The organism is Aquimarina sp. TRL1 (assembly GCF_013365535.1).
GTDB classification, from domain to species: domain Bacteria; phylum Bacteroidota; class Bacteroidia; order Flavobacteriales; family Flavobacteriaceae; genus Aquimarina; species Aquimarina hainanensis.
The window spans coordinates 4,421,144-4,536,486 of record NZ_CP053590.1 but is presented as its reverse complement, the minus strand read 5'-3'; the positions used below and the strand labels follow the sequence as shown (position 1 = coordinate 4,536,486).

The window sequence follows — 115,343 nt, the reverse complement described above, 5'->3', positions numbered from 1 at the left end:
AAGATGCCTATAATTTGTTTTTGGCTGTAACAATTTTATTTACCATGAGTGGAATACTGATGGTTTTTAGTCGCCTGGGGGTAATTCCTGAATTACTTAATATACCGATTTCTATTCTATGTGTATTTTATTTACTTAATATTATTACATTGACATTAAGTAGATTAGTTTTTAAATACGGGTACCAAAGTATTAAATCCAGGTTGGGGCAAGCTTCCCGTATACTTATTTACGGAGCAGGAGATTCAGGATTAATTACACAAGCAGCAGTAACAAATGATTCTAAAAAATCTATTACTGTAGTTGGGTTTATTGATGATAATCCTCAGAAAATAGGAAAAACAATTAATGGAATTACTGTTTTCAATCCAGATGTAATTACAGAAAAGTTTATAGCAAAAAATAATATTAAAGAGGTAATCGTTTCGATGCCACAAATAAGTAAGAAACGTTTGTCTAAAATTTCAGATCGATTTTTAAAATTGAGAGTAAAATTGAGAATCGTTCCAGCTGTAGAGGATTGGATTGATGGAAGATTAGAAGCTTCTCAGATTAAACAAATTCAAATTGAAGATTTATTGGAGAGAAATCCAATTTCTTTAGAAAATCAAAATATCAAGAGAGAATTAGAAGGAAAAGTTATTTTGATTACCGGAGCTGCAGGTTCTATAGGAAGTGAAATTGTACGTCAGGCATCTTATTATAACTATAAGCATTTGGTTTTGGTAGATCAGGCAGAATCTCCTTTATATGATTTACAGCAAGAACTCTTAAGAAAAGGAACGACTAATTTTACACCAATAGTAGCCGATATCAGAGATTATCATCGTACAGAAGCTATTTTTGAAAAATACAAACCTAATATGGTATTTCATGCAGCAGCATATAAGCATGTGCCATTAATGGAAGCAAATCCATGCGAGGCGTTGAAAATAAATGTATTGGGAACAAGAAGTGTTGCCAATCTGGCATCTAAGTATAATGTAGGTAAATTTGTTTTTGTTTCGACAGACAAGGCAGTTAATCCTACCAATGTAATGGGAGCTACTAAAAGAGTAGCTGAGATGTATATTAAGTGCTTACAAAAAACGAGTAAAACTAAGTTTATAACCACGCGTTTTGGAAATGTCCTTGGATCTAATGGATCTGTAATTCCTTTATTCAAAAAACAAATAGAAAGAGGAGGACCGTTAACTGTAACACATAAAGATGTTACGCGATTCTTTATGACGATCCCTGAAGCTTCTCAATTAGTGATTGAAGCAGGAACGATGGGGAATGGAGGAGAGATCTTTATTTTTGATATGGGAGAGTCTGTAAAAATATTTGATCTTGCTAAGAAAATGATTCGATTATCAGGACTGCAATATCCGGATGATATCGATATAGAGATCACTGGATTACGACCAGGAGAAAAACTATATGAAGAGTTATTGGCGGATACTGAGAATACATTGCCTACCTATCATAAGAAAATAATGATTAGCAGATTAGCGGATCACAATAGTGAGAACCTAAAGGAAAAAATAGATGATTTAAGTATTTTGAATTTAATTAATCAAGATCATTTGATTGTGAGTAAGATTAAAGAGATTGTTCCTGAATATATCTCTAATAATTCTACTTTTGAAAGTATCGATAAAGAAAACGAAAAAAGTAAACCATTAGTACAGGTTAACTAATATATTCTTAGGTATACATTCATCTGTAATATCACTTTTATATTGATTTTAAAAACAAATTACAATTTAGTATAATATTATATATTTTTGTACTTGTTAGTAATTTCACAAAAGCATCTATTTTATGCCACATTTAAGGTTATTTGCCCTCATATCTATTGTAGTATCAGTTTTTTCTTGTAAAACACCTACAGATGTAGTCTATTTCCAAAATTCTGATAATCTCGAAGAAATTGTTTCTAAAAATTCATTCACTCCAGTTTTTAAGGTAGATGATATTATCAGTGTATTGGTTTCGGCTACGGATATGGAAGCAGCAAGACCTTTTAATATGACACAGGGGACTTCCACTGGTGCTTCGGGACAGCCACCTGCTGGAGGAGGACAAGCAGCGAATCCTACCTATCTTATTGACGAGAATGGTTTAATTGATTTCCCGGTACTGGGAGAATTAAAAGTAGCAGGACTAACCAGAATCCAGGTAAAAGAATTAATAAAAGAAAAACTTCGTATCTATATAAAAGAACCGATTGTTAATGTTCGTTTAATGAATTTTAAAATTACGGTTATAGGAGAAGTAAACAGACCAGGATCGTATACGATACCAAATGAGCGAATTACAATAATAGAAGCATTAGGACTCGCAGGTGATTTGACTATCTTAGGAAAAAGAGAAAATATTAGTGTGATAAGAGAAAAAGATGGTGTAAATGTGTATCACAAAGTGAATTTAACTTCCAAAGAGCTCTTTAATTCACCAGTTTATTATTTGGCACAAAATGATGTGCTGTATGTAGAACCTAATAAGGCCAGAGTAAGAAGTTCAAAAGCAAACAGAGATACAAATACATTTGGAATTATTATGAGTATTGTCGGGGTAGCACTATCCGGTTTGGCGATACTTTTAAGATAGAATAAGTTATGTTTTCTAATATAGAAAAAACAGAGGATAATGATGCATTGAAGAATGCGTTCAATACTAATGGGAAAAGTACTACTTCTATAACAGGGTATTACATACGAGAGCAAATCATTAGGTATTTAAAAAAATGGTATTGGTTCTTATTAGGAGCAGTAATTTGTGTATCTATTGCTTTTTTGAAAATACGTTATACAATTCCTCAGTATAGTGTGTCTTCTACAGTATTGATCTCCCAGGATGATAATATTGGACAATCAGAATTATCAGCGTTCAAAGACTTAGGGATTCTTGATGACACTAGAAATGCTATTGAAAACGAACTGCAAATTATAAAATCCCGAAGAATTATTTCCAACGTTGTAGATAATCTGAAATTAAATGTTCAGTATTTTACAGATGGGAGAATTCTGGAAGTTGAAAGCTATCCCAAAGCTGCAGTAGAGATTAATTTTTTATCGGAGGATTCGATTGTTAAAAACAGGTTTAAACATTTTAATGTACTCGTTAATTCAGAGACTTCTTTTTCATTAGTTGATAAGGATGGTAATGTTATCAACGAACATTCCTTTGGAAAGACAATTAATACATCAATAGGGGATGTGGTAATTACTCCTAATGTGGATGTAATCAAAGCCAATATTGGTAAAATTATTAAAATTAAAATCTCTCCCGTAGCGAATACGGTAGAACGATATAGAGAAAAAATATCTGTAGGGATTGCCAGAAGAGGATCTTCTATCGTCAGAATATCACTAAGTGATGGTGTAAAGCAAAAAGCAACTGATATTCTGAATAATTTAGTAGAAGAATACAATAAATTTACTATTGGTAATAAAAAAACAGTTTCTGCAAGAACAGCTGATTTCATCAATAATCGATTGGATCTAATCTCAGGAGACTTATCAGAAGTAGATGACGAAGCTGCAGGGTATAAGTCAAAATTTGGGTTAACTAATAATATTGAAACTCAGACTGAGCGTGTTGCAGACATTGATTCTAGAAACGTACAGGAAATTTCGCGTTTGAATACCAAATTAAGTTTGATAGAATCCATGAGACGATTCATATTAAGTCAGGAAGGAAGATATGATTTAATTCCATCTAATCTAGGGTTTGATGATATAACAATTACCAATAATGTAGGAAAGTATAATGCATTGACATTACAGAGGAAACGATTGTTAAAAACATCCAGTGTTCAGAACCCTGTAGTTGTTAATATTGATGAGCAGATTGATGGACTACGGCAAGTACTTATTGGTAGTTTGAACAGTCTTAAAAGCACCATTAAAATTCAATTAGGAAGTCTTCAGACGCAAGATCGATATTTTAGTGGGAAACTATACAATGCGCCAAAAAGGCAAAAGGATCTTAGAGTCATAGAAAGAGAGCAAACCATAAAAGAACAATTGTATCTCTATTTATTGCAAAAGAGAGAAGAAGCAGAAATAACCAGTCATATTACTTTATCAAATACCAAGGTAATTGACAAGGCTTCTGTATTGAGTGCCAGATTAGTATCCCCTAATAAAAAGATGACATATCTCGTTGCATTATTAGCAGGGTTATTAATTCCGTTTGTGATTATTTATTTATCCGATTTACTAAACATTAGAGTAAGTTCTAAAGAAGAGCTGGAGAAGAATACTTCTATGCCGATGTTAGGAACGATACCCATTATAAAAAATAAAGCAAAGATTGTTATCTCCAGAACAAGTAGATCCGGTATTTCTGAGGCATTCAGAATATTGAGAACCAATCTGGATTTCCTGATGGCTGGAAATGCAAAGAAAACAGGAAAAGTTGTTTTTGTAACGTCTACAATTTCTGGAGAAGGAAAGACATTGATTTCTTGTAACCTGGCTAAAACATTAGCGATTTCCGGAAAGAAAGTAATCTTTGTAGGAACTGACTTTAGAGATCCTAAGTTTCATGAATTTGTAAAGCTTCCCAATGGAAAAGAAACGGTAGGATTTACGAATTATATAATGACACCTGACCTGAGTCCTGAGGATGTTATTCTACATCAGGAAACTGAAGATCCATTTGATATTTTATGCTCAGGAGTGATCCCTCCAAACCCTGCAGAATTACTTATGCAAGACAAAGTAAAAGTAATGTTTGAGTATTTGGAGAAAAACTATGATTATGTGGTAGTAGATACTGCACCAGTGAGTTTAGTTACAGATACCTTACTCATCAGTGCGCTTGCAGATATATGTATCTATGTTGTAAGAGAAAATTACTCAGACAAACGTATTTTAGAAATTCCAGAAAATCTGTACCAGAATAAAAGGTTGCCTAATATGGCTGTATTATTGAATGCTTCCAGAAATAAACTGGGCTATAGTTATGGATATGGATATGGAAAGTAATCGAAGTTAAGCGCTTTTTTATAATTCGTGCAAAGAATTCTTTTGGGATGTATAAAGATAGGTAGAGAAATCGTACTTTATCGATTAAAGAATCGATTTCGTTGCATAATAGGAAGCAATTTCTTGATTAACTTGGATGGAAACCCTTTTTCTAATGTCTCGAACTGATGATTGTTATGAATATCGGATCCGGTAAAATCCATAAATCCGGCATTCATCAATTTGATAGCTGTTTCCTTTACTTTTGCCCCGTAATACCCGGATAATGAAAGTAAGTTCATTTGGAATAATACCCCTTGTCTTTTTAATGCTTCGAATTCTTTTATAGAGTTATAAAAAGTATAACGTTCTGGGTGTGCCAATAAAGGGGTGTAACCAGCAAGTTTAATTTCGAACAATAACTCATTAAGGTTTAGAGGAGCACTAAATGTAGACATCTCTATAAGAACGTAGGTATTTGCTATGGGGAGAATATCTTTGTTTTTTAACCGTTGTTGAAATAAATCATCCAGCATATATTCAGCTCCTGCGAGTATTTCTATTGATGGGATGTCGAGTGTATTGACCAGAGCCTGAATCTCTGATAATTTTTGAGTTATAATTTCACTGGTATTTGGCCATACCTGCTGCATGATATGTGGAGTAGTGATTATTTTTTTGATTCCTAAACTTGCGAATTTTTCAATTAAGAAAGCAGCTTCATAAATTGTTTTGACACCATCGTCTATTCCAGGTAGAATATGCGAATGTATGTCGATATAATTATGAGGAATAAAATCCCTCAATGGTATTTCTTTTTTAGGTAAAAATAACACAGTTATGTATTTTGGGGTAAATAATAGTCTTTAATTTACGATTAATTCGAAAATTATATAAATAAAAACAAAAAAAAGCGCATTATATGATATACAATGCGCTTTTTTAGACGAAAAGACGATTATTTCGACCTGATGCTTCCAGATCCGGATACTTTAGTGTCTCTCTTCTGTGGTGAACCTGAATAAGTTATATCTCCAGATCCCATTACTTTGCCATTAATCAGATTCGTGGCATTCACACTGATGTCTCCTGATCCGGATACAGCAGCATACACTTCTTTTGCTTTTAGACTATCCGCTTCTACATCTCCAGATCCAGATACTTTGGCTTTGAAGATAGTAGTCGTTCCTGTCAGTGAAATATCTCCTGATCCTGATACAGCTGCTTCTACTACATTGGCATTTATCGATAGGATGACATCTCCAGATCCAGAAACTTTAGTTTTAAAAGTATCACTTTTGATAGCACTTTCTCCTTCAACTTTTCCGGAACCAGATACTGATACTGCTGTAATGTCCCTGTATGGAACAGTAACTTCAATGTTCTTGTTTCTGGAAGGTCTTAAAGAAACCCCATTCTTTACCTTTATAACCAATGTGTTTTCACGAGTTTCGGTAACGATATATTCCATAAAATTACTTTCGGCTTTGATCGTGATATCACCTTCTTTCCCTTCAATGAGTAATACATCAATATTTCCTCTTGCGCTGATTTTATCGTAGGAACCCGTTGTTCGGTGAGTAGTGGTAATATCTCTGTTTCCTTTTACTTTTTTATTCCCAAAAAACTGAGCATTGGCAGATGTAAACACTGTTAACAGTGTTAATGTGATTATGGTTGTTACTGTTCGCATGATTGATGATGAATATTATAATTAGTTATTGTTTATTTTTTCTTTAGGCTTACTCCACCATAACTGGAAGTAATGGTGATGTTGTTATTGGTATCCGATGTCCCATAGAATCCCTGATAGTGTTTGGAATGTGAGCTTCGATCTTTGACGTTGAGTGTAATATCTTCATCTAATTTGATACCGCCATAGGATGTTTTGATCGAAAAGTCAAAATTACAAGTTGGATCAAAACCAATATCTACTCCTACATAACTCGTTTTGATAGCTACTTCATTAATCGTTGGTTCCAGGTTATATATTTTTAGGGATCCGTAGTCAGAGTTAATCTTAAGACTATTGCTCACACTGGTTATTTTTGTATTTAGATAGTCTCCGTTTCCGTTTATAGTATTTCCTTTTTTTATTTTCAGACTTCCATAATCGCAACTGTATGTCAGGTCCTCAATTGTGGTTATATGAGATTGAGAATAATCAGCAACAAGCTTTACGGTTCCGGCTTTTTCTAAATCAAAGTCAGAATAATCGGCATTGATAGTTCCATTTTTCATGTATTTTATGACGCTGTTATGCGTATAATCTATATTGATAGTGTTGTTATCTCCCAGAAGATTGTTTAGTAATACCTGACCGTAATCACAATTTATTTTGGCATCTCCTTCAATGGTATCCAGTGTGATTGTTCCATAGTCATTGGTCAGATTAACACTATTAGTAGCAGGGATTTTTACAACATAGTTAATTTGCATGTTCACCTGACTATTTTTCCAGTTTGTCATGAGCTTACTCCACCAAGAAGAAGTATTTTTTTTGAAAATGGTTCTTGCTTTTACCTGACTTTTATTATAACTCTCAAAAGAAATGCTAATGTTATCTAGTTTTTCAAGCACTTTTTCTTTGTCATTTCCGCTAACCTTGACAACCACATCGATAACGATTTTATCCTGATCCCAGGATGTGATGTCAAGATTTCCATAAGAGTTGTTTATTACTAATAAGGCGTCATTAGAAACTGAGAACTCTTTTTTTATTGCTTTTTCTTTGGTGTATTTCCCGTTTTTGAACGTAGGACCATTCGCGAGTAATAGGGTAGGGATACAGAATAATACCCAGAGGATTTTAGAGAATATCAGTTTCATTTTCTTGCAATTTTAATTCGTTAATTTCTTCTATTTTTTCTAGAACTTGTTCTAATAGTGAGCTTCTTTTTTGAAAGTTTTTAATCATAGCGCTAATCACTTTTTTATTATAGCCGCTTTGAACAAGATCAATTTTTAATTTATCGTAATTTTTTTCCAGTTTACGCAGTTGACTCATGGCATCTTTGACAAGGTCTTCTGTGTTTTCTGAGCTCAGTTGTTCTATTTCTTCTAATTGATAAGCAATTGCTTTGGTAAAGAAATCTTGCGTTTCTTCCATTTTGGGAGAAATAGTTGCTAAATCAGCAGTTTCTTCTTCTGTCGTCATCATTTTGGGGATAAAAATTCCCATAAGAATGGCGATAGAAGCGGCAATACTGACTATAGATACCCAGTTTCTTTTTTTAGGAGCAATAGGTACTACTTTGACGTCGGATTGCTGTTTTAATTTTTTCAAAAATTTAGCTTCGTGATTCTCAGAAGGCTCATAGATATCAAAGGAATCTTCTATAGAGTCAAAAAGCTTGTCTAATTCATCTTCTTTCATGCGATTTCAATTTTTTTTCGTAAACTTTCTTTAGCTCTGGAGATCATTGTCCTACAATTAGCAGGAGTAATATCCATAATATCACAGATCTCGTCATAATCATATCCCTCGATAAGATGTAAAGATAAAATAGTACTATAGTTCTGTTTTAGGGTATGCAGGGTCTGTACTATTTTAGATGTAATAGAAGTAGTTGATGTGTCTTCTTCCGATACACCTTGATCATCATCGTGTAAAGTATGTTCTACACGATCCCAATCTAATTCGTCATTCGGTTTACTTTTTTTAATATGTGACAGGCTTAAATTAATTACAATTCTTTTTAGCCAGGGTCCAAATAATTTATCATTTTCTAATTTTTCTAGTTTCGTAAATGCATTTAAAAATGCCTCTTGCATGATGTCTTCCGCGTCCATACCATTTTTTAGAATTCTATATGCAGTATTATACATTGCTTTATAATATCGCCTATAGATCTCCATCTGAGCATGTTGATCTTTATTCCGACATTTATTTACAAGTTGTTCTGTATTTAGTTGGGTTAGTTTCAAAAAATCAGGTTATTTTTACATTAAAGATATGTAATGTCACTTTTTGTTACAGTTTAGGAAAATTTTTTTTTATTTTCTGGCATAACAATTGACTTACACGGATAAAGGAAGTTAAATAATTGATATGATTATTTTGTATGTTCCTTATTATGAGCTTTAAACAAAAAAATAAATAGAAGTCTTATTTTGTTTTTGTGACAAAATGGCTTTTGATATATACATATGACTAAATCCAAATTTATAACAGTTGACAGTTTGTCATTTCAAGGAATTAATGAAGATGCAGAATTGATCCCTTTAATGACACCTGAGGATGAAGAGGAAATTAATAAAGAAGACTTACCAGATTGTATTCCTATTTTACCATTGCGAAATACTGTATTATTTCCCGGAGTAGTTATTCCTATAACTGCAGGAAGGGATAAGTCGATCAAGCTAATTAATGAAGCTAATAACGGAGATAAAACTATTGGGGTAGTTTCTCAAAAAGAAGAAGAGATTGAAAATCCTTCAGTAAATGATATAAATAGGATAGGAGTTGTCGCAAGAATTCTAAGGGTTTTAAAAATGCCTGATGGAAATACGACAGTTATTCTTCAGGGGAAAAAGAGATTTGAGATTGATGAGTTTGTAGAGGAAGAACCATATATCAAAGCTAAGATTAAGGAGGTAGCCGAAGAAAGACCTGCAAATGATAATCAGGAATTCAAGGCAATTATTGACTCAATTAAAGATCTGGCATTAGAAATTATCAAAGAGAGTCCCAATATTCCTTCTGAAGCATCATTTGCGATTAAAAATATAGAGAGTAGCTCATTTCTAATCAATTTTGTATCATCAAACCTCAATTTGCCAGTTGATGAAAAACAAAAAATACTAGAAATCAATGACTTAAGTGAACGGGCGCTGGTTACCCTTCGTTATATGAATGTAGAGTTTCAGAAATTAGAACTTAGAAATGACATTCAGAATAAGGTTCAACATGATATGAGCCAGCAGCAGCGAGAGTATTTTCTACATCAACAAATGAAAACCATTCAGGAAGAGCTAGGAGGGGTTTCTCATGAAGATGAAATAGAGGAAATGCGCCAGCGTAGTAAAGAGAAAAAATGGAATGAGGATGTAAAAAAACACTTTGACAAAGAATTGTCAAAAATCCAGCGAATGAATCCTCAGGTGGCGGAATATTCTATTCAGCGAAATTACCTTGATTTGTTTCTGGACCTTCCGTGGGAAGAGTATAGTACTGATAAATTTGACCTGAAGAAAGCAAAAGAAATTTTGGATCGGGATCACTATGGACTTGATAAAGTAAAAGAACGTATTATAGAGTATCTGGCCGTATTAAAACTGCGCAATGATATGAAATCTCCTATTTTATGTCTGTATGGACCTCCGGGAGTAGGAAAAACTTCTTTAGGGAAATCGATAGCAGAAGCCTTAGGGAGAGAGTACGTAAGAATTTCTCTGGGAGGGCTTAGAGATGAAGCAGAGATCAGAGGACATAGAAAGACCTATATAGGAGCTATGCCAGGAAGAATTATTCAGAGTCTTAAGAAAGCAGGAACTAGTAATCCGGTATTTGTGCTGGATGAAATTGATAAGCTATCCGTGGGGAATCAGGGAGACCCGTCTTCTGCCTTGTTAGAAGTATTGGATCCTGAGCAAAATTCAGAGTTTTATGACAATTTCTTAGAAGTAGGATTTGACCTGTCCAAGGTAATGTTTGTTGCGACATCTAATAGTCTAAATACCATACAACCAGCACTAAGAGATCGTATGGAGATTATTAATGTGACAGGGTATACCATAGAAGAAAAGGTAGAAATTGCTAAACAGCACTTATTGCCAAAACAGTTAGTAGAGCATGGGCTAGATACTAAACATCTAAAAATAGGAAAAGTACAGTTAGAAAAAATTGTAGAAGGCTATACCAGAGAATCCGGAGTAAGAGGGTTGGAAAAACAAATAGCAAAAGTAGTCCGTTATGCGGCTAAAAATATTGCGATGGAGGAGGAGTATAATGTCAAAATTACCAATGAAGACATCGTCGAGATATTGGGAGCTCCTAAATTAGAACGGGATAAATATGAGAATAATGATGTAGCTGGAGTTGTAACCGGTTTAGCGTGGACTAGTGTAGGAGGAGATATCTTATTCATAGAATCAATTATATCCAAAGGAAAAGGAAACCTGACAATTACGGGTAACTTGGGGAAGGTAATGAAAGAATCTTCTACCATTGCTATGGAATATATCAAAGCAAATGCAGAAGAACTAGGAATTAATACTACTATTTTTGAAAAATACAATGTTCATATTCATGTACCGGAAGGAGCTACTCCTAAAGACGGTCCTAGTGCCGGGGTAACGATGCTTACTTCTTTGGTTTCTTTGTTTACACAGCAAAAAGTGAAAAAAGGAATAGCTATGACCGGGGAAATTACCCTTAGAGGAAAAGTACTACCAGTTGGTGGAATTAAAGAGAAAATTTTAGCTGCTAAAAGAGCTAGTATAAAAGAAATTTTACTTTGTGCAGAAAACAAAAGAGATATTGATGAGATTAAGCAGGAATATCTCAAAGGTTTAAAATTTCATTACGTAACAGAAATGAGTGAAGTTTTGGATATTGCGCTGACAAAAAGTAAAGTAAAAAACGCTAAAAAGTTTTAAGGCAAAGCCTAGCTGTAAGCAAGCAGGGAAAACATGATATAGAAAATAGCTCTTAATTCGGGATGTCCCGAGATAGATAGTTTGATCATAAAGTAATCAAAGAGATTCAATGAATAAAAACCGGAGTACTCTTGGAGTATTCCGGTTTTTTTATGTAAAATCTGTGATGGATTTGGTATCTAATACGTAAATTAGCCTGTTTTTAGTTTCTACTATTTAAATAATAAACAAAGCGTGTCTGATAAGAAAATAATTATAGCTATTGATGGATTTTCATCAACAGGGAAAAGCACTGTAGCAAAGCAATTAGCAAAAACCTTGGGGTACATTTATGTAGATACTGGCGCCATGTACCGATCGGTAACCTTATATGCAATGAGAAATAAAATAATAGATCAAACACATTTTGATGTAGATCGTCTCATTAATTCTTTACCGGATATACATATAAAATTCGAAGTAAATCAAACCACCAGGTTAGCTGAAGTTTTATTGAATGAAGAAAATGTAGAAAAAGAAATTAGAAACCTATCAGTATCCAGGCATGTCAGTCAGGTTGCCGCTATATCTGAAGTTCGAAAAAAACTTGTAGAGCAGCAGCAATTAATGGGAAGAGATAAAGGTGTAGTTATGGATGGAAGGGATATTGGAACTGTTGTATTTCCGGATGCTGAATTAAAATTGTTTATGACAGCAACAGCTAAAGATCGAGCAGAACGCAGGTATAAAGAATTGATAAAAAGAGGAGATCAGGTTACCTATGAAGATGTGTTGAAAAATGTAGTGAATAGAGATCATATCGATAGTACCAGAAAAGATTCTCCCTTAAAGAAAGCAGAAGGGGCTATTGAAATAGATAACTCTAATTTGACCTTGGAAGATCAGTTTAATCAAATCCTTACATTATCACGCAGTACGATTAATAGATATAATAAAGAATAGGGGGTATTAAGCAACTTATTCAGAAATTAAGTTTCATTTCTTAGAATTATAACAATTTCTCGTATATTCTTTTGAGATTGTTATTCCATCATGGAATCTAAATTGGTAATCTTATTCTCTTTATAAAGTGAACTGTCTATTTTTCGTAATTCATAAAAAGTCATTTGATGCTTTACCCATTCGATCAGCTTTTTATAAGTTCCTTCATCGTCCCTCATAACAATAACTCTGTTAAGGCGTAATACATGATCCTTTAATTCATATAATTGAGGGATAGAATTGTCGTGAACTTCATAAAAAGGAGTTTCATTAACAATGGTAAATTTTTGCCCGTTATCCATTATGATAATGTTTTTATAGCCATATATAATATGTGTTTCTGACAAGGTCTGACCATAATGGGAAAGGGTAGAAAATAAAATAAGTACAAGTAAAATTTTCTTCATAGTGCTAAATTAGACTGCAAATTTACGGTTTAACCGTATTCTGATCTAGCTTTATTTTAAATTTTATTCTCTTTAATCGATGAAACGCATTGTTTTTTTATAAAATGGTTTTTGATCATTTTTTAGAGGAAGATTATTTGGTTCCAGAGCGGTTTTTTACATTAAAAAGCCACTAGATAGTTATACTATTTAGTGGCTTTAACACAAAAACGTTATATTTTATTTTTAGTTGTTTTGGATAATAAGTCTGTGATTAGATATTTTATTATTTACATTAAGTTTTACAATATAATATCCTGATTTTAAACTTTTTAATTGTATTGATTTTTCTAAAACAACTCCGGAGTCTACTTTTCTACCTAATAGATCACGGATTTCATAGTTTACATTTTTATAAGGAGTGATAACTGATAGCATGCTATGACTGGCAGAAGGATTCGGTAATATTGATATTTTAGGAGCTTCTGTTGTTTTAAAGTCATCAATGCTAATACCTCTCGCAGTACTACTGATAGTAAAAGAAGTAGACTCTGAGGCACCAAATGATCCTCCAGAAGCTAATGTTGTTGATCCAGAAGTTAATGAATAAGAACCGTTTCCATAGCTACAGCAGATACCATCTCCATAGCTGTCAAGAATCTTGAATGTATAAGAACCAGGTTCTAAACAAGCTGTTTCTGTAACAGTAGATCCATCAGGTTGCGAACCATAAGTTCCTCCTGAAGCTACTACCTGATTGTTACTATTTAGTATTTCCCAGCTAGTTTCTTCTGGATAATTGTCTAATTTGATTGATAAGTTAACATCTGTACATGGATTTGTAATAGTTCCTGTAGAGAGTTTTACATCATCCACTGCGATATCACTTCTCCAGGTTGTACCTGTTACTCCATTTAACCTTAGTTGTAGAGCTCCTCCGGTATAAGAGGATAGGTCTATAGTAGCAGACTGCCATGAATTTCCTTGGTTTCCTGATTTGGACCAAACTGATGTCCAGCTAGCACCATTATCACTACTGGCTTCAATTGCAAGACTTCCCATAGAAGAGGCCCCATACATATGATACTGAAAGGTAAAAGTCGCTTGTGTTGCAGCGGATAAATCAAAACATGGAGAGGTCAGAATAGCTCTTTTGTTAGGGTATCCTGTTCCATTCCCAGAAGCTTCGATATATACATAATAAGTCCCTTGTGCAGCACTGGCAGGTCCTGTATTATTAGATGGTGTTCCATTAGCATCTACAGTCCAGTTGCGATTATCATCTGTGTTTTGAGTCCATGCTCCGATTGTGTTTTCAAAGCCTTCGTTATAAGGGAATGAAGACACTCCTCCATCACATGTACCTGTATTACCAGGAAGAGTTGATAGAGTAGCAGTATTACTAAAACCAGAAGTATTTCCAGCCGCATCTTTTGCTTTTATTTTGAACGAATAAGAAGTGTCAGGAGATAAACCAGTTGCCGTATATGAAGTACCAGTAACAGTTTCTATCAGCGTATTTCCCTGGTAGATTTCATAACCTGTTACACCTACGTTATCGGTTGAAGCATCCCAGCTTAAATCAATTGTAGTTTGTGTCGCGTTTGATGCAGTCAAATTACCAGGTACTGTAGGGGCTTGTGTATCTCCTCCAGTACTACCTGTTATCGTAAAATTAGCATTAGAAATATCAAAAAAGATATGAGCTGTTCCTTTTACCATAATTCGGTTTTGTGTTCCCGGTTGATTCGGCACTGTAATTGAATGTGATCCGTCATTGGTTACTCCGCTGGCTAGTGAAATAGGGTAGGTATCACCTCCATCGGTAGATAGTAAAATATCTACAGTAGCTGCATTTACTCCATTTCCAGTTGTTCCTGCTACATCCCAGGTAACGTTTTGAGATGTTCCAGCCTGCCAAGATACATTGGTATTGGGAGCATTTACAACAAATGGTCCTGCTGTTCCATTAACGGTAACTCTCATATCATCGCTGTTATTAGCCGCTCCACCAGCTTTATTATCTCGTACAGTTAATCTGAAATTAAGTGTTCTAGCTACAGTAGGCACTGCTTCCCATTGCCAGGAAGTAGCTCCTGTTTTGATCGTTTCTAATCTTGGGAAATATCGTTTGTTATCTGTAGTAGGGTTATAGGACCTAAAAGTTACTCCAGAGGTTCCTGTAGCACTTGGATATGTAGATGAAGCGTCATTTTCATCCGCTTGTTCCCAGCAGTATGTTAATGTATCTCCGTCTGTATCATTTGCCTGCCCTGTAAGTACGAATGGAGTTCCTTTCGGAATGGTGTAGTCCGCTCCTGCATTTACTGTAGGAACAGCATTCCCTGTATTTGTATTTGTCTGACAGTTGGTAGATTTTACATAATTGGTTACCTGCTGAATTGAGAAAAAGTGAAAGTACGGATCACTGTTTTGCTGTACATCAGTGGCTCCTGTAATTCCTGCATATCCCATAATAGTACTACCACTACCAGGTTCATAATGAGCATTCGTTCCTTCGTTTCTAATGGTAAAAGTGTGATTTGCTCCAAATTGATGTCCTAATTCGTGTGCTACATAATCGATATCAAAAGCATCTCCTTCAGGAGTTCCTCTGGAAGTAAAAGCACTCCCTTTACGGTTATTGACACATACACAACCGATACATCCTGCATTTCCGTTGTCTCCTGCTTTTGCAAACAAATGCCCAACATCGTAATTAGCCTCTCCAATTACACTAGTTAAGGTAGACTGTAATTGGCTGTTGAAACTTCCATTAGAGTAAGGGTCTGTACTAGCATTGGTATAAATAACATCATCATTATTAGCAATTAATACCATAGTAATTCCAAAATCATTTTCATAGACTCCATTTACACGTGTCATGGTTGCATTGATAGCAGCCATTGCTCCTGCTTTTGTTCCTCCATGAAACTGCGTATACTCTCCGTTGGTAGAAACTGCAAGCCTAAAAGTGCGAAGAATACCATCATCAGCATTTCTTTTGGTTGTACCAGAAAAGTTCTTATGTGAAGTTTTCTCTTCTACTAAACAACGTAATTTACTTTCTGTAGCGGTCTTTTCTGACCTTTTATAGATTGTATAACTTCCATCTGTAGTATAAGGCTCAATAAATACCGAACCTTCAGAAGCAGATAGTTTCATACTTTGTAAGCCTGATGGAGCAATACTAAACCTGATGATTGCGGTAGGATCATCGATACCTTGTCCTGCATATGATTTGATAGATGGATATTTGGCAGCCAGATCAGGATGCATTACAGGGGCTTCAAAAATTTTAAAAGATTCCATATCTCCATTAGCATTCGGGAATTGAACTATGACGTTCGATTTTCCAGCAGATTTTTCCCTTGACGGAGAGCCTTTCAAAACTTTTTTCAAGCCTTCTATATCTAATCCAAATACTGTTTTATTAGGTAGATTTCTCTTAGTTGTAATGATACTAGTTTGGGATTTGACCGTGGTCTTTTTCCAGTAGTTATTGGTTTGTGAGTACCCAATACCAATACAACATAGGCATAGAAGCCATGATAATTGTTTTTTCATAATTTTTGGTTTGTTTTAAATTTGTGTTAATCAAATGTAGAAATTCTTAAGTTTTTTTGAAATATTTTTAACATAAATGTTAATTAATTGAATAAAATTTATTATTTATGTGGTTAGCCTATTGTTTTATTACGGTTTTTCAGTAATATTTTACAGGAATAGATGGTACTAACAAGCAGGGCAGTTGGATATAAAAAAAGCAGGTACCGATCGATACCTGCTTTTTCCCACAAAACGGGGTATTACTTTTTTATAACCCGATGGGTTGAGTGTTTTTCATCTATAATTAATGACAATAGATATGCACCGCTATTAACCTCTTTGAAGGATATCGTATTATTGTTGATAGTTCCTTTTTTAATCGTTCTGCCAACAATGTCTCTAAGGATAAAGGATGCCTTTTTTCCAGAGTGGATAACCGTTAACATTTCATTTCCTTTTATAGGATTAGGAAACAACTCAAGACTGTTTTGAGTAGTAGTTTCAAAAGAATCAACTTCAACTCCTTTGGCAAAATTCCCTATGGTAAAGGTGGTGGATTCACTTCCGGCAAATTGCCCTCCAGAAGCCAAAGTGGTTGTTCCGGCAGTTAACTTGTAATTACCATTTCCATAGCTACAGCAAATCCCATCACCATAAGTGTCTTTAATAGTAAACGTATAAGACCCCGCAGCTAAACATTTAGTAGCGGTTACAGTAGCTCCCCTTGGTTCAGATGTATAAGGACCTCCGCTGGCAACTGTCTGATTATTCGTGTCTTTGATCTCCCAGGAGGTTTCACGAGGGTAATTGTCTAACTTAATCGTTAGATTAACATCTGTACATGTTGGGTCAGTAGTATTAGAACTGAGTACTACATCATCTATTGCAATGTCACTTTGCCAGGTATTTCCTGTTAACCCATTAAATCGTAATTGAACCCCACTGCCAATATAGGAGCCTAGATCAATAGTAGCGGATTTCCATGAATTTCCTTGATTACCTGATTTATTCCAGATAGAAGTCCATGTGGTTCCTCCGTCCTTACTAATTTCTAAATGGAGACTTCCCATAGAGCTTGCTCCGTACATATGATATTTAAAGGCAAAACTTGCTTGATTTATATTGGTAAGATCAAGGCAAGGAGAAGTAATAATAGCTCTTTTTCTAGGGAATCCAGATCCAGAAGCTTCTATATATAAGTAATACGTTCCTTGTGCTGCATTTGAAGGACCTGTATTTCTAGAAGGGGTTCCGTTAGCATCCACTGTCCAATTTAGGTTGTCATTCGTTGACTGTATCCAGTTGCCTATTGTATTTTCAAAACCTTGTTTATAAGGGAAAGAAGAAATACCATTAGTACAACCGTCTCCTCCAGTACCAGGTAATGTAGATAAAGTGGCAGTATTACTGAATTGTGACATATTACCGGCAGCATCTTTTGCTTTAACTTTAAAAGTATACGAAGTATCCGGAGTTAATCCTGTAGCTGTATAAGATGTAGTGGTAGCAGTCCCAATCATTGTATTTCCTGCATAGACGTCATAACCCGTTACTCCTACATTATCTGTTGAAGCAGTCCAGTTCAAATCAATAGTGGTTTGAGTAGCGTTAGAAGCTGCTAATGCAGTTGGTGTACTAGGAGCTTGTGTATCGCCGGAACCACCTCCTGTGATGGTAAAGTTGGCGTTAGATATATCATAGAATATATGGTTACTTCCTCTAACCATGATTCGGTTTTGACTTCCCTGATTATTAGGTACTGTTATCGTATGTGATCCATCATTTGTAACATTACTAGCTAATGTAATAGGGTAGGTGTTTCCTCCATCAGTAGATAATAGAATATCTACATTAGCAGCATTAATACCATTAGCTGTAGTTCCAGCTACATTCCATGTTACCGTCTGAGAAGAGTTGGCAGACCAGCTGACATTGGTATTAGGGCTATTGATCACAAAAGGACCAGCATTACCACTTACGCTAACCGTCATGTTATCAGATGCCGAATTTCCTCCACCGGCATGATTATCCCTTACAGTAAGTCTGAATTTCATTGTTCGGGCAACAGAAGGAACAACTTCCCAGGTAGAAGAAGTACTTCCGCCGATTACAGTTGATAATTTAGGCATATAGCGATCCGGAGAACTGCTTGATGGATAAGAACGAAAAGCAGGTCCAGAAGAAGAGGAACTATTAGGAGGCATGGTTGCTATTTGATTATCCATTTGTTCCCAGTTATAGGTAAGAGCATCTCCATCTGCATCAGTAGCACTACCTTTCAGGATAAAGGGAGTTGATTTTGGGATTGTATAATTAGCACCTGCATTGGCTGTTGGAGCATTGTTTCCTGTATTGCTACTTACTGCACAGGAAGTGCTGGATACATGATTCCACATCTCTTGAATACTAATTGCATGAAAGTGATCATCACTATTATTACGAACGTTTGGAGAACAGATTCCCGCATAACTCATAATTGTATTTCCACTACCTGGTTCCATGGCAGTAGAGCTATTTCTATTTCCTCCACAAGCATTATTAAAAGTGTGATTGGCACCAAATTGATGTCCTATTTCATGTGCGACATAGTCAATATCATATGGATCAGAAATCGGGTTACTCGAACCGGTGATTCCTCTTCCTTTACTACCGTTACGGCATACAACACCAAGTCCAGCAAGACCACCTCCACCAGTACTAAATGTGTGTCCAATGTCGTAATTACTACTTCCAATTTCTCTGTCGCATACTCGCTGACTTTCTCCGATAAGCGCTCCGGCATTATTATTAGACAGACCATCAGTACTAGCATTTAAGTATATGATTTTTGTGTTATTAGGTACCAATTGCATGGTTACACCAAGATCTCTTTCATAAATACCATTTACACGGGTCATTGTTGTATTCATGGCAGAAAGAACAGCTGCCTTTTTTGTTGCATCAGAAGCACTGGAAGGAACTCCTTGATTATTTAGGTGAAATTGTGAATATTCCCCAGTACAGGCAATTGCCAGACGGTAGGTTCTTAATTTACCATCATTTGCATTTTTAAGAAGTGGGTTGCTTACTTGTTTTGTAGACACTTGATCCTCTACTGCGCAGGCAAAATTACTTCTTGCAGATAAATCACTTTTTGAATAAAGAACATACGAAGCATTGTTTTTTGTGTATGGATCAATATAAGTAGCAATTTTGTTTGGGGAAGTTATCATTCCGTGGAAACCATCCGAAGCGATACTAAAATGTATTAGTGTTGCCTTATCATTCACATTGATACCTGTATACGATTTTATATCAGGAAATTCTTTAGCGAGCTCCGGGTGCAAAACTGTTCTTTCGAAAATACGATACGTTTTTAATTCCCCGTTTTTATCAGGAAATTGAATGGTTAATGAAGAAGCTGTTGTTTTGCTTTTAAGCGGAGCCTTTTGCAAGGCTTTTTTTATTCCCTCCAGATTGAGACCTAAAATAGTGTTGTTGGACAATTCTTTTTTAGAGGGCTGTACAATATTACTTTTTGAAATTGTAGCTGGGGTCCAGTAGTTATTAGTTTGAGAATAACTGATGCCAATAAAGAATAGGCATGCTAACCATAAAAAATGAGTTTTCATGTTATATTAAGTTTGAGTTTGTGTGCTGTAAAAATACTCAAAACCTATCTTAAATATGAAATATATTGTTATAAAACAGTCTTTTATGAATGTTTTAAGAGAGAAATAAGGTAAAACAGTTGTTTATTTATGTGTAAAAAGTAATGTTTGGAAGTGAAAAAGTTTTTCTTCTGAAAGGGGAGGGCATAATAACAAAAAACGCCTTAAACTAATAAAGCATAAGACGTTTTTAATTAAAATGTATTAAACCAATTACAAATTTGGGATAACCAATTCTTGATCTGGGTGTATTACGTCTGGATTAGACAAAATATTTGTGTTAGCTTCAAAGATTTGTTTGTACTTCATTGGATCTCCATAATAATGCTTAGCAATTTTACTTAGAGATTCTCCCCCCTTAACCACATGTCTGTGGTATACTGAAGTATCAGAAACTTTGATATCTGCTTCTAGATCAGCAGGTGAATCACCACCGATTTCTTTGATTTTATCCCATAATAAGTTTTTTTCATATTGTGTATTCGTTGTTCCAGCTATTTTCAGTATTCCATTTTCCTCTGTTACATCTCCATTCTGCACATTTAATTGTTCTCCTAAGTCTAAAACTTCCTGATATTTTGCTCTAACCATAATTTAATTTCTTTTTAATTGTGTAAAATCATTTGCTACTCAAATATATAACTTAAAAGAGTGGATTAAAATTTTTTTTACCTTAAATATTGAAAAAATATCGGTGAAATGCATAATTTATCTATATTCGGTAAATAAATATACAAGTTAAATGTTTCGGAAAAGGTACTATTATATCATCCAGTTACAATATTTAGGCTTTCGGTTTCACGGATGGCAGAAACAACCTGACGTAAATACATTACAGCGCATGACAGAACGTACCATAGCCTATGTTTTAGGACATAAAGATTTTAAAATATTAGCCAGTGGGCGTACCGATGCAAAGGTATCTGCTAATGAAACATATATAGAGTTATTTGTAGAAAATACGCCTTTGGATCTAGATGATTTTTTTTATTTATTTAACAAGAATTTACCTCAGGATATTCGAGGGTTAAAAATAGAAGAAACAGATGAAAAGTTTAATATAATCCAACATCCGAAAATAAAGGAATACGTTTATTTGTTTTCATTCGGGGCAAAGTTTCATCCATTTTGTGCACCTTTTATGTATAATATCTCAGAAGAACTGGATATTGAAGCTATGAAAAAAGCAGCTTCTCTTTTCGAAGGAAAACACAATTTTCGTTCCTATTGTCATCGCCCTACAGAAAAAACAATTGTAGAAGGAGAAATTTTTTGTTGTGAGATAGTAAAAAATGAGTTGTATACAGCTAATTTTTTTCCAAAAGATAGTTATCTTTTACGAGTGAAAGGCGCAGGGTTTAAAAGAAACCAGATACGGTTAATGATGGGGGCACTATTAGATGTAGGGAAGGGGAATATCGATATTGATTTTATAAAAAAAACCTTAGATCCTAGTTTAGAGAAAATAACATTAGAGCATATTGTCCCGGGGTCTGGCTTAATTTTGAATGCTGTAGCATTTACAGATTGAGATAGCTATTACTTAAGGGACTCTTTAAAAAATTAAAAGATGCCTATAGGCACCTTCTAAATACATTTTGAAGGAATCTATCGATGAAAGCGAAATATGCTCCGGAATTTGATTCGGAGTTTACTTAATTCTTATAACATTGGAAGCAGCAAAGCATATATTATATAGTAAAGATGGAAAGTCATCAGTTACAGTATTAAACGGAGAAATTATTAGTTATTCTTATAATAATCATGAGTTAATGCACCAAAAAGGAGAACCGGGTTGGGGAAGTACTGAAATAGAAATGTTTCCGGTGATTGGAGCTACAAAAATGAATAATTATGCTGTGTTAACTCCTAAAGGAGTTGCCAAAATGGATCAGCATGGCATTCTTAGAACATTAGCTTATACCATGGTGACTGTTAATAAAAACAAGCTTGTTTTAACAAAGAAATATACGGCAGGAGAACAGATTATAAACCCTAAGTTTCCGAATCGATCTGCACAAGAGTTTCTCTATTGGCCGTATGATTTTGAATTCGAAAAAACGATTCAGCTACAGGACGATGCCGTGGTGGTTTCATTTCAGATTAAAGGAGAAAAAGCAATGCCGTATATGCTGGGGTTTCATCCGGCATTTAAGACTTATGGAGACAACCAACGTTTTTTGGCAGGAGGGCAAGAATATTCATTGGAACAGGTTATAGAAGCAGGAGGTCCAGCATTACCTATTTATAATTGTAATGAAGTAATATTAAAGAATTCAGCTGCTGTTGGAGTACGAGTTCAGACGACAGGGTTCAGACATATGATGTTATGGACAGAAGTTCGTGAAATGGTATGTATAGAACCGATAACATTTTATCCGCTAAGTGTTGCCTCTGATGCGTTACATAAAGGATTTGATACCATAGAACAACAGAACCGTTTTGAAGTGACAATCAGCCCGGTTATAGATCAATAAGTTCCCTTATTTATTCTTTGTTTAGAATTGCTAATCCTATTTTGATGTGATTATAACTAATCGCCTCTTCAAAGTATTCATAATAGACTTTTAGACCATCAGGGGTATTTAAGGTTTCTTTTGCCTTTTTGATCGCTTCGAGGTCATTTTTGTCTATAAATTGATGAAGATCTATTGAGGCTCCTTCTTCATGGAGTTTTAATAAGTGAGACATAATAGTAGCTTCGGCTAATTGTCTTTCTATAGCAATTTCTGCTATGGAAAGCCCTCTTTCATATGCTTCTAAAGTAACCTTATGGGTATTTCCCTTGTTTTTTGATGTCTTCTTTTTTACAGGCTTTTCATTTACAAAATTCCTGATCTCCTTAATAAAGACATATCCATAATCTTTCATTTTTTGTTTACCGACACCGTTGATCTGCATAAACATTTCATCAGTGGTTGGTTTTTCTTTTTCCATTTCTTTAAGCGTAGCATCATTAAAGATTTGGTAGGCTGGAATGCCTGCTTCTTTGGCAAGTGATAGTCGTAATTGACGTAGTTTTTCGAATAAAGTACGAGCTGTTTGCAGAGGAGCAACCGGGAGTTTTTCTTTTGCTTTTTCCAGTTCTTGGAGATGCGCTAGCAGTACTGTTTCTTTCTCGAATAGTACTTTACGGGATCGCGCTGTTAGCCTTAATTTATTATGCTGGTCAAAAGCTATTTCTATATACCCTTGATTAATCAATTGTATAAGGTATTGTTGCCAGTCTTTCCAAGAAATATCCCTGGCAATTCCATAGGTTTTTAGTTGCTGATAATTTTTATCATATACTGAAGCATTTTGCGCTCCCCTCATAATATCTATTATCGTACCAATAGGCTCTTGTTCTTTGACCCGATATATGGTAGAAAGGGCTTTTTGAGCGATAATGGTTCCATCTATAAATTGCGGTGGGTTCTTACATACATCACAGTTGCCACAGTCTTCTTCTATAATTTCTCCAAAATAACTCAATAATATTTTTCTTCGGCAGCTCAGCGCATCTGCATATTGCTTCATTCGCTCCAGTTTGGCCAGTTGTACCTCTTTATTACCTGATTGATCTGCGAATTTTTGGAGCTGAATGACATCTGAGTAGCTATGAAACAAGAGGGTGGTAGAGGGAAGTCCGTCTCTTCCGGCTCTTCCGATTTCCTGATAATAACTTTCTATGTTTTTCGGTAAGTTATAGTGAATAACCCATCGTACATTTGATTTATCTATCCCCATTCCAAAAGCAATGGTGGCACAAACAATCTGAATAGTATCATTGATAAACTGTTCTTGGATCTTTGAACGTTGATCATGGGCTAAACCAGCATGATATGCAGCAACAGAAAAACCAGTACTTGTCAGACGATCAGCGATGGCTTCTGTGGTTTTTCTACTTAAACAATAAATGATACCACTCTCTTCAGGATGTTGATTCAGAAAACGAATGATCTGTTCGATTCTTTTGGTTCCGGCTCGTACTTCCAGGCTTAGATTTTCTCTATCGAACGAAGCCAGGTGTACTGTAGCCTCAGGAATGCGTAATTGATCACATATATCTTTTCGGGTAGCTTTATCTGCGGTTGCGGTAAGCGCAATCATAGGAGTAGAAGGGAAGCGTTCTTTTAGATACCCGAGTCGGGTATATGCAGGTCGAAAATCATGCCCCCATGAAGAGATACAATGCGCTTCATCAATAGCGATTAAACTAATAGAGAGTGTAGATAGTGCTCCTTCAAATAACGATAGGCTCTCAGGTGCCAGATAAAGAATTTTTATAGCGCCCTCTGCCAGTTGTCCGAAGAGTTCCTGTTGTTCTTCAACTGTTTGACTACTGTTAAAAAAAGAAGCGGGAATCCCATTTGCATTCAGACCGTCTACTTGATCTTTCATTAATGCAATTAGTGGGGAAATGACTAATGTTATTCCCTCTAATAATAAAGCGGGAAGTTGATAACATATTGATTTTCCCCCACCAGTCGGCATAATAACCAGGTTATCATGTCCATTTAATACAGAGGCTACGATTTTTTCCTGTAAGGGTCTGAATGTGTCGTATCCAAAATACTCTTTGAGAGTAGCGGCTATTTTTTTTGTATCCTGCATCACACAAAAAAACAAAATAATGCTTGTATTGCATAAAAAAAGAGAGATGAATTTTTACCTCTCTCAGACTCGTTTTTTATATATTTTTATTCTTATTCGAATAGTTCGGAACTCAGGTATCGATCACCTCGGTCACAGATAATTGCTACGATTACTCCTTTTTTGATTGTTTTAGACAATTTTAGTGCTGCTGTTACAGCACCTCCACTACTCATTCCACAAAAAATTCCCTCTTCTTTAGCTAATCGTTTTGTCATATTGGTAGCCTCTTCCTGGCTAACTTCTATGACTTGATCTACTTTGTCCGGATTAAAGATTTTGGGTAAGTACTCTTTAGGCCATTTTCTGATTCCCGGAATTCTGGATTCATCCGTAGGTTGTACTCCTACAATCTGTACTTCAGAGGATTGTTCTTTCAGAAAAGTAGAAGTTCCCATAATGGTACCGGTGGTTCCCATTGAAGAAACAAAATGAGTAATGGATTTTTCGGTATCTCTCCATATTTCGGGACCAGTAGTGGTATAGTGTGCTTTCCAATTATCTTCATTTGCAAATTGATTCAGCATAAAGAAACCTTCTTCAGTAACTTTTTTTTCTGCATAATCTCTGGCACCTTCAATTCCGCTATCAGCAGGAGTGAGTGTAACTTTTGCTCCATAGGCGCGCATAGTCTGTACACGTTCTTTGGTGGAGTTTTCCGGCATTACCAATTCTATAGAAAGTCCGAAAATACCTGCAATCATAGCTAATGCAATACCTGTATTACCACTGGTTGCTTCGATTAACTTAGCATCTTGATCGATTGTTCCTCTATCCAGAGCGGATCGGATCATATTATATGCTGCACGGTCTTTGACACTTCCTCCTGGATTATTTCCTTCCAGTTTTAGAAATAAGGTGATATCTGGGTTATCTATAATAGAAGTAGCCTTCACCAGAGGCGTATTTCCTATAAGTTCTAAAATATGATGTGACATCAGACCACTTTTTTTATTTTAATTTCAGAAGTATTTGAGATGATGGAGTTTTTAGGAACAGAAGAGGTGATCCATGTATTTCCCCCAATAGTACTATTGGCACCAATCACAGTACTCCCTCCCAAAATAGTAGCATTAGCATATATGGTTACATTATCTTCTACGGTTGGGTGACGTTTTACACTTCTCAGTTTTCGATCTACATACAATCCTCCCAGGGTAACTCCCTGATACATTTTGACATTGTTTTTTATAATCACTGTTTCACCGATAACAATTCCCGTAGCGTGATCAATAAAGAAAGATTCTCCTATTTCTGCACCAGGGTTGATGTCTGTACCGGTTAATCTATGCGAGTATTCCGTCATCAATCGGGGAACCAGTGGCAAGCCGAATTTTAGCAATTCGTGACTTAGGCGGTAAATAGCAATGGCATAAAAGCCGGGATATGCCATATATACTTCTTCAATAGAATTAGCAGCAGGGTCACTTTTTATAAATGCCTGTGCATCCAGATTTAGTTTTTGTAATATTTCTGGTAATTTCTCTAAATAAGATTGCCAAACTTTAGAGCAGGGTTTTTCAGTTTCCCAGCAGGCCAGATCGACTAACTCCTGAAAAAGTTCTTCTAATTTGTCAATGTTTTTGGCAACTTCTGTATCCGAATCAAATAATGTATAAAACAAAAGATTCGTAAAGTACTCTGTTTTTTCCTTTAATTTCAGTCTAAGATTGGGATTTTTCTTTTGTTCCTCAATCTTAGAAATGATCAATTCTTTCTCTTTATCCATAGCTAATTATAAAAAGTCCAGTAAATATATAGAATAATATGAGATTAGTCCTGAATAGAATGAAATACTTCCTTTTTTTATAAAAAAAATAGCATTTCAAATAGATTTAGTTATGATTTTGTACCCAATCGACCAACGTGCACGAACTAATTTATCAGATTCGAGTAAGTTGTGAAATAAAAGGCTGCTGCGGTAAACAACAATAAAAAGATTAACATAACTCTCGTTTTTAATAGCCACATGATTTAATAGATTTTAGTATTTTTAGGGACTAAGAATACAACGTACGTATGAGCAAGCTATCAAAAGATATATTTGGTTTTTTAGATGATTTAAAAGTAAATAATAACAGAGATTGGATGCAGGAGCATAAAAAAAGATATCAGGAAAATGAAAAAAAACTGAAGCTTTTTTATTCATCAGTTGCAGAGAGACTCAACGAATCAGATGAAATTGATAACACTAAAATATATAGAATCAATAGAGATATTCGATTTAGTAAAGATAAGACCCCGTATAACATACACAGAAGTGTAGGTTTTAGTAGAGCAGGAGCTCATAGAAGAGGAGGGTATTATCTGAGGATAGAATCTGGAAATTCAAAACTGGCCGGAGGTTTTTTTAGTCCTAATCCTGCAGATTTATTACGGATAAGGAAAGAGTTTGAAATGGATGATCAGGAAATAAGAGATATTTTGGATACCCCTGATTTTAAAAAAGCATTTGGCGGTTTTACTACTGATAATCAGGTAAAAACAGCTCCAAAAGGTTTTAGTAAAGAACATTCTGCTATAGATTTAATTAAAAACAAATCTTTTATTGTGGTGCATTCTTTTACTAATAAAGAAGTTTGTGCTCCTGATTTTCTGGATAAGGTTGTGTTTCACTTTGAATTGTTAAGACCATTTTTTGATTACATGAGTGATGTGCTTACAACAGACCTTAACGGGGTATCACTATTAGAGGATTGATTTTTATTTAGGCGAATACTTTTTGGGGTAATTTCTATATAAAGTATACAAGTGCCGATTATCAAATAACACTATATAAACAGAATAAAATTTTTAATAAAATTATATGAAAAGAATAGCTATAAACGGGTTCGGAAGAATAGGAAGAGCTGCATTAAAGTTGATTATGGAAGAATCTGATTTGGAGATAGTTGCTATTAATGACTTAATGCCATTGTCTAACATAGAATACTTGCTGAAATACGACAGTGTATATGGTATATATGAGAAAGAAGTTAGTACGGAGGAAGGTTATTTATTAGTAGGAGGAAAGCGAATAAAGTACTTTACGCAGAGAGATCCTGAGGAGCTACCATGGAAAGAAGAGCGGGTAGATATTGTGGTGGAGAGCACAGGTTTTTTTACCAAAAGAGAAGATGCAGAAAAACACATCAAAGCAGGTGCCAAAACAGTTGTAATTTCCGGACCTACAAAAAGCCCGGATGCTCCTACGGTTGTACATGGTGTAAATACAGAAGATGGTCATGCGGCCATATTTTCATGTGCTAGTTGTACTACTAATAATATCAGCCCTGTAGTAGAAATATTAGGACGTACTATCGGTATAAAGAAGGCGATTCTCAATACAATTCATGCGTATACAGCCTCTCAGCAATTAGTAGATGCCCCTTCTAAGAAAAACTTTAGAATGGGAAGAGCTGCTGCCATAAACCTGACACCAACCAGTACCGGAGCAGCTATTGCTACGACAAAAGTATTGCCACAGTACGAAGGTAAGTTTGATGGAATTGCAGTGAGAACACCGGTACCTGTAGGCTCCTTGAGTGATGTTACTTTTATTGCAGAAAGAGCAACTACTCCCGAAGAGATTAATGAAATCTTAGAGAAAGAAGCTCAGACAGCTCGTTATAATAAAGTTATTAAAGTAACACATGATCCTATTGTGTCTTCTGATATTCAGATGAATTCATATGCATCTACAGTGGATGCTTCCATGACTAGAGTAGTAGATGGAGATTTAGTGAAAATTATGATATGGTATGATAATGAATGGGGATTCACGAATCAAATGATACGGCAAATAAAAGAAATAAAATAAACTATATCATACCATAATGATTTAAAAGAAAAAGGCAGGATGATATCCTGCCTTTTTTTACCATTCTAAGGTGGTTGGATAATTTTTGGCTAAAAATTGTTTGACAGTATGAATATCATCTTTAGCAGTTAGATCCGGAACATGTTCTGAAAAAGGAATTCCAATAGCTGTTTTAGGGTGTATTTTCAGCATGTTAAGAAAAACAGTTGGCAACTCTTTTTCGTTTCTTTCCGGATGAATAGGACATTCTTTTAATGGCGTAGCAAGCGTTTCTCCTTTGAACTTAAAAGCATTCATACTCACCCGTAATATTCCATTTTGATCCTTACAATTTTCAATATCTTGCTCAGTAGGCTTTTCTATGATATCTAATAAAAAGTTTTGTGGATCTAATTTAGCAACTGCAAAGCGAGCAATTCGTTCTTTGGGAAAATCCAGTGCATTGCGGTCATAGCTGATAAAAGCATTTGGTGTTGTTGTTTCTCTGAGTGCTTTCAGTGCTGCTACAGAGTATAGGTTGTCACTATTACAAACGGTATAGTAAGTAGTCGAAAGTTCAGGGTATTGTTCTATTGCCTGGTATAATGCATCTGCTGTTCCCAAAGGTTTTATCCGACCTTTTTCTATATACTGAACTGCATAATTAATCGTAAGACCGTGAAAGTCATTTCCTGTATCATCAGGTCCGTAACACTCTTTGAAAAGCGCTCCTTTTTCACTGATTATCAAATAAACAGTTTTATATCCTGCTTTTTTTGCGTTAAAAAGCAAATAGTCGAGTAGGGGTCTTCCTTCTCCTCCCAGACCTATGAGACCTTTACTTCTCTCATTAGCTTGATTGATCTCTTCCTGATTCAAGTGTTTTGAGGAGGATGGTTTCTTCATTCTGGAAGAAGCACCCCCTGCTAAAATAACCAAATTCTCATGCATAGTATAGTTGTGTTAATTTTGTAGTATTCTGGCACCGGGATCTACAGACACCTGATATGCATCTTTAGCACCAGCATTTTTAATTGCTTCTATGATTGCTGTTTCCTTTCCTTTGGGAGCCAAAACAACAATACTACCACCTCCTCCTGAGCCTACTATTTTAGCTCCATATGCTCCGGCTTGTTTAGCAGCTGTAATCATATCGTCAATTCTCGGAATGGTAATCCCTAAGGTGTCTTTGAGTATTTCGTGATGCTGATCCATCAGCACTCCAATTTCTTTTAAATCAATTTTTTTCTTTCTGAATGCTCTGATTGCCTTTTGGGTAATGTCATGATTGACAATTGCAGCATACAGATACGGGTGTAATGTATCCGGAATATAGTTCAGATATTTTTTGATGTCCTCACGTTTTGCTTCTTTAATCTCAAAATCATGAAGCTTTTCTTTTACAGAGTGTATTGCTAAAAGTGCTTTCTCTTTGAGTTGGCTTAATACTCCTATTGTTTTTTTAGGAACTCCTGATTCTCCGATAATAATAGAATCCAGCGGGGTATGAATAATATCAAAAGTATAAGGAGTACCGGTTTCCAGATAGATGATGTTCCCCAAACCGATACTGAATTGATCCATTCTGCCACCAGGAGCTCCGTGAGCGACTACTTCTGCTTCATAAGCAATCTGAGCGATATATTCTTTATTTATTGTAATAGAAGCTCCAAATGCCTCTAGTAAAAATTGAACCCAGGCAACCACTACAGCAGAAGAGCTGGAAGTTCCTGCATTGATAGGGATATTACCGGTAATTTTTATATCATAGCCACTGTTAGGAACACAACCGTATTGTTTTAATACTTTAATAGCAGATAAGAAATGATCGTCACTGGCAATGTTATCCAGGGGGGTATCCAGCGGAATACTTCGTTGTTGCTGGATATCTGGCATAAATAAATGTAAAGTTTCTGTGTCGTTTTCCTCAGCTTCTAATCGAATGTGTCTGTTAATCGCACAAGCTATAATGGGTAACTCTAAATAATCCTGATGATCCCCGAATAAACAGGTGCGGGCAGGAGCAATGGATATAATTTTGTTTTTCAAAATGTAAACGTTTGTGTATAAGGTGTTTAGTGCTGTTTTGTTTGCATGTGTAACTGTGTCTATTTACGTAATGCTGAGGCGAATATATTCATTTAATTCAATAAAAAGAAGTTTTAAGTGTTAAAATGTGCTCGAGCACACTGTAAAAAAAATTAAGTATTATATTTGTTTGCGATGAAAAAGAAATATACGATAAAGGATATAGCCAAACTGGCTAATGTTTCTAAAGGAACTGTTGATAGAGTATTGCATAATAGGGGAAAAGTGTCTCAGGCTTCACTGGATAAAGTAAATGAGGTATTGCAGAAAATAGATTATCAACCGAACTTGATTGCCAGAAATCTAAAAAATAATAAAGTATATCATATTTGTATTTTACTTCCTGATCCCGAAATAGATCCGTATTGGTCTCCATGTGTTCCTGGAATTGAGACTGCTATCATGGAATTTAAATCGTTTGGTTTTGCGATAGAGCCTTTTTATTTTGATCCTAATAAAACTGCTTCTTTTTTGGAAACACATGCTCAGGTGTTATCATTAAAACCAGATGCTGTTCTGTTAGCTTCATTATTTTATAAAGAAAGTATTCAGGCTGTTGAAGAATATCCTGATACGACGGTTATTAGCGTCTTTAATACTTTTATAGACAATCCTAAAGTGAAGAATTTTGTAGGACAGGATTTATACCAGAGTGGACGGGTAGGAGCTAAACTAATGCATATGGTAACAAAAGGCGAAGGAGTGCCTCTTGTTGTTCATGTAGATGAGCAGTTTAGTAATGCAATACATATGCAAGAAAAAGAAAAGGGGTTTAGAACTTATTATAAGGAATACGTTGCTTCGGAAGATGTTAAAACCATCACAGTTTCTAAAAGCGAGGTTAGAAAAGAACTTGTCGAAATTTTAACCGATAATAAAGATATAAATGGGTGTTTTATCACAACTTCAAAAGTATTTCAAGTGGCTGATATTATTAGAGATGTCAATAAAGAAATAGCGATTATCGGATACGATTTACTTAAAGAAAATGTTTCTTTACTAGAAAAAGATTTTGTTGATTTCCTTATTCATCAGAATCCGGAACGTCAGGTGTATCTGGGGGTATCTAAGTTGGTTGAGTTTTTCTTATTCAAAAAAGAAATGAGGTATAAAAGGTTACTTCCTATTGATATTGTGACTTCGGAAAATGTATCATCTTATCTTTCATAGCATAATAACAAAGGAGAATAAAGCTTTATTCTCCTTTGTTATATCCTAATAAGTTTTTGTACTTATTGTACAGTAATCTTTTTTACCAGATTTCCATCTGTTTTTAAAATGTAAAGTCCTTTCGCTAAATTTATTAGGTTTATTTGTTGTGGTTTTCCTGTGTAGATTTCTTTCTTGATTACCTCTGATCCCTGGATAGAGAAGACAGAAACTTTCGCTTTTTTTCTCGTTGCGTCATTGATATTGATATATAAGACACCTGCATTTTGATAGATGTATGAAGAAAGGTCTGATGTGATCTCTTTGCTATTTTTTCTTGTCGACACCAGTGTGAATCGTATGTTTTGGTTACTTCCTCCATGACACTCGTATAATCCTATATTCGATCCATTACTTGTACCAAATGCGTCTATACATTTTTTACTTCGGTAATCAGTTACCTGATAGACTCCATTGCTTACGATATTAATTTCCCATTTTTGATTAGGACCTCCGTGATATTCATACGATCCAATATTGTCTCCGTTGTTTTGTCCAAAAGCATCAATGCTTTTTCCATTTTTAATATTCGTAATTTTATAGATGTTGTTTCCCAGATTGATTACTTCCCATTGTTGATTAGGACCACCATGGGATTCATATAGACCAATATTCGATCCATTATTCATCCCGAAAGTATCTAACGATTTTTGACTATTTTCAAAAGTTACTTTATATACCCCATTAGGAAGTACGCTATTAGTAGTGATTGTTTTGGTTTGTGTTGTAGTTCTTCCAAGAATATCCTCAAGCGTTAACTCTACAATACTGCCAGGAGTTGCGCTTATCGCAGCGGTTCTTGTTTCCGGAGCAATTTTAGATTGTACTGTGTTATTATTGATCTTAATAGTGTATTTAAACTGAGGAGTGGCGGAAGTAGGGACTTCCCAAGTTATTTTTGAAGAGGAAAGTGTACTTATAGAAAAGGAAATTGCTGGATTTGATGGCTGAGCATTCGTATTAGTACGTAATGTAATAGGTGGAGTTCCGGGGAAACTAGGGGTGGAGTTTCCTCCGGATTGCATAAAATAAACGCCGTTACTTACACCTGCATCTACGGCATTTGTATAATTTTCTGACCTGGGTTCATCATTTCTTTTGTATACAGCTTCATTCATGGATACCCAGTTTCCATCCAATTTTCTTTTGAATCCATCTTTCATCTCAAAACGCCTTTTCTTTGAACCGGTACTGAGCCAATCTTCTAAGAATGCATTGGTATCACTGTTAAAGGTAACATTCGCGACCGGATAATTCATTGTTACCATATGATACCATTTGTTTTGAGAATCTCTTCGAACCCAAAATCCGAAATAAGAATGAGTTCCAACATCCCAACGACGTGTTACTACAGTATTCCATTCATTAAGGCTCCAGCCAATCGTATTATTCATGGATTTGAGACCGGTTCCTTCTCCGCCGAAGTTTTCTACTTTGGTTCCCTCTCCAACAAAATCAGCTGTAATGGTTTTCCCATTGCTGGGATCCCATATCGAATAGATAAATGTATGTCCCTTATCCGGAGAGTCCTGGAAACCACAGTAGGCACCTCCTTCAGCTCCACCATTCCATTGCATTGTACAGTAATAGGTAGCATCGGTAGTAATAGTAGAACGAACTGTTTTCATAAGAATATCTCCAGCTACTTTGTCCTTGGCTGTAAGATGAGATGATGGTGCAGAGTTCTGAGCAAAAGTTATATTACAGAGCGTAATTATAACTAAGTTGAGTATTGTGTTTTTCATAATAATGTTATTTTGTTGATCCAAAGATGCGGATGTTTGCCTGATTATAGGTGTACATTTTTGTCAAAAGCCACCTATATTTTCTGCACAACTTCTTCTAATTATATATAAAAACAATTGGTGCGATATCGTTTGTAGAGGAGGGTGTTTTATTGTAATGTTTTTGTTTTTAGGTGTTTGTGTATGTGATAAAAGTTTCTTTTTATAAAAAACGAAGTATAAAAAAAGGACAAATACCCTCTATCGGAATTTGTCCTTTTTTTAGTCTGTTAGATAAGAATCTAAACTCTTATATAATTCGTTTGATTACTCTGAGCTTATGTGTATGTGTTCTTTTTTCAGCATTAAAAATACCTGTGTGATCAATTCTGTCTACTCGTACTTTTCCATGTGCATGAATGATATAATTATCTTTCATTATGATTCCAACATGCGTTATAAGCCCTTCTTCATTATCAAAAAAAGCCAAGTCTCCAGGTTCACTTTCTTCTATAAAACTTAGCGGATCTCCCTGTGTAGCTTGTTGTGAAGCATCTCTCTTTAGTTTATACCCATTAATTTTATAAACCATTTGAGTAAAACCACTACAGTCAATTCCAAAATTGGTTTTCCCTCCCCACATATAAGGAGCGTTAAGAAATAAGAAAGCAGTTTCGATCAATTTGCTCTTTTCTTGTTTATCTTCAATTCTTTGACCTTCGAAAGAATGCCCAAAGTACTCAAGAGCGGTTAACGAGGCCCCCATTGGCACTGGGGTTAATTGATTTTCGTCAGAACATACAAATTCGATAAGATCTCCTACAAGAGCAGGAGATTTTTGATCAAAGTCTTTATAATCGTCCTCGGTAATTTCTAAATACTGCTTATTATCAATCCAGCCTTCATACTTATCAAAAGCCAGACGGATACGACTCCATTTTTTTCGCTGTTCTAATACTTTGAAATGTTCTCCATAAAGTACTTGTGAGGTTAATTCACTAGTATCCTTTGGTTCAGCTCGAAGTGGAACAATACTTAAATTACAAATACCGTATTGCATGCAAAGATTTTAATTACTACTGGATTATTATTACTTACAGACGTTCAATGACCATCGCTGAGGCACCACCACCACCATTACATATGGCTGCAGCTCCAGTTTTTGCATTATTTTGTTCTAAAACGTTTATTAAAGTTATTATAATTCGGACTCCTGAGCATCCCAGTGGATGTCCTAATGAAACGGCTCCTCCGTTAACGTTAGTATTCTCGTCGCTAAGTCCTAATATTTTTAGATTGGCTAAGCCTACTACAGAAAAAGCTTCATTAAACTCAAAAAAATCTACATCTTCTATGGCTACTCCAGCTTTAGATAGGGCTTTAGGCAACGCTTTTGCTGGTGCAGTGGTGAACCATTGTGGTTCTTGTGCAGCATCTGCATACCCTGTAATTTTTACCAGTGGTTGTAATCCTAATTCTTTAGCTTTATCAGCACTCATAACAATAACAGCACCCGCTCCATCATTAATAGTCGAAGCATTCGCGGCAGTTACGGTACCTTCTTTTGTAAAAGCAGGACGCAATGCTGGAATCTTCTCCATTTTTACATTGGTATATTCTTCATCTTTTGTAACCATAACAGGTTCCCCTCTTCGTTGTGGAACTGCTACAGGCACTACCTCATTATCAAACTTTCCACTTTCCCACGCTGCTGCCGAACGCTCATATGATTGTATAGCGAAAGCATCCTGGTCTTCTCGGCTAAATTCGTATTCTTTAGCGCATAGATCCGCACATACTCCCATTGCATTATTATCATAGGCATCTACCAGTCCATCTTTTTGCATTCCATCTTCAAAAGTTTGAGGTCCAAACTTATGTCCTGATCTCAATCGAACATAATGTGGGATCAAGCTCATATTTTCCATTCCTCCTGCAACAACAATATCAGCATCTCCCAAAGCAATTGTTTGCGCAGCCTGCATGACAGCTTTCATTCCACTGGCACACACTTTATTGATAGTTGTGCAAGGTACATTTTGATCAATCCCAGCAGCCAGAGCAGCTTGTCGGGCAGGTGCCTGACCGTTTCCTGCCTGTACTACGTTACCCATGATCACTTCTTCAACCAGTTTTGGATCTAAATTGATTTTATCTAAGGCTCCTTTGATCGCTGTCGCCCCTAATTGTACTGCCGGGACAGTAGATAAACTTCCCATAAAACTTCCAATTGGTGTGCGCGCAGCTGATACGATGACAACTTCTTTACTCATTTATATATGTATTTAAAAATGTGTGTATAGTTTTTTGCGAATTTAAGGATTTTTAAAGGAAATATATAAGGAAGTTACCAACAGTATTAAGATGTCTTAGTCTCTTATTTTTTAGTACTTTTGAGATATCAATACAACTATATTTGTGAAAAAGTTTTTAGATAGCCTATATCGTAACCAATCATTTATTTACAAGGTTTTTCTCTTTGCGATAACGACTTTTCTTATCGTTTACTTATTTCCTAAAGGAGGTTTGTTTAAATACGAATTTACAAAAGGAAAACCATGGCAGTATGAAAACCTGTATGCGCCTTTTGATTTTGCTATTTCCAAAACAGCAGAGGAAATAAAGAAAGAGAAAAAAACAATAGAAGATAATCTGATTCCTTATTTTCAGTACGATACGATCATCTCTCAAAATGTCAGGAAAAACTATTTAACTAATTTTTCTTCCTATTTCAGTAAAGAAAATGAAAGCTCGAAAGAAGATCGTAGAGGCATTTTGAAATTTGGGAAGACATTGTTGGATGAAATATATAAATATGGAGTATTAGAGGAGAATTACGGCTATTCGAATAAAAAGCAAATCTTTTTAAATAAAGGAAATAAAGCTGAAGCAATTACCTATGGACAATTGCTGAACAATAGAGAACTGGCTAATTTTATTAACTCTTCGATTAGCAATAGCGAATTTACCGACTATAGAAGTCAGTTGGTTTCATTGTTTTATGATCTGGTAAAATCCAATGTTCGTCTCAATACGGATTTTACCGAACGAATTTTGGAAGAAGAATTAAACCAGGTGTTGACCACTCGTGGAAGTGTATCCAAAGATAGCAGGATTATTGCCAAAGGAGAAGTGGTGGAAGGAGATACGCTACAGATATTGAATTCATTAAAGGCAGAATATGAATCACAGGTATGGAGTGACAAGAATTTTTATTGGATTGTATTTGGTTATACCCTGTTAATTGGATTGGTACTGTTAATGTTGTTGTTGTTTATAAAAAAATATCGAGCAGATATCTTTGACAATAACACACAATTAACCTTTATTGCGTTTAATATATTTATCATGGTACTTATAACCACTTTGGTGGTCAAGTATAAATCAGAATATATCTATGTGGTTCCTATGTGTATTCTCCCATTGGTGTTAAAGGCGTTTTTTGATTCTCGTTTGGGGTTATTCACGCATATTGTGACGGTTTTGATTTTGGGATTTATTGTTCCTAATAGTTATGAGTATACCTTTTCGCAGATTATTATAGGGATTGTAACTATTCTGACTGTTTCTGAATCATTCAAGCGGGCCAATCTTTTTATCACGGTTATGAAAATAACCTTTATTTATATTTTGGTGTATATTGCTTTTCATATCATACACGAAGGAATTGTAACGAATATTGACTGGTCCACTATTTCATTGTTTATCTTAAGTGGTTTAGCAGCTTTAATTGTACATCCTCTTATTTATGTATATGAAAAAGTATTTGGTTTAATCTCTGATGTATCACTCTTAGAGTTAAGTGATACGAATTCTTTTTTGCTAAAAGAGTTATCTGACCGAGCTCCGGGAACTTTTCATCATTCTCTCAATGTAGCTAATATTGCAGAAGCAGCAGCAAATGAAATTGGAGCAAATGCGATGTTAGTGCGGGTAGGGGCTTTATATCACGATATAGGAAAGATGGCAAATCCAACTTTTTTTACTGAAAACCAAACCAGTTCCGGAAATGCACATGATACCTTATCGCCCAAAGAAAGTGCCACTGTAATAATCAATCATGTAATCAGAGGAGTAGAGATTGCTAAAAAGCATAAATTACCAGATCGGGTTATTGATTTTATCAGAACCCATCATGGTACTAATGTAGTCTATTATTTTTATGCCAAAGAAAAAGAAAACAATGAAAATGTAGCCATTGAAGATTTTCAATATCCGGGACCGAAACCTTTTTCTAAAGAAACTGCTATCCTTATGATGAGCGATAGTGTAGAAGCTGCTTCCAAGAGTTTGAAAAACCCGACCAGTAGCCTGATTGATTCTTTTGTAGAGAAAATTATCAATAAGCAAATGGAAAACGGTCAGTTTCTAAATGCTAATATTACTTTCAAAGAAATTCAGCAGATCAAAAAAGTATTCAAACGAAAACTTACTAATATCTATCATCTAAGGATAGAGTATCCGGAATAAACTATTTTATTGGCATGGCCAAAGAGTGTAATACCTAAAAGCTTGCCTTGAAATTGAAAATTTATTTCCAATGAGTATCTCGTGGACTCGTCACGAGGTAGTTTATTTCAGGTATTTTTTGTCCATCCAGAAAGTTCCGAAAGGAATAATGGAACATATAAGAACGATGAATAAAGTTTTTCCATTCCATTTTCTTTCTTCTTTCATCATAATGGCAAAAACCACATAAAGGAGAAATAATAACCCATGTGCCATTCCGATCACTTGATTGGGTTGCGGAGAATCAAAGAGATACTTAAGTGGCATGGTCACAAACAATATCAATAAAAAGGAAATACCTTCTAGATAACTTATAATTTTAAATGCTTTTAGCATACGACAGTAATTTATAGTTTAGCTAGCTGCAAAGGTACGTACTGGACATAAAATAGCACTAGAATTAATCAGGAATTAACAGAAAATTGTAGCTCGAATGTTTCCAGGTCAAAGTATGGGATAGCCGCTAGAAAATGGTCAAACATATCGGCTACGATAATTTCATAATTTTTCCACACTTTATCATTGCTAAATGCATAGATTTCAATAGGAGTACCTTGAGCAGTTGGGGCTAACTGGCGACTCATAATTGTCATATCTTTATTAATATATGAGTGGTTTTCCAGGTATTTTTCTACATATTTTCTGTAGACCCCCAGATTGGATAAGTTTCGACCGTTGATAAGAAGCTTCTTGTTGACCGCGTGTTTCTTATTGAATTCGTTAATTTCTTTTCTGGAGGTCTCGATATAATCACTAAGCAATTCGATATCTGCCAGTTTTTTCAGGTCCTCATCAGAAAGAAATTTAATAGAAGATGTTTTGATAAGGATAGAACGTTTAATTCTTCTTCCACCAGAGTCAAGCATCCCTCTCCAGTTTTTAAAAGATTCAGAGGTTAGGTGATAGGTTGGTATAGTGGTGATGGTTTTATCAAAGTTCTGGACCTTTACTGAGGATAGATTGATTTCTATAACATCTCCGTCAGCTCCGTATTTGCTCATTGTAATCCAGTCACCAATACGAACGGTATCATTAACAGCTACTTGTATACTGGCGACAAACCCGAGGATGGTATCTTTGAATATTAACAATATCACCGCTGACATAGCTCCTAATGCAGTTAGAAATGTCCAGATGGATTTACCGGTAATAGATGAAAAAATAAGAATAGCTCCAATGGACCAGGCAAATATCATAAATACCTGAATATAACTATCAATAGGTTTGTCCTTAAAAGATGGGAGTGTTTTTAAAAAATCCCGAAAGGTTCTGAGGACACTACGTACAATCCATATGGTCAGTACGATAACAAGCATATCGAATAGTACTTCCAACACTTTTTCTGCTTTTGGAAAGGCTATAAATAATTTGGGGACTACCCAGATTATAATCGATAGAGGACCTATATGTGCTAAATAGTTAAAGGTTTTATTCTTAACCAAGAAGTCATCAAAAATATTTTTGGAGCGTTTGGCATAATTCTGAAATATGCCCAGAATAACTCTGCGTAAGATCAGGTCTATGATAAAAATAGCAAGTAAAAGAACAATAACACCGATAATAACATTGAGATATTCTGCCAATTCCGGCGAGACGTTATTTTTGATAAGTAACTTATAAAAATACCGAGTTAGTTCTTTCATTATGTATAAGTAGTATATCTATATTAAACTAAAAATAGCAGCTGCATAGAGATAAAATCTAAGAAAACGCAATAAACCAAACAGTAGGTAATTAGTAAGTGGATATCCTATAATCCCTGCTGCAATACTGGTAATAGCAAATGGAATAGGAAGTAATGCTCCTACAATAATTAAAAATCCTCCCCATTTTCTGGTATTTTTAATATGTTTTGCCATTTTTACTTCCAGGTAATTCTTCATCGTAGGGATTTTGGCTATAGCAATTCCCGAAAAATAAGAAACCACCCCACCCAGATAAGACAATAGTGCCAAAATAGAAAGATAGGTTATAGGACTGGAGGCCTTATCACTCCAAGCAATAAATATTTCTGGGGGAATCAATCCCAAAATTGATTCCGAAGCAAAGAAGATACCAAAAACGGTATAGTCAGAATAATTCTCAGTTACATAAATAAGTAAATCATTAATATTGACAACAAAGTAATTTATAAATAACAGCGCTGCAATAAATAGTAGAATAGGAGGAAGGGCTTTTTTTAAACTCTTTCCCAAAAACTTATAAAAACCTGTATAACTATAGTACTGATGTAATAGTTGTAGCCTTGTCTTTTTAACAGATTTTGAATTACTCTTCATTCGCGTTCTTTAAATAAAAGTTCGTAAAAATACTATTTTTGAAACTACGTCAGGATTAAAAAATCATAAAATTTCAATAATTTTTTCTGACTATAAATTAGGACGTTTTAATCCCAAAATCATTACAAATTATAAACGCTTTTATTTACAGATACGTATAAAAAACCCTGCAAGATTTACTCTTGCAGGGTTTATATTTATAGGTTTTTTAAAAAAACTACTGTTTTGTCATGAACTGAATTGATTCTGTCCAGTTTCCACCAGTAATTTTTAAGATATATGTTGTACCTGGTAAGAAGTTACAATGCTTATCTAGGTCGATAGTAAACGTATTACAACCTCTGTTTATTTGCTTCTTCACAGCAGGTCCGGTTCTGTTACCATCCATTTTAAAGGTTTCATAAGTAACTTCCTGATCCTGATCTACAGCGATGTCCACTGTTAGAATTCCTGTTGCTTCTACTGGAATAGGATATGCTTTAACATCGTATTCCTTAGTTGTACAAGGATCTGGCTCTACTGTTACTACTACAGTATCCGTAGCAGTACATCCGTTTGCATTGGTAGCAGTCACTGTATATGTAGTGGTAGTTGTTGGAGAAACATCAATAGATGCTGTAGTAGCTCCATTAGACCACTCATAGCTTACAGCATTATCGCTGGTAGCAGTTAAGGTAGTAGATTCTCCCTCGATAATATTTGCATCATCCCCAGCACTTACGTTTGTATCAGATACAAATACAGTAACAGAATCCTCTGTAGTACAATCTCCACAGTTATTAACAGTTACTGTATATGTAGTATCTTCAGATGGAGATACTACAATACTTGGTGTTGTTTCTCCTGTAGACCACTGATACTGTACTCCATTAGTATTGTTAGTGATACATTCTCCGAAGTTGAAGTTAAAGTCACCAAATGAATCTGGTGCTCCGTCTATTGTAAACCATCCAGATCCACCGTTTGTACCTGGAGTAGCTTCGAAGTTATTAGCGTCGATACCTAATTGGAAAGAAGGTCCTCTTCTTCCGATAGAGTAGCTTAATCCACCACCAACTTGTGTGATAGTACCAGTTAACTGTGTATAATATGCCCACCCAGAAGAATCTTCTTCCTGATGACAGTCATTTCCTTTAGGACTTCCGTCAGGAGCAGTTGTTGTATACCCAGAGTAGGTAGCATCTACTTCAAATTCAGTATTTGGAGTATTGTTATATTCTAACACAGTCCCTTTTACAGTTGCAGTTCCATCTGCATTAAGAGTCCATGTCATATCAACATTTCTAAACCATCTTCTGGTTCCGTTGTCGTTAATAAATACAACAAACTGATGTTGTGATCCTCTACAGTAATCAGTGTTTAGTAATTCATACTCAACACACTCTTCACACTGTCCTTCTCCTGTTACAGAAGCGGTAAGAACTACTTCATCACCTTTGCATACTGTTTGATCATCTCCTGCATCCACAGTAATTACTTCTTTTTCGATAATAGTTACAGAATCCAGCTCGATAGGACAATCGTCATTCCCCCATCTTACTACGATATCATACGTATCAGGAGCAAGGTTATCAAAAGTATAAGAACCAGAATCGTCTTTTACATTTGTAAAGTTGTTTCCTCCATCAATAGAAAGTTCAATGTTTGTTCTGTTTGGTGTATCTTCATATGTAAATGTGATAGAGCCAGTAGCATTTTCGCAAGTAGCATCTACAGACGTTACCTGTACGTCAGGAGAGTTGTTGATTTTTACTTTTACAGTATCAGTTGCTTCACATCCGTCACAGCTTTTTACTTTTACAGTATAGTTTCCAGCTTTATTTACAGTGATATCTTTTGTATTATTTGCTCCAACGATACCAGGTCCTGACCATTCGTACTCTACAGTATCATTAGTAGTTGCTTCGATTTCATAACGCACGTAGTCAACTAGGAAAGAACATTGTCCATTGTCAATTACTTTTACGTATCTGGCAGGAGCATCTAATGTATATGTGTACTCAGCATAATATTGAGAAGAGAACTTAACGGTTCCAAGAGAAGTAAATCCATTATCTCCGTTTAAGGAAGCCTTGATAGTAGCACTTGCTTTATTAGAATATGTATTAGAACAGTGCTTTAATTTCATTTTGGTATGGATTTTTGTTCCTGCAGGAACTACCTTACCAAAATCTATTGTTACAAAAGAAGTACCATATCCTCCGGCAGTCCATAGCTTAGCACCATGTCCACTACCACAGTATGCTGCATTAGAAGGAGGGTAGTACCAGCTACAGTATCCTCCGTGCTTATATAACGTATGATTACAGTCAGACTCTGCATCTGTAGTACATGTAGTAGTACCTGCTACTGTTGCAGAAAGAGTTACCTCTTCTTCGTTACAAACTTCTACATCCTCTCCTGCATCTACTGTAAGATCATCACATGGATCTACACAGTACTCAGGACATAAGTGTACGACTTGAGAATGTCTGCGAGTAACTTTGTATCTTTTGTCATACTTCAGGTTATTAAAACTTCCGGCATCAGCTTCAACAGCTCTAAATACATTTCCTGCATATGCATATGTAGTCCATGTTTGTCCCGGAGCCAATCTTTTTTTGAATCGGCAGTACCAACCGTCGTATATGTAAATGTCGGTAGCACATTTTCCTGTGTTTTTGAAAGTTACACATTTTCTGGACCAAGCGTAATCTTCACTGTTATTTTCAGAAGTTAGTGCAATTTCTTCAGTAGTGCTTGTTGGAATAGCACTTTTAGCGCTCATAACAGCTCCTGAAAACATGAACAAGCATGTCAGGAGTAAGATGAATTTGTTTGAAAATAAAAACGACCCATTGCCATTTTTATTAAAAGTAGTTTTAATCATAAAGATTGGTTTTGAAAAATTAAAAAATTATTAAACTGATTCATATAAAATGGATTAGCAAAATGACTAATCACTTTCTTTAAAATTTAATAGTATTTAATATAGGGTATGATTAAAAAAAATGGGTTAATGAACATGTAGGTTTAAGAGTATCGTTCATAATTGACAAGTACAAAGATTAATAAAGAAATTAAACTGTTAAAATTTATATCTTAAAAAACGTTAAAATGAAGAGTTTTCTCTGTAAAGAGTGCGTTTGAAAGAGGAGAAGTTGATATAAATACAAAAATTGTAGGTAAATACTGCTATTGAGTAGGAAAATTACGGTTTTTTTATGTGTATATTGCTGTTTGTCAGTACTTTGTGTTTTTAGTGTTTTTTTGTTTTAGTGGGAAAAAGGCGGATTGATAATCAATTAATTATGTATGCATAATAAAAAATCCCTTTATAAAAATTACTTTATAAAGGGAACTATTGCTATTTTATGCTAGATACTTAGTTAGAGAAATCGCGTAATGCTTTGCTGTATTCTCTAAGGTCTGCAATATTCATTTTATTATCCAGATCTTTCATTAAAGCTATTAGGTATTGTAAACTTTCGACGGGATTTACTTCTGTTTCTACCGTTGTATTGTTTTCTGATACCAGTTCATCTTCCTCAATAGGATCATCATCAGGGATTGGTATTAAAAAAGTGTCATTCTCCTCTATGTGTTCATACGTAAGACGTAAGGTTTTTACAACCAACGGAACTTCTTCTTCAATTGCAAAGGGACGAAGTGTTTTTAAATCTTCTATAAGTGTATTGGTTATAATTCCAACTCTTTCAAGATCTCCCAGAATTTTATCGATTAATTTGACAGCCTTTTTACTTTTCAAGGAATATAAATTTTAGGGTTTACATTTAAATTCTGACAAATTTAGTCGTTTTAATTGTTCTATAAAATCTTTTTTTGGCGATACTGAAGTATTTTTAAAAAAAAACACACTTTTTAGCACTTTAATAATAGGTGTATTTTTATAATAAATAACTGTATAACAATAGTGTATATGCATGGTGCAAGGTGATTTACCCGTATTCCTGCTAAAGTTTGAGGTTTAACCGTAACCTACTTATCTACAAAGCGTTTTATATTTGTCATGTATTCCAATTACAATTTTTCCCTTACTTTTTTTGTTTTCCCCAACACTTACCTCCTCGGATACAGGAGGTAAGTTCTTTTTTATACCTATGTGATTATATCTGGATGTGAATTTTATTTTTTTTTTGATGAATTTACTGTTCCTTTGAATGATAATTAGAATGCGATATACGATGTCAAAAGTAAAAGCCTGGGTTATGGCAGCCAGATTGAGAACGTTGCCACTTTCTGTTTCTGGTATTATAGTAGGAGCCTCTTTGGGGTTTAAAGAACTCAACACCATAAGAGAAGTGGATGGAGGTCTATTTCAATCACCTGTCTTTTGGTTTGCGATATTGACTACTTTGGGATTACAGATTTTATCCAATTTTGCCAATGATTATGGAGATGGTGTGAAAGGAACAGATAATGAATCAAGAATTGGTCCGGCCAGAGCTTTACAATCTGGAATGCTTAGTAAAAAAGAACTTCTTAATGGTATCATTCTTACTGCTATTATTTCATTTTTATTAGCCACGTACCTTATTTATCTTTCATTTGGAAGTAAGCACCTGATCTTCTCTGTCTTTTATTTGATTTTAGGTGTTTTTTGTATAGCAGCAGCGATGAAGTATACTATGGGGAGTTCTGCATATGGGTATAAAGGCTTAGGAGATGTATTTGTATTTATTTTTTTTGGGCTGGTTAGTGTGGTAGGATGTTATTTTTTATATACTAAGTCGTTATCCCTGCATATTTTTCTGCCAGCCATTAGTATAGGAGCATTAAGTACTGCGGTACTGAATCTAAACAACCTCAGAGATCACGATGGAGATAAAACCGCAGGAAAGAATACATTAGTAGTTAAAATGGGATTTTCTAAAGGAAAAAAATACCATTATGGCTTACTCATCTTAGCAACAGGTACGTTATTGTTATTTTTAGGATTGACTTATGAACGGTGGATACATGCGCTTTTCCTGATAGCTTTTATTCCGTTAGGAATTCATTTTAATACAGTAAGGAACACTTCAATACCTCAGCAATTAGATCCCGAATTAAAAAAAGTCGCTTTAAGTACTTTTTTATTAGCTATATTAATTAGTTTAGGGTATGCTATATAAGTTTTTGAAATAATTAAAATACTATTCGACATGAATATCACTTTTTACGGACAAAATACGTTACTTATAGAGACAAATGGAAAGACGATTGTTGTCGATCCATTTATTTCAGGAAACCCTTTATCAAAAGATGCCATTGCAATTGATGCTATAAAAGCAGATTACATTTTATTGACACACGCCCATCAAGATCATGTATTGGATGCAGAGGCTATTGCCAAAAACACCAATGCTATCATTGTTTCTAATTATGAGATTGCGATGCATTATCAAAGCAAAGGAATCGAAGTGCATCCGATGAATCATGGAGGGAGCTGGACATTTGATTTTGGAAAGGTAAAATACGTACATGCGATTCATACCAGTAGTTTTGCCGATGGAAGCAATGGAGGACAACCAGGAGGATTTGTTATAGAAGCAGATAAAAACATTTATATCGCAGGAGATACAGCCCTGACCATGGATATGAAATTGATTCCACTGCATACGCAGTTAGACCTGGCAATCCTTCCGATTGGGGATAATTTTACGATGGGAATAGATGATGCTGTTATTGCTAGTGATTTTGTAGCCTGTGATCGTGTATTAGGAGTACATTATGATACTTTTGGGTATATAGAAATTGATCATGAAAAAGCACGTGAAGCATTTGTAACAAAAGATAAAGAATTGCTACTATTAGAAATAGGAGGAACTCTTAACGTATGACAGCTTCTTATCAACAGTATATTTTAGAATTTAAACGACCTAGTGGTACCTCTAGAGGAGTATTGACTACTAAGGAAACCTGGTTTTTGCTATTACAGGACGGTACTGCCATTGGTATTGGAGAGTGTGGTATTCTCAGAACCCTCAGCATAGATGACCGACCAGATTATGAGCAAAAATTACAATGGGTATGTGAGCACATCCACCTGGGAGAAGAAGCCCTTTATAATGAGCTGATAGCATTTCCCAGTATTCAATTTGGTGTAGAAATGGCTTTTAAGTCATTGCGAGCAAGAGATCCGTTTATTTTATTTCCTTCTGATTTTACCAAAGGCATTCAGGATATTCCTATTAATGGTTTGATCTGGATGGGGGAGAAAGATTTTATGAAGGAGCAGATCACTCAAAAACTGGCAGCAGGTTTTCAGTGTATCAAAATGAAAATAGGAGCGATAGATTTTGATACCGAGTTATCGCTATTAGCGTATATCAGATCGCAGTTTTCTAGTGACGTGATTACATTACGAGTAGATGCTAACGGCGCTTTTTCTCCTTCAGAAGCCCTGACCAAGCTAACTCAGTTACAGGAATTCTCGCTTCATAGTATAGAGCAACCGATTAAGCAGGGACAGACGACAGAAATGAAATCGCTATGTAAAGAGACTCCATTACCAATTGCATTAGACGAGGAACTTATAGGGATTTTTGCTTATGAAGAAAAGAAGAAACTATTAGAAACGATTCGACCTCAATATATAATACTAAAACCGAGTCTTATAGGAGGGTTTAGAGGAAGTATGGAATGGATTCGTCTTGCTGAATCCATGAATATCGGCTGGTGGATTACCAGCGCATTAGAGAGTAATATCGGATTAAATGCGATTAGTCAGTTTACATATACCTTGGAAAATGACTTGCCTCAGGGACTTGGAACAGGAGGTTTATATACGAATAATATACCGTCTCCTCTAGTTGTAAGTGAAGGAGGGTTGCGGTATGATCCGGAACAACATTGGGAATTTGATCAATTAATACACACATAATTATAAATGTATATAGAAAAAGGAAAAGAAGGAAGTTTGGGAATGTGGAAATATATTCCACTACCACTTGCATTTTTAGGTTTAATGGCGGCTAATTATTGGTTTGTAACCACATTTGATGTCGATGTAGCAGCCATGTTCGAACAACAAATCACCGAGAAAGGAAAGAATCGTTTTTTTGCAGAAAACCTCCTCACATTTGTCATCTTTTTAGGGGGATTGTTCTTTTGGGTCAAATTTGTTCACCGTCAGGGAATCAGATCTTTAACGACCAGCAGAAAAAAAATTGACTGGAAGCGTATTCTTTTCATGTTTATCCTCATGGGACTTTTTGTGGTTGCATCCGTAACGATTAGTTATTTTATTGATCCATCGCAGTTTATTTGGAATTTCGATGCAGAAAAATTCGCAATCCTATTTTTACTGAGCGTATTGTTAATTCCTTTTCAAACCAGTTTTGAAGAATACCTGTTTAGAGGGTATATGATGCAGGGGATTGGATTGGCAGCCAGAAATCGATGGGTGCCATTGGTGGTGACTTCTGTATTATTTGGGTTAATGCATCTGGCAAACCCAGAAGTTGATAAAATAGGACTTATTATTTTAGTGTACTACATCGGAACCGGATTCTTTTTAGGTATTATTACGTTGATGGATGAAGGACTAGAATTGGCTTTAGGATTTCATCTGGCTAATAATCTGGTTACGGCCTTATTAATTACAGCCAATTGGACTGCTTTTCAAACCGATTCTTTGTTTATAGATATGTCAGAACCTGATAAGAGTTTTGAAGTATTATTGCCTGTTTTTGTGGTCTTTCCTATTTTTATAGGGATTTTAGCAAAAAAATACCAATGGACAGGATGGAAAGAGAAACTTATGGGAAAAGTTTCGTAAAAGGTATTAGAAACATAATAATCTTTTCATACTGTCATAACATAAACCTGTATAATAATATTGACATTTGATTATGGAGACAGTGAATTATTTTTCTACCCCCCAAATCCATAAAGAATTTTCCATTAATAAACAGTTATTTACTAATGACAGTTTAAAAGAACAAGCGCATTTGTTCATAAAGGAAGGAGAAGTGTATGAACAGGAGGTTGGTAAGTTCTTATTAGAATGGCTGGACAGCAATGAATACATCATAGTATACACTTCGGGTTCTACCGGTACTCCCAAGGCTATCAAAGTATTTAAACTACACATGATCCAAAGTGCATTAGCTACGGGGAAGTTTTTTAAGGTAGGTGAGGGAACTACTGCTTTATTGTGTTTATCGGCTACTTATATTGCAGGTAAGATGATGTTGGTTCGCGCTATGGTATTGGGATGGAAACTTGATATTGTTCCTCCAAAGACCAACCCATTAGATACGGTATACAAGCAATATGACTTTTGTGCAATGGTGCCCTTACAGCTCGATAACTCCTTAAATAGACTTCATTTAGTAAAAAAGTTAATTGTAGGAGGAGGAGCCATCTCAGAGAACCTCAAAGAATTAATTCAGGGAGTTAAAACAAAAATTTATGAGACCTATGGAATGACAGAAACAGTGTCTCATATAGCAGCCAGACGTGTGAATCCAAAAAAGAAGAAAGATGTTGCCCGTTTTTTTAAAGCATTGCCAGGAATAACACTGGGAATAGATGATCGTAACTGCCTGACAATTAAAGCTCCTAGATTAAGTAATGAGGCAGTAATTATTACGAATGATGTCATCGAACTAAACAGTTATAAGAAATTCATCTGGAAAGGTCGTTATGACAATGTCATTAACAGCGGAGGCATCAAGTTGTATCCTGAAGAGATAGAAACTAAATTACAATTATTGATCACCAAGCGATTCTTTGTCTCTTCTGTTCCGGATGATGCATTGGGAGATAAGGTTGTTCTTGTGGTGGAGCAAACCTATGATGAAACTATAGAGGAATTTCTGAAAGAAGCTATTGCCAACCTAAAGATTCTTTCCAAATACGAAGTTCCCAAAGAAATTTATTTTGTAACTACTTTTGAAGAAACTCCTACCGGTAAAGTACAGCGCACCAAAACCTTGGATAAAGTCATTGTGTAAATCATCAGATTATTCGAGATGAGTAATCTGTTTTTATTAGAAAATAAGAGAATACTAAGAAAAAAGTATCAGTCTTTCTTTCTTTTGTTAAATCTTGAACAGGGGATAAAGTAGTTGTTTGCAGGAGTAAGAGGCGTACTACCTCAAAGCAGATTAAATAATCTCGAAAAAGGCATATAATTTAATGGTAGTAAAATAAACCTCCATTCAGCTATCCATTTCTTTTGTTTGTACCAAAATGATATTCCTGCAGAAAAAGAAAATCATGAGAACAGGAGTGAAGTAAGTCATTAGTCTTGTATATATTTTTTTCATTGTTCTAACAGTGTAGGATTAGTATAAAAATTGAGATTGTTCTTTTACCGATGGGATACGGCACGTGTTTTTCTTACCTAAAAAGAAGTATCTGTTTTTAGCTATTAAATGATAGCAGCGATCTCTTATCACGGGAGGAATGTATAGTAGTACGGAACTTATAAACCTATATTTAGGCAATTCCTGTAGAATTTTTAAGATTGCCGTTGATTTACTATACAGTTGGTCCTGATCATAATAATAAATAGTAGAAAAAGGATGATTAATCAGTTGTTCCTTATGCGCTACTATTTCTTTAGCTGTAACAGATTGCAATGAACAATAGTAAATTCTTTTTTGTAAATCTCTTACAATTACAAAATCAATAAAGCCATTACATAAGTTACACACCCCATCAAAAAAAATAACTTTTTTGCTCTTTTTGGTGTTGATTTCAGTTCTTGAATTCGAATTCATACATCATAATTGTTTAATCGTTATATATTCTTTTAAATATTAATTGTGTACAGAAAAGTGATTGCTTGATCCTAAGAGGGGTGGGAGTACAAAATTATATGAAATATCTTTCTTGTCAATCGGGAATTTTCCCCTATTTACTGTAGTAGTTTCAGTAAAATGAATTTTTCTTTGGTGTAGACTACTATCCGTTAAATCTGATTTATTCGAAATTAACGGATGTAGGATAAGTTTTTTTATTAAAATAAAAAGGAATGGGAGAAAGGTATAATTAAAGTGATTTCAGGGAACGTTTTAATAAAACGATAATGCAAGAACAAAATAAAGCCCCTAGGTTGTATTTTTGTATGGTACATCAGACTTATCTGATGATTGATTGTGTGAAGCGAGAATTCTAATCCTGGTGATTCGGTAGCCAGTCAGGTGGTTTGACAAAAGCCAGAAATTTATTTTTATATCCTTTGATTTTTTTTAGTTTGTTGATGAAACGGTTTAATCCATGAAAAAAAACAATCACAGGATTGACACTATTGAGTGGTTCTGAAATACCGTATACTACTTTTTCTTGTTCTGGTTCAAAAGTTCCCAGCATTCGATCCCATATAATGAGGATTCCCCCATAGTTTTTATCCCAATATTGTCGATTTGATCCATGATGTACCCGATGATGAGAAGGAGTGTTACAGATAAATTCTATCGGTTTGGTTAGTTTTCCAACAATTTCAGTATGTAATAAGGTTTGGAATACCTGTACAAATACCTCAGACAACAATACCAATACAGGATCATATCCCAGCATTACCAATGGTAGGGAAAATACGATAGGTAGTATAGCATCCAGAGGACCAAAACGATAAGCGACTGACATGTTGAAATGAGGAGAGCTATGGTGTACTGTATGAGTAGCCCATCCAATTCCAATACGATGCATCATGCGATGTTCCCAATAATATGCAAAATCAGCAAGGAGTATGCAGCTAATTACCGTTATCCAATTCAGTTCGAGATGAGGGAGGCTATAATTCGTATACACCCAGAAGTAAACTTTGGTAATAGCTAGTACCCCTAGCACCATCTCGATCAAATAAAAAGCTCCGAATGTAATTACATTGGCAATGCTGTCCAGTACTAAAGTTTTATTGAGTCGCTTTTGATATGCATACCGAATAAGTTCCACTATAAAAAAAGGAACAATAATATATACAAAACTGAGATCATTGAAGATATAAAACCAATATTGAAGATCTATCCAGTCTATTTTTTTTGATAATAAAGAAATCATATTTACAGTTTTTTCCAGGTTTCTACATCACTATATCCATAGTAGTCATAACTCAGTTGTAAGGTGGTTTTGTCCACCATATGTATTTGACAATCTATTGTATAGGTTTTTCCTTGGTACGTTAGGGTATAACGCCCGCTACCTTTATAGCCATCAAAAACAGTAATTACCAGAGTTTTTACCTTTGGTGCTTTTTGTGTATTTCCATGCTTGTCCTCATAGCGGTCGGTATATGCATGGAATTCACTACCTTCTTTTGTCAGCAGGTATTGTATTGCTCCGGTAAAGTCTTTACTGTTGTATTGTACTCTCCATCGTCCCAGTATATAATCTGTTAATGAAGTTTCAGGTAGTTCTTCTGTAAATGTAGAAGAGGTTCTGCTTTCTGATACAGAAGATGGTATCTCTGTTAGAGTAGTTACAGTCTTTTTTACAGGAAGGTCTGTCGCATAACTAACTAAGTGTGCGCCTCCGGCTATTAGAATAATAAAGAAGAGGCTTCTGAACAATAGGGTTGAATTTTTCATACTTTTTTATTTGTATCAAAGATCTATCGTCGTCAGAGCTATTCTTTTGATCTGGATCAAAAAATCACTGTTTGGCCCGTAATCTGCTCAGAGTTTCCTGAGAAATCCCCAGAAATGAAGCAATAAATCCTAGTTTTACCCGTAGTTCTATATCGGGAAAATAGGAGGTAAGTAGTTGATATTTCTCTCTGGCAGTCAGAAAAGACCAGCCTTTAGAAAATTGATCCAGAAATCCGAGCATTTCTTCTGCTAGCAAACGGGCAAAATTCCCAAAAGAAGCAAAATCAGTGATCAACTCTTGGTACTGATGATAACTGATCTGATATACGATGCAGTCCTCCAGGCTTTCGATAGCTTCATAACTGTATTTGCGAGTGTAAAAGCTATACCAGGAAGTAGCAAATTGTCCTTCTTTATAAAACCAGGAAGATATTTGTTTTCCATCGTGGTAATAATAATTATGAAGCATGCCTTTTTCTATAAAATAGAGGTAATTCGCCCGGGTTTCCTGAGGGAGTAAAATAGTTCCTTTGGGGATTTCTTTTATTTGAAAATCAGTTTTAATTCGTTGTTCCAGCTCTGGAGCCACAAATGATCGACTTGCTATTTCCTGAAGTAAATTTTGCATGATCAATCTTTATTCTTGTCTTTTCTATGATGTTCAAACATCTCTACAGCTGCTTTTAAAAGCCCTAGCATTCCCAAGCCTAAGACAATGGTTCCAATTGAAATATCTTTGATGACTCCCTGTGTTGCTTTGTAATATCCAATAAGCCCGAAAAGAAGGAGAAACACAATCATAAAACACATAAATAGAATCATCATCTTCCCTTTTACAGGATGTTCCCAGATTTTTTTGGAGAGTTTATTTTGTGTTTTAGTCGTATCCTGTAAGGAGGAGAAACTAATTCCTAATCCCATAAATATAAGAGTAGAATTCACACTTTTAAAAAACAATTCAGGATTTTCTTTTACGTTTTCTATTCCCTGAAAATAAGGAGTAAAAGCAAAATATAGTGCTATCATCAGTAACGGGTATTGTAAATAGCTTATATAATGAAAAAAGTTTTTAAAATTCATAATAGGAGTTCTTTACTAGATGCTGGTATCACAAATATAGGATAACTAATGGATATTATTTAAGGGGCAGTTTTGTCTGAAAAGTTTTTTTTCTGTAGTAATAATTGTCGTAAAGCAATAAGGTGCATTAGAAGAACGACAGGAACAATAAAAGTGGGTAACCAGCTAAATGGAAAGTTTAACACAGCAATATTAGGCTGTTCAAAAGCAAATTGCTGTAATGGAAAAGGAGCAGATAATAAGGCATTGATTACAATATTGATCAAAAGAGCCAGACATATCAGGTTCCAGATTACGATCAGAGATCGGGGTAACTTATTTTTGTGTACCCCATAATAGGCTATAAAAGGGGCGGTGAATCCTGCCAGAATATCAAAATTTCGTCCTTCAAAGGTCATGAGTTCCGGAATAGTTCCATAGATAAAAAGCCCGTATAAAATAAGTTCTACAGGGATTCGTACCAAATGAAGGTATGTTATGTTTTTTAAAGGTAGATTATCTGCAAACCACCGGCCACGGGGGGTAACAAACAGGAGAAGTATCCCCAATATTGCAGGAAACAGTCCATACAACATAATATTGGGAGGAAATGATTCGCGGTCTGTGTTATATATACCTTGTAGCATCAATACGGCTTGCAGAAGTAACCAAAACAGTAAGCCTATGGCGATGGGGATCGCTTTTTTTCGGATACCTTCTTGTGATGCCCTTCGTATAACCCATATAAACAGTAGAAAGGTGAGGAGCGTAGTCACCCCAAAAAACAAGGAAATGGAAATTGGCAAGTCGGAGATCATATTTTGTTTTCTATAAAGATACAGGATATTTTGACTAAAATATATCGTAGGAGGATCTCTCTTATTTTTTTATAGATTCAAGGTTTTAGATGTTTTAAAGCGTACTTCGAACCCTTCACTCACTTCGTTAACTAATATCTGTTGCGCTAGCATGATGACTCAGAACTTCTTAATTCTATAGGAATATACACAAACGCTTCAGAGATTGATTATAGGTGGGGCTTTGTCATCTAAAGGGAGATCGTTTGTAGGGATTAATTTAGCGTTTGTTGTTGTATCATTTTCTCATTTAGTTTTTTTAAATATACTTTTTGAAGTTTACTCCAAAAGCTAGAAGTAATGCGGCTTTTATATATTTTTTGTGTTTTTCTGTCCAGAATAGAGAATCTTTTGACACTATACAGATAATTACGTTCTTTAGCATGATTATATCCAACCGGGCGATAACTATAATCAAAAATAAATCGGTAAGTGTCTATATCTTTGTACTTATCATTTGTAGTAAATTCTTTTTCTGAAACGAATTCATAAGTCCCCGTAAACTTCTTTTTCACATTTCTTTTTAAATATCTATTGTAGCTACGATGATGTGTAATAAACAATAATATATTGTTTGCATTTCCAAACTCAGGAGGTATCGCTCCTCTTTCTTCGGTTAAATATTTATTTCCTTTTAATTTTATAATAGCGCCACAGGATGTTACAAGGGTGAATGTTAAAAATAAAACGGGTAATAGAAAGTACTTTCGTATCATGATATTTTAAATGTTTATTGTGAGTACCCTGCTAAACAAAAATGTTACCCCTGTATAATGCATTATTTTCTATAACCTGAGCAACCTTAATATTTTTTATGATTATGGCTATGAGATTAGAAACAGAATGTTATATCAAATAGATATGATAATTAATTTTTGTTTACCTGCATCATTTTTAAAACACTCCGTCTTAACAGGAGAAAATTAAACGTTGAAAAATGATGGAAAATACTAAGTTACCCATAGCAATTATTGGAGGAGGTCCTATAGGTCTTGCCGCTGCTGCTCATCTAACAAAAAAAGAACTCCCGTTTATTTTGTTTGAAGCAGGAAGTTCTGTAGGACAGAATATATTGTCCTGGAGTCATGTTCGTGTCTTTTCTCCTTGGCGTTACAATATAGATATAATAGCCAAAGAACTCCTATTACAAACTAATTGGATAGCTCCAGATGAAGAAGCACTACCGACGGGAAAAGAACTGGTAGAAAAGTACTTTGTTCCCCTGGCAAGCCTTCCACAAATAAAACCTCATATTCACTTACATGCTAAGGTGATTTCTATGGGGAGAAAAGGCTTAGATAAAATGAAAACACGAGGACGTGAAGAGAAACCGTTTCAAATAAAAGTTGAGGAAAATGGAATCATTCGTTATTATCAGGCAAAAGCAATAATTGATGCAACAGGAACCTGGAATCAACAAAATCCAATTGGTTCCGGAGGCGTTTTTGCAGAAGGAGAACAAGCATTGACCGATCATATTTTTTATGGAATTCCTAATGTTAGATCAAATCATTTAGAACGTTATAAAAACAAGAATATCGCAGTTGTCGGAGGAGGACACTCAGCTATTAATGTATTATTGGATTTGGCAGAAATTCAAAAAAAGTATCCTGATACGAAACTCAATTGGATATTGCGAAAAGACACTATAGAAAAAGTGTATGGAGGCAGGAAAGATGATGCTTTGACAGCTCGGGGCGCTTTAGGTATTCGTATCGAGGAATTAGTTAATAGTGGAAAATTAAATGTGTATACTCCTTTTCATGTTTTAAAACTTCAAAAAAAAGAAACAGGACTTCAAATTATTGGGGATTTAAACGGGAATTTCAAAACGATTTCAGGGATTGATGAAATTATCAGTAATACGGGTTCTCGCCCCAATTTAGATATAATTCGGGAGGTTCGGGTAGATTTAGACTCGTCATTAGAGGCTGTTTTTGATTTAGCAGAACTCATAGATCCGAATATTCATAGTTGTGGAACAGTACGACCTCACGGAGAAAAAGAATTGCGTCATCCAGAAAAAGATTTTTATATAGTAGGCTCCAAAAGTTATGGTAGAGCCCCCACTTTTTTAATGGCAACAGGCTATGAGCAGGTACGCTCAGTTATAGCCTACTTAGCAGGGGATAAAGAAGCCGCCAAACGAGTGGAACTCAAACTCCCAGAAACAGGTGTTTGTAGTTCAGGGATTGAGAATACCCAAAGTTCAGAATGTTGTGCAAATGTATCTGAAACGGCTAAAATGAATAGTTCAGAGTGCAGTACTGTGGAATGTAGATAAAAAGTGCATCATTTTTTTTAATGCGCGTCTTACAAGGTAGCCGTAACAAACGAATTAGTAATTTTAAAAACAGATAAAATGAAAACACCTAACAACCTTACTATCAAAAATAATCAGCTACAAGAAGCAGCTGGTGGATGTTGTGGTTCAATACCAGTGATCCCGATCAAAACAGAAAGAATACAGAGTTCTTGTTGTGGAGAATCCTCACAGGAAGAATCAGCTCAAACAGGAAGCGGATGTTGTTAGTAATCACTCTAAGCACTAAGAATGAGCACCTCGTTTAGGGGTGCTCTTATTGCACCGTTGCTGTGATGACTTTTGCCGGAAGATCAGTGAATGTTTTTTTAAAACTAGCGTACTGTTTTTTGTGTTTTAAATTCAGTTAACTTTGTAAGCGTTGCAGCATTATTTATTATACTAACTTAGGATAATGATTTTTATGGATGTACAAATAACTCAATTATATAATCCACTTTTAGGGTATATTAAAAAACGTGTAAGAAATATTGAAGATGCCGAAGACCTGACACAAGATGTGTTTTTTAAATTGGCTAAATCTAATAATGATGGGATTGACAACCTCAAAAGTTGGGTATATACAATTGCCAAAAATACTATCACCGACTATTATAGGAAGAAACACTTACGAACTGATCGTATTGAAGAAACTTCCTTTTTTAAGGAAGAGACTACAGAAAATCCCGGACAAGAAATGAGTAATTGTATAGGAGCATTTGTACAGCAATTACCAGAAGAGTATAGAGAGTTATTGATATTATCTGAACTTAAAGAGGTTCCGCAAAAGGAAATTGCAGCACAGCTCAACATGAACTATGTTACGGTTCGCTCTAAAGTACAGCGTGGGCGAAAAAAACTAAAACAGCTTTTTGAAGGCTGTTGTGTAGTGCTCCAGGGAGGAAAAGGTAGTATTATGGATGTTACATCCAAATCTGGCTGTGAGAAAAAAACATCTTGTGATTAATAATGAAGATATATGATACACTTATAATTGGCGGAGGACAAGCAGGGGTATCCGTTGCGTATTTTTTACGACGTCGGAAATTAGACTATGTAATCTTGGATGATCAGGATCAGGCAGGAGGTTCCTGGTTACAAACATGGGATAGCTTACGCTTATTTTCCCCTACACAATTTAGTTCTCTATCTGGATGGATGATGCCTAAAAGTCAAGAAGAATACCCGACAAAAACAGAATTTATACGCTATTTACAGGCATATGAGAAACGCTATAATTTTCCTGTAAGAAGAAACACTAAAGTCATTTCTGTAACAAAAGAGAGGGGTATTTTTAAAGTAGAAACGAATCAAGCTATTTGGTATAGTAAGACCTTAGTCAGTGCAACAGGAACAGCCGGACAACCATTTGTTCCAAATTATCCCAACCAAGAGCTATTTCAGGGCAATCAATTACATTCTTTAGATTATCGAAATGCCGATGAGCTGATTCATAAAAAAGTATTAATTGTAGGAGGAGGAAATTCAGGGGCACAAATTTTGGCAGAAGTTTCTAAGGTAGCTCACACTGAATGGGTCACTTTAGATGCGCCTCAGTTTTTACCCGATGATATCGATGGCCGTTATTTGTTTAATGCTGCTACGCAAAAATTCCTGGATAAACCAGTCAATACTTCTTCAGGGGTGAAAACATCATTACGCAATATCGTAATGGTGAACAGTGTAAAAGATGCCAGAGATAGAAATGTATTGCATGCCAAACGTCCTTTTATCTCCTTTTATGAAAAGGGGGTCATATGGCGAGATAACATCCAAGAAGAATTCGACCTCGTGATATGGTGTACTGGTTTTAAAGCAAATCTGGAACACCTCCAATCACTGGGTATTATTAAAAATAACCGGATAGAAACAAATTATACCCGATCTGTACAAGAACCCAATTTATGGCTAGTAGGATATGGGAGTTGGACTGGTTTTGCTTCAGCGACTATTTATGGTGTTGGTAAAACAGCCCGACAAACCGTTAAGGAAATTTCGGAAGTATTAAATATGGGTTCCGATTAAAGTTCGTTGACCAACTTAAAGTCTTTTACCGTCTGTATTGAGTTGTTTATAAAGAAGTAAAACATTTTTTACACACGTTCAGTATATATATTACTTATAAGCGAATAAGGCTTGATTGTTTATGGAATTTAATCCACGAAAACCAGTATTCATCTGAGATAGCAATGATTTCTAAATCCCTTATGATCTCTCCTGAGAGGTATTTGCCTCTGCGATCCCATCGGGTATTGTTTTTTGAATCATATAATGTATCCATCGAGAATTCTAGTGTTATGGGGGTTGTTCCTATTGTATTTCTAAAAGCTGTCACCGTTTTTCCTGTACCGATAAGGATAATTCCATGTTCTTTATTCACTACCACTTTTGCAGTCAGGATTTCCTTTTTTAAGTAAACTATTGAATAGGGGGGTGTAGCATCAATGATGCCAATAACACGCGTACGGGAAGGAAAAGTTTTATCGCGATTTTTACCAGAAAGACCAGGAGTCGTTTCGGAGTTGCTAATTTTTTTCCAAAGACCGGGAACAGGTAATTCAAAGGATTTACAATCTTTTTCCGTTATGGAAACCACCGTAGGAGCAGAGATGGTTTGTTTGACTTCTTTCCAGGAGAGTATTTGAAAAGGAATCATAGTTAATTCATAAGGATGTAATGGACCGATAACAGATTGAAAAGTCGCCTGCTGAAAAAATGTTTTGGTTCGTTTATCTGCTACGATCATATTAGCATTTTTAAAGGAGCCCACGAATAAAGGACCTATTTCTGTTACATCAAAAGGGATAATGCTTCTACACATGGCACAATAGGTTAAGGCGACAGTTTTGGAATGAAAGTGATCATTGATAATATGATGATGGATCACATAATCGAGGGGGTATGATTTCGTAATTCCATTGTATTCGATGACTGCCATTTCCATATCGTCTTTTAATGGTAAACGATCAATATTGTTGGTTATATCAGGAAAAAAGACGGCAGGAAAGGCATGCTCCTGGTGCATTTTATACGAGAGCACCAATGCCACTACTGATATCAGTGTAGGGATCGTATAGCTGATTGGAAATATACCTGTCTGTATATATGTATAAGTGGTCCATCCTAAAATACTGATCATAAAAAGCCAGTTTATGGGCTTTCTGATAAAGTAATGATAGTAGATCCAGCGGATAGAAACCCCTTCAATTAATGTCATGTAAATTGCTGCGGTTCCTATAAGTAGTGCAATCCCGCTGATCACGTATAAAAGTAGTAATTCCATGGTAACTATTCTTTTCTACAAAGGTCTTGATAGAGGGCATATTTCTTTTTTACATTTGTTAAAAAAGATTATTTTTTTGCACGGATCCTGCTCAATGATACTTGAGAGATTCCCAGATAACCTGATAAATCCCCTAAGCGAATCCGGTTGATCAAGGGAGAATTTTCTTTTAAGAATTTTTCATAACGCTCTGTTCCATTGGTTTCCAGCATTTCACTAATTCTGTGCATCATATTAACCGTAGCCATAGAAACAATTTTTCTAAAAACCCTTTCTATTGCATGGTATTTCTTTGCTAATACGTCTAGTTGCTTATAGTCTACAGCCAATAAATGTGTTTCTTCAATAGCGGTAATAGAATAAAGAGAAGGGGTTTGGGTGACATAACTATCAAGTGCCGCACAAAAATTACCTTCACTAAAGAATTTAAGGATAAATTCTTTGTCTTCTTTATAAAAAGAAAGCTTGACCAACCCACTATTTATAAAATACAATTCCTTATTTATCTGATCTATTTTTAAAATAGTATCTCCTTTCGAAAAGGATTTTACATGCGTAATAGCGACCAGTTCAGAGGTTTCAGAGGTGTTTAGTTTGTTGATACTGTTGATCTTTTTTATAAAGTCATTCATGATGTTTCGAAGTTCAATATTAGGGGATAGTGTATGAATGTGGGCATTAAAATATATAAGATATTGTTTGTGACCTACTAAGGCTGTTGGTTTTCAAATAGTTTAATAGCATTCTCTATTTGTTGTTGTTTCATTTGTTCTATTTCTTCCTTCGTTTTTTGGGTGACAATTTTTATTTTTTCTTCGAAATCGGTGTGCAGCACTTGAGAAGATATCAATATAAAACCACTGATAAAAACAAAAATAAAAACCCAGGTATATATTATGTGGCTTTTGTGGTTTATAAAAAAACGAGCAACAAATATACCTAACATTCCATTCCACAAAATAGCAAATACCAATAATGAGATAGTGGATGAGTTGATACCTTTAGCAAGTATCGTATCCTGTGGGTTTTTGGGATTAATATAGGCAACTACTTCGGTAGTATATTTCAACATATCGTACAACTCTTCGTGGTTTTCGGTATTGTTATTACCATAACCAAAAGAAATTGTTTGGTTGGTATACGTGTTGTGTTTATAGGTATATGTGTAATTACACTGAGTCTCGTAGGAATAGCCCGGACCATCACCATGTGGTGTTTTAATTAGCGTAACATCGATTAATTGAGCATTGACAGGAATCCAGTTTCTTGCCTTGAATTGAAAATAAATGGGACTCACACTGAGGTAGAGAGATACCATTCCTATGAGTAAAAAAGGAAGTACTAATAAACTAATACAGCCATTTGCCGGGAGATCACATTTTTTTAAGAACATTAGAATCGTTTATTTATTTGATTCAATACAGGAAGATACACTAATACAACAGAATTATTTAGATGGATGTCTTCCTTTTGTTTTACGAATTAAATCAAGTGTAAATTCCATAACTCCATCTCTCGAATTGATTTCATCTTCTATGGTATTGCTTACTGAATAATCAGGGATGACCCCATGACCGTCATTTTTAAATTCCACATTCATTTTCCATAATATAATAGGAATTGCAGCTATTATTTTAGAATTAGGTAATCCTATTATTAGCGAATACCCACTGGTATTCTGTACTTTATTTCCTCCAGCTTCATCACCTATAAAAGTTGCTTTTCTATAGTTTTTGATAAAAGAAGCAAATTCAGCCGCTGCGGATAATGTACTTCCATTTATTAAGATATACAGGTTTTCTTTGTAGGTGTCTTTTTTAGGCTTATTATTACTCATTCCATCTACTCCTATAAAAGCTCTATAATACCCATCAGCTCCTTTTTTTAAAGTCCAACTGGACATATTTTTGGGGTATGAACTGACCTCAGGAATAATAGAAGAGTCCCATTTTTTGTGTTGTTGGTATACATCTTTATAATAGGTGAACGGTTTATCATAGAGATATGAAATGAGTTCCTCTACAGATTCAGAATCTCCACCACCATTATTTCTGACATCAATGATCAAATGTTTAATTTGTTGATTTTTAATTTTTTTAAAAAAGGTTTTTAGTGAGGCTCTATACTTATCTCTTTTTAAAGGTTCCTCTCTAAATGTTTCTACAGTTACGATGCCTACAGTGTCTTTGATTACAAATTTGGCTCCTCCATTGTCATTGAGTGCATCAGTTTTGTTGGTTACTTTTTCAAAAGGAATATTCGAGATTATTACTTTTTTAGAAATCTGCTGATCTTTAATATCTAAATGCGTTTTGGAATGATTTCCATATTCGAGTGCAAACTTTCTGGCAAAACTATACAGTAATTCTTCTGTGGGTTGTGTCAGGTTCTCTCCATCTCTTTCTTCGTATCGTAATAAGGTAGTAAAGATATCTCCAATCGGTATAGCATTGATCGCTATAATTTGTTTTCCAATTATTTCGGGTTTTTCAGAATTGAGAATGGATTTGATATAAAATCGTTCCTGATCTTTATAGATAGTGATAGGAGGCATTAGTACGTTTTTCCCCCTTTGTTCTGGGTTTATATGAAAGAATGTGTGACCATTTTTAATCAATGTATTAAGCTCCGTAATTTTTTTATAAAATCCCAAGGGAGTGGTATCTTCCAATTGTTTTTTTGTTTCTAGGTACCATTGGTCAAATTCTTCTTTTGAAGTATATGTATACAGTCCTGTGTGATAAGCTTCGAGATTTGCTTTTAAAACATCCAGATCTTTCTTTAATAATTCCTTGTCGATTTTCTCCTGAGAGAGCAGTATATTAGAAATCATAATACCTAATAATACGATACGTAATTGTTTCATACCTGATTTCATTGATTGAGTTTGTAATGTAGCTAATTGTATTGATTTCTATCTTTTAACAACTACTTATAAGTAGCAAAGCAGTGCTAAATGTTACCTTGTATAAGTATTTTTCTATAGCTATTTATCGTATGACAGGAGAGAGGAGGAGGTTTTATTCTCTGATTGCAGTTATTTCATTGCCTCCTGAGTATAGCTTGAGCCAGTCAATGCTTCCATCAGCACCTCCAAACTCAATTTCTTCATTTTCTGTAGTGATAAAAAAGTAATTTGATTTTAAATAATCAATCCTAAACCGTTCTTTGGATGGATTTAATAAGAAGAGTTGATTTCCAATTGTATCAATTGTCAGAGAAACAGAAGTTCCTTTGATTTTATAGTTTCCTATATAATTTTGAAGTGATATTTCTTTAGGAATGGCAGTAGCTGTTATACCTTCTGAGGGAATCTCCAGAGATACTGAAGTATCTTTCGTAATCAGTTGCGCATACAAATATTTGAGCAGCAGGTTAAGTTGTTTTTCCTGCATTGGAGCTGCATTGACATTCGTAGCGATGTACACTCCTGATACTGTTTCAAAATCCATTTGGAAGACTGATAGGTATCCAGGTAATGATCCCTGATGATAGGAATATTCTTTGCCTTTAATTTTATCGATGCCAAACCCTAAACCGTAATAAAAGTTTTCTACTACCTCCAGATTAGGACGGTGCATTTTTTGTATATTTTCTTTTGAGAGCAGTTGTTTATCAGCATGTCTCCCATAATTCAGATGCATCATCAAAAAGGTAGCCATATCCTCGGGTTTTAAAAAGATATCTCCAGCCGGATATTGCTCTATATGTAGTTGATGGGTGGGAAAAGCTTTGTTATATCTCATATGATATGGGAGGGCTAAGTCTTCGACCATCTCTGGGGTCGGTTGCACAAAACCATAGGTTTTTATACCTAATGGTTTTAGTATATGTTCCCAAACATACGCCTCGTATGACATTCCGGTTACATCTTCTATTAATATCCCTAAAAGTGCATAGCCGTCATTACTATAAATATGTTTTGTGTTTGGTTTTTCAATAGGTTTTACAGCCGCTGCAATGGTTCGTAAGGACCGACCTGGATTTCGTCCCCAAATTTTATACATATCAACTGTAGAAGGTATTCCTGATTGATGTGCCATTAATTGTCGGGGAGTTATTGGATTTTCCTGATCAATTATGGCAATCGGCTCCTGAAGGTACTCATTAATTGGAGTATCGATATTGAGAAGCCCTTTTTCGTGTAACTGCATAATTGCAGTAGCGGTAACAGACTTAAAATTAGAACCCGTATTATAAATGGTAGCAGTGGTTGCCGGTGTTTTTGATTTTAAGTTTGTATACCCATACGCTTGTGAACAAATAATGTGTCCTTCTTTAAATACGACAAAGGATACGGATGGAATTCCTGTTTTGGCCAACCAGTTTTTAATGCCTTGATCTATGTTTTTTTTAACTTGATTTTTAGTATTTCTTTCTTGTTGACAGGCTGTCAGAAGTACTAAAAAAATAAAGACGAAAAATGAGTGAAGGTAGTTTTTCATGTGAATTATTCTTTATAAGCATATACCTCTTGGAAATGCAATACCATACTGGGAATTATATTTGAAGCCAGATCTATACGGTTTCTTTAATTAACGGGTGTTTTTTCATAAGGATTATTCCATATATCAAACAAGGCAGTATCAGTAATACGATAAGAATAGCATTTTCTATCGAAGTAGGTTCACTGATCACTTCTTTAATAGGCAGTCCGACAGCATCAGAATCCCCAACAAAATCAATGATGGCATGTACAATCATTAGGGGGTAAATTCTTTTGGTAATGACTAATAAAACTCCAAACATAATACCGATACATGCAGCATAACAAACCTGGGCAAACTCTCCGTAAATCCCTTTTTCGAAATCGATGAGATGTATGATACCAAAAAACAGGGATGCTATTATGATGGATAATACAATATTCTTTTTGGTATTCCCCAAACGATGGATTAGGTGCGATTGCAGAAACCCTCGGATACTGATCTCCTCAGCAATTCCTATGGATAGAGAATAGATAGTAAAGATAACAATATTTGATAGTAATAGGTCTGGATTAATAGCATCCATGATCAACAGATTCAATACCACTAGATATATAAGAGGAAACAAGAGCAGGTACCATTTTCGTAGTGTAGTGCCTTTGATTCCAGCGGCTTCTAAAAGGTCATTTTTTTTGATGAGAATATATGAAATGAGAATTAACATAAGATTAGCAATGGTTCGTACAATCGTATGGGATTGATAGGAATTGTCTCCTTTTTGAAGAAATCCATCCAATAGGTATTCTCTGACTACTAAAATAAGGAGAAGAGAGCCTGTAAATAATGCAAGTTGATTCCAGAATGTTGATTTCATAGTACTGTAGTTTATTCGTATATCTAGCTTTTCCTATTCTAAGGTAAGACTATTAGTTAGATAGTACCTCATCTATATTTCCCCGGAGAGCTCCTCGATTATCGTGATGGTTTGCCCAGCATGTGTTTATTATCTACACGATTATCGTAGTAAAATGTTACAGCCAACGGTAAAATAATGAAGGATGTATGCTATTACATATAAGGGTTTATTATAAATGTTATAACAACTAGAAATGTTACAGAAATAGCGATTTTTATATGCCATTCGGAGAAAAGAAACCAATAGGAACAATGCTTACCGATGTTTTTTCCGGTATGCATTTGGTGTGAGACCGGTAATTTTTTTGAAGGCACTGTGAAATGTAGTTTTTGAAGAAAATCCACATTCTAATCCAATAGCTAATAGACTATAATGATCAAATTGAGGGTCTAACATGATTTCTTTAACAGCTTCTACCCGGTAGTGATTGATATAGGAAGTAAAGTTTTTTCCTGTAACGGTATTTACCAATTGCGAAACATAGCCACTGCTAATACCCAGTTTTTCAGCTACTTTATCCCTGTCTAATGTAGGGTCTCTATACAGTTGTTGCTGTATACAAAGGATTTCTAATTTTTGGAAGTAGGGATTCTCTTTGGTAAGAGACGTATTTTTTTTCTCAATAGTATCCTTGGGGCTATGAACTGCCGCGATAATCGAATCTGTATGTTCTGTATGTGCAGGTTTTCGCTTATTGATAAGGGCATTAATTTCCTCTTGATCTTTTGCTAATCTAAACTTAAAAATACCAGAATAGGCTATCCAGTGGATTAAGAATGTTCCAAATAATGAAAGCATTCGCATTACCGGGGTTACATCATAGGAAAAAACAAGTGAAAATAAAATGATAACCACCCAGGATACAAACAATATAAAGGTTAACAGCCACAAATGGGTCAGCCATTTTTTCTCCTGTTTATTCTTGGAGTATGTAATAAATAGATAGGTACATACTAGAATAGTAGGAATAAAACATAAGGAAATAAAAAGCTGTATAAGATCGAAAACAACTCCCCACCATTGAAGCATTCCTGCCGATGGATATAAATCGATAAACTCATTAATAACGCTACTGACTACTTCACAGAGATAGGGAAGGAGTAACCACCACAATTTTTTTGAGTGTCGTATCGGGTGATGTACCTGATGCACTACGAATAGAAAAATAAAGATGGGAAAAATTACTCCGGAATCTATGATGTCAAAAATGCGTAGAAGTGGAATTTTATTTGTTAATTCGGTGATTTCCAGTACTAAACTCAATAATGAATTGGAAAGTGAAAAAATAGCAAAGGCCAGATAATTATTGGCACGACTCTTAAACAGAGGAGACTTTAGAATGATAATTCCCAGAACAATTCCCTGAAAAACAGCAATATTAAGAAGTGTTGTTAAAATCAATGTTAAGAGTCAAATGTTCGTTAAACGTATTCCTAGACCTAATATACTATTTATTCTCTAACTAAATGCTTCCATGAGCTAACATGGAATAATTTACTATACATGTCCTGGCAATGCAAAATGTTACCGGTTAATCAGAAGGAATTATCAGGTTCGCTTTACAGGTACTTTTTTTACAGGAATCTATATGGGAGATTAATTAGTTATCCATTGTACCTATAGAAAGGTTTTTATCAACTCAATCATCAGTATTATTGTTAGGTGTTACCGGGGCAGATGGCTGATATTGTTGCTGAATTAGTTTTTCAGGTTTTTCAGTAGTTACATAAATACAACACAAAAAGAACCATTCCAGAGGTTTCATCATTATATACGTAACATTTGATCCAAATGTAGTATTGATATCTTTCGATATCGGGTAACCATATCGGTCATAATTTCTTCGAATATAGCGATGAAGAGCTGGGAATTTTTTCATGATAATATCCTCAAAAGCATTGGCGACTAATAACTGGCGGTTGACAATAATTTCCTGACCATTTCTGATTCCTAATCGTAATGGTTTAACGATAGTAGGAGAGCCACATGCAGCCACAGTGCATAAGTAATGACCTCTGTGATCCAGATAGGGAGGATGCGTTTTTTGTGAAAAGTGCCAGGTGGTTGTTTCTGTAAATACCCTCGTTAATGAATCGTATTCTTGTCCGAATAACACTAATATAAGTGTAATTGTCAGATATACCGGAAGTAACATTATCAATGTCCAAAGAGGCAGTAATTTGGAATTTAGAAGCTTAGTATTGAGTTGGTGCAGGAATTTGTTTTTAAAAGTTCTTGTCTCAGCAACTCCTGCTTCTTCTTTGATAACCATTATTAATTGCCATACAGAATAGAGTATATGAAGTACAGGTGCTGCCATCATCATATATCCCGTCAACGGATCTATATAATTATTCCCATCTGATCTCGACGAAAGCTGTATCGCCAGAAATACATTAATAACCATACCAATTATAAGAAAGGACAGGTAGAGCACCAACAGTAGTGGTGGTTGTTTTTTACCATGTCTCCAAACCTGAAACATACCCCATAGACTGAGCACTAAAAATATGCAATAAGAAAGAAGATGGTTTGTTGACAGGGGAGTATACCCATCGTCAACCGGATCAATGGGAACATCATATTGATATGAATTTACCGAAAATCCGACGGCAAAAATTACCCAGGCAGTACTATATAAAAAAAAGAGGGAGGTATTGAGGATTCGCTTTCGTTTAGAGATATTTTTTTTAGCAAAGGAGACAAGCCCATAGGACATAGCCAACATGATACTTATATATCCTATAACAGATCCGATAATAATGATTCCCATATGTTGGTGATTTGTTTTATGAAAAAGAAGAGAAAGGGGCATATTCTCTTCCCATCTATAATAATCTTGTTATGGTTGATACTCCGTAACGACCTGATTTATTTTTCCAAAAATGGTTTGACCTTCCTTGTCTTTCATTTCTATTTCGATTCTGTCCCCATATTTCATGAAGGGAGTACTTGCTTTTCCTTCTTTGATAATTTCTAAGCAGCGTACTTCTGCCAGGCAACTCGAACCATTTGGACTTCCCTGATTTGCAACAGTTCCTGAACCAATCACAGTTCCGGCCATAAGAGAACGGGTTTTTGCAGCATGAGCAACTAATTGCCCAAAATTAAAGGTCATATCAACTCCTGCATTCGGAGCACCTATTACTGTTCCGTTTAAGGTAGAGTACAAGGGTAAATGAAGCTTTCCATCTTTCCAATCCTCAGTTAATTCATCAGGAGTAACCACTACAGGAGCAAAAGAAGTCCAGGGTTTTGATTGATAAAAACCAAACTGTTTAGACAGTTCATTCGGAATTAGATTTCTTAAAGAAACATCATTAATAATTGATATTAGTTTAATATGCGATAAGGCAGTTTCAGCATTTACTCCGGCAGGAACATCATCGGTAAATACCACTACTTCAGATTCAAAATCTATTCCCCATTCTTCTTTTTCAATTTCAATGGGATCGTTTGCTCCAATAAAAGCATCAGAAGCTCCCATATACATTAAAGGATCTGTCCAAAAGGATTCCGGTAATTCGGCATTTCTGGCTTTTCGTACCAGTTCTACATGAGTGACATAAGCACTTCCATCAGCCCAGTGAAATGCTCTGGGAATAGGTGCTATTACTTTTACTTCTGAAAAATTAAAGGCCGATTCTAATTGATTTGCATTTAATGAAGTATATACTTCTTTTAATTTAGGTTCTGTTTCAGACCAGTTATCTAACGCTTGCTGAAGGGTTTCTGAGATATGAGGTACTTTGATGGCTTTGGTAAGTTCTTTATTGACTACTACTAATTGGCCGTCTCTTGTTTGATTGTCAATGGATGCTAATTTCATTTGATGTTTTGATTGTTGATTTCGTAATGTATACCCTGTGAACGGGTACATTTTGAGGGGTACTAAAAGTAGTGAATTTCTGATTAAGCAATGCGCTAAAGTGTGTTATTTTATCTAAGTGTTTTTATGTCAGATAATCAGGTGGTTACCGACAGAACTATGTAAAAAGATAATGTTAGTAGAGTTGCTTCTTAATTAAAGTAAACATCTGAATGGTCACCTTCCCAATTTCCGTCAGTATCAGTCGTACTATAGTCTTTTATTGAATCCAGGACATCAGATACCTCGGAGATGATATCGGAGCGTTTTGCCGTTGTATCATTTAGCTTGATAAGCTCTGATATTTTATAAATATGTTTATAATTTGATGGATTCCAGTTTTTCTAACCTTGATTGTAAATCCAAGATTTGTTTATTCAATAGTTTAATTTCATGATTTTCTTTTTTAAGTTTTTTTATTTCAGAGTTTTGGTAATTTAATTTTTTATCCTGTGAAATTGTATATAGGGTTAATTCTTCTATTTTTTGAAGTAGTTGAATTTGAAATTGACCGATATTTACCCCATTTTTTTTCATTTCTGTAGCAGATGCTATTTGGGGCAAATGTTTATTTTCTTTTATATAATTTTCGATGAATTGAAGGGTAGGTAATTTGTAATCATTTTCAAATACAAAGTCAGCAGTTGGTGTCAAGCTAATTTTAACTTCTTTAGACTCTATTTTTCCATAAATAGCTAAGTTTCCACTATGTGTTAGTTTTAATAATTCCTTTTCTCCAACTGATTGAATTACAAATCCATTATCACTCCCAATTCCAGACCCCCCAATTCTAAGCCTGGCTGTGTTATTCCACCATGATAAGGCTAAGTTAGCATTTCTGTTGTTAGGATTGAAGACTCTTGCCAAACCGTCATTAATTTCTAATATTTTCTTTTCCCCTGCTCCTTGTATTAGGAGTCCATTATCACTCCCAATTCCAGACCCCCCAATTCTAAGCCTAGCTGTGTTATTCCACCATGATAAGGCTAAGTTAGCATTTCTGTTGTTAGGATTGAAGACTCTTGCCAAACCGTCATTAATTTCTAATAGTTTTTTTTCCCCAGTTCCTTGTATTAGAAATCCGTTATCACTACCAATTCCGGAACCTCCGATTCTAAGCCTGGCGGTACTATTCCACCATGACAAAGCTGAAGTAGCATTTTTATTATTGGGATTTTGTACTATTACAGCTCCGGAAGTTATATTATTGTTATTTTGACTCCACTGAGCATTTATTAATGAACTAATTCCAATTAATATTGATAATAAAATTATTTTTTTCATGAATAGATTTACTTTTGATTTTTTTGTTGGTGTTTATATTAGAGGAAATGTTACCTGAAAAAGATTCTTTTAAAATTCTTTAATAAGGTAGAAAGGTAAGTAAAAGAAACCAGGACAGGAGAGACCTGTCCCAGGTTTTCTGTTTTGATTGCACCTCAAAAAGAACAATCAATAATCATTTTTCTTTTTCCTTGTTATCTTTTTTTTCGCACTATAATGGCAACAGCTGCTTGCTACATAATTGATTTTATGTTCGGCTAATAGGATCGCAATAATGGTCCTTGTTTCATTGGCATCAAGTCCTATTGTCGCTCCCAGGTCAATTTCATTAAGCTGGTTTTTATTTTCTTTTAATGCGAGGTAATATCGATCTTTATTTTTCATAGGTTTTCTGTTTTTGAGTAGCAATCATCATGTGTGGACTAAACGATAAAAGATAAGGGTCGTTTTCGGTGATCGCTATTAGTGCTGATAATGTCTTTTTCCTTTTTTTATTGGATAGATTACTTAAGAAATCTTTATCTAACCAAGCCATTCCTTCAACGGCATAGGTATTCAGATATGTCAATTCTTGTTTTACAAATTCATTTTTTAACTCCTCTGGTTTATGATAATAGGCTTCGACCAAAAGCCAGGGAAAATCATCGGGAGGGGTATGCACTCCTGTTGTTAATTCTCTTTGACACATTTCAAAAAATGATTTTTTATGAAGCAAGCCATGCAATAGACCTACCAAAGTAGAGGCGGTATAATTAATGGCAAAAGCCAGAATGATTCCATTATTTTTTACAACCCGTTTAGCTTCTATAATGGTAGCGATTCTGTCTTCTTTATTTTGTAAATGATACAAAGGACCATGAAGTATCACCAGATCAGCATAGTTGTTTGGCAATGTTAATTGTCTGGATTCTCCCAGATGAACGAAAAATTTGTTTTTTAGTTTGTTAGCTCTGTTTATAGCTATTTGTATGTGCTTGGGAACAGGCTCTACTAAGTGGACTGTATGTCCTTTCTGGGCAAGCCATGCTGAATATTTTCCTGTTCCTCCACCGACATCAATTATTTTTGAAGCGGTATTAGGAATATATTTATGGATAAGTGTTTTTACTCTTTCAAACTCAAAAACTCCCATACCTTTATCAAGTCGGGTTTCTTCAGATGCCTGATTGTAAAAACGTTCTATGTTTCTGCTTATTAATTTTTTACGGTTCATTTTATATAAAATACGAATCCCATAGAGGTGTTAAGAAAGACCTCAAGGCGATGTTCCAATTGATTTGAGGATCAATTGTCGTGTTGTTTAAAATTGAATAAAATATGGATGTAATTAATTACGCATTTAAAAATGAACTTATTCTAAATGCTGTAATTTCTCGTTTGGTCGAGACTGTCTTTTTATAAGAAAGACCGAGATTGATATGTTATAAATAGAGTAACAGACTACAAATATAAAAAAACTAGTATAAGTAAGTATGAGGAGCTATTAAAGTCACTCGAGACAGCTGTTACTTATTTTTGATATCCTGTTTTTTCTTTTTATTCCAGGCAATCACCTTAACGCCTTTTGAATAGTGAATTTTTGCAGGAGTATTGTTTATTAGTTTTTCAAATCTCGGGTACTTTATCTCTAATTTTTCTAAAGTAAGTTCATGGATGCACCATTCTAGATGATGAATATCGAATTCATTTATGGCTTGTTCTGAATCCTGAAAAAGGGCATATCTTTCAGTTAGCCATATATCCAGTCTTGTTTTTTTCCTTAATTTCTTTCCAATAGTAAATTCGATATTTAGAAGGTCATTAAATTTGGGGTTTTGTGCCTGATATTTTTGGTCAGTCCGTTCAATTTTAGAGAATCGATAAGGAAGTTCAGAAATTCTTCTGGCGATAGCACAGGACAGTTTTTTTCCTGCTTCAATACTCAAAAAATAAACACCTGTCTTGTTACCTGAACGGACATATGTACGAATATTGATTTCATCAAAATCTGATATAGGAGAGAAAGCAGGTACGTTTTTTGGACGTATTTTTTCCATTGTAAATGCAACGATAGAAACCCAAGGAGTTCCATCAAAAAGATCAATTTCTAATTCTTTTGGAACATGTTTTTTTAATTCGGTCAAGGTAACCGGATAATGAAGAAATACAACTTCATTCCACTCCTGATAGAATTTCCAACTTTCTGCAGGCAATTCCCAGGGTCTATGAGCTGTCGTATCTAAGATGTTTTTAAGAGTCATTTGTGATCAACAAAAAGTTTTAGTTTAGCAAGTAGCTACGCGTTATATTATTGTTTGCTGGCAATGGCTTTTGGGTATTTATCTTCAATGAGTTTCAGTATTTTTTTTACATTGATTATAGCGATTTGATAATATCGGACTTTATATATCCTGTACCATAATACCTCGGATATCAGAAACCTGAATTCTTCGTCTTTTTTTAAGGAGTTTTCATCCAAAGGAATATATCCTATGATCTGTTTAATACCATTTCCAAAGTCTCTTGGGTAGGTGATTTTCAGGGAATCTCCCAGGTATAAGTCATAGGTTATTTCTGCATTTCTGTTTACCTTAAAGTTCTTTTTAAAATAGGGGATGAGATACTCATTAATATCCGGATTCAGGTTATTTCCTTTGGATATTCTTGGGAAATAATTATTATAAACCAATGTGATTAAATCCCTCAAAGAATCATTTTTAATGATACGCATGCCTGTGTTCTTCAGGTTTTCAAAAGCAGATGTGTTCGGAAAAATATATTCTTCCCTTGTAATCCAATAAAAATCCATTAACAGCGAATCACTCGTTATTGTATCAGTATTGATAAACTCCTGAACTTTTAATTGACTCGAAAGGGCATTTTTATGGATTTCCACATCATTCTTTAGATCCGCTAAATTGTCATTTAATTCAAAGTAGATTTGCGCAATAATCTCTTTTTCTGTTTTTCGTTCTTTAATTTCTTCGCCCCAATTCGTTAAATAAAAAGCAATTAAAACCCCGATAACGATGATTACGATTTCAATCAAGTATGCATAAATGTCTTTCTTTTTTATTTTTCCCATCTTTCTTGTGACTAACAACATCTTGATTGTAAGTCGTTGTATTCGTTATTGATTTTATGCATAAATGTACCTAAACATTTGAGTAGTATGGATATTTTTTTAATGAGAAGGTACATTTGCTATGTTTTTCGGTTTTATCCGGTGACGTTTTATTGGCTTATATTTTATGTGTTTATTGATACCGTCAATGCATATACTACTGTTGGTAGTTTATTTCTGCAGTTTGGGTACTCCGGTTTTTTTAGTTTCTTTTTTTATCCATTGAAGAGCAATATCTACAGGTTCTGTGGTCCCTGCAAATGCTGTATTGTGTCCCAATGCAGAGAATATACAGTACTCGAATGGTTTCCCTTTGGCCTTAAAGGTATTAAGATGCTCTATCCCTAATTTTACAGGGATTTGTATGTCTTTCTCTCCAAAAATCCACAAGCCCGGGATAGAAAGTGTTTGTAATGCAACTTTTGGATCCGTGGCTGTAAACTGATAGCGGTCCGGATCATTCTTAATATGTGCACGCGCTTCTGCTTCTGTATGGTTTTCCCAAAATTCAGTATTCCCATTGGTATAAAACTGAAACCGAAGTTGTTCTAGTGTAGTAATCGTAGGGCAGCTGAATAAGACCATAAATGATACGATCGGATTTTTGTTTGCAGCAATCGGTATAATCCATCCAGCCTGGCTAAAACCAATCAGACCTATGGGGATTTTTTGATGCTGTTCGTGCAAGGTGTTTACGGCAGCACTCACATCCTCGGCTAATAGAGTAAGGTTATCAGTACTAATATTGTTTGTTCCTACCTCAGGCCCCGCATATACGCCTTCGGATTCACCAACTCCTCGCTTATCATAGGTCAGTACAGAAATTCCACTCTTTGATAAACGTTTTGCAAATTCGGTCATTCGGGGAACCTGATCAGATCCGTGTACAATAACAAGACCTGCATAGGGGTTTTGTGGCGTATAGATTGTTCCTGCCAATTGGATTCCTTTACTTTTAAAAGTGACATCCTTTGTTTTGATAGCCTCTGATGATTGCGCATCTAGTTGGTTTGATAGGAATACCAAAAAAATAATACTTAAGAAAACTGGAAGTTTTGTATTCCCTCTGAGATACATTGAAATGTCATTTCTTCTCATCATAATATGCTTTTAAATGATTTTTATTCATTTGAATGATAATCTGTTTGGTAAAATACATAGTTTATCTGCTATATATGTATTAGGAATAAAAAATGTTACTATTGTTTACGTTTTTTAGTAACGATAGGGTTTTAACTTACAATTTAGATATATTATTGAATGTAAAATCTCAACCAAGCTGGGTTTTCAGGCTTGTTTACCAATCCAATAACAAAGTAATTGCTGTTAACTTCTTTAAGAAATGGTCCAGCAAGAGTTGTGTTTCCATGAGCTGGTTCCAGTCGTATATGTGATAAAGGACGAACATTTTTATTAAAGACTTTATAATATTGAAATCCAGTTAAATTGTCAACATATTTTTCTACAGGTTTATAACTATTTGCATGGTTCAAATCGATTAGGTTTATAGAAGAATTCATTAAATCAGATGATAATTTTACATTATCAAACTCGTATTGACTACCAAGTGTTCCTGTAAAAATTTTGAAAGGGACAGTATTTTCAATAAAATCAGCATTACTAACTTTTATAGTAGCTCCATAAATAGCCAAACCAAACCCACTTTTTTTTGCACTTATATTATTAAAAGTAATGTTTGTTGCTCCGTTTGAAACTAGGAAACCTGCTTTAGACGCATTGTCTGAATGACTATTAATGATATAATTATCTTTTGAACTGAAACCAAATGTAAATCCATTTTCGGCTGAGTTTCTAGATACACAATTAATTATTTGGGTGTTTTCCGTGGGGATTCCTTTGTGCCCAAAATTGAATCCATGATAAAATCTATTGTTTTTAACTATGCAATTGCTTATCAAAGAATATTTAGAGTCAAAACTTATTCCGCTAGCTCCTGCATTTTCAACAATACTAGAGTTTATAGTATTGTTTTCTCCACTTACCTGGATTCCAGACCAAGAGTCTTTATCTCCTAAACATTGAATATTACTAATTATAGAATTATTTGTGTTTTTTAACCAGATTCCTTCTCTGCTCCAGTTAGAGAGTTGAATATCATTTATCTTAACATTTTCACATTTAACGAAGTAAAGACAACCTAAGGTAATATTACTCGGTTTAGCATTAGGAAGTCTATTGTTTTGAATTCTTTTTGTTGAAACTTCAATATTGTTACTGTTTTCAAATTTAATTAAAGAAAAATAACCTTGTTGCAATAAATCTTTATTTCCGTCGATAATTCCATTACCAGAAATAATTATGTTTTCAACATTATTTCCATAGATTAAATTATTAAAACTAGAACTATATGTGTTTTTTTCATTAACTTTTAAAGTACCATCAATTATTAACGTTTTATTTGATGGAACTATTAATGATTTTACTAAAAAAGTATGATTTTCCTGTAAATATATAGTCTTGATAGATTTATCGTCAAGTAATTTCTGGATAGCTTCCGTATCATCATTAATCCCATTTCCTTTTGCTCCTTTTGATAATGCGTTAACATATTCATAATCATGCGCTTTAGTGTCATTATTAAAGCTAGTGTCATTTTCACAACCTAGAAGAACTACTATTGAAATTAATAAAGTAAATATGCTTTTTTTCATTTGTTTAATTTTTTATTTGAAAACTGAATAATAGTGGCTACAATTTTTATAATATATATTTACAAAATTAGCGTTTTTCAATATGAGTAAAAGTAAAATCTATTGCAACTACAGAAATTTGAAGTCATAATTTTATGCAATAAAAATCATATTATAAATAACTTTTTTCACAGCTATTTTAGCCCTAAAAAGGAAAATAAAATCATTGTTTTTTGTAGGTTACTTCTTGTTTTTTGTTAGAAAAAGTGATGTACGGCAGTTGATCAAGTGTTGTATAACAAAAAAAGTGTTCTTAGTTCATTTTTTTTTGTTCTAGAGCAAATGAAAGTTTATTCTTAGAAGAAATTCGTCTTTTTTAGGCAAAAAAAAGCCTCAAATACTGAGTTTCTCAGTTTGAGGCTGGAAGTGGGTTTGTCCCATTTTTAGCTGGGTTGCTATTCGTTTTTATAGGTTACTAATCCATACCCAAAAGGTGTAGAAACATCATTTCTATATATTTCTCTCACAATTGCATACTCAATAGGTATAGCTTCAACTATATTAGTATTGGTAGGAGCAGTTTTTCGAGAAGAATATGTAGTTCTCATGATGTTTATTTTATAGGGTATAGTACAAGGAGTGTTCCAAACTCTTTTTTTTGATTATAAATGTTTGTTAAACAAAGATCTAGTGTAGTGTTCTTATGGAGAAGGAGGAAGAGAGTTGATTTTATCTTCAAGTATTTCTATAAAGTCAAAGAATACTTTTTTAGAGGCTTCTGAATGCTGATTGGTTGCTCCAAGGGCTATTTTCTTTCCATTTTCCAGTGTGATCATATATGAAGAATTTCCTCTACTGGTCAGGAGGCTACATTTTTTGATATCGGCATAATAGATTTTGTCTATTTTTTCTGAGGCGATATAATGCTCGGTAAACCATAATTCGTCTATAATATAGGTAACTCTGATAAAAAGAAAGAGTACTGCAATCATGGTTACTACCAATATAGGGATGATAAATTCTAAGGGAATGGAATTCAGGGATATCTCTGTTTTTTCCAGGAACACGACTATCGCGATTCCAATTAGTATAAAACATGCAATCAGCAGTAGCAGTTGTACAATAACTTTGTGATAATTTGCTGTAATTGACAGCCTGAATTTATGTTCCATAATACCAAACATTATTTGTAAATGATACTCCTGTTCACACTTGGTCAAACCTAAGAAAATATTACGGTTCCCACAGCAACGAATAAAAGCTGGTTGCTATCATTTAAAAACTGATTTGTTATTGTTGATTTTCTTTTTCTTTGCGATTAATTTCATTGCAAATTCCATTTCTACATCCTTTCCGTTTAATTTGTCTGTAATCGAAGGTTTGACATAGTAATCTGGAATGACCCCATGACCGGTATTTTTATGAGCAACTCGCAGACGAAATAATTCTACGGGAATCTGAATACGAATTTGGGAATATGGCAGGGTAAGGGTAAATGTGGTACCACTAACATGTTGCTTGGCATTACCACCGACTTCTTCACCTATAAAAGTAGCCCGCCGAGCATGTTTGATAAATGCGGTGATTTCTCCCGTAGCCGAAAATGAATAGCCATTGGTGAGAATATATACATCTCCGTTAAAAACTGTGGTGGCAGGAGGGAACTCTTTTAATCCGGGAATTCCCTTGATTTCATATACATCTCCTTTCCTTTTTAATTTAAAAGTAGGATATAAAAAGTTCATCAAAAAGCCTCCGTAATTATACAGTTTAGGATTCGGAACCCTGTTGGATTTGGTATACATAGTTTCATAAAAGGTAAAAGGAGTCTTGCTCAGATGGGCGAATAATTGTAGTGTAGGCATCTCATCGCCTCCTCCGTTATCCCGTAGGTCTATTATTAATTGTTGTACATTATTGGCTGCTATCTGATCAAAGGCATTCGAAAAGAATTTTCTGAAATTCTGTTTTGCTTTTTTCAGGTAATAGATAGAAAAGGTTTTGAGTTTCATAACGGCAATACTGTCTTTTATATCCAGAGTCATTAGGGGTTCACCGGTAAACCCCCACCATTGTTTGTTATCGCGATATCGTTCCCATTTTACTTTTTTGATTTCCTCTCCGCTTAGCCCCCGAATACGCAACTGCTGCTTTACTCCCTCTGGAGTTTTTAATTCTAGTTCATATACCTCGGGAATTCCTTTTAGGTAAGCATAATACCTACGAAAAGTATCTGTAATAACTTTTTCTGGAAAGGTAGTATTATAACCGTCTCTGGGTAATTGATTTCGTAAAGTAGTAAAAACGGCAGCCGCATTTTCTCCATTGATGGTATTGAGAATACTCCCTTCTTTTATGGCATCATTATGCGAATAGTTCTTTAGAATATATAATGTATCCCGATCAAAATACAGTTCCAAAGGGAATAAAGGAGCTTTCGTTTTTATATAGCGCTCATAGGCTACTTCGGGTTTGATAGCAGTATGTCCATTTTTGATATGCTGATTGAGTACTAAAAGTTTCCTATATAGTTCAATAGAAGAAAGGGGAGTAGTAATTGATGTTTCTAAGGCATCAAAAACAGTAGCAAAGCGCAATGAATCGGTATATGTATATAATCCTGTGTGGATTGTTTCCAGGTTTTTTCTCAGAAGCTGTATTTCTTCCTTTAGCTGGGCTACAGTATGTTTTTTCTCATTAGAAATAAAGGAGGTCTGCGTATATACTGTTTTTGCTCCTGTAATGCCAAGTAGTAATAATAGCATATAACTTTTTAGACGTTTCATAATTGCAATGCTTTGTGTGATGTATACAAAACTATTAGGATTACTGTTGTAAAACAGCCTTGAATTCCTTAATTATATGTTAATCTGTGTTTTATGAAATGTAGCGTTCCTGTTTATTAAGAATATTGCTTGTTTTAGAGCAAACAATTTATAAACTCAATTCTTCCTTCGTAAAGTTCTTTAGAACTGTTTATTGATTAATCAGTACTCTTGTGTGTATAGCAATTGCTACAGGGCTGATCCCCCTCATTCTTATAGTTCGCGGAAACCGAAAAGCGTACGAGTAGGTAACTCTTAAAAACATATCAAATGAGAAATAAATATAAACTATTTACAATATTGCTTGCCTTCGTGGTTTATCACAGTACTGCTCAAAATCTGGTTCGAAATGGAGATTTCTCTAATTATAACACCAATTGCAGTTTGAGTTTTAGTGATGCTTTTACCAATAACTCATCCACCAGTTGTGTTGATGATTGGACGTCATATTCAGGGAGTCCATCATTACACGGAACCCCAACGAACCCGTATGCCTGGATGTGGTCACGTGGTAGATCGTTTGAATCAATTAGAACTTCTGTTGCTTTTAAGCAAGGAGTTTGTTATACGGTATCTTTTAGCGTAAGAACTAATGATCACGGGGATACCAATACCAATGCAGGAAGTACGATAAACTTACGAGCGGTAAACATACGATCTACAGGGGGAATACAGAATGAAGAGGACATTTTTACGGATAATATCGGAAATTACCTGAATAATTACAGAACGGTACAAGTTACATTTACTCCAACCAGAGATTATGAAACTCTACTGATTAATCCTTATTATGCCGGTTCAGGAAGACAGGCAGAAATGAGCATTGATGGTATCGTTATTGAGGAAAGAAATATTACGAATACATTCGGTTTTGAGGATGTTACAACTGCCAGCACACATCAGTTTTATTGTCAGGAAACTGTATTTCTTAATGGAACAGCCTCTGAAGGAGAGGATCGATACATCATTTATATCAGCAAAAGACCGTTGGGATCCACAGGAAGTTTTCAATGGGCAGGAACCACAGGATGGATTTCAGGACCAATAGGACGCGTCAACCTCACGAATGTTTTTCAGCATCAGGGAGTAGTTATTGAAAATGGGTATGAGTATGAAATCAAAGTGGCATTACAAAATGATTGTACCAACTGGGAACCTCTTATCAAGCGTTTTACTATGCAAGAAGAGAATAAGGTAGATACAGCATTTTCTGTACAGTATCACTGTGATAGTGATGGTACCATTACAGTTGTAGCCAATGCTGCTGACCCTAATGGTACACACTGGTGGGGACTTTATGAAACAACTCAGTCTGGGAGTATTTCTGATACGGATACAGTTGGTCTGATTGGAACAGTGCAGTCAGGAACTACTGTTACCTTCAGTGGGCTAAGTACTTATAAAAATTATTATATCAAACATGGAGTTTGGAATAGTTGTTATCCCTGGACCGAAGCAAGAAAAGCCACGGATGGAAATGTTAGCTGGTCTCCGAGAACCAGTGATTTTTCGATTACTTCTAGGAGTTTTAGTAATGGAACCATCCATATAAGTGCATTAGCGCTGTCGAATTCGGTATTTGTCAATCATTGGTGGGCAATCTATGATAGTGCGACAAATGCGCAGATAACACCTATAGAGTGTTGTGGAACGATAAAGCCTAGTTTCTCTTTTGCAGGACAACTTAATAAAAAATACTATATCAAACATGGAATTTGGAATGATTGTATGGGATGGAAAGAATCCAGAACAGAATTTTGGTTTGGTCAGGAGCCTTCTGGTCAGCATCCTTCTGAATATTATTCAGAAATTCATCCTCTTGATTTCTCTCCTTCTACTGCTTATTTAGCACAAATGAATGCTGCTATTATATCAGGAGCCATCATTGAAGATAATATTATGATGAGAAGAGATCAGGAAAGAAGAGCCTCCTTAATTAGTGTATATCCCAATCCGGCTTATGCTTATGAGACGATTCATATTGACAGTTCAGAAGATGTGCAGATCAAAAAAGTATATTTACTGGATATGTCCGGAGCTCATATTCCGTTAGAGGTCATACAGAATCGTACACAAACAAAACTTCATATAAAGACAGCACTCAAAAAAGGGGTGTATTTTATAAAAGTAATCGATACGGCTAATAAAGAAACTGTCAGACAACTACTGATACAATAATAAGTATCGAATAAGAGTAAGCAGCAAACATTCGCGCTCCAATAGTATAGATAACGTGAATAATGGAAAAACTCCCTTATTCACGTTATCTTTTTATACGCCGTTTTAGAAATCAGATTGGTATGATTATCTATATGATAAAGCCTCTTACCTCATCCAAAAAGGGTGTTTACTCATCATTGATTGCAAGACGCATAGAAGACCTATAACTTTAATGGTATACATCTATAAAATCGTACCATTATGAGATACTTATTACTATGCTTACTATGCAGTTTTTGTTTTTTATTACAAGCTCAGACGCCTCGTTTAAACGGGATCGTTACAGATGAAAGTGGCCTTCCATTACCGGGAGTTTCCATTATAAATACGCGTACCAATCAAGGAAGTACCACCGATTTTGACGGGTACTTCACAGCATTGGCATCTCTGGGGGATACTCTTTCTTTTTCATACATAGGATACGTTTATGAAAAGTTGATTGTAAGCGATTTACATAAAACTATTAATGTAATACTTAAAGAAGATAATGAAGAATTGGAAGAAGTGGTGATCACTGGATATGCTACAGGATCTTATCGCAATAGGGCACCATCTCGTGTCCAAAGGAAAAAACGAGTTAACAGTCGATTGACATTTCAAAAGAAAGAAAAGACAACTTCAAAAGGAGGGAATCCGGCAGTGTATTCCTCTAAAAAACAACCGTTATATATTGTTGATGGAAATGTAATTCCTGCACAAGCTATTTCCTGTGTATTAGGAATGAATAAAAACAGGATTTCTAAACAAAAAAAGTACAAAAGAGGAGAAGCTCAAGCGATTTTTGGTAAGCAAGCCCGATATGGCTGCGTGGTGATTACGACTCATTCAGGGACATACCGAATCGAAGATGAAGAATCCTATCGAAAGATTACAGAAAATCAATTTCTACAGACAGTGTATGATCCGTTATCTACTTTTTCTATCGATGTAGATAAGGCTTCCTATAGTAACATCCGAAAAAAGATCAATGCGGGGATTCCCATCCCCAGAGACGCGGTAAAAATCGAGGAAATGGTGAATTATTTTGCGTATGATTACCCACAACCAACAGGAGTACACCCTTTTGGAATTCATACGGAATATGGAAGAACCCCCTGGAATCCGGAAAGTCAATTGGTAAAAATAGGGATTAAAGGAAAAGAAATGACCAAAGCGGCAATACCGGCGTCTAATCTGGTCTTCTTATTGGATGTCTCCGGTTCTATGGATAGCCCGGATAAGCTGCAATTGCTAAAAAAAGCCTTTTCATTACTGGTACAACAGTTGCGGGAGAAAGATGTGATTTCTATCGTGGTATATGCCGGAGCTGCAGGTCTTGTACTACCGCCAACTTCTGGAGCATATAAACAACAGATTATTCAGGCATTGGATGGATTAGAAGCAGGAGGGTCAACTGCCGGGGGAGAAGGGATAGAATTAGCATATCGCATAGCAGAGGAGAATTTTATCAAAGGAGGAAATAATCGGGTTATTCTGGCTACCGATGGCGATTTTAATGTAGGGATGCACAGTGATCAGGCTATGGAAACATTAATTACAGAAAAAAGAAACAGTGGTGTATTTCTTACCTGCCTTGGATTTGGGATGGGAAACTATAAGGATAGCAAACTGGAGATCCTGGCGGACACAGGAAATGGGAATCACGCATATATAGATAGCATGCAGGAAGCCAGAAAAGTTCTGGGAGATGAATTTGGAAGTACTTTATATACAATCGCCAAGGATGTGAAAATTCAGGTAGAATTTAATCCAGAACATGTGCAGGCATACCGGCTTATCGGTTATGAAAACAGATTACTGGCTGATGAGGATTTTATAGATGATACTAAAGACGCCGGGGAGTTGGGAAGTGGTCATACCGTTACAGCACTTTATGAGATTATTCCCAAAGGAGAGCAGCATCCTTGGGTACGACCTGTTCCCGAATTAAAGTACCGAAAAGAGGAAGGGATAACAAATTCCACAGATGAACTGCTTACGGTTAGATTCAGATATAAAAACCCTTCCGAACACAAAAGTCGTGAATTGACGCATGTGGTTCAGCGATCGGAAACCGGTACTCCCTCAGTAGATTTTCATTTTGCAGCTTCTGTAGCTTGGTATGGAATGCTTCTCAGAAAATCTATGCTGCTTCCTAATAAAAACCTGGATGCAATTGCATCCCTGGCAGCTGCTAACAAAGGAGAAGACCGATTGGGATATCGGGCAGAGTTTATCCGCTTGATCAGAAGTTATCCTGTGATTCATTGAGAATGGGAGTGAGGGGCAGCAGCTGTTATCACTAAAAGGGTCCGTACATAGAATAGACTGTTTTTTACATATTTAAGGAATCATTAATACGATATTAACGAAGCTTTAATAGTGGGAAATTTGTTTTTAATTCGACTTATAGAGAACCGCATAAAATAAATAAGTTTATGAAAAAACAAAATATCGTATACCCCTCAAATCAGTTGTTATTATTGCTAGTAGCAATGGTTCTCCTATGTAGTTGTGAAAAAGACACAGTGCATGCTCCTACAAGTCCCCCGGAAGAATCAGCTGTAGATACTATGGAAAAACCATGTCCTGAAGGGAACAAAAAAAGTATTATATATGAGGGAAAACTATGTCATGGATTTCGAATCTCACAGTTCCCAGTTGCCAAATCGGCTTCGTTATTAGTTACAAATCAAACCAATTCAGTACTATGGGCTCCGGGGCAAACTATTCGTGTAAAATTTATCGATCCGGAAGATAAGTATCAACTACATGCATTGGTAAAAGAATATGCCAAGCAATGGGAAGCTTATGCCAGTATCAGATTTAAGTTTGTATCGAGTACAGAAACTGCTCAGATAAAAGTTGGTTTTAAAGAAGGAGCTGGGCATTGGTCTTTATTAGGGAGAGGTGCTCACCTGAGGACGCAAAGTATGAATCTGGATCCTAAATATAAAGATAATCTCAGGGGGATTAAAAGTACAATTCTTCATGAATTTGGTCATGCACTGGGGCTGATACATGAACATCAGCATCCCGAAGCGAATATCAACTGGAATAAAGATGCCGTATACCGTTTTTATATGGATGAACAAGAATGGAGTAAAAAAGAGATTGAAGAAAATTTGTTTGAAAAAAATCCTGTAGACCGAGTATTTTATACGAGTTATGATCCTACTTCTATTATGCACTATCCCGTACGACAAGCTCATACGACAGATTGTTTTTCTATAGCGTATAATTATGTACTGTCTGATATGGATAAACTTCATATTAGTAAAATATACCCTCCTGTTGATGATATTAAAGCGTATACCGCTACCAGAAATTATCAGCGGGGAGATTATATGGTTTATAAAGGGAGAATATACAGGGCTTTGCAAGATGGGCTACGCAATAGTACTCCGGAGACTCAGGGAAGCCGAAACAAATGGAAGGATATTACCAGAGTTACAGAAGAAGAAGCTGCTTTTTTAAGTAGAAAAAACAGCAATGATATACCACTAATAACCCTATGAGATAGTTGATTACTTACTACATCAGTAAAGGCTTTGCTATATGCAAAGCCTTTTTTATATGATACCTTACTAAGGTGAGATGTAAATGTTCTATTGGGGTATAGATAGTCGTTTCCTCTGTATATCTTATGAATGTTTCTCAGGTGATGACTACTATTTCATTAGTTATCTTTGTTTATACCTGAATAACTCCAAGGTTAAATGGTTTTTCAATCGGAGCGTGATCTGCAGCTTCGATCCCCATAGATATCCAGGTTCGCGTATCCAATGGATCAATAATTCCATCTGTCCATATTCTGGCCGCAGCATAGTAAGGAGAAATTTGCGCATCGTATTTGGCTTTGATCTTATCAAATAATGCCTTTTCATCCGCTTCACTAATTTCTTCTCCTTTTTTCTTTAGGGAAGCAGTTTCGATTTGCAATAATACCTTGGCTGCTTGTGCTCCTCCCATAACGGCGAGTTCGGCACTTGGCCAGGCACAAATCAGTCGCGGATCATAAGCTTTTCCGCACATAGCATAATTTCCGGCTCCATAGGAGTTTCCTATAACTACCGTAAATTTAGGAACAACACTGTTGCTTACGGCATTCACCATCTTGGCTCCGTCTTTTATAATTCCTCCATGTTCACTTTTACTTCCTACCATAAATCCGGTGACATCCTGTAAGAATACCAGAGGAATTTTCTTTTGATTACAATTGGCAATAAATCGAGTAGCTTTATCAGCAGAATCCGAATAAATCACTCCTCCAAACTGCATTTCTCCTTTTTTGGTTTTGACAATGGTACGTTGATTAGCTACAATCCCTACAGCCCAGCCATCGATACGTGCATATCCGGTAATAATGGTCTGACCATATCCAGCTTTGTACTCTTCAAAATCAGAATCATCTACCAGACGCTTGATGATTTCCATCATATCGTATTGTTCATTTCTGGCTTTTGGAAGAATTCCATAAATCTCCTCAGGGTTTTCTTTGGGAAGGGCAGGAGTACTTCGGTTATACCCAGCTTTGGTATAGGCTCCGATTTTTGAAACTATATTTTTAATAGTATCCAGCGCTTCCTTATCATCTTTGGATTTATAGTCGGTAACCCCTGATATTTCGCAATGTGTAGTTGCTCCTCCCAGCGTTTCATTATCAATAGTTTCTCCGATAGCAGCTTTTACCAGATAACTCCCCGCTAAAAAGATACTTCCTGTTTTATCTACAATTAATGCCTCATCACTCATAATAGGCAGATAGGCTCCTCCGGCAACACAGCTACCCATTACTGCGGCAATTTGAGTAATTCCCATACTACTCATTACGGCATTGTTTCTGAAAATTCTTCCGAAATGCTCTTTATCAGGAAAAATTTCATCCTGCATAGGCAGGTATACCCCGGCACTATCCACCAAATATATAATTGGCAGGCGATTCTCAATAGCGATTTCCTGAGCTCTTAGATTTTTCTTTCCGGTAATCGGAAACCAGGCTCCCGCTTTTACCGTAGCGTCATTCGCTACAACAATGCATTGTTTTCCTTCAATATATCCGATTTTTACAACCACTCCACCACTGGGACACCCTCCATGTTCTTCATACATTCCCTCACCGGCAAAGGCTCCAATCTCAATAACAGGGGCATTGTCATCCAATAAATACGAAATCCGCTCCCGAGCCGATAATTTGCCTTTGGCATGTAGTTTATCAATTCTTTTTTGACCTCCTCCTAATTTTACTTTCGCCAGTTTATGACGGAGGGACGAAACCAGGAGCTTATTGTGATCTTCGTTTTTATTGAAGTTTATATCCATGTGTGTTATTTGTTTGCACGAAAATAACAAAATTCAACGATATTTTTACCGCCTTTACAGAAGCAGGTCAAAGCTGTTTTTGATTGAAGGAAAAATGGACTAAGACTGAACTTTCGATTACATCATTTCGAAATAAAATGCTAACTATACGTTCTCTTAGAGAGTTTACAAGATCCATATTACGATTCAAAAACTAACGGCATGTATCGCAAAGAATATTTTTGAAGATTAAAAATCTGATAGAGGAGGCAAATAGAAATTTTAGCGAAGCGAAATGTTAAATACTCATAAAGTTTAAGAGCATTACTATCCCAAAAATAATCAGGGATACCTCCCGCTTTGTCGCCAAAGCACTACAAGAGAAACTGCTCATATATACACTTTATTTGAGAGCGTCTTCAGCTACTTACAGCATTAAAAAGTGTATTTTATCGATAAAAAACCGATATTTGCAAATCAAAGTTAACAAACAGACTAAACTACACATATGGGAATGAATAAAAACACGGTTTTAGCGTGGGCGACATTTATAATGATTATTGTTGGATTATTACTGATAGGATTAGGGGTGTTTAGATATCGCGATGTATCAGGATATGGTTTTGCAGCAGTAGGCGCTGGTTTTTTTGCTATTGCATGGGTTTTTAATGCTTTAAAAGGAAGAGTCTAGTAGGCTTTATTAAAACAATTATCTAAAAATAAATCACAAAATAGTTAGTTTTTTATGTCAGACGATAAAAAAGTAATTTTTTCGATGTCCGGGGTGACTAAAACGTATAAAAGCGCGAATACTCCGGTATTAAAAAATATATATCTCAGTTTTTTCTACGGGGCTAAAATCGGTATTCTCGGATTAAATGGTTCTGGAAAATCAACCTTATTAAAAATCATTGCTGGAGTTGATAAAAACTATCAGGGTGATGTGGTATTTTCTTCTGGATACTCTGTTGGATATCTGGAACAAGAACCACAATTAGATCCTGATAAAACCGTGTTAGAAGTGGTTAAGGAAGGTGTTGCAGAGACCGTAGCGATATTGGATGAATACAATAAAATCAACGATATGTTTGGGTTGCCAGAGGTCTATGAAGATGCTGATAAGATGCAGCAACTGATGGATAAACAGGCCAAGTTACAGGATCAGATTGATGCTAGTAATGCCTGGGAACTGGATACCAAATTAGAAATCGCCATGGATGCCTTACGTACTCCGGATTCTGATAAAAAGATCGGTGTCCTATCAGGAGGGGAACGCAGAAGAGTTGCCTTATGTCGTTTGTTATTACAGGAACCGGATGTATTACTACTGGACGAGCCAACCAACCACCTGGATGCAGAATCAGTACACTGGTTAGAACATCATTTACAGCAGTATAAAGGAACGGTGATTGCCGTAACGCACGACCGTTATTTCCTAGATAATGTTGCGGGATGGATTTTGGAGCTGGACAGAGGAGAAGGAATTCCATGGAAAGGAAATTATTCTTCCTGGCTGGATCAGAAAGCCAAACGATTGGCACAGGAACAAAAACAAGCTTCTAAGCGACAAAAAACACTCGAGCGAGAGCTGGAATGGGTGAAGATGGCACCTAAAGGAAGACAGGCCAAACAAAAAGCACGTTTGAATAATTATGACAAATTATTGAATCAGGATTCGAAACAGGTAGATGAGAAACTGGAAATCTATATCCCCAATGGTCCCCGATTAGGAACCAATGTGATTGAAGCAGCGGGAGTAAGCAAGGCTTTTGGAGATAAACTCTTATATGAAGACCTGAATTTTAAACTTCCACAAGCAGGTATTGTGGGGATTATTGGTCCTAATGGGGCTGGAAAAACGACCATTTTCAAAATGATTATGGGAGAAGAAACTCCGGATGCCGGAACATTTACGGTAGGAGAGACGGCCAAGCTTGCATATGTAGACCAAAGCCATAGCAATATCGATCCCGAAAAATCGATTTGGGAAAACTTTAGTGAAGGTCAGGAATTGGTTATGATGGGAGGAAGACAGGTGAATTCCCGAGCTTATCTAAGTCGTTTTAACTTTGGAGGAAGTGAACAGAATAAAAAAGTGTCTACCCTATCAGGAGGAGAACGCAACCGACTGCATCTGGCCATGACATTGAAGGAAGAAGGAAACGTACTACTTCTGGATGAGCCGACCAACGATCTGGATGTGAATACTCTTAGAGCCTTGGAAGAAGGGTTAGAGAATTTCGCAGGTTGTGCCGTGGTGATTTCTCACGACCGCTGGTTCTTAGACAGAATCTGTACCCATATCCTGGCTTTTGAGGGAGATTCTCAGGTATATTTCTTCGAAGGTAGTTTCTCTGATTATGAAGAAAACAAGAAAAAACGATTAGGAGGTGACTTAATGCCAAAACGTATTAAGTATAAAAAATTAATTCGCTAATGGGATTGGAGCACATCAAAGTAATTGCTTTTGATGCAGATGATACCCTGTGGGTTAATGAACCTTTTTTTAGGAAAGCAGAACAAGATTTTTGCGATATATTTGCATCTCATTTACCTAAAGATCAGGTAAATGAGATGCTCTTTTCTACACAGATGAAAAACCTCCCCTTATATGGATATGGGATTAAACCGTTTACTTTATCACTGATAGAAACGGCCATGGATATTACCGGAGGGCAGTTAGATGGTGACATTGTTGCTCTACTATTGCAGAAAGGAAAAGAAATGTTAGAAACCCCTGTGGTATTGTTAGAAGGGATAGAAGAAACCCTGGCAGTATTGGCAACAAAGTATCGGCTGGTTATGGCTACAAAGGGGGATTTATTGGATCAGGAACGCAAACTGATCAAATCAGGTTTACAGCACTTTTTTCACCATATAGAAATTGTATCTGATAAAACCGAAAAACAATATACACAACTGGTACGGCATCTAGACATCCAGCCTCATGAATTTCTGATGGTAGGGAACTCCCTGAAATCTGATATTGTACCGGTACTCGCTATGGGCGGTCATGCGTTTCACATTCCGTATGAGACCACCTGGGTGCATGAAATGATCGAAGAGGAAATTACACATCCATCTTTTAAAACCTTTGCACAAGCAAGGGAAATTTTAGCCTATTTATAACCCTTTTTATATACTGGTACGCGGAAAGCTACGGAATTTCAATTGGAATTACTGTCCATTATTGCTACGCTATACAGTACTTGTCGCCCGCAATTTACAAATTAATCATTAAGGTTTTACCCTTTATATAATAGGTGTATTGTCGTTTTTAGTCCTTTTATGCACTATTTTGTGCTGATGACGCTGTAAGAAAAGATTACTTTTTCTTAACTATTTGTTAATATATTATTTACACACGCTTATTTCTATTCCTACGCTAGTGTGTTGATTATGAGTAGAATCTATTGTATGATCTATCAGTTTTTTGATACAAACAGATAGAAATAATGTATAAACCGTATGTTTTAAATTGAAAGTTATATTTCTTACAATACCGATAAATAGTTGTTAAAAACAATTAGACTTGATTTTAATGTTATTAAGTGAGATAATTTTGCTTACACACAAATCATTTTAATTTAAGTAACATGAAAAGAAAATTTAAGAGCCTGTTGGCAATTAGTTTAACAATTGTAAGCAGTAGTATGTACGTGTCATGCGAAAATGAGGGAGATTTCCAAAAAGAGGAAACTCATTTATCTGATGAAATTGTAAGTGCTCCAAAAGAAGTACTGATGATTAACGGGCAGAAAATCCATGTAAAGAAAACAGCCACAGAAGGAAAGTATCTGGTAGAGAATGATATTCTGATGGATATATCTCAAATGGAACAATATTATAAACCAGATGCGCATAAGGCCAATATCGGGCAGATCCAATGGCGTAATATTTGGCCTAATAAAACGGTCTATTATCAAATCAATCCGAGATTGCGTCATCGTGGAATTATAAACAATGCCATGCAGATTATAACACAACAGACGGGTATTCGTTTTGTAAACTCTACAGGGACTGGAAATTACATCGACATCACTTCTAATATTTACGGGGATAATAGTTCTGATATTGGAATGACAGGAGGAAGACAAGAGTTATCACTATCCTCTGCCAGTTTAGGAATTGCGATTCATGAGTTTGGGCATGCGCTGGGGTTAGCACATGAACACAGTAGAAGTGATCGGGATCAGTACCTGGTGGTAGATGATAAATTTTGGGACAAACCTTTCTACGGATATAGCTATGGAGCTTTTGACTTTAACTCTATAATGTTATATGGTTCCATAAAACTAAGCAATGGGAACTGGTCTTTTGTCAGACGATCTGATGGACAGCCTTTTAGATCTGCTACGGATAGTCGTTCTCCCCGATTTAGTCATGGTGATCTTGCAGTATTGCGCGCTTTATACCGATAAAAAATGAACATCTTGATCGCAGGTATGTCGAGATGAGTAAGATATAATGCCTGTTTTTTGATGGATAGGTGAGGGTATGTGATATATATAACTCTTTAGATATATTTTTAGCCTCTTGTCATCATACCTTCACCTATATTTACGATATTATTTATTTTTTAAATCATTATTAGCCTATAATTGCTGCCATTGCCCATCTTAATACGTATCTATGCGTTTATATAAGAAACAAGCTCCTCATAAAATGAAGAGCTTGTCTAAAGCTAATTAATACGTATTCTTATGCGGGTATGATCATGGTTTCTTTTAGATCTTGTATTAGTAGGTCGATCTGATCAAAACTTACATTTGGCATACAAATAATATGTGATTGTCCGTTTTCTGTGGCCAATTGCCATTTGTCAATAATGGCTACAGGAGGAGCCGGAAACACAACGGTAATAGCATTGGGATTCCTCCAGGCATCTATCCCCAGTGTCTGTAATTTTTTGAGGGTATAAGCGGCTACAGCAAGACTGTGACGCGTACGTTTTGTAAAACCTTCCACTCCCAATTTCTTGATAGCATACCATAAAAATAAAGGACTATGTCCGTTTCTGGAACCGGTGATAGTCGCATCGGCACTACCAATATAGGCGATATTCCTGGCAATACGATCCCGGTTATCTTTCTTGACAATCACAACTCCTGATGGCATAGGAGATCCAATAAACTTATGACCACTGACCGAAATACTATCTACTCCATCCTGAAAATCAAAGATTGGTCGTGGATCGATAAAAGGAGCAAACCCTCCTGCTAATGCAGCATCTGCATGAATGTAATGACCACTTATTGCCATATCCTGTATTATAGACGCTATCCTGGCAGGGTTATCTTTGGCCTCGGTCATGGTGGTTCCTATATTGGCTATAACAATCACAGGACGATGTCTGTTATAACCAATAGCTTCGCGAAGATCCTGATAATCAAGCTCTCCATTTTCCTGTGCCCGCACTTTGACAAAATCCATATTGAGTAAAGTAATATTCTTTTGTACACTATAATGGGTAGCCTCAGAAAAATATACCATCCCCTTAGGGTACAGTTCTCTGGCAAGATATAACCCATACAGGTTTCCTTCTGATCCTCCATTAGTAACATACCCCCAGAAATTATCCGGATCTGCTCTGAACTGTTCTGCAAAAAAATGAACTACTTCTCGTTCCATCGCCCGGGAATCTACCCGATAGGTAGATTCTCCAAAAGGATCTCCAAGGTTATTGAGTGGAAATTTTAAAAAAGGTAAAAGATCGGAATAGTCAAAATCTTTAGATACCGGATATCCTAGAAAATTCTGCGTGGTTTCCTCTATATTTTTGTATAATGCTTCGAGCTGATTTTGTTCTAATGTATGTAATTTCATCAGTATATGTTTAGGGTTCTAGTTAGGGAAGACAAGTGACATCCTTGACGTTTCACATCGTTATTTCATTGTGTATGCGTTGATTCCGTCACACGTTTCGTTTTCACTTTATTGATACATATCAGAAAGCTGCATACATTCCTGATTTTACAGTACAAGTTTCCCTGCTCAAAGATAAGAAGTAAGGACTATAATTCTTTTTATTTCGATAAAATTAGATTTTAATTCTATGTTTTAATTTAATAAAGAAAAATAATCTATATGTGTGTTATTAGATGGATTGAAAAGAAAAATAGTCTGTATAGCCAAAACGATGACTTAAAAAGCCCTAGGAATTCGGGTACCAATCCAATAGAACTACGTTAATTTCCGGATTTTTTTGTTGCAATTTATTTTTAAAGCGGACCACATCACTATCTTTTTCTTTTCCCCGGTAATGATAGGGGTATACCAGTTTTGGTTTAAAACTCATCACTGCGGGTATGGCGCGATCCACTGTCATGGTCCAGGGTTGATTCATACATACAAAAGCAATATCTATATCAGTAAGCGCTTTCATTTCGGGAATGTCTTCGGTATCTCCAGAAATATAGATCTTTTTGGATCCCAGAGTAAGCACATACCCATTTCCTCTTCCTTTAGGGTGATATTGCAACGCTTCTTCTCTTAGGTTATACATAGGGATTCCCTCGACAATAACTGGACCGACTTCTTTTTTTTCTCCATTATTTAACACAACCAGATAATCCGTATATGCGGCAGGGAGTTTTTCTGCCACGGCTTGAGGTGTGATCAGTTGTGTTTTTTCCAGGTGTAAACTATCCAGTGTTTCTATATGCATATGATCTCCATGAATATCCGTAATGAGAATGATATCCGGATCAGGATGTTGATTAAAAGCAGCGGCATTGACCGGATCGATAAAAATAGTGGTCTCTTTCCATTGAATGATAAAGGAAGCATGATGAATGGGGGTAATGTGTAGATCGGTCAATAGTTGTGCAATGACTGTATCCGCAGTCTCAGTGGGAGGGTTTATTGTAGTCACAGGGGATTTCTTTGTTTGCTGACAGCCAACCAGGCATCCTAATAGTATAAGCAGGGGTAGTATATATCGCATTTTGGTTTCGTATTGGATCACTAAGATAATTAATATTCTTTTGTAATAGCTTCCTGTCTGAGGTTCCTTTTGATACGGTTCTTTAACCAGATCAGGTTTCTAGGATACTGCTGAGTGCTAATAAAATTAAAATTCCGATTCTAACCTGAATAAAACCTCTGTAAAAGTGCTGATGTAGGTAATAAATCCCTCGGATTTGTTTAAAAAACATAGGAATTTACAGCTATAATAGTAACAATCAATAGTGTATATATGAGATTTGTTTAGAAGCGATACAGTCTTTATTTTTGAAAGTATTATTGTAATTTTACACGTATAAACCTAAAAAAACGATTAGCCGTCAAAAAACTACATAAAATACTTCCGATCCTCGCCTCTTTAGAAACCTACACATCCGCCACTTTTAAAGCGGATATTATTGCCGGTATTACTGTTGGGGTGATCTTAATTCCTCAGGGAATGGCCTATGCTTTGTTAATGGGTGTTCCTTCTATTTATGGGCTCTATGCTTGTCTGATTCCTCTTTTATTATATGCTGTCTTCGGAACTTCCAGACAATTGAGTATCGGTCCGGTGGCAGTAACGGCTATTTTGGTAAATAGTGGGGTGAGTAGTATCGCGACTCCTTTTACAGAAGAATACATACAGTTGGTTGTTTTTTGTGGTTTGTTGATCGGAATTTTTCAATTGCTGCTCAGTGCCCTGCGAATGGGATTTTTGGTCAATCTGATCTCACAACCGGTTATTGCCGGGTTTATATCAGCGGCTGCTATCATTATTATTATTTCTCAGTTTGAAGAAGCCTTGGGATTAGCAATTCCTTCCTTTGAATATCCACATGACAAAATATGGTATATTCTTACCCATATAAGTGATATTAATGGGATTACTTTTTTGATGTGTATCTTTTCAATTGTTGCCATTCTATTGCTTAAAAAATGGAAGCGTTCCTTTCCCGGAGCGTTGTTTGTAATGGTAATTACTACCTTGTGTACTTACTTTTTTGATCTCAGGACCCATGGAATTTCTGTAATTGCGGATGTTCCCAGTGGATTGCCATCAATGATAGTTCCTCCCATGAGCTTTACTTCATTAGAAGCCTTATTCCCATCTGTATTGACCATTTCATTTATAGGATATGTAGGAAGTATCGGGATTGCAAAGTCTCTGGAAATGAAGAATAGAGATCATGTAGTGCGACCGAATCAAGAATTGTTTGCATTGGGAATAGGAAAGATAATAGGAGCATTTTTTCAGGCAGTACCTTCTTCCGGGAGTTATAGCCGTTCTGCGATTAATGATGAAGCAGGAGGGAAGACCACTATTTCATCATTGATTTCTGTGGTTATGATTGTTTGCTCTCTGCTGTTTTTGACATCTTTGTTTTACTATATTCCCAAGGCTGTATTAGCGGCTATTATTTTAGTTTCTGTGTTGGGTCTGATTGATTTTAAAGAGGCCAAATACCTGATGGCAGTACGACGAAGGGATTTTATTGTGATGCTGATTACCTTTTTTAGTACCTTGATCGTAGGGGTAGAAAAAGGAATTTTTATAGGAGTGGTCTTATCTTTTATCTTTTTGCAATATTACAGTTCCAGACCGCATGTGGCTGAATTGGTACGTATTCCTGATACCGTATACTATCGGAATATTAACCGATTTCCGAATGCGGTTCGGTCAGAAGATTATCTGATCATTCGTTTTGATGATCAGCTGTATTTCGGGAATGCAGGCTATTTCAAGGATGAAATTCTCGGATATCTCAATAAGCGGACTGTAATGCCTAAGTTTTTAATTCTGGATACGACGAATATGCACGATATCGATAGTACAGGAATTCACGTTTTGGAGGATATTCACTTGTATCTGGAAGAACTCCGAATTCAATTACTGATCTCAGGAACTATAGGACCTGTCCGGGATTTTCTGCAACGTTCTCACTTTATGGATAAAATGGGAAAAGAGCATTATTTTATGAGTATTACAGATGCCGTTACTTATGCGGAAAAAGGTACAAATCACAAGCATCTTCATACTGCAGCCATTCAGTATAATACCAGAAGATCGTTTCTGGATTAATAATGTAGTGATTGAGACTTTTTTCACTTCAATGAATTATATGCTGCTATAAAGGCTCCATTACATGTAATTTGAGTCCCATTCCGTAATTCATAAAGCCTTTATTGATTAAGCCATTCGTATCACTATAGTTTTTATCAAAACGCTGCCAGGTTTTGTTTTTATAAAAGATACGACGAGTAAAGGTCGTATGACCTGCTATTTTATTAGTAAAGGGGAGTAGTGGTCGGAAGGTGGTCGATATTTTTATCAGGCCTTTTCGGGTTTCTACTTCATGGTATTTTTTCGTGTGTTGCAACCCTCCTTTTTTATCAGTATATCCTAATACCTGTATAGCAATAAAGAACCCATTAGGAGGCATAAATACTTTGTGTTCTTCTATATTGAGCTCAAAGGTAGCTTTGTCATCATGAGTCACTCTGAAAATAATGTCGTCATAAAATAGTCGTTTTCCCGGAGCACCCTTCAGGTTTTCGTAAAATTGCATTTTAAAAAGGGTGGAGAATTGTGTTTTTTTCCCTCCTTTTCTGGCTTCATCTAATAAGAGCGGAAGATATACGGCTGCTATTTTGGTCGGTTTGTCATATTCTTTAGCGAAGAATACGGCTATTTCTGATTCTACCGTAGGCAACCAGGAAGTAAAATAGTTATCATGAAGGATAGCTCCTTTTTTTCTCACCTTATATTTTCTGTATTTTTCGGTAGTGACGATCACCTCTTGTAATTGTGCAATATCCTTTTGGATTACCAAAGAAGCGGGAATGTTTTGCGTACTTATTTTTAAATCTTTATAACCAATAGCTGATATGTAGAGAGAATCAATGTCTTTATATATTTTTTTGGAAAATATAAAGCGTCCCTGCGCATCGGCAAAAATACCATTTCCATTTCCAAAAGAAATAGTAGCATAAGATACGGCTGTCTTATCATCAGCGTCTTTTATGGTGTAATATTGTTGCCCCCAGTGTAATTGTACACAGAGTAGGGCGATAAGTAAAAGTAGGTCAGAGCGTTTTTTCATTTTTAGGAGCTTGGGGCTTTTGAAATATCAAAATACTAAAATAATACATCTTATGTATTCAGTAACCCTGTTTATACCAAAAATATTGTTTGGTACACGGGTAAATCCCTCAATAATAACAAGGTATTTGTTTTATTTCAAAAAAAATACTCTCAAAAGTAAATCCAATGGTAGGTCTCGATTAACTTTTGAGAGTATATAGTAAAACGTTCGGTAATTATCTACACATTTCCTGATTTATGAGAAATCCTCCCATAAATAAAACATGAGCTTATCTCTGTCTTTAAAGCTTTTAATGGCAATTACTTCTCCATTTAGTTTGTTATAGACTACTTCGGCAAATAAGAAATCTACATAGAAAATACTATAATAAAAATCCCTATTCCTGTCATTTTTGGTAAAGAGGTGAATTCCTCTGTTCCATACGTCATTATATTTCTGAGACAAGTCCTGAGCATTGAACTGCTCTAAGGTTATATTTTCTTGCATAAGTATTTATTTTAAAATTTGAGGCACCCTAAAATTACGGAAAAACCATAATATTCCAAAAATAGTGATCTATAATCTCTTTAAAACCCGTTATTTATTATTAATTTATATTGATTCTTAATTAGAAGGCTAATTCCGCTGATATGAAATAATTGCTGCTGGTTTATGAGATCAAGAGAATCAAAGGAGGTCTTCGGTGTTAAAAACTTGTTTTCTTTTTTAAAACAAATAATGATTTCTTTGCCCCAGAGGAAAAAGCGTAAATATCACAAATCATTGGAAACACTAGTCTTAGAGCAAAAGAAAAAAAAGACATATAACAGAAATAATTTTTATAAAAGTACCTACTGTGTATTCCAGGGGGCACCTTTGTATAAAATAGCCAAGCGAAAACCCCATTATCGAAGTGAATCGGGGAGTACTTATTATTATACCACTAAAGGTGTATATCGTTTGTCCAATCACTGGGGAAGAGCAGCCAAATGCCAATGGCGTTTGATTTCGGATTTTCCGGCAGAAATTGATGATCTGCGACTGGGGTTTGCAGAATGGGTAGACTTTAGAGAAAATCTGGCTGAACACGTAGATGCTTATTATATTAGTGTAGATTTTGAAACAAAAAAGGTGAGTTATAATCACAAGGATGACCCTTCTTATGATCAGGTAGCTGTTTTGCGATCTGCTGATGCTACCAGAAAACTAATCAAACAGATAAAAAATCTACTCGATACGTATAAATGGGCCAAGTATTACGAACACGATGATATTGATGAATTCAGAAAAGAAGTAGTGACCCGGTTAATCAATTCAGATATTAGTCTTAATGAGTTGAGAAAAGAACTGGCTTAAAAATCAGCTACGTACAATTTTCTTAGACTTTTTAATGGTCTTTCAGATATATTTCTAGTATTTTTAACGTTGTATATGCTAAAATATAGAAGTATGTCGATGAAGTATTTTATTTGTGGATTTGTATTTAGCATGATTTGTAATTTCCAGGGAATTGCTCAGATAGATGCGAATTCTCTTTTGGTGATTCCATCTGCTACTACGGTAGAAAGAAACGGTATTACAGGAGTGCAGGAGGGAGCCATCGTATATGATACGGATGAGAACCGCTTATTCGAATTTACGAATACAGGTTGGGTAGAGATGTTGACCTCTCGCAATGTATTTACAGGAGTATTTCGTATTACTACCGCAGGGGCTGTTACGATTACGGATGTTCCTTTCAGACCTACCTCTATTACTTTAGTGGCACATGCGAATGTAGAAGATTTTACGATCAATGCAGATAACGGCAGTACTAATAATGACCGAGGCATCAGGAATTCATTTGGTACGATGAATGGATTTGCCCGAGATGATGGTGGCGCTATTGCACAGCAATGTATTTATGTAGGAGGTCATGGGAACTCGATTAATGATATTTCCCGTTTTGCTTCTAATACACAGGCTATAGGTGTTCGCTACGGGGATCAAAACGGAAACTCACTGGGAATCATTACCGGAGCTGTTACTGCTTTTACAGCCAATGGATTTACACTGAATGTCACCTATACAAACGGAACCATTACCAATGCCGCTCAAAATGTATTGCCTACAGATATCAATAATGAAGGACTCGTAGTACTGTATACAGCCTATAGATAACTACAAATTCACAGAATTTATCATTTTATTATGAATTAGAGGTATGGGGAGTCGGCTATAATTCCTATCTTTCATTTATTTTAACCAGTAAGACCCATTTCAAACCGACCCCCATGGATATATTTACTTCCTATAATCTGATCATCGGTATTTCTCTGATTATCATTCTCTCTTTTATATTTAATGGTATTGCCAAAAAAACAAGTATTCCGGCTGTGTTACTCCTCATTGTACTAGGCGTTTTTATTCAGTATGGAATGAAGTTTATTGGCGCTAGTGATAGCATCAACTTTTTTCCAATTCTGGAGGTGCTGGGCATTGTGGGATTGATTATGATTGTATTGGAGGCTGCCCTGGAACTGGAACTCAAACAGGAAAAACTGATTCCTATTCTCAAATCTTTTGTCATTGCATTAGTAGGACTTGTCGCTTCTACATATGTGGCGGCACTGATACTAAACACTTTGATTGATGGTATGAGTATGCAATCGGCCTGGTTGTATGCTACTCCTTTATCAATCCTTTCCAGTGCGATTATTATTCCGAGTGTAACAGGGTTAAAAAATGAAAAAAAGGAATTTCATATCTACGAGAGTACATTTTCAGATATTTTGGGAATTATGATGTTTTACTTTCTTACAGGACGTCTAAACCCGGCAGAAGATTCCGGAGTTGTTGGATTTAGTATTAACCTGATTCTTACGATCGTCATCTCATTAGTTGTCAGTTACGGGATCATTCTTATTTTTCAGAAAATTAAAAGCTCGGTAAAACTATTCCTTTTAATAGCGGTATTGTTACTGTTGTATGCATTGGGAAAAAAGATGCACCTATCCTCCTTGATTATTATATTGATTTTCGGATTGGTGATCGCGAACATGAAATTGTTTTTTCAGGGAAAACTCAAAGGGTTACTCCATTTTGAAAAAGCAAAATCTATCTATCACGAATTGCACGTAATTACAGCAGAAACAGCCTTTGTGGTACGTACATTATTTTTCGTCATTTTTGGAATTACGATCACACTCTCTTCCTTACTGAATCTAAAAGTGGCCTTGATCAGTATTCTGATTATTGTATCAATTTATGTAATTCGCTATGCCTTGCTAAAAATATTTATGGGAAAAGATATTCTCCCGCAATTATTCATTGCTCCAAGAGGGCTGATCACGGTATTATTATTTTATGCCATTCCCGAAGCAGTTACTGTAGCAGGTTTTGAACCGGGAATTCTTCTCTTTGTAATCATAGGTACCAGCTTGATAATGACTGGAGGAATGATTAATAATAAAAAGATAGAACGTCTGGCGGCCACGGTTATGGAAGAAGAAATAGATGAAGAAATACTTCCTGAAACGGAAGAGGAGGCACCCGAAGAAGATCAAAGCGATTCAGAAGAGTAGGCGGTAATTCGTCTAAAAAAAAGGAATCATATCTACCCTCTGTAAAACACTTTAGCTATACTTTTGTGCTTTTTATCGACATATTTGATAAAAAAGGCAGGAGTAGCGAGGTTTTCCTTCAAAGTTTTTGGTAACTTTATAAATAAAATAAGTAAACCATTATGAATACGAGAAAAAGAGTACTGGCATGGGGTGCCGCAATACTTTTATTAGCCTCTTGTGCTACCAATCCTTTTACAGGAAAAAAAACACTGGCATTAGTTCCGAATTCTCAGATTTTGCCAATGGCATTTCAGCAATACAATCAGTTTTTGGGGGATAATAAAGTAGTGACAGGAACCAGAGATGCACAATTGATAAAGACAGTAGGGCAGCGTATTGCCAAAGCATCTGAGCGATGGTTAAACGCCAATGGGTATTCCGGTTATTTAAAAGATTATAAATGGGAATATAACTTAGTAGAAGATAAAACCGTAAATGCCTGGTGTATGCCAGGAGGAAAGATTGTTTTTTATACAGGAATCCTTCCGATTGCACAAAATGAAACAGGAATAGCTGCTATCATGGGACATGAGGTAGCACATGCATTAGCGAATCACGGACAGCAACGTATGAGTGCCGGGCAAATTCAGCAAGTAGCTGGGGTTGCTACATCAGTGGCTATGAGTGGAAAAAGTCAGGAGACACAACAAATTATAGGAACTGCTTTTGGGTTAGGAACACAGTTCGGAGTAATGCTTCCATTTAGTAGAAGCCACGAAACAGAAGCAGATAAAATAGGATTACAATTAATGGCGATAGCAGGGTATAACCCAGATGAAGCCGCTAATTTATGGAGACGTATGAAGGCTAATAGCGGAGGACAGGCACCACCGGAGTTTATGAGTACACACCCCTCTAATGATACGCGAATTGCCAATCTGACAAAATGGGCTCCTTCAGCAAAAGCAGAGGCAAGAAAATTTGGTGTTACAACATTTAAATAACAAAAAAATAGTCTCATTAAAAAAGATAATACTTACATTAGAAGCTGTTCTGAAATTCCTCAGGGCAGCTTTTTTTAATTGAGACAAATGCAAACACTACCAAAAGGACATAAGAAATTACTAAATGCCTGGGCTTTTTATGATTGGGCAAATTCCGTATATAGCCTTACAATTGTTTCGGCTGTATTTCCTATTTTTTACGGCACCCTGTTTGAAGCAGATGAGACTATTTCCATCTTTGGCGGGGAGATCCGAAGTACCCCTTTGATTAATTACGCTACAGCAATTGGTTTTATTATCGTAGCCGTCTGTTCTCCCATCTTATCCGGAGTGGCTGATTATATCGGTAACAAGAAAATATTCATGAAATTTTTTAACTATATCGGGGCGCTTTCATGTATAGGGCTTTACTGGTTTAGCAAAGAAACCATTTACCTCAGTTTGTTCTGTTATATTACGGCATTGGTCGGTTTTTGGGGGAGTATTGTTTTTTACAATTCTTACTTGCCGGATATTGCCTATCCGGAGCAACACGATAAGATTAGTGCCAAAGGGTATTCCATGGGATATATAGGAAGTGTTATTCTATTAGTTGTTAATCTGGCAATGATTATGGGGGCTCCGTCAGGAGCTGAAAAAGTCGCTTCAATGAAGTTTTCTTTTATTTTGGTAGGAATCTGGTGGATAGGATTTAGTCAATACTCTTATTATTTCTTACCCAAAGGAACCAGTACCGGGCATAAAATTACAAAAGGAGTATTGTTTAAAGGATTTAAAGAACTTCATGGAGTGTGGAAGGGCATGACAGAAAACATACGCCTGAAACGGTATTTAGGAGCTTTCTTTATTTATAGTATGGCGGTACAAACTGTTATGCTGGTCGCTACTTATTTTGGAGAACAGGAAATCAACTGGGGAACCGATGGAGAAAAAACCATGGGATTAATTATCAGTATTCTCATCATTCAGCTGGTGGCGGTAGGAGGAGCAATTATCACCTCCAGGTGCTCTGATAAGTATGGCAATGTATACACCCTTATCGGGATTAATATCATTTGGGTTGGGATCTGTGTATATGCATATTTTATTACCGAATCTATCCAGTTTTATGGGACGGCAGCTGTGGTAGGATTAGTCATGGGAGGAATTCAGGCATTGTCCCGATCTACCTACTCCAAGTTTTTGCCCGAAACAGAAGATACAACTTCTTATTTTAGTTTTTATGACGTCGCAGAGAAAGTTGGAATAGTTATTGGTATGGGGATATACGCAACGGTTGATTTAATAACCGGAAGTATGAGAAATGCTGTACTTTTTTTAGTAGTGTTTTTCGTATTAGGAATTCTCCTTTTATGTAGAGTTCCTAAAAAAGAGAAATAAATTTAGTGCCTATGCTGTTAATTTTTTAGCAGGTATTGTATAAAAGGCAGGGTAAATAATGATATTCTCAAAAATGGGCAGAAAGATACTAGGGGCATGCAACACCCGTTATATACTATTGTCTTTCTTATATAGAAAAGTAACGTAACTAAAATATATTTTAGAATCATGATAACACATTTAAAAAAAGGAATCATTTTATTAGTAGCAGTAGGTGTAGTATCCAGTTGTGATGCTATCAAAAATGCAAATAACACACAAAAAGGAGCGGTTATTGGTACGACTACCGGAGCTGTTCTGGGAGGGATTATCGGAAATAACGTAGGGAGTAAAAAGAACTCTGCACTGGGAGCGATTATTGGTGGTGTTGTTGGTGGTGTTGCCGGAGGTGTTATAGGAAAACAAATGGATAAGCAGGCCGAGCGTATCGAATCAGAAATACCGGGAGCAGAAGTAACGCGGGTAGGAGAAGGAATTGATGTAGTATTCGACGAAACCAGTGGTGTGTATTTTGATACCAATAAGCATAATATCAACGCGAAGTCTAAAGAGACCCTTAATAAACTGATAGGTATCTTTAAGGAATATCCAGATACAAATATTGTAGTAGAAGGTCATACAGATAGTTCAGGAAATGATGCTTATAACATGACCCTGTCAGAAAAAAGAGCGAAATCTGTAACAAATTATTTAATCTCTCAGGGATTAAGCGCCGGAAGATTTACTACCTACTGGCATGGAGAAACACAACCAAAATACGATAATGCAACAGCAGAAGGAAGAGCAAAAAACAGACGCGTAGAACTGGGGATTGTTGCTAATGAAAAAATGATTGAAGACGCAAAACAATAAGGTTGTCCTTATACAAGTATATATATTATAGAAATAAACACGAATGAGATTATTATTTTTTATAGCGGTAAGCGCTATGGTATTAACCTCCTGTAAAGGAACGAGTATTGCTGTTCAGCAAACCACCAAAGCAATTAATGGGCAATGGACGTTGAATCAATTAGATTACGATGCTGAGGGGACGTATAATATTACGTTATTTGGAGGAATTCCTGCTAAATGTGTAGAAGGTTCTCAATGGGCATTTGTATCCAATAACAATAGAGGAAACTATCTTATTACCGATGGGAGCTGTGCTAATGTTGCCGGACCAAATAATTTTATCTGGACGGTGCCAGATGAGATGTATGGATACGATTACAGTATTATGGTCAAACCTGTAAATGCTAAATACAAAAGCGAAATCAATAATAAAGCATATCGAATGTCACTTACCGAAGTAAAGGAAAATGCAATGTTATGGACCTATGAAGTACCAGGTGATGGAGAAAAAGTAACGATAAAATTACATTTCACAAGAAGATAATTTGTTGATATACTTATAGATTGAAACAGCTTCTAAAAACTAGAAGCTGTTTTTTTATGCGCTAACCTGAAAAAGGGAATGAAGATTTCCCTGTTTTCAGGGATTCTTACAGACTGCTTGGATAATACCTTTGTAAACGAATACTTACTATAAGAACATAAACAAAATAACAAACGTATGAATTCACACAAATTAAAATATCTAAGCGTAGTAGTAGCGCTTTTTGTATCGGTACAGTTCACCAGTTGTAATGCCATTAAAAATGCCAGTAACTCTCAGTTAGGAGGAATCATTGGTGCCGCAGGGGGAGCAGTCATCGGAGGCGTTATCGGAAACAATATCGGTGATGACGGAGGTGAACTAGGCGCCGTATTAGGAGGGATGATTGGAGGAGCTGTAGGAGGTTTTATAGGAAATCAAATGGATAAGCAGGCAAAAAAAATCCAGGAAGAAATTCCAACGGTTCATGTAGAACGTGTAGCACAGGATATCCATATTGTATTTGACGAGAATAGCGGGGTGTATTTTAAGACGAATCAATACAGTCTTAATGAAAGCTCCAGAGAAACTATTGATAAGCTTATAGCTGTTTTGCAGGAGTATCCAAAATCGAATATTCTCGTAGCCGGGCATACTGATAGTGTGGGGAATGAAAACAGCAATTATATATTGTCCAAAAACAGGGCAGAGTCTGTGGCCAAATACATCATCTCACAAGGTGTCCATAAAGAACGATTCACTGTACAATGGCATGGGGAAGCCGTTCCAAAATTTGACAATGACACTCCAGAAGGACGTGCCAAAAACAGACGGGTAGAGGTAACTATCTCACCTAGTAAAGAATTAGTAGAAGAAGCAAAAACAAGTACACGTGATTTTTAATGGGGGCAAATAATAATCTTTGTTGATAACAGACAAATTATTATAAAAATCCGTGTACTATATGAGGGGGATCCTGGTCTAACGACCAGGATTTTTGTGTATACAATGCTCCTCGATACCATCGATTCTTACTAAGGATGTTATAAATTACTTAAAAACTACATGGAAACTCATGTATTCGTTATTTTTAACATCTTCAAAAAATACACGAATGTATTAATATCTCAAAAAAGTGTTATATTTTAGAGCTTTTTAATAAAAGTACAGGCATTTTTTTTGAATTAATTGTCGTATTACTAATAACGAGAGGAGGAAAGATCATCAACTAAAAGCATAATAAACCATTGACCACATTATCTATACTTAAGGAATTACCCTACCAAAAACCGTTTTTATTTGTAGACAGAATCATTCATGTCAATGAACAACAAATAACAGGGACCTATACTTTTTTGGAAGATGAATATTTTTATAAAGGACATCAAAAAAAAGAACCGGTAACTCCTGGCTTTATTCTGATAGAATGCATGTCTCAGATTGGTTTGGTATCATTAGGAATTTATTTGTTTAGGAATGAATTGAGAGATGAACCTCTGGGAGTAGCGATAACTGATACGAATATTCATTTTTATACATCGGTACTTCCTGGTGAAAAAGTAACTGTAATATCTGATAAGGAATATTTTAAATTTAATATTCTCAAGTGCAAAATGGTGATGTATGATAGCAAACAAAATCTAATTGCCAAAGGAACCATTACCGCTAAGCTAACCCCTTAAATACGCATTCAAACATATTACAGAACAAAACAGTAAATATCTTGTTTTAAACAATTTACAATAAACATATAAAGTAAAGCTTTAATCACTTTTGTTTTGATAATACCTACTGTAATTCAGCAATATGAATAGAATATAGGGGAAAACCCCCTGAAGTAAATACCGTTTTTAGCCTCTGTTTTACTCTTAAAACAGACACTATATTGTCCCCTTAATTTCGACACAGGTCTTCCTGTTGATGACAATTATAGGGGAAAATGAAACACATATTTACGAAGTGCATTCTTATTAGCATAGGGATGTCCTTTTTTTCATGCAATCAAACGACATCAAAAGAAGAAAGAATGGGATGTATTCAAGGCTTAATCACAGATATGATCTATGAAACGCCTATTCATGATGCTACTATTACAATCAGTAGCAAGGACATGGAATTGGCTGATATTGTTCAATACCCGGACGATCAGGGAAATTTTATCTGGAAAGGGTTGCCCGTAGGAACCTTTGATATATTGATCATGGCGACTTCTTATTATCCCAAAGAAGTTTCAGTAACCATTACTTCTGTATATGAGGAGCAGTACGCCCATGTGCAGTTGATACGGTTGCCACCAGGGGTTACTACAGACGATTAATCTTCTATCGGGGAAAGGAAATAAACGGAAAAGAAAAGGTGAGGAGGAGCTTATTTTGTTCCCGGGTATCATGTATGTTTATATTGTAATCACTGGTATAGATCACCGTTTTGCCTTCCAGGGAGTGTTCTTGCAGAGTACAGTGAAAAATCACTTCTTTGGTAATTCCCTTTATGGTTAACCATCCAATAACCTTATAAACTTGCGATCCAAAATCAATAATCTGACTACTGTTGAAGGTTATATAGGGGTGTTTTCGTTTATAAAAATAAGATTCCCACATTAAATGATGATCTCTTAATATATTTTGAGTCGTCAGGCTAGCAACTGAAGCTGTACCACGGATATATGAATTTTCCGGAGCAGTCGGTTGAAAAGAGATATCGTATTCAAAATTTTTGATACGTCCGTAGAGAGAATCTTTTTCAAAAAAGAACCTAACTGAGGACTTTTCTCTATCAAATTCCAATTTACTGATATCATTAATAAGATCTGTCCCATTAAAATGATCCACCTCAAACTGTGCATATGCAGAAGAAAGAGAGAAAAAGACGAACATGTATAACAATCTGTAAATCATAGGAATGAATATACTAAAAAAGGCACACAAAACAACTGTTTACAATTGTAAACATACCCTATATAATAAGAAAGACGCCTAAGAATAATAGCTGTGACAATATTCGGAAAGCGAATAATAAATTATAAGACACATTTAACAAATAGATTTTATATAAAAAACCAGAAGCTTTTATTTTATACCTTAAATAAAAACACATTATGAGGAATATCAGTCTAATTATTCTGATGCTATTACTATTAAAAGGGAGCCTTACTATAGCTCAGGAAACCAGATCTTATACCTTTACGTATCAACATACCTATGTAGAAAAACGAAAAGACAGAGAAAAATTATTACATCTTTTTATTGGAGATAATGTATTTTCTTTAATCGGCAGTAATGCTGAAACAATTTTTGATCTGAACAGGAAAGAAATTATACACAGCGATGGCCAATATTATAAGAAAGACACTGTGATGATCAGAAAAATATATAAAACATTTAGAAAAGAGATCACTACCAATGCGATTACAACTGCCGGGGGAACAACTCAAAAAGTTTCCTTAACGATGGATAATGGTTATAAGAAAGAAGACTTTAGTTTGGTGATTGATAAAGAACAACGAAACATCATGCCTTTGCTGGAATTTTTAGGCTATCCGAATCCTAAAAAGCTACAGGGAGGAATAGTCACTATAGAATTAAGTAAAAAATCATTTGTCAAATTACGTGAAGTAGCAGTAACGCGAAGTCTTTCTTTATTGACATTAGTACCATCAGAAGAAGAAAAGTTTAGAAAAAATGCGCGATTACACTGTGATAGAATGCATATAAGCCATGAAATAGCGACCTATAAAGAAGTGGATTTTGAATCAGAAGACACAGCACTTACTGAAATGATTAAAAAATTAAAAAAAGAAATGCTCGCATGTGCACAGTGTTATGTAGACACTGGTGAAATGGAAGTATGCGAAATGAAAATGCGTTCCAGTCTAATGATACAGGCCATGGATAAAAAAAGCAAAGAATTAGATGCAACCACGAGAAATGAGGTGATAAATCATTTAAAGCCGCTACAAAAAAAATTAGGATTGTATTAAAATAAGAAAGTAATCTATTTATCATTGCTAATATCAGGACAATAGTAAATAAGTTGTATTGATGATGATATAAGGATTTAAAAATTATAAGACATAAAAGTTAGATGGAACAAAAGAAAAGCATCCTGTACGTATAGGATGCTTTTTTATGGGATATTATTTTTAGTCACAATTGTAGTAATCGGGTAGTTCTTAAAATATTCTATTTTACATAATATAAATTATAGAACAAATATATTTATTGTAACAAATTCGCGCATACGTAGTATTTTACATAGTTGCAGATATAGCTACACCGTCAGGTGTTCTATATCGTCAGCAATTATGTAAAAGCTAATTTGCGAAACGCAAAGTTATTATGATTTAATTTTTTAACACACGATTATCAGGTATCGACTTAAACTTTTAGAAAATAACAAGTGTTTTATAAATTGAATATTCTGTACCAAGGCACAGAAATTTTTAAATATGCTATTCTCAGAAATTTGGTCCATAAATCCCAATCGCTGAGAATAGCATATTTGATATAAGGATTTGCATTTCTTTTTGTGCTAATAAAAAAGAAAAGAAACAAATCACATAACAAAAAAATTAACGTTTTTTCAATTGTAATCATAACGATGTAAATTCGTATTATTCAATTATCTAATACTATGACTAACAAAGAAATAAAAGAACGATTAGACAAAGCAAAATATCATTATGGAGAATACCTTATCAATAAAACGATTCTTGGAATATAACCGCTTTAATTGATGATTTGAAAAGTGGAGATGGTTTTGAGTACACATACGATGAGATAAGAAATAAAGGTTTAGAGCGCATTAATGAGGAGTAATTATAAATAACATATTGCATATTGTCTTGATACAAAAAGAAACAAAAAAATCAAGGCTGCATAAAACTTTGGAAACACGGACGAACGTTAAAAAAATGTCTCAGAAGACATTTTTAGTGAGTAGCGAGCCTGTGGCGTTGGAGCGCAGTCGCTATATTTTAGACGGCATAAAATTGAAAGTCTAGTAGACTTTTGATTTTGTGAGCGAGCTGGCGCGTTGGAGATTTATGCTTTCTGTTTAATCAATAGTACTATTTTATAAACTCGTACCTATTGTTTTCTCCAAAGTTTTCTGAGGCCGTTTTTTAATCTTTAGGTTCTATTTTACATAATATTTAACCTTTATTCATCATTTCCAAATAATCTTCCCAAATCATTGGTTCCGTATTTTCAACATTTTTCTCAACAAAATTCACACTTTCCTCTGTCAATTTTCCAAATTTTCAACATTTTTCTCAACAAAATTCACACCTTCCTCTGTCAATTTTCCAACTATTCTAAATGAACCCCAAGCTTCTAATTTTAATAATTTATTAGATACTAGTTTAGAGTTTTTATAAGTTATTTTGTAATTTCTATTATCTAGATCCTTTTCTTCAAAATGCTCAGTATTCATAGGAATGTTTTCTTCATAATTATTTGAAGTTGTTATCATAACTCCTATAAAATGTGTAGTATCCTTTCCTGAATAAAAAATAATATAATGTAATCCAGCATTTATGTTTCTATTACTAGCTTCTAAAATATCCCCTCTTCCAATCATATAATTGTTAATTTTTGGTGTTCAAAAAAGTAGAAAATCATCATCGAATATTCCTTTTTCTAATAAAGGTCTTATTTCTTTATATACTTTATCATAATCATTCTTTTTTAGAAGTGAATCTTTTTCATTCAAGTCAAATGTATATTCATCATCATCCACCAAACCTAAAACTAGTTGAGAATTTTCGGGTTTGTTCTTTTCAATGAAATTTAAAATTGCTTCTAAATTTTCCTTATCCTGTTCTTGTTGATTGGGAGAATCAATAATTATTGGACAAAAAGTTGATGTCGAATACTTATTCATTATTTTAAAAAAAGTGAAATAATATGCTAATAAAGCTCTTGGTAGGGCACTTCCTGTTTCTTTAATTGTGGAATCCATTCTTTGAAATGCTTGCTCCGAAAATTTCTCTGTATTAATATTTAATTGATTTAGATTCCTTTTGAGATTGGAGCGATACATTGTCATAATATTATCCTTCCTTTCCTTACCTTTTTTATCAATATCTTTAAGTTTATCTTCGAGTCTTTTTCTTTCTTTCTCTGCTTTGCCTATTTGTGAATATATAAGAGTTTGCTCTTCTTTAAAAATTTCCTTAACTCTCTTTTTTCCTTCATTTTCGATTAAATCAACTAATTTAACATTTGACTGCTTCTTACTTAATACCTCTTGTATTTTTTCATAATCAGATTTTTTTACTGTAAACTCCTGATTATACAAATCTATTTTATGCTTTATTTTTAAGTACTCAGTTCTTAATTCATCATATAACTCTTCTAAATTTTCTTGATCTTCCGCGATAGAAAACCTTTCTGCAAAGTTGTTTTCATAATGAGCTCCACAAGTAGGACAGTCTACTTCATCCTCTAAGTTGTTAAGTGCATAATTATAATCCCTTTCGGCTTCTTTTATTGACTTTTCTACTATATTTAATTTCGAACCAAGTGAAATTTTTTGATTATAAAGTTCAGTAAGTTGTTGTTTGATCTTATTCTGATCATTTTTTAAAGTCTCACAATCAGCTAACAACTCTTGAATTTCTTCATTAAAATCTTCAATTGTAATGTTCAGATTTACTTCACTTAATTTCTTATTAATACTTTTAAGTATTTTATTTAAAGTATTAATTTCATTCGATGTATCATCTAATTCTTGTCTGGTCTTATCTAAGTCAGATTTAGTTACATAATAGGAGTTTCCTTTTATTCCCGAATGATAATTAATAAGAGGTTTTTTCCAATTACTAAACTGTGATAAGTTGGCAAAAGAGTCCCAATTTTTTGACCAACTTTTGTCTTGATCGATATAAAAAGGTAAAAATAGATATGCTGGAGGCGGTATTTCGGGATTTCCTTGTCTATTATTTATTATAAGTTTAAAATCTAATAGATCGTTTAAATAGGATGACATTTCTTTGAAATTAAAAGAGAAAACTTCTTTGTTTTTATCAATAACAACAAAGCGCTTTTTATCAAACCTTAAGACAGAAACTTTTTCTCCATCAACATTAAATTTCAACAAACTTATAGGCTCAGATTTCACCCAATTCGGATGCATTAATCCTGGTGTAGCACCTAATGTATAATAAATACTTTTTATTAATGAGGACTTACCTACTTGATTAGTTCCTTTAATTATTGTTTTCTGAGGATCGAATTTTATTTTCTTCGCTCTCTTTTCTCTCAACGAAAGAATCATCAATTCTTCTAGGACTAATCTTTTCATATTTTTTAGTTCTTAAATTCCTTACTAACTTTTTGAAATTATTCTGCATCACATATATCTTTTAAAATCATCAGTTTAATATGTTTTTCATCAAATACGAATTGCTCTTTAATAAATTTATTTTCCATAACCTCGTCGTAAATACTTTCCATAGAATTAGACAAATTATCGTTTAATAGATCCTCGTTTTCATCAATAACTTTGTTTATTACATTAACAATTTTTCTAAATAGAAGATTATTTGGTTTTAAGTATTCAACCTCAATATTTGCCCAATTTTTTTGAAAAAATCTTCTAAAATTCATTGGAGCATTTTCACTATCTAATCGATTAAGAATTTCGGATTTTAACTTTTTAAACCTATTTGGTTCACTAGCAACAATTGCAATAATCTCTTCAAAATCTGTTTTAGAGAAAGATTTATATTGAACTATTTCTTCAAAAGATGATAATTTTCTTTCAATGTTATTTTTCCTTTTAACTTCATCAAATATCGTATTGTATGCTAATGAAGGATTAAATTTTATATCGGCGTGTTTGCTTTCAATAAATTTATTCAGTTTTTGTTGTGTTAAATCAGAATGATGTTCTAAAGTCAAATCACTTTTTTCAAGAAATAATATTTCGAGGTATTCCTTCAACCAACTTATAGAAAGTTCGTTACTCAGTTTTTCTGCTATTTTTTTTGTTTCGATGTTATCTAATTCGCTACAACAAATTTTAATTCCAAAGTCAACTCCGTCTTTTAAAGCTAATTTATAATCACAATTCGAAATAATATTCAAGGAATTTGTTTCATCATTGAAATTCAATTTATTATTAAAAAGTTTACCTAAAATTGAACTCCCATTTTTTTTTGTTAGTAATGATGATATTGAGTGTCTACCTTTACCTTTAGTCTTTACTTGAAAAAAATCTATAGTATTCGGATCTTTAGAAGAATCAAATACAATAATATCTTCATAAAATTCAAAGGCTAGCAAAAAATCCTCTTTTTCAGAAAGTTCTATTAACTTACAAATGGCCCAGTTTTTTTGAAAGTCAAATCTGTTTGAAGAAACTGAACCGCTATTTTCCCTTGGAGTAATTGTCTTAAGTTTTTTGGTTAAAGACATAAAGCTAATTTCTGTATAACAATGAATTATTGGTAAATCGTTAAAAATAGTAAATTTGCTAGGTAATTATTTACGGGAAACCCTCATTTTTAAATAAAATTGAGGGAAATATTCCCATTCCACACACATTCCCCTACTCTCCTATCGTCGTTTCGGGTAATAAGTGTTTCATTACCTTTTTTAAAAGGAACATTTCGTTAGAAAACTTTTAAAGAAAATGTAGAGGAAATAAACTTTGCTTTTCCCAAAGCAAAGTGACATAACGCAAGTACATTATAGTACAAATATATTTATTATAACAAATTGGCGCATACGTAGTATTTTACATAGTTGCAGATATAGTAACGACACCGTCAGGTGTTCTATATCGTCAGCAATTATGTAAAAACTTCTATGTGTAATAATAAATCACAACCGCATTTAAAAGATTTAAAGCCTATTGCTGAGATTTTGGATGTGGATATTAGAGAGTTATTAGTTCCTACTAAGGAGTCTAATTAACTCCTCACTAACCAAATTCCTTGTTTGCACTTATATATTCAAAAGGAAAATTAACATTCCTCTTTACATAATCAAAATAAGATTGAGCTCTGGTATCTAATATATTAGGACCAACTATGGCTATCAAATCTATTTGTTCAGTAGTTCTAGATGCATAATATAACAATTGCCCTAAGGCTTCTCTGATACAATATGAAGGATTTTGATATGGCTTAACTTCATATAATTGAATTTTTCCGTTTGTTAGATTTACTTTAATATCAATGAAATCTTTTTCAAGCTTAACAACGCCACTATTTCCTAGCTTTTCTTTTAAATAACTTGAACATTGATTTTGAAGTTTATCATGAATAGAGTTTACAATATATGTTCTTGCTTGTGTAGTTACTTCATATTTTCTTTCTTTTTTGTAATCTACCCCTAAACTATTTGTTGTAATATTTCGAACTTCTGTTTCCCCATATGACCCAAAAATAGTTTCTATCTCTATTTCTTTTTCTATTTCATGCATGGTATGTGCCCTATTTACATTAATTTTTTTGTTAACATCCGACTCAAAAAAATCAACTTTCAAACAATGCACTAATTCTTTATCAGTAGAATAAATAACTTCATCATCATATCCTAATACTAAAGCGTAGGCATTAACTATAACTTTATTATCGTTAGTTCTTTTTTTTAACCCTATGATGTCACCTGGTCTAATTTTTATAAATTTTAACAATTCATTTTTACTAGATTGTTTTACATTTCTACTTTCTAATTCCAGTTTTAAACTTTCTTCATCTCCAATATATTCTTCCAAATTTAAATCATGTTCAAATCCAACAGAAATAACATTTCCTGACAACATTAATGGTAAAACATCTTTATAATTACCATTAAATTGCTCATAATTAGATTCTAATAAATAATAATTAGGTTTATATCTTACTCTTGAAAAAACTTCACCCATATAATCAAAAACAGATTGTCCTTTAGGTTTTTTAGTATAAAGAGAATCAATTAAATATGAGAAAGGCTTATTTTTTGTGTTAATGCCTACTCTAAGACATTCATATATAACAACATCTTTTTTATAAATAGGTAAAAGGTTTTCTTTAGAATATAAAAAAGCTATTTTCCATTTGAACATATGACTAATATCAATAGTATCAATAGCTCTGAAATTACCACTTTGAGTATTTTCAATGATAGCAATTATATTTGATTTTATCTTCCGAAAAACTTCTTCACGTGAATTACCATAACGCTTAGACCAGACATATTCTTCATCATGAGTAAATCTTTCGATTTCATTAATATCTCTATTTTTATTTGGCTTATATATCCCAAACTTAATTGAAGTTGAACCTTTAATACTTCCGATGTGTCTTGTTTTTGTTTCTACCCAATAACAAAATGTAGTTCGATTATCCACAGAAACATATTCTTCCAAAGTCATTTTTTTAACCCTAGTTAATGACCATTCGCTTTCAAAGGACTTTAAAGTTTCACGGGATTCTAGAGTATATGACGTAATAATTTCTTCTTGTATCAAAACTTGGTGGTTTTTTGGTTAAAAATTCAACTTCTGAAATATAGATATTATTACATAAATAAGATTACGGAAACCCCTCACTTCTACATAAAAATTAAGAAAAATATCCCCATTCCACACACATTACTCATTGTTTTCTATTGTTTATTGGAAATCGTGAACCTCCTAAAGGTTGGTTTCCCCTACTCCCCTATCATCGAACGGGTAATAAGTGTTTCATTAGCTTTTTTTTAAGAAACTTTTCGTTAGAAAACTTTTAAAGAAATTGTAGTACAAGAAAACTTCGCTTTTCACCAAAGTAAAATCACATAACAAAGGTGCATTATATAAAACAGCGCTTCTACTTAGAAATATACATTGAATATTCCCTAGCCAGATATTACAATTTATATCGGTACAGCATAGTCATGTTTTATAACTCCCATAACAAATGTACTATGAGCACTCCCAATATTTTTAATTGAACCTAAACTATTGAGAACAAAATCTTGATAATGTTTCATATCCCTTACCATCACCTTTAACCTAAAATCATAATCCCCCGAAATATTATAACACTCACAGACATACTCAGAAGACATAATATCCTGTACAAATTGATGACCTATTTCTTTAGTATGCTCTTTTAACGTAATATCACAGAAAACGATAAGCCCCTTCCCTACTTTTTCGGCTTCAACCAATGCGACGTATTTTTTGATGATGCCTTCCTTTTCCAAACGCCTGATTCTTTCATAAACAGGAGTTGGCGATAGATTAACCTGTTGTGCAATTTCTTTTGTGGTTAATTTCCCGCTTTGTTGAAGCAACTTTAATAATTTCAAATCAGTTTGGTCTAAATCGGACATAGATAAATTTTCTTTTGATGAATTAAATCTCTACAAAGAAAAGATATTTTATCTAATAGTTTCCAATATAAAGATATTTTATCCTATTTATAATCCAATTGTAATTAAATAATCTTTTATTTTGATATTTGCAGGGTATAAAAACTATATGAATAAGATGAAATCGATCATACAGGAAGCTATTGAAACTATCGAGAATACAATGAAGAATGATATTAGGTTCACACTAAAGAGTATTTGTTTTGATGAAAACTATATTCCGTCCAACAGCACTCGTACAACCACCAACTTTGCGAACCTGGCAAGAGGAGCAAATCGTCAAGAAAACTTACACAACACGATTAATATGATTAACAATCGTTTTAATACCCTGGCGAACTGGGACAACCCTGATAAAGATCGCTACTCGGTTGAATTAGAAATTGTTTCTGTCGACTTAGATATTAATGGCAATGGTAAGACATTCCCAGCGATTGAGATTTTAAAAACACATATTATCGATCATAAAACAAGCAAATGCATTGAAGGCATTGTGGGGAATAACTTTTCTTCATATGTCCGCGATTATGATTTTAGCGTGTTACTTTTAGAACATAACAAGTATACAGATAGTTTTAGTACCCCTGATAATTTTGGAGCATTGCACGGTAATATATTTAAGTGTTTTATAAATTCAGAAAATTACAAAAAACACTTTGTCAAACTACCTGTCATATGCCTGAGTGTATCAGACAATAAAACGTATCACCGAACAGGAAACCACCACCCAATAGT

At 35.0% G+C, this 115,343-nt stretch carries 99 protein-coding genes (2 of these 99 running past the window's edge); 40 read left to right on the top strand and 59 right to left on the bottom strand.

Annotated elements, in window-relative coordinates; all coding sequences use genetic code 11:
* The 3 genes from HN014_RS18650 to HN014_RS18640 form a co-directional block, all read left to right on the top strand.
* Positions 1–1,682 carry the 3' portion of a nucleoside-diphosphate sugar epimerase/dehydratase gene (locus HN014_RS18650; protein WP_176030356.1) on the top strand. It extends 244 nt beyond the left edge of the window, so the window shows 1,682 of its 1,926 coding nt (coding positions 245–1,926); its start codon lies beyond the left edge, outside the window; the stop codon is at positions 1,680–1,682.
* A 124-nt stretch (positions 1,683–1,806) separates the two neighbouring features.
* Positions 1,807–2,595 carry a polysaccharide biosynthesis/export family protein gene (locus tag HN014_RS18645; RefSeq protein ID WP_176030355.1) on the top strand — a complete coding sequence of 263 codons (789 nt, stop codon included), beginning with the start codon at positions 1,807–1,809 and terminating at the stop codon, positions 2,593–2,595.
* An 8-nt stretch (positions 2,596–2,603) separates the two neighbouring features.
* Complete coding sequence (locus tag HN014_RS18640) at positions 2,604–4,979, top strand: polysaccharide biosynthesis tyrosine autokinase (RefSeq protein ID WP_176030354.1); 2,376 nt, start codon at positions 2,604–2,606, stop codon at positions 4,977–4,979.
* Positions 4,980–5,056: 77 nt separating this feature from the next.
* Here HN014_RS18640 and HN014_RS18635 read toward each other — a convergent pair whose 3' ends face one another.
* The 5 genes from HN014_RS18635 to HN014_RS18615 all read right to left on the bottom strand — a co-directional run bounded on the left by HN014_RS18635 (position 5,057) and on the right by HN014_RS18615 (position 8,885).
* On the bottom strand, positions 5,057–5,794 hold the full coding sequence (locus HN014_RS18635; protein ID WP_176030353.1) for a tyrosine-protein phosphatase: 738 nt from the start codon (positions 5,792–5,794) through the stop codon (positions 5,057–5,059).
* A gap of 122 nt (positions 5,795–5,916) precedes the next feature.
* On the bottom strand, positions 5,917–6,651 hold the full coding sequence (locus tag HN014_RS18630; protein WP_176030352.1) for a head GIN domain-containing protein: 735 nt from the start codon (positions 6,649–6,651) through the stop codon (positions 5,917–5,919).
* Positions 6,652–6,683: 32 nt separating this feature from the next.
* Positions 6,684–7,787, bottom strand: a complete 1,104-nt coding sequence (locus tag HN014_RS18625) for a hypothetical protein (protein WP_176030351.1) — start codon at positions 7,785–7,787, stop codon at positions 6,684–6,686.
* Entirely contained in the window at positions 7,768–8,334 is a 567-nt protein-coding gene (locus HN014_RS18620; protein ID WP_176030350.1) for a hypothetical protein, read from the bottom strand. The genes HN014_RS18625 and HN014_RS18620 overlap by 20 nt, the downstream gene beginning before the upstream one ends.
* The gene (locus HN014_RS18615) at positions 8,331–8,885 is read right to left on the bottom strand and encodes an RNA polymerase sigma factor (protein WP_176030349.1); all 555 of its coding nucleotides are present in this window, start codon (positions 8,883–8,885) and stop codon (positions 8,331–8,333) included. The genes HN014_RS18620 and HN014_RS18615 overlap by 4 nt, the downstream gene beginning before the upstream one ends.
* A gap of 222 nt (positions 8,886–9,107) precedes the next feature.
* On the opposite strand from HN014_RS18615, the gene lon reads away from it, so the two are divergent.
* Positions 9,108–11,558: an endopeptidase La gene (gene lon / locus HN014_RS18610; protein WP_176030348.1), complete on the top strand. Its 2,451-nt coding sequence runs from the start codon at positions 9,108–9,110 to the stop codon at positions 11,556–11,558.
* A gap of 234 nt (positions 11,559–11,792) precedes the next feature.
* Positions 11,793–12,500: a (d)CMP kinase gene (gene cmk, locus HN014_RS18605; protein ID WP_176030347.1), complete on the top strand. Its 708-nt coding sequence runs from the start codon at positions 11,793–11,795 to the stop codon at positions 12,498–12,500.
* Positions 12,501–12,580: 80 nt separating this feature from the next.
* Here the strand turns inward: cmk and HN014_RS18600 are convergent, their stop codons facing one another.
* The 4 genes from HN014_RS18600 to HN014_RS18585 form a co-directional block, all read right to left on the bottom strand.
* Positions 12,581–12,946, bottom strand: a complete 366-nt coding sequence (locus tag HN014_RS18600) for a hypothetical protein (RefSeq protein WP_176030346.1) — start codon at positions 12,944–12,946, stop codon at positions 12,581–12,583.
* A gap of 225 nt (positions 12,947–13,171) precedes the next feature.
* Positions 13,172–16,492 (bottom strand): reprolysin-like metallopeptidase, encoded by a 3,321-nt coding sequence (locus HN014_RS18595; protein WP_176030345.1) that lies wholly within the window; start codon positions 16,490–16,492, stop codon positions 13,172–13,174.
* 242 nt (positions 16,493–16,734) lie between these two features.
* Positions 16,735–20,085 carry a reprolysin-like metallopeptidase gene (locus HN014_RS18590; protein ID WP_176030344.1) on the bottom strand — a complete coding sequence of 1,117 codons (3,351 nt, stop codon included), beginning with the start codon at positions 20,083–20,085 and terminating at the stop codon, positions 16,735–16,737.
* Positions 20,086–20,337: 252 nt separating this feature from the next.
* Positions 20,338–20,718, bottom strand: coding sequence for a LysM peptidoglycan-binding domain-containing protein (locus tag HN014_RS18585; RefSeq protein ID WP_176031163.1), 381 nt, complete (start codon positions 20,716–20,718; stop codon positions 20,338–20,340).
* Between the two features lie 148 nt (positions 20,719–20,866).
* Between HN014_RS18585 and HN014_RS18580 the strand changes: the two genes are divergently transcribed.
* On the top strand, positions 20,867–21,655 hold the full coding sequence (locus tag HN014_RS18580) for a tRNA pseudouridine(38-40) synthase TruA (RefSeq protein ID WP_176030343.1): 789 nt from the start codon (positions 20,867–20,869) through the stop codon (positions 21,653–21,655).
* A gap of 139 nt (positions 21,656–21,794) precedes the next feature.
* Positions 21,795–22,601: an aldose 1-epimerase gene (locus HN014_RS18575; protein WP_176030342.1), complete on the top strand. Its 807-nt coding sequence runs from the start codon at positions 21,795–21,797 to the stop codon at positions 22,599–22,601.
* A 10-nt stretch (positions 22,602–22,611) separates the two neighbouring features.
* Here HN014_RS18575 and recQ read toward each other — a convergent pair whose 3' ends face one another.
* The 3 genes from recQ to epsC form a co-directional block, all read right to left on the bottom strand.
* Positions 22,612–24,720 carry a DNA helicase RecQ gene (gene recQ, locus HN014_RS18570; protein ID WP_176030341.1) on the bottom strand — a complete coding sequence of 703 codons (2,109 nt, stop codon included), beginning with the start codon at positions 24,718–24,720 and terminating at the stop codon, positions 22,612–22,614.
* 92 nt (positions 24,721–24,812) lie between these two features.
* Complete coding sequence (gene cysM / locus HN014_RS18565; protein ID WP_176030340.1) at positions 24,813–25,697, bottom strand: cysteine synthase CysM; 885 nt, start codon at positions 25,695–25,697, stop codon at positions 24,813–24,815.
* Positions 25,697–26,488, bottom strand: a complete 792-nt coding sequence (epsC, locus tag HN014_RS18560) for a serine O-acetyltransferase EpsC (protein WP_176030339.1) — start codon at positions 26,486–26,488, stop codon at positions 25,697–25,699. Before epsC ends, cysM begins: the two co-directional genes overlap by 1 nt.
* 290 nt (positions 26,489–26,778) lie before the next feature.
* Here epsC and HN014_RS18555 point away from each other — a divergent pair, with 290 nt between their 5' ends.
* Together HN014_RS18555 and gap are read left to right on the top strand one after the other, a co-directional pair.
* Positions 26,779–27,459, top strand: coding sequence for a DUF2461 domain-containing protein (locus tag HN014_RS18555; protein ID WP_176030338.1), 681 nt, complete (start codon positions 26,779–26,781; stop codon positions 27,457–27,459).
* A 106-nt stretch (positions 27,460–27,565) separates the two neighbouring features.
* Positions 27,566–28,558 (top strand): type I glyceraldehyde-3-phosphate dehydrogenase, encoded by a 993-nt coding sequence (gene gap, locus HN014_RS18550; RefSeq protein ID WP_176030337.1) that lies wholly within the window; start codon positions 27,566–27,568, stop codon positions 28,556–28,558.
* A gap of 57 nt (positions 28,559–28,615) precedes the next feature.
* Here the strand turns inward: gap and HN014_RS18545 are convergent, their stop codons facing one another.
* Complete coding sequence (locus HN014_RS18545; protein WP_176030336.1) at positions 28,616–29,488, bottom strand: sugar phosphate nucleotidyltransferase; 873 nt, start codon at positions 29,486–29,488, stop codon at positions 28,616–28,618.
* 12 nt (positions 29,489–29,500) lie between these two features.
* The gene (locus tag HN014_RS18540) at positions 29,501–30,586 is read right to left on the bottom strand and encodes a mevalonate kinase (protein ID WP_176030335.1); all 1,086 of its coding nucleotides are present in this window, start codon (positions 30,584–30,586) and stop codon (positions 29,501–29,503) included.
* A gap of 174 nt (positions 30,587–30,760) precedes the next feature.
* On the opposite strand from HN014_RS18540, the gene HN014_RS18535 reads away from it, so the two are divergent.
* Complete coding sequence (locus HN014_RS18535) at positions 30,761–31,795, top strand: LacI family DNA-binding transcriptional regulator (protein ID WP_176030334.1); 1,035 nt, start codon at positions 30,761–30,763, stop codon at positions 31,793–31,795.
* 62 nt (positions 31,796–31,857) lie between these two features.
* On the opposite strand, the gene HN014_RS18530 is transcribed toward HN014_RS18535, so the two are convergent.
* From HN014_RS18530 to HN014_RS18520, 3 genes are all read right to left on the bottom strand, one after another.
* The gene (locus HN014_RS18530; protein ID WP_176030333.1) at positions 31,858–33,579 is read right to left on the bottom strand and encodes an RICIN domain-containing protein; all 1,722 of its coding nucleotides are present in this window, start codon (positions 33,577–33,579) and stop codon (positions 31,858–31,860) included.
* A 289-nt stretch (positions 33,580–33,868) separates the two neighbouring features.
* Positions 33,869–34,618, bottom strand: coding sequence for a C40 family peptidase (locus tag HN014_RS18525; protein WP_176030332.1), 750 nt, complete (start codon positions 34,616–34,618; stop codon positions 33,869–33,871).
* A 34-nt stretch (positions 34,619–34,652) separates the two neighbouring features.
* The gene (locus HN014_RS18520; RefSeq protein ID WP_176030331.1) at positions 34,653–35,831 is read right to left on the bottom strand and encodes an acetyl-CoA C-acyltransferase; all 1,179 of its coding nucleotides are present in this window, start codon (positions 35,829–35,831) and stop codon (positions 34,653–34,655) included.
* 145 nt (positions 35,832–35,976) lie between these two features.
* Here HN014_RS18520 and HN014_RS18515 point away from each other — a divergent pair, with 145 nt between their 5' ends.
* Positions 35,977–38,028, top strand: a complete 2,052-nt coding sequence (locus HN014_RS18515) for an HD family phosphohydrolase (RefSeq protein ID WP_176030330.1) — start codon at positions 35,977–35,979, stop codon at positions 38,026–38,028.
* A gap of 102 nt (positions 38,029–38,130) precedes the next feature.
* Here HN014_RS18515 and HN014_RS18510 read toward each other — a convergent pair whose 3' ends face one another.
* From HN014_RS18510 to HN014_RS18490, 5 genes are all read right to left on the bottom strand, one after another.
* Positions 38,131–38,403, bottom strand: a complete 273-nt coding sequence (locus tag HN014_RS18510) for a DUF3817 domain-containing protein (RefSeq protein WP_176030329.1) — start codon at positions 38,401–38,403, stop codon at positions 38,131–38,133.
* 68 nt (positions 38,404–38,471) lie between these two features.
* Positions 38,472–39,710: a mechanosensitive ion channel family protein gene (locus HN014_RS18505; RefSeq protein WP_176030328.1), complete on the bottom strand. Its 1,239-nt coding sequence runs from the start codon at positions 39,708–39,710 to the stop codon at positions 38,472–38,474.
* 18 nt (positions 39,711–39,728) lie between these two features.
* Positions 39,729–40,346 carry a YqaA family protein gene (locus HN014_RS18500; protein ID WP_176030327.1) on the bottom strand — a complete coding sequence of 206 codons (618 nt, stop codon included), beginning with the start codon at positions 40,344–40,346 and terminating at the stop codon, positions 39,729–39,731.
* A 217-nt stretch (positions 40,347–40,563) separates the two neighbouring features.
* The gene (locus HN014_RS18495; RefSeq protein WP_176030326.1) at positions 40,564–43,215 is read right to left on the bottom strand and encodes a hypothetical protein; all 2,652 of its coding nucleotides are present in this window, start codon (positions 43,213–43,215) and stop codon (positions 40,564–40,566) included.
* A 495-nt stretch (positions 43,216–43,710) separates the two neighbouring features.
* Positions 43,711–44,094, bottom strand: coding sequence for a hypothetical protein (locus tag HN014_RS18490; RefSeq protein ID WP_176030325.1), 384 nt, complete (start codon positions 44,092–44,094; stop codon positions 43,711–43,713).
* A gap of 436 nt (positions 44,095–44,530) precedes the next feature.
* Here HN014_RS18490 and menA point away from each other — a divergent pair, with 436 nt between their 5' ends.
* The 5 genes from menA to HN014_RS18465 all read left to right on the top strand — a co-directional run bounded on the left by menA (position 44,531) and on the right by HN014_RS18465 (position 49,288).
* Positions 44,531–45,460: a 1,4-dihydroxy-2-naphthoate octaprenyltransferase gene (gene menA / locus HN014_RS18485; protein WP_176030324.1), complete on the top strand. Its 930-nt coding sequence runs from the start codon at positions 44,531–44,533 to the stop codon at positions 45,458–45,460.
* 30 nt (positions 45,461–45,490) lie between these two features.
* Positions 45,491–46,168, top strand: a complete 678-nt coding sequence (locus HN014_RS18480; protein WP_176030323.1) for a metal-dependent hydrolase — start codon at positions 45,491–45,493, stop codon at positions 46,166–46,168.
* Positions 46,165–47,211 (top strand): o-succinylbenzoate synthase, encoded by a 1,047-nt coding sequence (locus HN014_RS18475; RefSeq protein ID WP_176030322.1) that lies wholly within the window; start codon positions 46,165–46,167, stop codon positions 47,209–47,211. Before HN014_RS18480 ends, HN014_RS18475 begins: the two co-directional genes overlap by 4 nt.
* 6 nt (positions 47,212–47,217) lie before the next feature.
* On the top strand, positions 47,218–48,108 hold the full coding sequence (locus HN014_RS18470; protein ID WP_176030321.1) for a CPBP family intramembrane glutamic endopeptidase: 891 nt from the start codon (positions 47,218–47,220) through the stop codon (positions 48,106–48,108).
* A 73-nt stretch (positions 48,109–48,181) separates the two neighbouring features.
* Positions 48,182–49,288: an AMP-binding protein gene (locus HN014_RS18465; RefSeq protein WP_176030320.1), complete on the top strand. Its 1,107-nt coding sequence runs from the start codon at positions 48,182–48,184 to the stop codon at positions 49,286–49,288.
* 333 nt (positions 49,289–49,621) lie between these two features.
* Here HN014_RS18465 and HN014_RS18460 read toward each other — a convergent pair whose 3' ends face one another.
* The 7 genes from HN014_RS18460 to HN014_RS18430 form a co-directional block, all read right to left on the bottom strand.
* The gene (locus HN014_RS18460) at positions 49,622–50,059 is read right to left on the bottom strand and encodes a thiol-disulfide oxidoreductase DCC family protein (protein WP_176030319.1); all 438 of its coding nucleotides are present in this window, start codon (positions 50,057–50,059) and stop codon (positions 49,622–49,624) included.
* Positions 50,060–50,453: 394 nt separating this feature from the next.
* A complete protein-coding gene (locus tag HN014_RS18455; protein ID WP_176030318.1) occupies positions 50,454–51,341 on the bottom strand; it encodes a sterol desaturase family protein in 888 nt (295 codons plus the stop codon).
* A 2-nt stretch (positions 51,342–51,343) separates the two neighbouring features.
* Positions 51,344–51,868: a hypothetical protein gene (locus HN014_RS18450; RefSeq protein ID WP_176030317.1), complete on the bottom strand. Its 525-nt coding sequence runs from the start codon at positions 51,866–51,868 to the stop codon at positions 51,344–51,346.
* Between the two features lie 64 nt (positions 51,869–51,932).
* Entirely contained in the window at positions 51,933–52,496 is a 564-nt protein-coding gene (locus HN014_RS18445) for a Crp/Fnr family transcriptional regulator (RefSeq protein WP_176030316.1), read from the bottom strand.
* A gap of 2 nt (positions 52,497–52,498) precedes the next feature.
* A complete protein-coding gene (locus HN014_RS18440) occupies positions 52,499–52,894 on the bottom strand; it encodes a hypothetical protein (protein ID WP_254884039.1) in 396 nt (131 codons plus the stop codon).
* Between the two features lie 113 nt (positions 52,895–53,007).
* A complete protein-coding gene (locus tag HN014_RS18435) occupies positions 53,008–53,745 on the bottom strand; it encodes a hypothetical protein (protein ID WP_176030314.1) in 738 nt (245 codons plus the stop codon).
* A gap of 254 nt (positions 53,746–53,999) precedes the next feature.
* Complete coding sequence (locus HN014_RS18430) at positions 54,000–54,500, bottom strand: hypothetical protein (protein WP_176030313.1); 501 nt, start codon at positions 54,498–54,500, stop codon at positions 54,000–54,002.
* Positions 54,501–54,721: 221 nt separating this feature from the next.
* Here HN014_RS18430 and HN014_RS18425 point away from each other — a divergent pair, with 221 nt between their 5' ends.
* The 4 genes from HN014_RS18425 (at position 54,722) to HN014_RS18410 (ending at position 58,111) form a co-directional block, all read left to right on the top strand.
* Entirely contained in the window at positions 54,722–56,068 is a 1,347-nt protein-coding gene (locus HN014_RS18425; RefSeq protein WP_217704347.1) for an NAD(P)-binding domain-containing protein, read from the top strand.
* Between the two features lie 78 nt (positions 56,069–56,146).
* On the top strand, positions 56,147–56,317 hold the full coding sequence (locus tag HN014_RS18420) for a hypothetical protein (RefSeq protein WP_176030312.1): 171 nt from the start codon (positions 56,147–56,149) through the stop codon (positions 56,315–56,317).
* Positions 56,318–56,510: 193 nt separating this feature from the next.
* Entirely contained in the window at positions 56,511–57,053 is a 543-nt protein-coding gene (locus HN014_RS18415) for a sigma-70 family RNA polymerase sigma factor (protein WP_176030311.1), read from the top strand.
* 2 nt (positions 57,054–57,055) lie between these two features.
* Positions 57,056–58,111, top strand: a complete 1,056-nt coding sequence (locus HN014_RS18410) for an ArsO family NAD(P)H-dependent flavin-containing monooxygenase (protein ID WP_176030310.1) — start codon at positions 57,056–57,058, stop codon at positions 58,109–58,111.
* A gap of 94 nt (positions 58,112–58,205) precedes the next feature.
* Here HN014_RS18410 and HN014_RS18405 read toward each other — a convergent pair whose 3' ends face one another.
* The 19 genes from HN014_RS18405 to HN014_RS18315 form a co-directional block, all read right to left on the bottom strand.
* The gene (locus HN014_RS18405) at positions 58,206–59,369 is read right to left on the bottom strand and encodes a DUF3179 domain-containing (seleno)protein (protein ID WP_176030309.1); all 1,164 of its coding nucleotides are present in this window, start codon (positions 59,367–59,369) and stop codon (positions 58,206–58,208) included.
* A gap of 68 nt (positions 59,370–59,437) precedes the next feature.
* Positions 59,438–60,001, bottom strand: coding sequence for a Crp/Fnr family transcriptional regulator (locus tag HN014_RS18400; protein WP_176030308.1), 564 nt, complete (start codon positions 59,999–60,001; stop codon positions 59,438–59,440).
* 77 nt (positions 60,002–60,078) lie between these two features.
* Positions 60,079–60,762 carry a DUF3592 domain-containing protein gene (locus HN014_RS18395; RefSeq protein ID WP_176030307.1) on the bottom strand — a complete coding sequence of 228 codons (684 nt, stop codon included), beginning with the start codon at positions 60,760–60,762 and terminating at the stop codon, positions 60,079–60,081.
* A gap of 54 nt (positions 60,763–60,816) precedes the next feature.
* Positions 60,817–62,247 (bottom strand): S41 family peptidase, encoded by a 1,431-nt coding sequence (locus tag HN014_RS18390; protein WP_217704346.1) that lies wholly within the window; start codon positions 62,245–62,247, stop codon positions 60,817–60,819.
* A 142-nt stretch (positions 62,248–62,389) separates the two neighbouring features.
* A complete protein-coding gene (locus tag HN014_RS18385) occupies positions 62,390–63,814 on the bottom strand; it encodes a serine hydrolase (RefSeq protein ID WP_176030305.1) in 1,425 nt (474 codons plus the stop codon).
* Positions 63,815–63,887: 73 nt separating this feature from the next.
* Positions 63,888–64,670 (bottom strand): CPBP family intramembrane glutamic endopeptidase, encoded by a 783-nt coding sequence (locus HN014_RS18380; protein ID WP_176030304.1) that lies wholly within the window; start codon positions 64,668–64,670, stop codon positions 63,888–63,890.
* A 297-nt stretch (positions 64,671–64,967) separates the two neighbouring features.
* Positions 64,968–66,113 (bottom strand): AraC family transcriptional regulator, encoded by a 1,146-nt coding sequence (locus HN014_RS18375; RefSeq protein ID WP_176030303.1) that lies wholly within the window; start codon positions 66,111–66,113, stop codon positions 64,968–64,970.
* A gap of 238 nt (positions 66,114–66,351) precedes the next feature.
* A complete protein-coding gene (locus tag HN014_RS18370; RefSeq protein ID WP_176030302.1) occupies positions 66,352–67,485 on the bottom strand; it encodes a DUF6688 family protein in 1,134 nt (377 codons plus the stop codon).
* 69 nt (positions 67,486–67,554) lie between these two features.
* Positions 67,555–68,541 carry a fumarylacetoacetate hydrolase family protein gene (locus tag HN014_RS18365; protein WP_176030301.1) on the bottom strand — a complete coding sequence of 329 codons (987 nt, stop codon included), beginning with the start codon at positions 68,539–68,541 and terminating at the stop codon, positions 67,555–67,557.
* A 357-nt stretch (positions 68,542–68,898) separates the two neighbouring features.
* Entirely contained in the window at positions 68,899–69,864 is a 966-nt protein-coding gene (locus HN014_RS18360; protein ID WP_176030300.1) for a hypothetical protein, read from the bottom strand.
* A gap of 168 nt (positions 69,865–70,032) precedes the next feature.
* Positions 70,033–70,248 (bottom strand): hypothetical protein, encoded by a 216-nt coding sequence (locus tag HN014_RS18355; protein WP_176030299.1) that lies wholly within the window; start codon positions 70,246–70,248, stop codon positions 70,033–70,035.
* Positions 70,238–71,077, bottom strand: coding sequence for a bifunctional 2-polyprenyl-6-hydroxyphenol methylase/3-demethylubiquinol 3-O-methyltransferase UbiG (locus HN014_RS18350; RefSeq protein WP_176030298.1), 840 nt, complete (start codon positions 71,075–71,077; stop codon positions 70,238–70,240). The genes HN014_RS18355 and HN014_RS18350 overlap by 11 nt, the downstream gene beginning before the upstream one ends.
* A 292-nt stretch (positions 71,078–71,369) precedes the next feature.
* A complete protein-coding gene (locus HN014_RS18345) occupies positions 71,370–72,104 on the bottom strand; it encodes a YqjF family protein (RefSeq protein ID WP_176030297.1) in 735 nt (244 codons plus the stop codon).
* A gap of 47 nt (positions 72,105–72,151) precedes the next feature.
* On the bottom strand, positions 72,152–72,928 hold the full coding sequence (locus HN014_RS18340; RefSeq protein ID WP_176030296.1) for a DUF6090 family protein: 777 nt from the start codon (positions 72,926–72,928) through the stop codon (positions 72,152–72,154).
* Between the two features lie 210 nt (positions 72,929–73,138).
* Complete coding sequence (locus HN014_RS18335; RefSeq protein ID WP_254884038.1) at positions 73,139–74,068, bottom strand: S9 family peptidase; 930 nt, start codon at positions 74,066–74,068, stop codon at positions 73,139–73,141.
* Positions 74,069–74,220: 152 nt separating this feature from the next.
* On the bottom strand, positions 74,221–75,639 hold the full coding sequence (locus HN014_RS18330) for a right-handed parallel beta-helix repeat-containing protein (RefSeq protein ID WP_176030295.1): 1,419 nt from the start codon (positions 75,637–75,639) through the stop codon (positions 74,221–74,223).
* Between the two features lie 434 nt (positions 75,640–76,073).
* A complete protein-coding gene (locus HN014_RS18325) occupies positions 76,074–76,226 on the bottom strand; it encodes a hypothetical protein (protein WP_176030294.1) in 153 nt (50 codons plus the stop codon).
* A 93-nt stretch (positions 76,227–76,319) separates the two neighbouring features.
* A complete protein-coding gene (locus HN014_RS18320) occupies positions 76,320–76,790 on the bottom strand; it encodes a hypothetical protein (RefSeq protein ID WP_176030293.1) in 471 nt (156 codons plus the stop codon).
* Between the two features lie 99 nt (positions 76,791–76,889).
* Positions 76,890–78,404 (bottom strand): S41 family peptidase, encoded by a 1,515-nt coding sequence (locus HN014_RS18315; RefSeq protein WP_176030292.1) that lies wholly within the window; start codon positions 78,402–78,404, stop codon positions 76,890–76,892.
* A 309-nt stretch (positions 78,405–78,713) separates the two neighbouring features.
* Here HN014_RS18315 and HN014_RS18310 point away from each other — a divergent pair, with 309 nt between their 5' ends.
* The 3 genes from HN014_RS18310 to HN014_RS18300 all read left to right on the top strand — a co-directional run bounded on the left by HN014_RS18310 (position 78,714) and on the right by HN014_RS18300 (position 84,160).
* Positions 78,714–80,621: a T9SS type A sorting domain-containing protein gene (locus tag HN014_RS18310; protein WP_176030291.1), complete on the top strand. Its 1,908-nt coding sequence runs from the start codon at positions 78,714–78,716 to the stop codon at positions 80,619–80,621.
* A 243-nt stretch (positions 80,622–80,864) separates the two neighbouring features.
* On the top strand, positions 80,865–82,913 hold the full coding sequence (locus HN014_RS18305) for a VWA domain-containing protein (protein WP_176030290.1): 2,049 nt from the start codon (positions 80,865–80,867) through the stop codon (positions 82,911–82,913).
* 167 nt (positions 82,914–83,080) lie between these two features.
* Positions 83,081–84,160: a M12 family metallopeptidase gene (locus HN014_RS18300; RefSeq protein ID WP_176030289.1), complete on the top strand. Its 1,080-nt coding sequence runs from the start codon at positions 83,081–83,083 to the stop codon at positions 84,158–84,160.
* Positions 84,161–84,335: 175 nt separating this feature from the next.
* On the opposite strand, the gene HN014_RS18295 is transcribed toward HN014_RS18300, so the two are convergent.
* The gene (locus HN014_RS18295; protein WP_176030288.1) at positions 84,336–85,964 is read right to left on the bottom strand and encodes an acyl-CoA carboxylase subunit beta; all 1,629 of its coding nucleotides are present in this window, start codon (positions 85,962–85,964) and stop codon (positions 84,336–84,338) included.
* 487 nt (positions 85,965–86,451) lie between these two features.
* Here HN014_RS18295 and HN014_RS18290 point away from each other — a divergent pair, with 487 nt between their 5' ends.
* From HN014_RS18290 to HN014_RS18275, 4 genes are all read left to right on the top strand, one after another.
* On the top strand, positions 86,452–86,634 hold the full coding sequence (locus tag HN014_RS18290) for a CAL67264 family membrane protein (RefSeq protein WP_176030287.1): 183 nt from the start codon (positions 86,452–86,454) through the stop codon (positions 86,632–86,634).
* 54 nt (positions 86,635–86,688) lie between these two features.
* Positions 86,689–88,380: an energy-dependent translational throttle protein EttA gene (gene ettA, locus HN014_RS18285; RefSeq protein ID WP_176030286.1), complete on the top strand. Its 1,692-nt coding sequence runs from the start codon at positions 86,689–86,691 to the stop codon at positions 88,378–88,380.
* Positions 88,380–89,072, top strand: a complete 693-nt coding sequence (locus HN014_RS18280) for an HAD family hydrolase (protein ID WP_176030285.1) — start codon at positions 88,380–88,382, stop codon at positions 89,070–89,072. Before ettA ends, HN014_RS18280 begins: the two co-directional genes overlap by 1 nt.
* 467 nt (positions 89,073–89,539) lie before the next feature.
* Complete coding sequence (locus HN014_RS18275) at positions 89,540–90,364, top strand: M12 family metallopeptidase (protein ID WP_176030284.1); 825 nt, start codon at positions 89,540–89,542, stop codon at positions 90,362–90,364.
* A gap of 280 nt (positions 90,365–90,644) precedes the next feature.
* Here HN014_RS18275 and HN014_RS18270 read toward each other — a convergent pair whose 3' ends face one another.
* Positions 90,645–91,769, bottom strand: a complete 1,125-nt coding sequence (locus HN014_RS18270; protein ID WP_176030283.1) for a histidine decarboxylase — start codon at positions 91,767–91,769, stop codon at positions 90,645–90,647.
* A 328-nt stretch (positions 91,770–92,097) separates the two neighbouring features.
* Complete coding sequence (locus tag HN014_RS18265; protein ID WP_176030282.1) at positions 92,098–92,889, bottom strand: MBL fold metallo-hydrolase; 792 nt, start codon at positions 92,887–92,889, stop codon at positions 92,098–92,100.
* A 315-nt stretch (positions 92,890–93,204) separates the two neighbouring features.
* On the opposite strand from HN014_RS18265, the gene HN014_RS18260 reads away from it, so the two are divergent.
* Complete coding sequence (locus tag HN014_RS18260) at positions 93,205–94,971, top strand: SulP family inorganic anion transporter (protein ID WP_176031161.1); 1,767 nt, start codon at positions 93,205–93,207, stop codon at positions 94,969–94,971.
* Positions 94,972–95,017: 46 nt separating this feature from the next.
* Here the strand turns inward: HN014_RS18260 and HN014_RS18255 are convergent, their stop codons facing one another.
* Complete coding sequence (locus HN014_RS18255) at positions 95,018–95,992, bottom strand: carboxypeptidase-like regulatory domain-containing protein (protein ID WP_176030281.1); 975 nt, start codon at positions 95,990–95,992, stop codon at positions 95,018–95,020.
* Between the two features lie 237 nt (positions 95,993–96,229).
* Positions 96,230–96,481, bottom strand: coding sequence for a hypothetical protein (locus HN014_RS18250; protein ID WP_176030280.1), 252 nt, complete (start codon positions 96,479–96,481; stop codon positions 96,230–96,232).
* Between the two features lie 276 nt (positions 96,482–96,757).
* Here HN014_RS18250 and HN014_RS18245 point away from each other — a divergent pair, with 276 nt between their 5' ends.
* The 10 genes from HN014_RS18245 (at position 96,758) to HN014_RS18200 (ending at position 105,577) form a co-directional block, all read left to right on the top strand.
* Positions 96,758–97,330 carry a hypothetical protein gene (locus HN014_RS18245; RefSeq protein WP_176030279.1) on the top strand — a complete coding sequence of 191 codons (573 nt, stop codon included), beginning with the start codon at positions 96,758–96,760 and terminating at the stop codon, positions 97,328–97,330.
* Positions 97,331–97,429: 99 nt separating this feature from the next.
* Positions 97,430–98,134 (top strand): hypothetical protein, encoded by a 705-nt coding sequence (locus HN014_RS18240; protein ID WP_176030278.1) that lies wholly within the window; start codon positions 97,430–97,432, stop codon positions 98,132–98,134.
* A gap of 113 nt (positions 98,135–98,247) precedes the next feature.
* On the top strand, positions 98,248–99,537 hold the full coding sequence (locus HN014_RS18235) for a cation:proton antiporter (protein ID WP_176030277.1): 1,290 nt from the start codon (positions 98,248–98,250) through the stop codon (positions 99,535–99,537).
* A 161-nt stretch (positions 99,538–99,698) separates the two neighbouring features.
* Positions 99,699–100,523 (top strand): M48 family metallopeptidase, encoded by an 825-nt coding sequence (locus HN014_RS18230; protein WP_176030276.1) that lies wholly within the window; start codon positions 99,699–99,701, stop codon positions 100,521–100,523.
* Between the two features lie 87 nt (positions 100,524–100,610).
* Entirely contained in the window at positions 100,611–101,903 is a 1,293-nt protein-coding gene (locus tag HN014_RS18225) for an MFS transporter (protein ID WP_176030275.1), read from the top strand.
* 168 nt (positions 101,904–102,071) lie between these two features.
* A complete protein-coding gene (locus HN014_RS18220) occupies positions 102,072–102,755 on the top strand; it encodes an OmpA family protein (protein WP_176030274.1) in 684 nt (227 codons plus the stop codon).
* Positions 102,756–102,798: 43 nt separating this feature from the next.
* Positions 102,799–103,281: a lipocalin family protein gene (locus HN014_RS18215; protein WP_176030273.1), complete on the top strand. Its 483-nt coding sequence runs from the start codon at positions 102,799–102,801 to the stop codon at positions 103,279–103,281.
* Between the two features lie 177 nt (positions 103,282–103,458).
* A complete protein-coding gene (locus HN014_RS18210; RefSeq protein ID WP_176030272.1) occupies positions 103,459–104,163 on the top strand; it encodes an OmpA family protein in 705 nt (234 codons plus the stop codon).
* Positions 104,164–104,507: 344 nt separating this feature from the next.
* Complete coding sequence (locus HN014_RS18205; RefSeq protein WP_176030271.1) at positions 104,508–104,942, top strand: 3-hydroxyacyl-ACP dehydratase FabZ family protein; 435 nt, start codon at positions 104,508–104,510, stop codon at positions 104,940–104,942.
* A gap of 257 nt (positions 104,943–105,199) precedes the next feature.
* Positions 105,200–105,577 carry a hypothetical protein gene (locus tag HN014_RS18200; RefSeq protein WP_176030270.1) on the top strand — a complete coding sequence of 126 codons (378 nt, stop codon included), beginning with the start codon at positions 105,200–105,202 and terminating at the stop codon, positions 105,575–105,577.
* Between the two features lie 4 nt (positions 105,578–105,581).
* On the opposite strand, the gene HN014_RS18195 is transcribed toward HN014_RS18200, so the two are convergent.
* Positions 105,582–106,157, bottom strand: a complete 576-nt coding sequence (locus HN014_RS18195; protein ID WP_176030269.1) for a YceI family protein — start codon at positions 106,155–106,157, stop codon at positions 105,582–105,584.
* Between the two features lie 200 nt (positions 106,158–106,357).
* On the opposite strand from HN014_RS18195, the gene HN014_RS18190 reads away from it, so the two are divergent.
* Entirely contained in the window at positions 106,358–107,239 is an 882-nt protein-coding gene (locus HN014_RS18190) for a hypothetical protein (RefSeq protein WP_176030268.1), read from the top strand.
* Between the two features lie 1,265 nt (positions 107,240–108,504).
* On the opposite strand, the gene HN014_RS18185 is transcribed toward HN014_RS18190, so the two are convergent.
* The 5 genes from HN014_RS18185 to HN014_RS18165 all read right to left on the bottom strand — a co-directional run bounded on the left by HN014_RS18185 (position 108,505) and on the right by HN014_RS18165 (position 114,569).
* Positions 108,505–108,840, bottom strand: a complete 336-nt coding sequence (locus tag HN014_RS18185; RefSeq protein ID WP_176030267.1) for a hypothetical protein — start codon at positions 108,838–108,840, stop codon at positions 108,505–108,507.
* A 21-nt stretch (positions 108,841–108,861) separates the two neighbouring features.
* Positions 108,862–110,565, bottom strand: coding sequence for an AAA family ATPase (locus HN014_RS18180; protein ID WP_176030266.1), 1,704 nt, complete (start codon positions 110,563–110,565; stop codon positions 108,862–108,864).
* A gap of 38 nt (positions 110,566–110,603) precedes the next feature.
* Positions 110,604–111,680, bottom strand: a complete 1,077-nt coding sequence (locus HN014_RS18175) for a dsDNA nuclease domain-containing protein (RefSeq protein ID WP_176030265.1) — start codon at positions 111,678–111,680, stop codon at positions 110,604–110,606.
* Positions 111,681–112,188: 508 nt separating this feature from the next.
* Entirely contained in the window at positions 112,189–113,721 is a 1,533-nt protein-coding gene (locus tag HN014_RS18170) for a hypothetical protein (RefSeq protein WP_176030264.1), read from the bottom strand.
* Positions 113,722–114,107: 386 nt separating this feature from the next.
* Complete coding sequence (locus tag HN014_RS18165; RefSeq protein WP_176030263.1) at positions 114,108–114,569, bottom strand: Lrp/AsnC family transcriptional regulator; 462 nt, start codon at positions 114,567–114,569, stop codon at positions 114,108–114,110.
* A gap of 157 nt (positions 114,570–114,726) precedes the next feature.
* Between HN014_RS18165 and HN014_RS18160 the strand changes: the two genes are divergently transcribed.
* On the top strand, positions 114,727–115,343 hold the 5' portion of the coding sequence (locus HN014_RS18160) for a DUF1852 domain-containing protein (RefSeq protein WP_217704345.1). It continues 406 nt past the right edge of the window; only the first 617 of its 1,023 coding nucleotides appear in the window; the start codon lies at positions 114,727–114,729; its stop codon lies beyond the right edge, outside the window.

Coding starts and splice junctions, on each gene's coding strand:
- HN014_RS18645 (WP_176030355.1), top strand. CDS start 1,807: ATGCCACATTTAAGGTTATTTGCCCTCATATCTATTGTAGTATCAGTT.
- HN014_RS18640 (WP_176030354.1), top strand. CDS start 2,604: ATGTTTTCTAATATAGAAAAAACAGAGGATAATGATGCATTGAAGAAT.
- HN014_RS18630 (WP_176030352.1), bottom strand. CDS start 6,651: ATGCGAACAGTAACAACCATAATCACATTAACACTGTTAACAGTGTTT.
- HN014_RS18625 (WP_176030351.1), bottom strand. CDS start 7,787: ATGAAACTGATATTCTCTAAAATCCTCTGGGTATTATTCTGTATCCCT.
- HN014_RS18620 (WP_176030350.1), bottom strand. CDS start 8,334: ATGAAAGAAGATGAATTAGACAAGCTTTTTGACTCTATAGAAGATTCC.
- lon (WP_176030348.1), top strand. CDS start 9,108: ATGACTAAATCCAAATTTATAACAGTTGACAGTTTGTCATTTCAAGGA.
- HN014_RS18600 (WP_176030346.1), bottom strand. CDS start 12,946: ATGAAGAAAATTTTACTTGTACTTATTTTATTTTCTACCCTTTCCCAT.
- HN014_RS18595 (WP_176030345.1), bottom strand. CDS start 16,492: ATGAAAAAACAATTATCATGGCTTCTATGCCTATGTTGTATTGGTATT.
- HN014_RS18590 (WP_176030344.1), bottom strand. CDS start 20,085: ATGAAAACTCATTTTTTATGGTTAGCATGCCTATTCTTTATTGGCATC.
- HN014_RS18580 (WP_176030343.1), top strand. CDS start 20,867: ATGTTTCGGAAAAGGTACTATTATATCATCCAGTTACAATATTTAGGC.
- recQ (WP_176030341.1), bottom strand. CDS start 24,720: ATGCAGGATACAAAAAAAATAGCCGCTACTCTCAAAGAGTATTTTGGA.
- cysM (WP_176030340.1), bottom strand. CDS start 25,697: ATGTCACATCATATTTTAGAACTTATAGGAAATACGCCTCTGGTGAAG.
- epsC (WP_176030339.1), bottom strand. CDS start 26,488: ATGGATAAAGAGAAAGAATTGATCATTTCTAAGATTGAGGAACAAAAG.
- HN014_RS18555 (WP_176030338.1), top strand. CDS start 26,779: ATGAGCAAGCTATCAAAAGATATATTTGGTTTTTTAGATGATTTAAAA.
- gap (WP_176030337.1), top strand. CDS start 27,566: ATGAAAAGAATAGCTATAAACGGGTTCGGAAGAATAGGAAGAGCTGCA.
- HN014_RS18545 (WP_176030336.1), bottom strand. CDS start 29,488: ATGCATGAGAATTTGGTTATTTTAGCAGGGGGTGCTTCTTCCAGAATG.
- HN014_RS18535 (WP_176030334.1), top strand. CDS start 30,761: ATGAAAAAGAAATATACGATAAAGGATATAGCCAAACTGGCTAATGTT.
- HN014_RS18530 (WP_176030333.1), bottom strand. CDS start 33,579: ATGAAAAACACAATACTCAACTTAGTTATAATTACGCTCTGTAATATA.
- HN014_RS18525 (WP_176030332.1), bottom strand. CDS start 34,618: ATGCAATACGGTATTTGTAATTTAAGTATTGTTCCACTTCGAGCTGAA.
- HN014_RS18520 (WP_176030331.1), bottom strand. CDS start 35,831: ATGAGTAAAGAAGTTGTCATCGTATCAGCTGCGCGCACACCAATTGGA.
- HN014_RS18510 (WP_176030329.1), bottom strand. CDS start 38,403: ATGCTAAAAGCATTTAAAATTATAAGTTATCTAGAAGGTATTTCCTTT.
- HN014_RS18505 (WP_176030328.1), bottom strand. CDS start 39,710: ATGAAAGAACTAACTCGGTATTTTTATAAGTTACTTATCAAAAATAAC.
- HN014_RS18500 (WP_176030327.1), bottom strand. CDS start 40,346: ATGAAGAGTAATTCAAAATCTGTTAAAAAGACAAGGCTACAACTATTA.
- HN014_RS18495 (WP_176030326.1), bottom strand. CDS start 43,215: ATGATTAAAACTACTTTTAATAAAAATGGCAATGGGTCGTTTTTATTT.
- menA (WP_176030324.1), top strand. CDS start 44,531: ATGTCAAAAGTAAAAGCCTGGGTTATGGCAGCCAGATTGAGAACGTTG.
- HN014_RS18480 (WP_176030323.1), top strand. CDS start 45,491: ATGAATATCACTTTTTACGGACAAAATACGTTACTTATAGAGACAAAT.
- HN014_RS18475 (WP_176030322.1), top strand. CDS start 46,165: ATGACAGCTTCTTATCAACAGTATATTTTAGAATTTAAACGACCTAGT.
- HN014_RS18470 (WP_176030321.1), top strand. CDS start 47,218: ATGTATATAGAAAAAGGAAAAGAAGGAAGTTTGGGAATGTGGAAATAT.
- HN014_RS18465 (WP_176030320.1), top strand. CDS start 48,182: ATGGAGACAGTGAATTATTTTTCTACCCCCCAAATCCATAAAGAATTT.
- HN014_RS18460 (WP_176030319.1), bottom strand. CDS start 50,059: ATGAATTCGAATTCAAGAACTGAAATCAACACCAAAAAGAGCAAAAAA.
- HN014_RS18455 (WP_176030318.1), bottom strand. CDS start 51,341: ATGATTTCTTTATTATCAAAAAAAATAGACTGGATAGATCTTCAATAT.
- HN014_RS18450 (WP_176030317.1), bottom strand. CDS start 51,868: ATGAAAAATTCAACCCTATTGTTCAGAAGCCTCTTCTTTATTATTCTA.
- HN014_RS18445 (WP_176030316.1), bottom strand. CDS start 52,496: ATGCAAAATTTACTTCAGGAAATAGCAAGTCGATCATTTGTGGCTCCA.
- HN014_RS18440 (WP_254884039.1), bottom strand. CDS start 52,894: ATGATAGCACTATATTTTGCTTTTACTCCTTATTTTCAGGGAATAGAA.
- HN014_RS18435 (WP_176030314.1), bottom strand. CDS start 53,745: ATGATCTCCGACTTGCCAATTTCCATTTCCTTGTTTTTTGGGGTGACT.
- HN014_RS18430 (WP_176030313.1), bottom strand. CDS start 54,500: ATGATACGAAAGTACTTTCTATTACCCGTTTTATTTTTAACATTCACC.
- HN014_RS18425 (WP_217704347.1), top strand. CDS start 54,722: ATGATGGAAAATACTAAGTTACCCATAGCAATTATTGGAGGAGGTCCT.
- HN014_RS18420 (WP_176030312.1), top strand. CDS start 56,147: ATGAAAACACCTAACAACCTTACTATCAAAAATAATCAGCTACAAGAA.
- HN014_RS18415 (WP_176030311.1), top strand. CDS start 56,511: ATGGATGTACAAATAACTCAATTATATAATCCACTTTTAGGGTATATT.
- HN014_RS18410 (WP_176030310.1), top strand. CDS start 57,056: ATGAAGATATATGATACACTTATAATTGGCGGAGGACAAGCAGGGGTA.
- HN014_RS18405 (WP_176030309.1), bottom strand. CDS start 59,369: ATGGAATTACTACTTTTATACGTGATCAGCGGGATTGCACTACTTATA.
- HN014_RS18400 (WP_176030308.1), bottom strand. CDS start 60,001: ATGAATGACTTTATAAAAAAGATCAACAGTATCAACAAACTAAACACC.
- HN014_RS18395 (WP_176030307.1), bottom strand. CDS start 60,762: ATGTTCTTAAAAAAATGTGATCTCCCGGCAAATGGCTGTATTAGTTTA.
- HN014_RS18390 (WP_217704346.1), bottom strand. CDS start 62,247: ATGAAATCAGGTATGAAACAATTACGTATCGTATTATTAGGTATTATG.
- HN014_RS18385 (WP_176030305.1), bottom strand. CDS start 63,814: ATGAAAAACTACCTTCACTCATTTTTCGTCTTTATTTTTTTAGTACTT.
- HN014_RS18380 (WP_176030304.1), bottom strand. CDS start 64,670: ATGAAATCAACATTCTGGAATCAACTTGCATTATTTACAGGCTCTCTT.
- HN014_RS18370 (WP_176030302.1), bottom strand. CDS start 67,485: ATGGGAATCATTATTATCGGATCTGTTATAGGATATATAAGTATCATG.
- HN014_RS18365 (WP_176030301.1), bottom strand. CDS start 68,541: ATGAAATTAGCATCCATTGACAATCAAACAAGAGACGGCCAATTAGTA.
- HN014_RS18360 (WP_176030300.1), bottom strand. CDS start 69,864: ATGAAAAAAATAATTTTATTATCAATATTAATTGGAATTAGTTCATTA.
- HN014_RS18355 (WP_176030299.1), bottom strand. CDS start 70,248: ATGAAAAATAAAGATCGATATTACCTCGCATTAAAAGAAAATAAAAAC.
- HN014_RS18350 (WP_176030298.1), bottom strand. CDS start 71,077: ATGAACCGTAAAAAATTAATAAGCAGAAACATAGAACGTTTTTACAAT.
- HN014_RS18345 (WP_176030297.1), bottom strand. CDS start 72,104: ATGACTCTTAAAAACATCTTAGATACGACAGCTCATAGACCCTGGGAA.
- HN014_RS18340 (WP_176030296.1), bottom strand. CDS start 72,928: ATGGGAAAAATAAAAAAGAAAGACATTTATGCATACTTGATTGAAATC.
- HN014_RS18335 (WP_254884038.1), bottom strand. CDS start 74,068: ATGATGAGAAGAAATGACATTTCAATGTATCTCAGAGGGAATACAAAA.
- HN014_RS18330 (WP_176030295.1), bottom strand. CDS start 75,639: ATGAAAAAAAGCATATTTACTTTATTAATTTCAATAGTAGTTCTTCTA.
- HN014_RS18325 (WP_176030294.1), bottom strand. CDS start 76,226: ATGAGAACTACATATTCTTCTCGAAAAACTGCTCCTACCAATACTAAT.
- HN014_RS18320 (WP_176030293.1), bottom strand. CDS start 76,790: ATGGAACATAAATTCAGGCTGTCAATTACAGCAAATTATCACAAAGTT.
- HN014_RS18315 (WP_176030292.1), bottom strand. CDS start 78,404: ATGAAACGTCTAAAAAGTTATATGCTATTATTACTACTTGGCATTACA.
- HN014_RS18310 (WP_176030291.1), top strand. CDS start 78,714: ATGAGAAATAAATATAAACTATTTACAATATTGCTTGCCTTCGTGGTT.
- HN014_RS18305 (WP_176030290.1), top strand. CDS start 80,865: ATGAGATACTTATTACTATGCTTACTATGCAGTTTTTGTTTTTTATTA.
- HN014_RS18300 (WP_176030289.1), top strand. CDS start 83,081: ATGAAAAAACAAAATATCGTATACCCCTCAAATCAGTTGTTATTATTG.
- HN014_RS18295 (WP_176030288.1), bottom strand. CDS start 85,964: ATGGATATAAACTTCAATAAAAACGAAGATCACAATAAGCTCCTGGTT.
- HN014_RS18290 (WP_176030287.1), top strand. CDS start 86,452: ATGGGAATGAATAAAAACACGGTTTTAGCGTGGGCGACATTTATAATG.
- ettA (WP_176030286.1), top strand. CDS start 86,689: ATGTCAGACGATAAAAAAGTAATTTTTTCGATGTCCGGGGTGACTAAA.
- HN014_RS18280 (WP_176030285.1), top strand. CDS start 88,380: ATGGGATTGGAGCACATCAAAGTAATTGCTTTTGATGCAGATGATACC.
- HN014_RS18275 (WP_176030284.1), top strand. CDS start 89,540: ATGAAAAGAAAATTTAAGAGCCTGTTGGCAATTAGTTTAACAATTGTA.
- HN014_RS18270 (WP_176030283.1), bottom strand. CDS start 91,769: ATGAAATTACATACATTAGAACAAAATCAGCTCGAAGCATTATACAAA.
- HN014_RS18265 (WP_176030282.1), bottom strand. CDS start 92,889: ATGCGATATATACTACCCCTGCTTATACTATTAGGATGCCTGGTTGGC.
- HN014_RS18255 (WP_176030281.1), bottom strand. CDS start 95,992: ATGAAAAAACGCTCTGACCTACTTTTACTTATCGCCCTACTCTGTGTA.
- HN014_RS18250 (WP_176030280.1), bottom strand. CDS start 96,481: ATGCAAGAAAATATAACCTTAGAGCAGTTCAATGCTCAGGACTTGTCT.
- HN014_RS18240 (WP_176030278.1), top strand. CDS start 97,430: ATGAAGTATTTTATTTGTGGATTTGTATTTAGCATGATTTGTAATTTC.
- HN014_RS18235 (WP_176030277.1), top strand. CDS start 98,248: ATGGATATATTTACTTCCTATAATCTGATCATCGGTATTTCTCTGATT.
- HN014_RS18230 (WP_176030276.1), top strand. CDS start 99,699: ATGAATACGAGAAAAAGAGTACTGGCATGGGGTGCCGCAATACTTTTA.
- HN014_RS18225 (WP_176030275.1), top strand. CDS start 100,611: ATGCAAACACTACCAAAAGGACATAAGAAATTACTAAATGCCTGGGCT.
- HN014_RS18220 (WP_176030274.1), top strand. CDS start 102,072: ATGATAACACATTTAAAAAAAGGAATCATTTTATTAGTAGCAGTAGGT.
- HN014_RS18215 (WP_176030273.1), top strand. CDS start 102,799: ATGAGATTATTATTTTTTATAGCGGTAAGCGCTATGGTATTAACCTCC.
- HN014_RS18210 (WP_176030272.1), top strand. CDS start 103,459: ATGAATTCACACAAATTAAAATATCTAAGCGTAGTAGTAGCGCTTTTT.
- HN014_RS18200 (WP_176030270.1), top strand. CDS start 105,200: ATGAAACACATATTTACGAAGTGCATTCTTATTAGCATAGGGATGTCC.
- HN014_RS18195 (WP_176030269.1), bottom strand. CDS start 106,157: ATGATTTACAGATTGTTATACATGTTCGTCTTTTTCTCTCTTTCTTCT.
- HN014_RS18190 (WP_176030268.1), top strand. CDS start 106,358: ATGAGGAATATCAGTCTAATTATTCTGATGCTATTACTATTAAAAGGG.
- HN014_RS18185 (WP_176030267.1), bottom strand. CDS start 108,840: ATGATTGGAAGAGGGGATATTTTAGAAGCTAGTAATAGAAACATAAAT.
- HN014_RS18180 (WP_176030266.1), bottom strand. CDS start 110,565: ATGAAAAGATTAGTCCTAGAAGAATTGATGATTCTTTCGTTGAGAGAA.
- HN014_RS18175 (WP_176030265.1), bottom strand. CDS start 111,680: ATGTCTTTAACCAAAAAACTTAAGACAATTACTCCAAGGGAAAATAGC.
- HN014_RS18165 (WP_176030263.1), bottom strand. CDS start 114,569: ATGTCCGATTTAGACCAAACTGATTTGAAATTATTAAAGTTGCTTCAA.